The 97,995-nt window shown below is 65.9% G+C and carries 110 protein-coding genes, 6 tRNA genes, 1 other RNA gene and 1 other annotated feature; of the genes, 101 read left to right on the plus strand and 16 right to left on the minus strand.

Annotated features, from left to right (window positions below):
• Together AB1446_03060 and AB1446_03065 are read right to left on the minus strand one after the other, a co-directional pair.
• The coding region (locus tag AB1446_03060; GenBank protein ID MEW6545883.1) for an ABC transporter ATP-binding protein at window positions 1–925 on the minus strand (925 nt) is incomplete at its 3' end.
• A 225-nt stretch (window positions 926–1,150) separates the two neighbouring features.
• Window positions 1,151–1,591 carry a hypothetical protein gene (locus AB1446_03065; GenBank protein ID MEW6545884.1) on the minus strand — a complete coding sequence of 147 codons (441 nt, stop codon included), beginning with the start codon at window positions 1,589–1,591 and terminating at the stop codon, window positions 1,151–1,153.
• On the opposite strand from AB1446_03065, the gene AB1446_03070 reads away from it, so the two are divergent.
• From AB1446_03070 to AB1446_03080, 3 genes are all read left to right on the plus strand, one after another.
• On the plus strand, window positions 1,490–1,705 hold the full coding sequence (locus AB1446_03070) for a hypothetical protein (GenBank protein MEW6545885.1): 216 nt from the start codon (window positions 1,490–1,492) through the stop codon (window positions 1,703–1,705). The genes AB1446_03065 and AB1446_03070 overlap by 102 nt on opposite strands.
• Window positions 1,706–1,711: 6 nt before the next feature.
• A complete protein-coding gene (locus AB1446_03075; GenBank protein MEW6545886.1) occupies window positions 1,712–2,047 on the plus strand; it encodes a phage holin family protein in 336 nt (111 codons plus the stop codon).
• Between the two features lie 217 nt (window positions 2,048–2,264).
• On the plus strand, window positions 2,265–3,401 hold the full coding sequence (locus AB1446_03080; GenBank protein MEW6545887.1) for a stage II sporulation protein P: 1,137 nt from the start codon (window positions 2,265–2,267) through the stop codon (window positions 3,399–3,401).
• Window positions 3,402–3,434: 33 nt separating this feature from the next.
• On the opposite strand, the gene AB1446_03085 is transcribed toward AB1446_03080, so the two are convergent.
• Both AB1446_03085 and AB1446_03090 read right to left on the minus strand, forming a co-directional pair.
• The gene (locus AB1446_03085) at window positions 3,435–4,115 is read right to left on the minus strand and encodes a GntR family transcriptional regulator (GenBank protein MEW6545888.1); all 681 of its coding nucleotides are present in this window, start codon (window positions 4,113–4,115) and stop codon (window positions 3,435–3,437) included.
• 3 nt (window positions 4,116–4,118) lie between these two features.
• Window positions 4,119–4,334 carry a hypothetical protein gene (locus tag AB1446_03090; GenBank protein ID MEW6545889.1) on the minus strand — a complete coding sequence of 72 codons (216 nt, stop codon included), beginning with the start codon at window positions 4,332–4,334 and terminating at the stop codon, window positions 4,119–4,121.
• A 111-nt stretch (window positions 4,335–4,445) separates the two neighbouring features.
• Here AB1446_03090 and argC point away from each other — a divergent pair, with 111 nt between their 5' ends.
• The 6 genes from argC to AB1446_03120 all read left to right on the plus strand — a co-directional run bounded on the left by argC (window position 4,446) and on the right by AB1446_03120 (window position 13,118).
• Window positions 4,446–5,501: an N-acetyl-gamma-glutamyl-phosphate reductase gene (gene argC, locus AB1446_03095; protein MEW6545890.1), complete on the plus strand. Its 1,056-nt coding sequence runs from the start codon at window positions 4,446–4,448 to the stop codon at window positions 5,499–5,501.
• Window positions 5,502–5,517: 16 nt separating this feature from the next.
• The gene (gene argJ / locus AB1446_03100; GenBank protein MEW6545891.1) at window positions 5,518–6,777 is read left to right on the plus strand and encodes a bifunctional glutamate N-acetyltransferase/amino-acid acetyltransferase ArgJ; all 1,260 of its coding nucleotides are present in this window, start codon (window positions 5,518–5,520) and stop codon (window positions 6,775–6,777) included.
• A 35-nt stretch (window positions 6,778–6,812) separates the two neighbouring features.
• Window positions 6,813–8,966, plus strand: coding sequence for an acetylglutamate kinase (gene argB, locus AB1446_03105; protein MEW6545892.1), 2,154 nt, complete (start codon window positions 6,813–6,815; stop codon window positions 8,964–8,966).
• A gap of 64 nt (window positions 8,967–9,030) precedes the next feature.
• The gene (locus AB1446_03110) at window positions 9,031–10,347 is read left to right on the plus strand and encodes an argininosuccinate synthase (GenBank protein ID MEW6545893.1); all 1,317 of its coding nucleotides are present in this window, start codon (window positions 9,031–9,033) and stop codon (window positions 10,345–10,347) included.
• Window positions 10,344–11,735, plus strand: a complete 1,392-nt coding sequence (gene argH / locus AB1446_03115) for an argininosuccinate lyase (protein ID MEW6545894.1) — start codon at window positions 10,344–10,346, stop codon at window positions 11,733–11,735. Before AB1446_03110 ends, argH begins: the two co-directional genes overlap by 4 nt.
• A gap of 21 nt (window positions 11,736–11,756) precedes the next feature.
• Complete coding sequence (locus AB1446_03120) at window positions 11,757–13,118, plus strand: tetratricopeptide repeat protein (protein ID MEW6545895.1); 1,362 nt, start codon at window positions 11,757–11,759, stop codon at window positions 13,116–13,118.
• On the opposite strand, the gene AB1446_03125 is transcribed toward AB1446_03120, so the two are convergent.
• On the minus strand, window positions 13,041–13,733 hold the full coding sequence (locus AB1446_03125) for a molybdenum cofactor guanylyltransferase (GenBank protein ID MEW6545896.1): 693 nt from the start codon (window positions 13,731–13,733) through the stop codon (window positions 13,041–13,043). The genes AB1446_03120 and AB1446_03125 overlap by 78 nt on opposite strands.
• Window positions 13,730–14,233: a molybdopterin-guanine dinucleotide biosynthesis protein B gene (mobB, locus tag AB1446_03130; GenBank protein ID MEW6545897.1), complete on the minus strand. Its 504-nt coding sequence runs from the start codon at window positions 14,231–14,233 to the stop codon at window positions 13,730–13,732. Before mobB ends, AB1446_03125 begins: the two co-directional genes overlap by 4 nt.
• A gap of 213 nt (window positions 14,234–14,446) precedes the next feature.
• On the opposite strand from mobB, the gene AB1446_03135 reads away from it, so the two are divergent.
• From AB1446_03135 to ssrA, 14 genes are all read left to right on the plus strand, one after another.
• The gene (locus tag AB1446_03135; GenBank protein MEW6545898.1) at window positions 14,447–14,626 is read left to right on the plus strand and encodes a hypothetical protein; all 180 of its coding nucleotides are present in this window, start codon (window positions 14,447–14,449) and stop codon (window positions 14,624–14,626) included.
• A 156-nt stretch (window positions 14,627–14,782) separates the two neighbouring features.
• Entirely contained in the window at window positions 14,783–15,604 is an 822-nt protein-coding gene (locus AB1446_03140) for a hypothetical protein (protein MEW6545899.1), read from the plus strand.
• Window positions 15,605–15,681: 77 nt separating this feature from the next.
• Entirely contained in the window at window positions 15,682–16,875 is a 1,194-nt protein-coding gene (locus AB1446_03145) for an ArgE/DapE family deacylase (GenBank protein MEW6545900.1), read from the plus strand.
• Between the two features lie 91 nt (window positions 16,876–16,966).
• Complete coding sequence (locus AB1446_03150; GenBank protein ID MEW6545901.1) at window positions 16,967–17,890, plus strand: Na/Pi symporter; 924 nt, start codon at window positions 16,967–16,969, stop codon at window positions 17,888–17,890.
• A gap of 70 nt (window positions 17,891–17,960) precedes the next feature.
• Entirely contained in the window at window positions 17,961–19,352 is a 1,392-nt protein-coding gene (gene rpoN, locus AB1446_03155; protein MEW6545902.1) for an RNA polymerase factor sigma-54, read from the plus strand.
• 16 nt (window positions 19,353–19,368) lie between these two features.
• Window positions 19,369–20,370, plus strand: coding sequence for a type I glyceraldehyde-3-phosphate dehydrogenase (gene gap, locus AB1446_03160; protein ID MEW6545903.1), 1,002 nt, complete (start codon window positions 19,369–19,371; stop codon window positions 20,368–20,370).
• 84 nt (window positions 20,371–20,454) lie between these two features.
• Window positions 20,455–21,702, plus strand: a complete 1,248-nt coding sequence (locus AB1446_03165) for a phosphoglycerate kinase (protein MEW6545904.1) — start codon at window positions 20,455–20,457, stop codon at window positions 21,700–21,702.
• A gap of 69 nt (window positions 21,703–21,771) precedes the next feature.
• Window positions 21,772–22,575 (plus strand): triose-phosphate isomerase, encoded by an 804-nt coding sequence (gene tpiA, locus AB1446_03170; GenBank protein ID MEW6545905.1) that lies wholly within the window; start codon window positions 21,772–21,774, stop codon window positions 22,573–22,575.
• Window positions 22,575–24,131 carry a 2,3-bisphosphoglycerate-independent phosphoglycerate mutase gene (gene gpmI / locus AB1446_03175; GenBank protein MEW6545906.1) on the plus strand — a complete coding sequence of 519 codons (1,557 nt, stop codon included), beginning with the start codon at window positions 22,575–22,577 and terminating at the stop codon, window positions 24,129–24,131. Before tpiA ends, gpmI begins: the two co-directional genes overlap by 1 nt.
• 96 nt (window positions 24,132–24,227) lie before the next feature.
• Window positions 24,228–25,481, plus strand: a complete 1,254-nt coding sequence (gene eno, locus AB1446_03180) for a phosphopyruvate hydratase (GenBank protein MEW6545907.1) — start codon at window positions 24,228–24,230, stop codon at window positions 25,479–25,481.
• A 70-nt stretch (window positions 25,482–25,551) separates the two neighbouring features.
• Complete coding sequence (gene secG / locus AB1446_03185) at window positions 25,552–25,782, plus strand: preprotein translocase subunit SecG (protein MEW6545908.1); 231 nt, start codon at window positions 25,552–25,554, stop codon at window positions 25,780–25,782.
• A 103-nt stretch (window positions 25,783–25,885) separates the two neighbouring features.
• Entirely contained in the window at window positions 25,886–26,437 is a 552-nt protein-coding gene (locus tag AB1446_03190; protein ID MEW6545909.1) for an HDIG domain-containing metalloprotein, read from the plus strand.
• Between the two features lie 35 nt (window positions 26,438–26,472).
• The gene (gene smpB, locus AB1446_03195) at window positions 26,473–26,964 is read left to right on the plus strand and encodes an SsrA-binding protein SmpB (protein ID MEW6545910.1); all 492 of its coding nucleotides are present in this window, start codon (window positions 26,473–26,475) and stop codon (window positions 26,962–26,964) included.
• A 72-nt stretch (window positions 26,965–27,036) separates the two neighbouring features.
• Window positions 27,037–27,386: a transfer-messenger RNA gene (ssrA, locus tag AB1446_03200) on the plus strand.
• Here ssrA and AB1446_03205 read toward each other — a convergent pair.
• Window positions 27,347–28,369, minus strand: coding sequence for an N-acetylmuramoyl-L-alanine amidase (locus AB1446_03205; protein MEW6545911.1), 1,023 nt, complete (start codon window positions 28,367–28,369; stop codon window positions 27,347–27,349). The genes ssrA and AB1446_03205 overlap by 40 nt on opposite strands.
• 190 nt (window positions 28,370–28,559) lie before the next feature.
• On the opposite strand from AB1446_03205, the gene AB1446_03210 reads away from it, so the two are divergent.
• A complete protein-coding gene (locus AB1446_03210) occupies window positions 28,560–29,711 on the plus strand; it encodes a Vms1/Ankzf1 family peptidyl-tRNA hydrolase (GenBank protein MEW6545912.1) in 1,152 nt (383 codons plus the stop codon).
• Window positions 29,712–29,772: 61 nt separating this feature from the next.
• Here AB1446_03210 and AB1446_03215 read toward each other — a convergent pair whose 3' ends face one another.
• Window positions 29,773–31,416, minus strand: coding sequence for a hypothetical protein (locus AB1446_03215; protein ID MEW6545913.1), 1,644 nt, complete (start codon window positions 31,414–31,416; stop codon window positions 29,773–29,775).
• 160 nt (window positions 31,417–31,576) lie between these two features.
• On the opposite strand from AB1446_03215, the gene fusA (AB1446_03220) reads away from it, so the two are divergent.
• The 9 genes from fusA (AB1446_03220) to disA all read left to right on the plus strand — a co-directional run bounded on the left by fusA (AB1446_03220) (window position 31,577) and on the right by disA (window position 43,040).
• The gene (gene fusA, locus AB1446_03220; protein ID MEW6545914.1) at window positions 31,577–33,652 is read left to right on the plus strand and encodes an elongation factor G; all 2,076 of its coding nucleotides are present in this window, start codon (window positions 31,577–31,579) and stop codon (window positions 33,650–33,652) included.
• Between the two features lie 2 nt (window positions 33,653–33,654).
• The gene (locus AB1446_03225) at window positions 33,655–34,836 is read left to right on the plus strand and encodes a class I SAM-dependent rRNA methyltransferase (GenBank protein ID MEW6545915.1); all 1,182 of its coding nucleotides are present in this window, start codon (window positions 33,655–33,657) and stop codon (window positions 34,834–34,836) included.
• 109 nt (window positions 34,837–34,945) lie between these two features.
• Window positions 34,946–35,425 carry a CtsR family transcriptional regulator gene (locus tag AB1446_03230; protein MEW6545916.1) on the plus strand — a complete coding sequence of 160 codons (480 nt, stop codon included), beginning with the start codon at window positions 34,946–34,948 and terminating at the stop codon, window positions 35,423–35,425.
• Window positions 35,422–35,937, plus strand: a complete 516-nt coding sequence (locus AB1446_03235; protein MEW6545917.1) for a UvrB/UvrC motif-containing protein — start codon at window positions 35,422–35,424, stop codon at window positions 35,935–35,937. Before AB1446_03230 ends, AB1446_03235 begins: the two co-directional genes overlap by 4 nt.
• Before the next feature lie 25 nt (window positions 35,938–35,962).
• Window positions 35,963–37,027 carry a protein arginine kinase gene (locus tag AB1446_03240; GenBank protein ID MEW6545918.1) on the plus strand — a complete coding sequence of 355 codons (1,065 nt, stop codon included), beginning with the start codon at window positions 35,963–35,965 and terminating at the stop codon, window positions 37,025–37,027.
• 17 nt (window positions 37,028–37,044) lie between these two features.
• Window positions 37,045–39,528, plus strand: a complete 2,484-nt coding sequence (locus AB1446_03245; protein MEW6545919.1) for an ATP-dependent Clp protease ATP-binding subunit — start codon at window positions 37,045–37,047, stop codon at window positions 39,526–39,528.
• 25 nt (window positions 39,529–39,553) lie between these two features.
• Window positions 39,554–40,549, plus strand: coding sequence for a GTPase (locus AB1446_03250; GenBank protein ID MEW6545920.1), 996 nt, complete (start codon window positions 39,554–39,556; stop codon window positions 40,547–40,549).
• A gap of 18 nt (window positions 40,550–40,567) precedes the next feature.
• Window positions 40,568–41,935, plus strand: a complete 1,368-nt coding sequence (radA, locus tag AB1446_03255; GenBank protein MEW6545921.1) for a DNA repair protein RadA — start codon at window positions 40,568–40,570, stop codon at window positions 41,933–41,935.
• Between the two features lie 13 nt (window positions 41,936–41,948).
• On the plus strand, window positions 41,949–43,040 hold the full coding sequence (gene disA, locus AB1446_03260; GenBank protein ID MEW6545922.1) for a DNA integrity scanning diadenylate cyclase DisA: 1,092 nt from the start codon (window positions 41,949–41,951) through the stop codon (window positions 43,038–43,040).
• A 48-nt stretch (window positions 43,041–43,088) separates the two neighbouring features.
• On the opposite strand, the gene AB1446_03265 is transcribed toward disA, so the two are convergent.
• Window positions 43,089–43,487 (minus strand): DUF1573 domain-containing protein, encoded by a 399-nt coding sequence (locus tag AB1446_03265; protein ID MEW6545923.1) that lies wholly within the window; start codon window positions 43,485–43,487, stop codon window positions 43,089–43,091.
• Between the two features lie 30 nt (window positions 43,488–43,517).
• Window positions 43,518–43,592: transfer RNA gene (locus tag AB1446_03270), tRNA-Ala, on the minus strand.
• A gap of 117 nt (window positions 43,593–43,709) precedes the next feature.
• On the opposite strand from AB1446_03270, the gene AB1446_03275 reads away from it, so the two are divergent.
• The 19 genes from AB1446_03275 to ggt all read left to right on the plus strand — a co-directional run bounded on the left by AB1446_03275 (window position 43,710) and on the right by ggt (window position 55,753).
• The gene (locus AB1446_03275) at window positions 43,710–44,186 is read left to right on the plus strand and encodes a CarD family transcriptional regulator (protein MEW6545924.1); all 477 of its coding nucleotides are present in this window, start codon (window positions 43,710–43,712) and stop codon (window positions 44,184–44,186) included.
• A gap of 119 nt (window positions 44,187–44,305) precedes the next feature.
• Window positions 44,306–45,385, plus strand: a complete 1,080-nt coding sequence (locus AB1446_03280; protein MEW6545925.1) for a TRAM domain-containing protein — start codon at window positions 44,306–44,308, stop codon at window positions 45,383–45,385.
• Window positions 45,382–46,548, plus strand: coding sequence for a 2-C-methyl-D-erythritol 4-phosphate cytidylyltransferase (gene ispD / locus AB1446_03285; GenBank protein ID MEW6545926.1), 1,167 nt, complete (start codon window positions 45,382–45,384; stop codon window positions 46,546–46,548). The genes AB1446_03280 and ispD overlap by 4 nt, the downstream gene beginning before the upstream one ends.
• Window positions 46,545–48,014, plus strand: a complete 1,470-nt coding sequence (cysS, locus tag AB1446_03290) for a cysteine--tRNA ligase (protein MEW6545927.1) — start codon at window positions 46,545–46,547, stop codon at window positions 48,012–48,014. Before ispD ends, cysS begins: the two co-directional genes overlap by 4 nt.
• Window positions 48,011–48,424, plus strand: coding sequence for a ribonuclease III domain-containing protein (locus AB1446_03295; protein MEW6545928.1), 414 nt, complete (start codon window positions 48,011–48,013; stop codon window positions 48,422–48,424). The genes cysS and AB1446_03295 overlap by 4 nt, the downstream gene beginning before the upstream one ends.
• Window positions 48,421–49,095, plus strand: a complete 675-nt coding sequence (thyX, locus tag AB1446_03300; GenBank protein ID MEW6545929.1) for an FAD-dependent thymidylate synthase — start codon at window positions 48,421–48,423, stop codon at window positions 49,093–49,095. The genes AB1446_03295 and thyX overlap by 4 nt, the downstream gene beginning before the upstream one ends.
• Window positions 49,092–49,922 (plus strand): 23S rRNA (guanosine(2251)-2'-O)-methyltransferase RlmB, encoded by an 831-nt coding sequence (rlmB, locus tag AB1446_03305; GenBank protein MEW6545930.1) that lies wholly within the window; start codon window positions 49,092–49,094, stop codon window positions 49,920–49,922. The genes thyX and rlmB overlap by 4 nt, the downstream gene beginning before the upstream one ends.
• 148 nt (window positions 49,923–50,070) lie before the next feature.
• The gene (gene sigH / locus AB1446_03310; protein ID MEW6545931.1) at window positions 50,071–50,736 is read left to right on the plus strand and encodes an RNA polymerase sporulation sigma factor SigH; all 666 of its coding nucleotides are present in this window, start codon (window positions 50,071–50,073) and stop codon (window positions 50,734–50,736) included.
• Between the two features lie 159 nt (window positions 50,737–50,895).
• A tRNA-Thr gene (locus AB1446_03315) sits at window positions 50,896–50,970 on the plus strand.
• An 8-nt stretch (window positions 50,971–50,978) separates the two neighbouring features.
• Window positions 50,979–51,063, plus strand: a tRNA-Tyr gene (locus tag AB1446_03320).
• A gap of 15 nt (window positions 51,064–51,078) precedes the next feature.
• Window positions 51,079–51,155, plus strand: a tRNA-Met gene (locus tag AB1446_03325).
• Window positions 51,156–51,168: 13 nt separating this feature from the next.
• Window positions 51,169–51,244: transfer RNA gene (locus AB1446_03330), tRNA-Thr, on the plus strand.
• 327 nt (window positions 51,245–51,571) lie between these two features.
• The gene (rpmG, locus tag AB1446_03335; protein ID MEW6545932.1) at window positions 51,572–51,721 is read left to right on the plus strand and encodes a 50S ribosomal protein L33; all 150 of its coding nucleotides are present in this window, start codon (window positions 51,572–51,574) and stop codon (window positions 51,719–51,721) included.
• A 22-nt stretch (window positions 51,722–51,743) separates the two neighbouring features.
• Window positions 51,744–51,820, plus strand: a tRNA-Trp gene (locus AB1446_03340).
• Window positions 51,821–52,025: 205 nt separating this feature from the next.
• Entirely contained in the window at window positions 52,026–52,286 is a 261-nt protein-coding gene (gene secE, locus AB1446_03345) for a preprotein translocase subunit SecE (GenBank protein ID MEW6545933.1), read from the plus strand.
• Window positions 52,287–52,303: 17 nt separating this feature from the next.
• The gene (nusG, locus tag AB1446_03350) at window positions 52,304–52,834 is read left to right on the plus strand and encodes a transcription termination/antitermination protein NusG (GenBank protein MEW6545934.1); all 531 of its coding nucleotides are present in this window, start codon (window positions 52,304–52,306) and stop codon (window positions 52,832–52,834) included.
• A 14-nt stretch (window positions 52,835–52,848) separates the two neighbouring features.
• On the plus strand, window positions 52,849–53,277 hold the full coding sequence (rplK, locus tag AB1446_03355) for a 50S ribosomal protein L11 (protein MEW6545935.1): 429 nt from the start codon (window positions 52,849–52,851) through the stop codon (window positions 53,275–53,277).
• A 97-nt stretch (window positions 53,278–53,374) separates the two neighbouring features.
• Entirely contained in the window at window positions 53,375–54,088 is a 714-nt protein-coding gene (gene rplA, locus AB1446_03360) for a 50S ribosomal protein L1 (protein ID MEW6545936.1), read from the plus strand.
• A 78-nt stretch (window positions 54,089–54,166) separates the two neighbouring features.
• Window positions 54,167–55,753 carry a gamma-glutamyltransferase gene (gene ggt, locus AB1446_03365; protein ID MEW6545937.1) on the plus strand — a complete coding sequence of 529 codons (1,587 nt, stop codon included), beginning with the start codon at window positions 54,167–54,169 and terminating at the stop codon, window positions 55,751–55,753.
• A gap of 2 nt (window positions 55,754–55,755) precedes the next feature.
• Here the strand turns inward: ggt and AB1446_03370 are convergent, their stop codons facing one another.
• Entirely contained in the window at window positions 55,756–56,535 is a 780-nt protein-coding gene (locus AB1446_03370; protein MEW6545938.1) for a creatininase family protein, read from the minus strand.
• A gap of 134 nt (window positions 56,536–56,669) precedes the next feature.
• Between AB1446_03370 and AB1446_03375 the strand changes: the two genes are divergently transcribed.
• Window positions 56,670–56,858, plus strand: a complete 189-nt coding sequence (locus tag AB1446_03375) for a CooT family nickel-binding protein (GenBank protein MEW6545939.1) — start codon at window positions 56,670–56,672, stop codon at window positions 56,856–56,858.
• Window positions 56,859–56,914: 56 nt separating this feature from the next.
• On the plus strand, window positions 56,915–57,685 hold the full coding sequence (locus tag AB1446_03380) for an SDR family oxidoreductase (GenBank protein MEW6545940.1): 771 nt from the start codon (window positions 56,915–56,917) through the stop codon (window positions 57,683–57,685).
• Here the strand turns inward: AB1446_03380 and cysE are convergent.
• The 4 genes from cysE to AB1446_03400 form a co-directional block, all read right to left on the minus strand.
• Entirely contained in the window at window positions 57,617–58,360 is a 744-nt protein-coding gene (gene cysE / locus AB1446_03385) for a serine O-acetyltransferase (GenBank protein ID MEW6545941.1), read from the minus strand. The two genes, AB1446_03380 and cysE, sit on opposite strands and share 69 nt — an antisense overlap.
• Window positions 58,361–58,416: 56 nt before the next feature.
• Window positions 58,417–58,684, minus strand: a binding site (T-box leader).
• Window positions 58,685–58,714: 30 nt separating this feature from the next.
• Complete coding sequence (locus AB1446_03390) at window positions 58,715–59,953, minus strand: MFS transporter (protein ID MEW6545942.1); 1,239 nt, start codon at window positions 59,951–59,953, stop codon at window positions 58,715–58,717.
• Between the two features lie 82 nt (window positions 59,954–60,035).
• Window positions 60,036–61,946, minus strand: coding sequence for a cation-translocating P-type ATPase (locus AB1446_03395; GenBank protein ID MEW6545943.1), 1,911 nt, complete (start codon window positions 61,944–61,946; stop codon window positions 60,036–60,038).
• Between the two features lie 84 nt (window positions 61,947–62,030).
• Window positions 62,031–62,405 (minus strand): metalloregulator ArsR/SmtB family transcription factor, encoded by a 375-nt coding sequence (locus AB1446_03400; GenBank protein ID MEW6545944.1) that lies wholly within the window; start codon window positions 62,403–62,405, stop codon window positions 62,031–62,033.
• 401 nt (window positions 62,406–62,806) lie between these two features.
• Here AB1446_03400 and rplJ point away from each other — a divergent pair, with 401 nt between their 5' ends.
• The 44 genes from rplJ to truA all read left to right on the plus strand — a co-directional run bounded on the left by rplJ (window position 62,807) and on the right by truA (window position 94,119).
• The gene (gene rplJ / locus AB1446_03405) at window positions 62,807–63,334 is read left to right on the plus strand and encodes a 50S ribosomal protein L10 (GenBank protein MEW6545945.1); all 528 of its coding nucleotides are present in this window, start codon (window positions 62,807–62,809) and stop codon (window positions 63,332–63,334) included.
• A 26-nt stretch (window positions 63,335–63,360) separates the two neighbouring features.
• Window positions 63,361–63,753: a 50S ribosomal protein L7/L12 gene (gene rplL, locus AB1446_03410; protein MEW6545946.1), complete on the plus strand. Its 393-nt coding sequence runs from the start codon at window positions 63,361–63,363 to the stop codon at window positions 63,751–63,753.
• Between the two features lie 276 nt (window positions 63,754–64,029).
• Window positions 64,030–67,677 carry a DNA-directed RNA polymerase subunit beta gene (gene rpoB / locus AB1446_03415; protein MEW6545947.1) on the plus strand — a complete coding sequence of 1,216 codons (3,648 nt, stop codon included), beginning with the start codon at window positions 64,030–64,032 and terminating at the stop codon, window positions 67,675–67,677.
• 19 nt (window positions 67,678–67,696) lie between these two features.
• A complete protein-coding gene (gene rpoC / locus AB1446_03420) occupies window positions 67,697–71,239 on the plus strand; it encodes a DNA-directed RNA polymerase subunit beta' (GenBank protein MEW6545948.1) in 3,543 nt (1,180 codons plus the stop codon).
• Window positions 71,240–71,293: 54 nt separating this feature from the next.
• A complete protein-coding gene (locus AB1446_03425) occupies window positions 71,294–71,542 on the plus strand; it encodes a ribosomal L7Ae/L30e/S12e/Gadd45 family protein (protein ID MEW6545949.1) in 249 nt (82 codons plus the stop codon).
• 15 nt (window positions 71,543–71,557) lie between these two features.
• Window positions 71,558–71,932 carry a 30S ribosomal protein S12 gene (gene rpsL, locus AB1446_03430; protein MEW6545950.1) on the plus strand — a complete coding sequence of 125 codons (375 nt, stop codon included), beginning with the start codon at window positions 71,558–71,560 and terminating at the stop codon, window positions 71,930–71,932.
• A gap of 14 nt (window positions 71,933–71,946) precedes the next feature.
• On the plus strand, window positions 71,947–72,417 hold the full coding sequence (rpsG, locus tag AB1446_03435; protein MEW6545951.1) for a 30S ribosomal protein S7: 471 nt from the start codon (window positions 71,947–71,949) through the stop codon (window positions 72,415–72,417).
• Between the two features lie 65 nt (window positions 72,418–72,482).
• Window positions 72,483–74,570, plus strand: a complete 2,088-nt coding sequence (fusA, locus tag AB1446_03440; GenBank protein MEW6545952.1) for an elongation factor G — start codon at window positions 72,483–72,485, stop codon at window positions 74,568–74,570.
• Window positions 74,571–74,585: 15 nt separating this feature from the next.
• Window positions 74,586–75,788 (plus strand): elongation factor Tu, encoded by a 1,203-nt coding sequence (gene tuf / locus AB1446_03445; protein MEW6545953.1) that lies wholly within the window; start codon window positions 74,586–74,588, stop codon window positions 75,786–75,788.
• 11 nt (window positions 75,789–75,799) lie between these two features.
• Window positions 75,800–76,108, plus strand: a complete 309-nt coding sequence (rpsJ, locus tag AB1446_03450; protein MEW6545954.1) for a 30S ribosomal protein S10 — start codon at window positions 75,800–75,802, stop codon at window positions 76,106–76,108.
• A gap of 12 nt (window positions 76,109–76,120) precedes the next feature.
• The gene (rplC, locus tag AB1446_03455; GenBank protein ID MEW6545955.1) at window positions 76,121–76,762 is read left to right on the plus strand and encodes a 50S ribosomal protein L3; all 642 of its coding nucleotides are present in this window, start codon (window positions 76,121–76,123) and stop codon (window positions 76,760–76,762) included.
• Window positions 76,763–76,770: 8 nt separating this feature from the next.
• Window positions 76,771–77,394, plus strand: a complete 624-nt coding sequence (gene rplD / locus AB1446_03460; GenBank protein ID MEW6545956.1) for a 50S ribosomal protein L4 — start codon at window positions 76,771–76,773, stop codon at window positions 77,392–77,394.
• On the plus strand, window positions 77,391–77,678 hold the full coding sequence (gene rplW, locus AB1446_03465; GenBank protein MEW6545957.1) for a 50S ribosomal protein L23: 288 nt from the start codon (window positions 77,391–77,393) through the stop codon (window positions 77,676–77,678). The genes rplD and rplW overlap by 4 nt, the downstream gene beginning before the upstream one ends.
• A gap of 18 nt (window positions 77,679–77,696) precedes the next feature.
• On the plus strand, window positions 77,697–78,527 hold the full coding sequence (rplB, locus tag AB1446_03470) for a 50S ribosomal protein L2 (GenBank protein ID MEW6545958.1): 831 nt from the start codon (window positions 77,697–77,699) through the stop codon (window positions 78,525–78,527).
• Window positions 78,528–78,537: 10 nt separating this feature from the next.
• Window positions 78,538–78,822 carry a 30S ribosomal protein S19 gene (gene rpsS, locus AB1446_03475; protein ID MEW6545959.1) on the plus strand — a complete coding sequence of 95 codons (285 nt, stop codon included), beginning with the start codon at window positions 78,538–78,540 and terminating at the stop codon, window positions 78,820–78,822.
• An 11-nt stretch (window positions 78,823–78,833) separates the two neighbouring features.
• The gene (gene rplV, locus AB1446_03480; GenBank protein MEW6545960.1) at window positions 78,834–79,199 is read left to right on the plus strand and encodes a 50S ribosomal protein L22; all 366 of its coding nucleotides are present in this window, start codon (window positions 78,834–78,836) and stop codon (window positions 79,197–79,199) included.
• A complete protein-coding gene (gene rpsC / locus AB1446_03485) occupies window positions 79,199–79,858 on the plus strand; it encodes a 30S ribosomal protein S3 (protein MEW6545961.1) in 660 nt (219 codons plus the stop codon). The genes rplV and rpsC overlap by 1 nt, the downstream gene beginning before the upstream one ends.
• A gap of 3 nt (window positions 79,859–79,861) precedes the next feature.
• Complete coding sequence (gene rplP, locus AB1446_03490; GenBank protein MEW6545962.1) at window positions 79,862–80,308, plus strand: 50S ribosomal protein L16; 447 nt, start codon at window positions 79,862–79,864, stop codon at window positions 80,306–80,308.
• The gene (gene rpmC / locus AB1446_03495) at window positions 80,298–80,504 is read left to right on the plus strand and encodes a 50S ribosomal protein L29 (protein ID MEW6545963.1); all 207 of its coding nucleotides are present in this window, start codon (window positions 80,298–80,300) and stop codon (window positions 80,502–80,504) included. Before rplP ends, rpmC begins: the two co-directional genes overlap by 11 nt.
• Window positions 80,501–80,755: a 30S ribosomal protein S17 gene (rpsQ, locus tag AB1446_03500; GenBank protein MEW6545964.1), complete on the plus strand. Its 255-nt coding sequence runs from the start codon at window positions 80,501–80,503 to the stop codon at window positions 80,753–80,755. Before rpmC ends, rpsQ begins: the two co-directional genes overlap by 4 nt.
• Window positions 80,756–80,768: 13 nt before the next feature.
• Complete coding sequence (gene rplN, locus AB1446_03505; GenBank protein MEW6545965.1) at window positions 80,769–81,137, plus strand: 50S ribosomal protein L14; 369 nt, start codon at window positions 80,769–80,771, stop codon at window positions 81,135–81,137.
• Between the two features lie 13 nt (window positions 81,138–81,150).
• The gene (gene rplX / locus AB1446_03510) at window positions 81,151–81,471 is read left to right on the plus strand and encodes a 50S ribosomal protein L24 (GenBank protein MEW6545966.1); all 321 of its coding nucleotides are present in this window, start codon (window positions 81,151–81,153) and stop codon (window positions 81,469–81,471) included.
• A gap of 11 nt (window positions 81,472–81,482) precedes the next feature.
• Window positions 81,483–82,028: a 50S ribosomal protein L5 gene (gene rplE, locus AB1446_03515; protein MEW6545967.1), complete on the plus strand. Its 546-nt coding sequence runs from the start codon at window positions 81,483–81,485 to the stop codon at window positions 82,026–82,028.
• 13 nt (window positions 82,029–82,041) lie between these two features.
• A complete protein-coding gene (locus AB1446_03520) occupies window positions 82,042–82,227 on the plus strand; it encodes a type Z 30S ribosomal protein S14 (protein MEW6545968.1) in 186 nt (61 codons plus the stop codon).
• A gap of 16 nt (window positions 82,228–82,243) precedes the next feature.
• A complete protein-coding gene (gene rpsH / locus AB1446_03525) occupies window positions 82,244–82,642 on the plus strand; it encodes a 30S ribosomal protein S8 (GenBank protein MEW6545969.1) in 399 nt (132 codons plus the stop codon).
• A 22-nt stretch (window positions 82,643–82,664) separates the two neighbouring features.
• A complete protein-coding gene (gene rplF / locus AB1446_03530; GenBank protein ID MEW6545970.1) occupies window positions 82,665–83,204 on the plus strand; it encodes a 50S ribosomal protein L6 in 540 nt (179 codons plus the stop codon).
• Window positions 83,205–83,215: 11 nt separating this feature from the next.
• Complete coding sequence (gene rplR, locus AB1446_03535; GenBank protein ID MEW6545971.1) at window positions 83,216–83,584, plus strand: 50S ribosomal protein L18; 369 nt, start codon at window positions 83,216–83,218, stop codon at window positions 83,582–83,584.
• Window positions 83,585–83,596: 12 nt separating this feature from the next.
• Window positions 83,597–84,127: a 30S ribosomal protein S5 gene (gene rpsE, locus AB1446_03540; GenBank protein MEW6545972.1), complete on the plus strand. Its 531-nt coding sequence runs from the start codon at window positions 83,597–83,599 to the stop codon at window positions 84,125–84,127.
• Window positions 84,114–84,554, plus strand: a complete 441-nt coding sequence (rplO, locus tag AB1446_03545) for a 50S ribosomal protein L15 (protein ID MEW6545973.1) — start codon at window positions 84,114–84,116, stop codon at window positions 84,552–84,554. Before rpsE ends, rplO begins: the two co-directional genes overlap by 14 nt.
• Window positions 84,554–85,810 carry a preprotein translocase subunit SecY gene (gene secY, locus AB1446_03550; protein ID MEW6545974.1) on the plus strand — a complete coding sequence of 419 codons (1,257 nt, stop codon included), beginning with the start codon at window positions 84,554–84,556 and terminating at the stop codon, window positions 85,808–85,810. The genes rplO and secY overlap by 1 nt, the downstream gene beginning before the upstream one ends.
• 10 nt (window positions 85,811–85,820) lie before the next feature.
• Window positions 85,821–86,489 (plus strand): adenylate kinase, encoded by a 669-nt coding sequence (locus AB1446_03555; GenBank protein MEW6545975.1) that lies wholly within the window; start codon window positions 85,821–85,823, stop codon window positions 86,487–86,489.
• Window positions 86,486–87,265 (plus strand): type I methionyl aminopeptidase, encoded by a 780-nt coding sequence (map, locus tag AB1446_03560; GenBank protein ID MEW6545976.1) that lies wholly within the window; start codon window positions 86,486–86,488, stop codon window positions 87,263–87,265. The genes AB1446_03555 and map overlap by 4 nt, the downstream gene beginning before the upstream one ends.
• Before the next feature lies 1 nt (window position 87,266).
• Complete coding sequence (locus AB1446_03565; GenBank protein MEW6545977.1) at window positions 87,267–87,569, plus strand: KOW domain-containing RNA-binding protein; 303 nt, start codon at window positions 87,267–87,269, stop codon at window positions 87,567–87,569.
• Between the two features lie 23 nt (window positions 87,570–87,592).
• The gene (gene infA / locus AB1446_03570; protein MEW6545978.1) at window positions 87,593–87,811 is read left to right on the plus strand and encodes a translation initiation factor IF-1; all 219 of its coding nucleotides are present in this window, start codon (window positions 87,593–87,595) and stop codon (window positions 87,809–87,811) included.
• Between the two features lie 16 nt (window positions 87,812–87,827).
• Window positions 87,828–87,944 (plus strand): 50S ribosomal protein L36, encoded by a 117-nt coding sequence (rpmJ, locus tag AB1446_03575; GenBank protein MEW6545979.1) that lies wholly within the window; start codon window positions 87,828–87,830, stop codon window positions 87,942–87,944.
• A 63-nt stretch (window positions 87,945–88,007) separates the two neighbouring features.
• A complete protein-coding gene (gene rpsM, locus AB1446_03580; GenBank protein ID MEW6545980.1) occupies window positions 88,008–88,379 on the plus strand; it encodes a 30S ribosomal protein S13 in 372 nt (123 codons plus the stop codon).
• A gap of 12 nt (window positions 88,380–88,391) precedes the next feature.
• Window positions 88,392–88,781 (plus strand): 30S ribosomal protein S11, encoded by a 390-nt coding sequence (gene rpsK / locus AB1446_03585; protein ID MEW6545981.1) that lies wholly within the window; start codon window positions 88,392–88,394, stop codon window positions 88,779–88,781.
• Window positions 88,782–88,793: 12 nt separating this feature from the next.
• Window positions 88,794–89,429 carry a 30S ribosomal protein S4 gene (gene rpsD / locus AB1446_03590; GenBank protein MEW6545982.1) on the plus strand — a complete coding sequence of 212 codons (636 nt, stop codon included), beginning with the start codon at window positions 88,794–88,796 and terminating at the stop codon, window positions 89,427–89,429.
• A gap of 19 nt (window positions 89,430–89,448) precedes the next feature.
• A complete protein-coding gene (locus AB1446_03595) occupies window positions 89,449–90,399 on the plus strand; it encodes a DNA-directed RNA polymerase subunit alpha (protein ID MEW6545983.1) in 951 nt (316 codons plus the stop codon).
• A gap of 13 nt (window positions 90,400–90,412) precedes the next feature.
• Entirely contained in the window at window positions 90,413–90,754 is a 342-nt protein-coding gene (gene rplQ / locus AB1446_03600) for a 50S ribosomal protein L17 (protein ID MEW6545984.1), read from the plus strand.
• Window positions 90,755–90,794: 40 nt separating this feature from the next.
• Complete coding sequence (locus AB1446_03605) at window positions 90,795–91,646, plus strand: energy-coupling factor transporter ATPase (GenBank protein ID MEW6545985.1); 852 nt, start codon at window positions 90,795–90,797, stop codon at window positions 91,644–91,646.
• A complete protein-coding gene (locus AB1446_03610) occupies window positions 91,630–92,538 on the plus strand; it encodes an energy-coupling factor transporter ATPase (GenBank protein MEW6545986.1) in 909 nt (302 codons plus the stop codon). The genes AB1446_03605 and AB1446_03610 overlap by 17 nt, the downstream gene beginning before the upstream one ends.
• Window positions 92,538–93,329, plus strand: coding sequence for an energy-coupling factor transporter transmembrane protein EcfT (locus AB1446_03615; GenBank protein MEW6545987.1), 792 nt, complete (start codon window positions 92,538–92,540; stop codon window positions 93,327–93,329). The genes AB1446_03610 and AB1446_03615 overlap by 1 nt, the downstream gene beginning before the upstream one ends.
• Window positions 93,330–93,366: 37 nt before the next feature.
• Complete coding sequence (gene truA / locus AB1446_03620; protein ID MEW6545988.1) at window positions 93,367–94,119, plus strand: tRNA pseudouridine(38-40) synthase TruA; 753 nt, start codon at window positions 93,367–93,369, stop codon at window positions 94,117–94,119.
• 22 nt (window positions 94,120–94,141) lie between these two features.
• On the opposite strand, the gene AB1446_03625 is transcribed toward truA, so the two are convergent.
• On the minus strand, window positions 94,142–94,813 hold the full coding sequence (locus AB1446_03625; GenBank protein ID MEW6545989.1) for an MgtC/SapB family protein: 672 nt from the start codon (window positions 94,811–94,813) through the stop codon (window positions 94,142–94,144).
• Between the two features lie 183 nt (window positions 94,814–94,996).
• Here AB1446_03625 and AB1446_03630 point away from each other — a divergent pair, with 183 nt between their 5' ends.
• The 3 genes from AB1446_03630 to AB1446_03640 form a co-directional block, all read left to right on the plus strand.
• The gene (locus AB1446_03630; GenBank protein MEW6545990.1) at window positions 94,997–96,667 is read left to right on the plus strand and encodes a spore germination protein; all 1,671 of its coding nucleotides are present in this window, start codon (window positions 94,997–94,999) and stop codon (window positions 96,665–96,667) included.
• Entirely contained in the window at window positions 96,664–97,815 is a 1,152-nt protein-coding gene (locus AB1446_03635; GenBank protein MEW6545991.1) for a GerAB/ArcD/ProY family transporter, read from the plus strand. Before AB1446_03630 ends, AB1446_03635 begins: the two co-directional genes overlap by 4 nt.
• Window positions 97,812–97,995 (plus strand): Ger(x)C family spore germination protein (locus AB1446_03640; GenBank protein MEW6545992.1); only part of this gene is annotated, 184 nt, incomplete at its 3' end. The genes AB1446_03635 and AB1446_03640, both read left to right, overlap by 4 nt.

Consider the following 97,995-nt stretch of genomic DNA (forward strand, 5'->3'; position numbering starts at 1 on the left):
CGAGCGCCGGCTCGATCTCCGCGGCGAAGCCGGACATGAAGTTGACAAACACGTACAGCCAGTTAATGTACTGGCTGAAGGCGACCAGCGTCCCCACCGTGTTCTCCCCCCGGAAGATGAGCCACGCGCCGGTGACGAGGATGGCCACCTCCGAGGCGACGGTGATCAAGGTGGTGAAACCGCCCTGGAACAGGAGGTTCAGCTTGTACAGGGCAAAACCTTCTCGAAGGTAGGCGGAAAGCGCCCGGGAGAAGCGGCGCATCACCCCGCGGAGGCCGGCCTGCACGCGCACCGAGTACAGGGCCCCCAGGCCCTCCTCGGCCTCGGCGATGTACCGGGCCTCGGCCTCCTGCCTGCGGGTGGCGGCTACCGCGGCGCGTTTCCCGTACATGCGGAAGCCCACTGCGTAGACAGCTACGGACGCCACCGAGATCCCAGCCAGGAGCGGGGCCATCACGAACATGAGCGCCAGCGTGATCAGCACGAGCACGATGTGCCCAAGGAGCTCGGAGAAGCTCTTGATGATGAGCGGAGAGCAGCGCGGCACTTCGCTCGTGAGCCGCTGCAGTGCCTCCCCGGTCTTCGTCTTGAGCGCCTGCTCGTAGGGCACGGTATGGAATCGCCTGTACATGGCGACCTGAATGTCCTGTTCCACCTTGAGCTCCAGGCGGCGCATGGCGTAACCGCGACCGTAGAGCAGGAACACCTGCGTGATCTCCGTGCCGAGGAACACGACAATCCAGATGACGAAGAGCCTTGCATCGAGGGCGGTCAGGGCATCGATCACCCGCTTGAAGAAGAAGGGGAGGACCCCACTGATCGCGAAGAACGAAAGTTGCAAAGCAAGCGCAAGCCCCCAGAGCGCACGGTACCTGAACACATGCCCACGCCAGAAACGGACGACGCGGCTGTACCGCTCTCTCATCCCTCTGCTCTTCCTTCCGACCCCTTCCTTAGCAGTTTCTGTGACCTCTCGCGTTCAGCAAACCGTTGCAGTTTCTGAACGAGGGCGGCTTCCTCGCACTGATCCTCGTAGACGTAGCCTCTGCTCTTCAGCACCTCGGCTAATGCCGGCGAGCAGTTCCCTGCGGATTTCAGGAGTCTGCACTCTTCCTGCGTCACTTTATCCGTGAGTGTATGGGTAACCATGTCAGCCCTTCCCGACAGAGTCCAACGGTGTAGTTCTTCTACACTTCCCCCCAAATTCCTCGACGATCCAGCCTTCCCTGTTGCTGGGATAGGGTGAGCGATGGGCGCAGAGGAACGGCTGGCCCCGGAAGCCGGCCTCGAGCGCTGCCAGGACAGAGCGGCCCCGCTTGCGCACGGTCGAGATGTAGCCGCGGATGCGGCCGAAGGCCTGCGCACCGGCGGAGCTGCGGAAGGTGCCGGAGATCTTCTGCTGCACCTTGACCATGCGCAGGTCGCCCTCCACCAGGTTGTAGAAAGCGCCAGTCCCCCTGTCCTGGATCCACTGGTCAAGGCCCACACATTGGATGAGAACAGTGGCGCCGACATGAGAGCCCTCCTCAACGGCCTGGACCTGCTCAGCAGGGAGTTCGGGGTGAGTTGGCCCGTCGTGCACCACTACCACAAACCGTCCGCCTTGGCCGGCCACCGCACGGGCGGCCAGCAGCTGCGCGGCTCATCCGTCCTAGTGCGGTATACGGCGCCGCAGGGGGCGGGAAAGCTAGCCCAGAGGTGGTGAGACCTGATGAGAGGATGGCTTGGTTTTGTCATCCGGCTGGTGGTTTCGGCGGTAGTCCTTCTCCTCCTTGCCGCCATACTCCCTGGCTTCCGTGTCGCCGGGTTCTGGTTCGCCCTGCTGGCAGCGGTGGTAATCGCCGTGCTGGGGTGGGTGGTGGAGGCTGTGTTCGGGCGCCGGGTTTCTCCCCAGGGGCGAGGGGTGGTGGGGTTTCTGGTGGCGGCTGTGGTCATTTACCTCGCTCAGTTCCTCGTGCCAGGGATGCAGGTCAGCGTGTGGGGTGCCCTGCTGGCTTCCCTCATCATCGGTATAGTGGACGCCTTCGTGCCCACCGAGCTCAGGTAGGGGACGCAACTGGGGTGGCGAACCCCGACTGATCTGCCACACGGGTCGGGGGTCGCCTTTCTCGTGAGCACGGGCCCCTGGGCAGGCCGCTTGCGGCCTGCCTTCTGGCCAGGTGGGATTTTCCTTTTCGGGGGCGCATAGGGTTCGCCTGGAGGGGTGGCTCCTCTTGGCGGGCCATTTGTTTTGGTGGGGCACGGGCCCCTGGTGGATGAGGTGGTTGAGGAAGTGGCGATGGCTGGCTGCGGGGTACGTGGCCGTGGTGGGCATCCTGGCGACTCTGCTGGTATGGCCCACCCCGCCCCGCACGGTTCCGGCCCTGGCCTCGCCGTTGCCCGCTCCCCCCGAAGCTCCTCCCGGCCTGGGAACCATGCTCCTCACCGTGCTCTCGGGAGGCAGGGCCGGTTTGTTCTCGCTCTGGGAATCCCCGGACGCCCCCCTGTGGAAGTGGATAATCCGGCAGGTCTTTCCCGCGTTTCCGGGGGATAATATCCCCCACGACGAGCCGGGATGGGGCGAGGTCTTGCTCGAGGGGCTGGGGGTCCTGACCGGGCTGCGCTGGCACGATCCCCTGTCCTGGCTGGTGCTTCGCGGTCCAACTCCCGCCCGCGCTCAAGAAGCCCCCGTCCCTTATTTGGCCGGAAACCCGTCTCCCGGCGGTACACTGCCGGCCGTACCGGGCGGGACCCCGCAGCAGGATCTCTCCGGCGCTGTGCGAGGGCGGGTGCTGGTCGGGCTCTACTGCACCCATGCGCGGGAGTCATATCTTCCCGTGCTGGCGGGAGCCCGCCACGCCGAAGAAGCCCATACCCTGGATGCTTCCCGCAACATGCTGCGGGTGGCGGAAGAACTGGCCCGTGCCCTGAGCCAGGAGCACGGGATCGGGGTGGTCCTCTCGCGGCGGGTTCATGACCGCCAGGGCAAGCTGGGGGCGTACGTGCGGTCGCAGGAGACTGCGCAGGCCCTGCTCCGGGAGTACCCCGACGTTCGCTTCCTGTTCGACGTCCACCGGGATTCCCCGGGCCGGGACGTCACCGCCGCCACGGTGCAGGGGCGTCCTGCCGCCCGGATCATGATCGTGCTGGGTTCCCCTTACCAGGTGGGGCCGGCCTGGGCCCGAAACAAGGCCCTGGCCGACCGTGTCGCCCAGATCATGGAAGAACGATACCCGGGGCTCCTGCGCAAGGTGCTGGTCGCCGACGCCCGCTACAACCAGCATCTTTCACAGGGTGCCCTCCTTTTCGAAATCGGGGGAGTGGAAAACACCCTGGAAGAGGCCCTCTACTCTGCTCGCCTCCTGGCGGACGTGCTGGCCACGTTGATCGCGGAGCAGGTCACGCCTCTACCGACCAAGTAGGCCAATGCTGCCCCTGGAGGTGGCCAGGGGTGGTCAGGCCTCGCCGGTTGATGCCTGCGCTCCCAGCAGGTTGGCGCGTGCGTGCCCGATGTGTGTGGAGATGGCCCGGGCAGCCCACTCTCCGTCGCGGGCGGTCAGGGCCCTGTATATCTCGCGATGTTCTTCCAGAGCCCTCTGCAGGCGCCCGGGCACCCGCAGGGAGGCGGCCCGGGCCTGCTGCACGTAGTAAATGGCCCCTCCCAGGGCGTGTTTGAGAGGCCGGCTACGGGAACCGTTGATGATCAACTGGTGGAACCTGGTATCCAGTCGAGTGACCTGCTCCACGTCCTCCCGGGCCGTGTAGAACTCCATGAGGTCTACGATCTCGCCCAGCTCCGCCAGTTCTTGTTCGCTCATGTTCTGGGCCGCCCAGCGGGCGGCCAGGGCCTCCAGTGCCAACCTGATGGTGAAGATATCCTCGACTTCCGGCGGCGTGATGCCTTCTACCACTACGCCCCGGTTGGGGAAGGAGCGCACCAGCCCCTCGGCCTCGAGGGCTTGCAGGGCTTCCCTGACCGGGGTGCGGCTTACGCCCAGTTCCTCGGCCACCCGGGCCGCCACCAGCACTTCGCCGGGGCGGTACTTACCGGTGACGATGGCTTCTCGCAACCGGCTCAGCACGTGGCTTTTCAGGGAAGCAGGGGGGCTTTCCGAGGCGTCCAGCGACTCACCCACAGTTCAATCCTCCAGGGGCAGCGAGGCAAGAAAGTCCTGCACTATGAGGTCCCACATCATCAGGGCGTCTTCTCCCCCTGGTAGCTCCCGCTCCGGGACGACCAGGCGATGCGGGAACCATTCTTTGGCCCACAGATGTTGATTCTCGCTGTAACGCATTGTATCCTCCATGCCCTTGCCCCCCGTCACCAGCATGATTGTATCCACGTATGTAGTCATCCGTCAACCCCCTGCCTCACAGGCCCAGCGGTATTGCATATTTATGCGGACGGAAGTATAATCTGGGCTATGAGAAGGGGGGCCCGATTCGTTTTGGCTGCCGCTTCTGATATGCCTTCTCGCGTGAAGGTGGCGGTCCTGGGGGCAACCGGCTACACCGGGGTGGAACTGATGCGCATCTTGCTGGGACATCCCTGCGTTCAGGTGGTGGCTGCTACCTCGGACTCGTACGCGGGCAAGAAGCTTGACGAAGTCTTCCCTCATTTGCGCCCCTGCCCGGTTCTTCTGCTGCCCACCTCGGCACCCACGACAGAAGCCGCCGGGGAGGCTGAGGTGGTGTTCATTTGCTTACCACACGGGCTGGCCATGGAGAAGGTGCCCGATCTTGTGAGGGCAGGTAAGCGCGTAATCGACTTCGGGGCGGACTTCCGCCTGCGCGACGCCGCGGCTTACCAGCAATGGTACGGGCATGCCCACACCTGTCCCGAGCTTCTGGGCGAGGCAGTGTACGGGATACCGGAACTCCGCCGCGACGAGGTGGCCCGTGCCCGGCTGGTGGCTAACCCGGGCTGTTACCCCACCAGCGTCATCCTGGCCGTGGCACCCCTGGCTTCCTGGCCTGGGGTGGACTGGTCGGCTGTGGTGGCCGATTGCAAGTCGGGAGTCACGGGCGCGGGGAGGAGTCTTTCTCTCGGCACGCACTATCCCGAGGTCAACGATTCGCTGCGTCCGTACAACGTGGGCGGTGCCCACCGGCACGTCCCGGAGATCGAGCAGGAACTGGGCCGCCTGGCGGGGTGCCCGGTGTGGGTGGCGTTCACCCCCCACCTGGTGCCCATGTCCCGGGGGATGCTGTCCGTCGTGTACTTGCGCGTCAACCCGGTGCCTTCCGCAGATGACCTGTACCGGGCGTATCGGGAGCGTTACCGGGGGGAGCCCTTCGTGCAGGTGCTGCAGCCCGGGGAGCTGCCGGCGACTGCCCACGTGCGGGGGACCAACCGGTGCCAGATCGCCGTCACGGTGGACCGGCGCACGGGCACGGTGGTAATCTTCTCGGCCATCGACAACCTGGGCAAGGGCGCGGCCGGTCAGGCGGTGCAGAACCTGAACGTGATGATGGGATGGGCGGAAGAGACGGGCCTGGGGGCCCCCGCCCTGTTCCCGTGAGAGCAGGAGGGCGGGCATGGATCGGCAAGTGGCGTCGTTCGCGAGCACGGGCACGGACCGGGATTCTTCCACCGTGTCAGCAGGGAGCACGGAAGTCAGGTGGCCACCCGGTTTCCTGGCTGCCGGCGTGAACGCGGGCATCAAGAAGAACGGCAAGCTCGACCTGGCCCTGGTGGCCAGTCTGTACCCCGCACAGGCGGCCGGGGTGTTCACCCGCAACCGGGTGCAGGCAGCCCCCGTGGTGGTGACCCGGGAGCACCTGCGGGGTGGGTTGTTGCGGGGGCTGGTGTGTAACAGCGGGCGGGCCAACGCCTGCGTGGGAGAGCGGGGCCTGGCGGACGCGCGGGCCATGGCACACGAAGCGGCGATGGTCCTTTCAGATGCTCTGGGCGAGGAAGTAATGCCCCAACAGGTGGCGGTGGCCTCCACGGGGGTGATCGGGGTTCCTCTGAACGTGGAGGCGGTGAGGGAGGGTATCCGCCGGGCAGGGAAAGTGCTTTCCCCCGGGGGATTTGAGGCGGCTGCGCGCGCCATCATGACCACGGATACCCGGCCCAAGGTCGCGGGCGTGACCGTAACCGTTCCCCGGGGAGAGGTCACGGTCGCGGGGATGGCCAAGGGGTCAGGTATGATCCACCCGGACATGGCCACGATGCTGGCCTTCATTTTTACCGATGCTCGCGCCAGTGCTTCCGACCTGCATGCCGTGCTCCGGCAGGCGGTAGACGACACCTTCAACATGCTCACCGTAGACGGGGACACCTCCACCAACGACATGGTGGTGCTTATGGCCAACGGGGCAAGCGGGATAAACCCCGGGGTGGTCGCCCTGCAGGACGCGGTTACCGCTGTATGCCTGGACCTGGCGCGGGAGATCGCCCGGGACGGCGAGGGAGCTTCCCGCTACCTGGAAGTGGAGGTGCGGGGGGCGGCCACCATGGCAGATGCCCGCCGGGCGGCGCGGGCGGTGGCCTCCTCTTCCCTGGTGAAGACGGCGGTGGCGGGGGCCGACCCTAACTGGGGACGCATTCTGGCCGCCCTGGGGTATTCGGGAGCCTTCTTCGACCCGGACCGGGTGTCGGTGCACCTGGGCCCGGTCGAAGTAGCCCGTGGCGGGGTGGAAGTGCCGTTCGATGAGGGGGAAGCCCGTCGTGCCCTGAGCGCATCGGAGGTGCACATCTTCGTGGACCTGGGGGCCGGCCCTCACCGGGCGCGGGCATTCGGTTGTGACCTAACGGAACAGTATGTGCGTATCAATGCCAGCTACCGGAGTTAGGGGCATCGCTAGCTGGCCGAGTTAGGGGGAATCCCATGAGGGCGGAAGAAAAGGCGGCGGTACTCCTGGAAGCCATGCCCTACGTGCAGGCGTTCCAGGGGAAGACGGTGGTCATCAAGTACGGAGGACACCTCGAGCAGGACCTGGGGCCATTTGCCGAGGACGTGGTTTTCCTGCACCTCGTGGGGATCCGGCCCGTGGTGGTGCACGGAGGCGGACGGGAGATCTCCGCCCTGATGGAGCGGCTGGGGAAGAAGCCCGTGTTCGTGGAGGGACTGCGGGTGACGGACCGGGAGACGGCGGAGATAGCGGAGATGGTCCTGTCCGGTAAGGTCAATCAGGAGATCGTGGCCGCCATCGCTGCCCGCGGCGGGCGAGCGGTAGGGTTGAGCGGCAAAGACGGTGCCCTGATCAGGGCCCGCAAGAAAGAGGGCCCCGTTGACCTGGGATTCGTGGGGGAGGTGGAGGAGGTGGATCCGCGCCTGGTGGCCACCCTCCTGGACAGCGGGTACATCCCCGTCTGTGCCCCCATCGCCCTGGGACCGAACGGAGAGGCGTACAATCTCAACGCCGATACGGCGGCAGCGGAACTGGCGGTGGCCCTGCGGGCCGAAAAGCTGGCCCTCCTCACCGACGTGCCCGGTGTGCTCCGGAGCCGTGACAACCCGGCCTCGCTGGTCTCCACCCTGGGGGTAGAGGAAGCCGAAGCCATGCTCGCCCTCGGGCAGGTGGAGGGGGGCATGATCCCCAAGCTGAAGGCCTGCCTGAGAGCCGTGCGCGGGGGGGTGAAGTCGGCCCACATCGTGGACGGGCGGCGCCCCCACTTCCTCCTGGTGGAGATCTTCACCCGCGAAGGGGCCGGGACCATGGTGGTGCCTGCCGCCGCGGGTGAGCAAGGGGAGGAGGCTGGCGCTGGGGAGCGTGACGCTGCACGGGCGGAGGCCAGCGGGGATGGGGCCGGGCAGGAAGAGGCAGAGGTGGTTGACCAGGAGCGGCGTCACTACTGGCCGATTTTCCGCCGCCAGCCCCTGGTGCTGGTGCGGGGGGAAGGCTCCTGGGTCTGGGACATCCGGGGCCGCCGCTACCTGGATTTCGTCACCGGCCTGGCCGTGTGCGGCCTGGGGCACTGTCACCCCCGGGTGACACGGGCCATCTGCGAGCAGGCGAGGGAGCTGGTCCACACGTCATGCCTGTATTACACCGTACCCCAGGTTCGGCTGGCGCGGGAACTGGCCCGGTTGAGCGGCCTGGACCGCGTGTTCTTCGCCAATTCGGGAGCCGAGGCTAACGAAGGGGCAATCAAGCTGGCCCGCAAGTTCGGGGCGCGGGACGGGCGCTTTCACATCGTCACCGCCCGCCGGTCCTTCCACGGGCGCACTCTGGCCACCCTGGCCGCCACCGGACAGGAGAAGTATCACCGGGGCTTCGCGCCCCTACCTCCGGGTTTCAGTTACATCCCCTTTGGCGACGTGGCCGCCCTGGAGCAGGCCGTTACCCCCGAGACTGTGGCAGTGATGGTGGAACCGGTACAGGGGGAAGGGGGCATCTACCCTGCCTCGCAGGAATTCATGGATGCTTTGGCCAGGTGGCAGCAGGCGGGCGTACTCCTCATCTGTGACGAGATCCAGTGCGGCCTCGGTCGCACGGGAAAGTGGTTTGCCTTCCAGCACTACGGCGTCAAGCCGGACATCGTCACCCTAGCCAAGTCCCTGGGGGGAGGCGTGCCCATCGGGGCAGTGCTGGCCCGCGAAGAGGTGGCAGTGTGCCTGGCTCCCGGCGATCACGGCTCCACCTTCGGTGGTAATCCCCTGGCCTGTCGGGCGGCCCTGGCTTATCTGGAAGCATTGCAGGACGAGAGGGTGGTGGAAAACGCCGCCGCCATGGGTGAGTACCTGGCGAGGGGGCTCCGGGATCTGGCCGCGCGCCACCCGGCGGTGGCCGAGGTACGGGCACTGGGCCTGATGGCGGGGCTCGAGTTGCGCGTACCAGGTGCGCAGGTGGTGGCGGTTTGCCGCGAACTGGGGCTGCTGGTCAACTGCACGGAAGAGGTGGTGATCCGCCTGCTGCCGGCCCTCAACGTGACCAGGGCCGAGGTGGATCGGGCGGTGGAGATCCTGGATCAGGCCCTGGCGGTGGCCGATGCCGCGCTCGCAGGGGCGCGGGCGGGAGCCGACGCCGCCGGCAACTGACCGGGCGGGAGCAGGTGCTGCCCGGAAGGAAGCCGGGGCGGCGCAATGAGGAAGGAGGGGTATCATGGATAAGGTGGTGCTGGCGTATTCGGGTGGCCTGGATACCTCGGTGGCCATCCACTGGTTGAAGGAAAAGTACGGCATGGAAGTGGTGGCGCTCATCGCCGACCTGGGCGAAGGGCGAGATCTGGAGGCTCTGGTCCGTAAGGCGCTCCAGGTGGGGGCGGTGTCCTGCCGGGCCGTGGATGCCCGTGAACAGTTCGTGCGCGAATTTGTGTTCCCCGCCCTGCGGGCCCACGCCGTCTACGAGGGCGTGTACCCCCTCTCGGCGGGGTTGTCCCGGCCTCTCATCGCCCGGCTGTTGGTGGAGACCGCTCACGCCGAGGGGGCCAAGGCGGTGGCCCACGGCTGCACGGGTAAGGGGAATGATCAGGTCAGGTTCGACGTGTCCATAGCGGCGCTGGATCCCACCTTGAAGGTGATCGCTCCCGTGCGGGAGTGGAGCTGGTCCCGGGAAGAAGAGATCGACTACGCCCGTGCTCACGGCATTCCCGTGCCCGTGGAGAAGCGCAACCCGTTCTCCATCGACCAGAACCTGTGGGGGCGCAGCATCGAGTGCGGGGTGCTGGAGGATCCCTGGGTGGAGCCTCCCCCCGAGGCATTTGCCTGGACGCGGGATGTGGCCGACACCCCTTCTGCGCCCTGCTACCTGCAGATCGAGTTCGTCGAGGGGGTGCCGGTGGCCCTGGACGGGGAACCCCTGGATCCCGTCGACCTGCTCGTGCGTCTGAACCGCCTGGCGGGCGAGCACGGGGTGGGGCGGATCGACCACGTGGAGAACCGGCTGGTGGGTATCAAGTCCCGCGAGGTGTACGAAGCCCCCGCGGCCACGGTGCTGCTGGCGGCGCACCGCGCCCTGGAGGCCCTGTGCCTTCCCCGCGAGACCGCCCATTTCAAGGTGCTGGTGGAACAAAAGTACTCGGAGCTTGTGTACTACGGGCTCTGGTACTCGCCCTTGCGTGCGGCCCTGGACGCCTTCGTGGCCTCCACCCAGCAGTACGTGACCGGTACGGTGCGGGTGAAGCTGCACCGTGGCACCTGCCAGGTGGTGGGGCGGCGGTCTCCGTATTCCCTGTACGACTACGGCCTGGCAACTTACGATGCGGCCGACACCTTCCGGCACGACTCGGCGGTGGGATTCATCGACATCTGGGGCTTGCCCACCCGGGTGTCCGCCCGTGTGCAGGGAGTTCCCGGAATGCGCTATGCCCGGTCGGCCGCCGGGGAGCCCGCCGCGGCGGCGTCGGGAGGCTGCGAGGAGTCACTGGCCTCCCTGTCCACGGGAGTTTCGGCAGCGGTGGGCGGAGGGTGTCAAGCGTGAGGCTGTGGGGGGGCCGTTTCCAGCGGGACCCGCGGCAGGAGGTGCTGGCCTACACCTCGTCCCTGCCTTACGACCGGCGTCTGGCCCGCCAGGACGTGGAGGGCAGCCGGGCCCATGTGCGCATGCTGGGAGCTCGCGGTATCCTGAGCCCCCAGGAAGTCGAGCGGCTGCTGAGCGGTCTGGATATGGTGGCAAGGGAACTGGAAGAAGGCACCTTCCCCTTCCGGCCCGAACTGGAAGACATCCATACCTGCGTGGAAGCGCGCCTGGGGGAACTGGTGGGGGAGGTGGCGGGGAAGCTGCATACAGCCCGCAGCCGCAACGACCAGGTGGCCCTGGACATGCACATGTATCTGCGGGAACAGGTGGCTGAACTGGACCGGGCAGTAGGCCGGCTGCAGGAGAATATCCTGGATCTGGCGGAGAAGCATCAGGACCTGATCATGCCCGGGTATACCCACCTGCAGCGCGCCCAGCCGGTGCTTTTCGCTCATCACCTGCTGGCCTACTTCTTTATGCTGCAGCGAGACCGGGAGCGCCTGGCATTTTGCTCCCGCCAGCTTGACCGCATGCCCCTGGGGGCCGCGGCCCTGGCGGGTACCGGTTTCCCCATCGACCCCGAACAGGTGGCCAGAGAACTGGGATTCTCCCGGCTCTATGACAATTCTATGGACGCCGTGTCCGACCGCGACCACGTGGTGGAAGTGCTCTCGGCCTGTGCCCTCATCATGGTGCACCTGGGGCGCCTGGCCGAAGAACTGGTGCTGTGGAGCAGCCGGGAGTTCGGCTTCCTGGAACTGGACGACAGCTATGCCACCGGTTCCAGCATCATGCCTCAGAAGAAGAATCCCGACGTGGCCGAGCTCGTGAGGGGCCGGGTGGGGCGGGTGGTGGGTCACCTGGTGGGGTTCCTGATGGTGCTGAAGGGCCTTCCCCTGGCCTATTGCCGGGACCTGCAGGAGGACAAGGAGGCCCTTTTCGGGGCCCTGGACACCACCATCTCGTCCCTGCAGGTGATGGCCGGTATGATCGCCACCGCCCGTCCCCAACCGGAGGCCATGGCGCGCGCCTGCCGGGGCGGGCTCCTCACCGCTACCGACCTGGCCGACTACCTGGTGCAAAAGGGGATGCCATTCCGCCAGGCCCACCGGCTGGTAGGTCAGATAGTTCTCCGCTGCCTCGAGCAGGGCAAGGAGTTGTGGGAACTGAGCCCCGAAGAGTACCGGAGTTTCTCTCCCCTTTTTGGCGACGACGTGCGGGAGGTGGTGACGCCCGAAGCCAGCGTACGTGCCAGGCGTTCCCCCGGGGGAACTGCTCCCGAGAGTGTGAAGGCCCAGTTGAAAAAAGCGCGGGCGTTGGCAGGAAGTTCCCATTCCGGGGTGGTATAATGGCACCGTGGTGATGCAAGAGTGACATCAGTCCCCCGCGAACCCGGCAGCGGGCCCGACCCCGCCTCCCGGCAGGCCCTGGAGCAAATCGTGCAGCGGAGCCGGGAGGCCCTGGCCCGCGATCCCCGCGACCTGGCGGCCCGGCGGGACCTGGGCTCGGCCCTGTATCAACTGGGACAGGTGGAAATGGCGACCGCCGAGCTCCAGCAGGTGCTGGCGCGGGACCCGCGGGACGCGGGGGCCCGTTACCTGCTTGCGCTCTGTCTGGCGGAACAGGGGAAGCTGGACGAGGCTGCCTCCCACCTGCGTCAGGTGGTGAAGTCCCGGCCCCGGCACGCACTGGCCCATTATTTCCTGGGGCGCATCCTGGGGTTGCAGGGGAAACTGCCCGAAGCCGAGGCTGAGGTTCGCCTGGCGGTAGACGTCGAACCCCACCCGCGCATGATCTCGTACCTGGCGGAACTGTACCTGGCCCTGGGCGATTTGGGCCGGGCCAGCGCCTGCTGGCGCAAGGTGGTGGAGATGGACCCCGAAGACCAGCATGCCAGGCGCAACCTGGTGGCGACATATCTGGACCGGGGCATGTACGACCGGGCCATCGAGGAAGGGAACCGGGCGCTGGTGGCGGGGGCTTCCCATCCCACCCTTTTCTATAACCTGGGGCTGGCCTACCTGCGCCGGGGGGATGTGGAGCAGAGCATCGACCACCTGGAAAAAGCCCACTCCCTGGACCCCGCTCACGTGCCCACGTTGATCGGGCTGGGGGAGGCATATGCCGCCGCCGGCCGGCTGCCCGAGGCGGGGCAGGCGTGGCAAAAGGCACTGGACCGGGATCCCGGCAACCCCCTGGCCCTGTACGACCTGGGGGTGGCGGCCCTGCACGGCGGCCAGCCCGAAGAGGCCGTTTCTTACTGGCGGCAGGCTCTTAGCAGCCAGGAGCGCTTTGTGCCCGCCCGGAGGGCGCTGGCCAATTTCCTGGTCCACCAGGGACGTGCCGGGGAAGGCATCGCCCTGTGGGAAGAAGCGGTTCGGGCAGAGCCCCGCAATGTGGAAGCCCGGGCCTACCTGGCCCAGGTGCTGCTGCTGGCGGGGGACTACCCCCGTGCTCGCCAGGTGGCCCGGGAGGCGGCGGATCTTGACCCCGGAGACGTGCGGGCTGCCGTGATCGAGTTCCTGGCCTCTTTCCGCCAGGGGGATGAACTGGGGATGGTGCGTGCCCTGCGCCGGGCTGCCCGCATCCGCGGTTTTGTCCCCCGAGCGGTGGCCGCTTGCCGGGATCTCCTCGACAGAGAAGAGTTGCAGGGTTTAGCCGAGCGCTTGCGCGACAGTACCGCCGCTCGCGTGCTGTCCCTGCTCCTTGACGAACTGACCCAGGCCTCGTAACCGGGCGAGGTCTTCGGGGCTGTTGACGTTGAAGAAAGCCAGCTGGGGCGGGGCATAGAGGCGGATTTCCCGTTCTTCCACGGGACGCACCCGCACCCGGGGGTAAAAAGAAGCCAGGCGCCTTTCCCCCCGCGCCAGTGCCTCCTCTATGGCAGCCAGGCAGGAGGGGGCGTATAGGGCGGCCAGAGGTTCCCAGAAACCGTTCCAGCGCGGCACCACTGCCTGCCATCCGTCTTCGCTGCTGGCCACTTCCAGCATATAAACGGCCAGCCCCGCGGGAAAAAGGGGCAGGTCGCAGGCGAGCGCCAGGGCCCAGGGGGTGCGGCACTCCCTCAGGCCGGCAGCGAGGGCGGCCAGGGGGCCCACCCCGGGCACCTCACTGTCCACCACCCGGTAAGGGAGCCCTTCCGCCACGGTCCGATCGCGGCTTACGATGAGCACCGTCCCGGTCAGGTCGGCCAGGAGCCGGGCGGCCCGCGCCACCAGGGTTTCCCCTCCCAGGGTGGCCACGGCCTTGCTGAACCCCATGCGGGACGAGCTCCCCCCTGCCAGCAGCAGTCCGGTAACTGCCGCGGCCGGGGCAGGTCCCCCGGTTCGCTTGCGGCCGGTGCTCACGGCGTGGCAACCTCCGGCCGGCGCAGTCCCAGGGTTTCTTCTACCAGAACCGCCAGCTCCGGGGCGTCTTGCGGTCCCCGCGCCACGCGCAGGGAGCCGGGGCCAGGATCCCGGGAAGGCCCAGGACCCTGTACGTGTACGCTGGGTATCTCCAGGTGGTGGTGGCCTTCCACCAGGATGACGTCGGGCCGGGGGAGTCCCAGGGAATGGTAGAAAGCGGCGAGCGCCTCTGCCAGCCGGGCGGGGTCGAGGTGCTCAGCGCCGTATCCCAGCACAGCCCAGGAGCCGGGCGAGTGGAGCAGCACTGCTTCTGCACCGGCCCGGGCAAGACGCCAGCTATCTTTTCCCGGCCGATCCAGGGAAAAGCCCCCCGGGCTGTGTTTCAAGGCGGCCACCCGCCAGCCCCTCTCTCTGAGGGCACGGATCAGGGCCTCCAGCACGGTGGTCTTGCCGGTTCCGGAAGCACCCGTTATGCCGAACATGGGGATACCGCCCGGCATCACTCTCACTCTCCTCCGGCCGCAATTCTGACCCACCTCTGCTCCCTCTGAGGCGCATCTACGGTGACTGCCCGGCAGTTGTTCCTGTTCGCCACTGTCCTTGCCGCTCCTGCAGGATAGCCGGGGAGGAGTGGAACCCTTGACGAGGTCTTCCCGCTGTGCGCAGGCATGGGGGCCAAGCGGGTGGGAGATGATAACGCCGGAGGTGGTAATTTGGGTCGGCAGCAGGATCGGCCGGGGAACAAAACCCGCCTCCCCGACCTGGATCAGGAGCGGCTGGAATACGAGGTGGCGGAGGAGATCGGGGTAGACCCGAACCGGGCGCGCCAGGCCCGCAGCCGGGGACGCAAGGGACGTAACAGCGACAGGGCAAACCCGCCCAACCCCCCGTGAGATCATGGGCGAAGCTGGGCCCCGCTTGGTCGGGGCCCTCTTTGTTTTACACGGCCAGCGGTTGAGGTGCGCGGCCAGGGGTCTAAGGGCGTGGCAGAGGCCGGGGCGTGCAGGCAGGAGCGAACGGGGGTGGCGTCGAACCCGGCAGGTACCGGTATGGAAGTCTTGGCCTTTGTGGGACCGAGCGGGACGGGCAAGAGCCACCACGCATCCCTGGTGGCGTACGAAACCCAGGCTGATCTGATCATCGATGACGGCCTGGTGATCCGGGATGGCCGTATCGTGGCGGGCAGGTCCGCCAAGCGGGAGGCCACCCGGGTGGGGGCCTTGCGCGCTGCTTTCTTCGTGGACCCGGATCACGCCCGGCAGGCAGCGGACAAGATCCGGGAACTGGGGCCGTCACGGGTGCTGGTCCTGGCCACCTCCGTGGGCATGGCCGACCGCATCTGCCGCACCTTGGGCTTGCCCCTGCCCACGGAGTACATCTCGATTGAACAGGTGGCTTCCGCGGAGGAGATTCGCCTGGCCCTGCGGGCCCGGCGTCACGAGGGCAAGCATGTCATCCCGGCGCCCACCTTCGAGGTGAAAAAAGGGTTTTCCGGGTACCTGGTCGACCCCCTGCGTTTTTTGTTCCGCCCGCGCCAGGCTCCCGAGCCGGCGCGGCTCGTGGTGGAAAAATCGGTGGTGAGGCCCACCTACAGCTCCCTGGGCAAGTTCTTCATATCGCAGGCTGTGGTGGTGGCCATCACCGCCCGTGCCTGCCGGGAAGTCGAGGGGGTGGCCCGCGTGTTGCGCGCGCGGGTGGACCTTAAGCCGGAAGGGGTGGTGGTAAACCTGGATGTTGCCCTACGTCGTGGTCCCGGGCTGGCCCACATCATGCCGGGAGTCCAGGAGAAGGTGGCCGAGACCCTGGAGCACATGACAGCCCTCAACGTCCTGGGGATCAACGTTTGCGCCCGGAAGCTGGTGCTCGAGTAGACAATGAACGCGCAAGAGGCGGCAGACCCCGGCGCGGGGGAGGCCGCGAGGCTGCGGAAAGGGCGGGAGGTAGCCGGATGCCAGCTGATTACGCACAGTACGTGGACGCCGACCTGGTCATAGGGGTGCTGTGTGACCTGGTGGCCATTGACTCCCGCAACCCCGACCTGGTGCCGGGAGCTCCCGGTGAAGAGGCCATAGCCCGGTGCCTGGCAGAGCGGCTGCGGGAGCTGGGGCTGGAAGTGCACTGGCAGCAAGTGGCCCCCGGTCGGCCCAACGTGGTGGCCGTTCTGCGGGGGACCGATCCCAGGGCTCCTTCCCTAATGTGGAACGGCCACCTGGACACCGTGGGCGTCGAGGGGATGGCCGAGCCTTTCCGTCCTCGGCGGGAAGGGGGCCTGGTGTACGGCAGGGGCGCATACGACATGAAGGCGGGCCTGGCCGCGGCAGTTGGGGCTCTGGACGCCATCCGGCGAGCGGGTCGCTTGCCTGGTGATGTGGTGCTGGCCGGGGTGTGCGATGAGGAGTATGCCAGCCTGGGCACCTCCGCCCTGGTCAAGGAGTATCGCACCACGGGTGCTCTGGTCCTGGAGCCCACCGCCCTGGGGGTGGGGCTGTGCCACAAGGGATTCGTATGGGTAGAGGTGGAGGCTCGCGGGAAGGCGGCCCACGGTAGCAACTACCGGGAGGGAGTGGATGCCATTTTACGAATGGGGCGTTTCCTGGCAGCCCTCGACGGTTACCAGCGCAGCTACCTCATGGCCCGCCACCATCCCTACCTGGGTTCCCCTTCTCTCCATGCCTCCTGGATCGAGGGGGGTGGAGAACTCAGCACGTACCCGGCCCGTTGCACGCTCCGGCTGGAGCGCCGGACCTTACCTGGAGAGACGGACGAGCAGGTGCGGGCAGAGGTGGAGCACCTGGTGCGGCAGGTGGCCGAGGAAGAAGCACGGGCCGGCGAGGTCACCCGCGCCGGAGACTGGCAGGTCAGGCTTCTTCTCTCCCGACCTCCCTACGAGGTAGGGGTGGGGGAACGGGTAGTCAGGGCGCTGCGGGAAGGTTACCGGCGTGCCCTGGGCCAGGAGCCCGCTTTGACGGGATCATACCCCTGGACGGACGCTGTCCTCCTGGGACAGGCCGGGATACCGTGCGCCATCTTCGGCCCGGGCGGGGGAGGGGCCCACGCCCGGGTGGAGTACGTGAGCGAGGAACAGACCGTGGCGGCGGCCCGTGTGCTGGCCGAGACGGCGGCGGTCTTCGCAACGTTGTAGGCCTCACCCGTTTCGGGGGTGGGCCCGCTCGTGGTGCTCATGGGGGGCGGGGGGCGGGAATAAAAAAGGAGGCAGGGGGATACCCCTGCCCTTGTTGTGGCTCGTGGGCGGATTGGGACTCTTCTGGTACGGGCTGTACTCCCTCAGCCAGGGCGCGCGGGGGGCGCTGGGTCACCTCCGGGACCGGCTGTGGCACAGGACTACCCACCCTCTGACCGGGTTGGTTGCGGGGGCCGTGTGCGCGGCCCTGCTCAACTCGTCGGGGGCCACGGCCCTACTTACCGTGGGGCTGGTGGAAGCGGGACTGGTGAACCTGCGGGCGGCCATCAGCCTGATCCTGGGGGCCAACGTGGGCACGACGGTGGTGCCCCAGCTGCTGGCCTCTCCCCTGGGGGACTGGGGCCTCCCCCTGGCGGGCGCGGGAGCGCTGTTGAACCTGGCGGCACCCTGGCGCCGCGTGCGGGCCGGGGGCCAGGGATTGATGGGGTTCGGCCTGGTGCTGCTGGGCCTGAGTACGGCGGCATCATCTTTGCAGCCGCTTGCCCGGGGAATGGACTGGGTGGTGCTGCTGGAAGGGCTGCGAGGACCCCTGCGCGGGCTGGGGCTGGGAATGGTCATGGCCCTCGTCCTGCAGTCGGGTAACGCCGCGGTGGCCATCCTGCAGGGGGTGGCCAGCGACGGCACTTTTTCCCTGCCCCTGGTGGCGCCGGTGGTGATGGGGATCAACCTGGGTTCATCGCTGCCCACCCTGCTGGCTGCTTTGGTAACGGGCAGTCCTGCCGGCAGGCGTGTGGCCGTCTTCCACGTCCTCTGCAACGCCGTGGGGGTGGTTATGTTCTATCCCCTCGCCCCCGTCCTGGCCGGCCTGTCGCTGCGCGTTTCCGCTCATCCGCCGGCCCAGGTGGCCCTGGTGCATACCCTGTTCAACCTGGGTACCAGCCTGGCGGAACTCCCCTTCGTGGGAGCCTGGGAAAGAGTGTGCCGGTGGCTGGTACCGGGAGAAGACCGTCGCTGAAAGGAACCTGCTGGCGCAGGCTAGAATACCAATGCAGGGGCTGCCGCACTACCCGGGCGGAGGTGGAGTGTTGCACAGCCAGTACCTGGGCCTGGAACAGCGGCAAAAACTGGTTTTGAGTCCCCAGCTGCGTCAGGCGCTCACGGTCCTGCAATTGCCTCTGGCCGGACTGGCCCAGCTGGTACAGCAGGAACTGTGCGAAAATCCCTTGCTGGAAGTGCGCGAAGAAGTGGACTGGCGTTCCGAGGACGTCCCCAGCGAGGAGCCCGACTGGCTCGACCTTTTCGGGGATTGCAGCGATGTGGGATTGGTCCCCGGAGAACCGTCCCGAAACGAGCCCCGAGGGCTTGACCATCTGGGGAGCCCGACCGGCGGGCTGACCGAGTACCTGCTGTTCCAGTTGCACGTAAGCGGGGCACCCCCCCATCTGCAGGTGGTGGGCGAGTACCTGGTGGGGTGCCTGGACACCCGCGGGTACCTGGCCTTCTCCAGCGAGGAGGTGGCCGGCGCCCTGGGTTGTGATGCAGCGGTGGTGGAAGAGGCTCTGGCTCTGGTGCAGAGCCTGGACCCCCCCGGGGTGGGAGCCCGTTCCCTCCAGGAGTGCCTCGTCCTGCAGTTGCGTCGATTGAAGGGCGTATCGGGGGACGATGAGATCGTGGCCCTGGCCGAACTGGTGGTGTGCGAACACCTGGAGGATCTGGCAGAAGGACGGTGGGATCGGCTGGCGGGCCGCCTCGGTGTGGAGGTGGAGAAGGTGCATCTGGCGGCCCAGGTGGTGCGGGGGCTGGATCCCAAGCCGGGACTTGCCTTCGGAGGCCAGCAGGACGTGCGCTATGTGCAACCGGACGTGGTGGTGGAGCGGGTCGGTTCCGATTACGTCGTGCTGGTCAACGACTGGGGAGTACCCCGCCTGGGCCTGAGCAGGTACTACCGGCGCCTGCTGGAGGAGGGACTGGCGGACGAGCCCACCCGTCAGTTCCTGCAGGATCGGATGCGGCGGGCCGTGTGGTTCTTGCGGAGCATCGAGCAGCGTCGGTACACCCTGCACCGGGTGGCAGAGGCCGTGTTCCGCTTCCAGCGGGATTTCCTGGAGCGGGGCTGGCCCGGACTCAGGCCGCTCACCCTGCGCCAGGTGGCTGAGGCGGCGTCCTGCCACGAGTCCACGGTTTCGCGGGCGGTGGCCGGCAAGTACGCCCAGACGCCGCGGGGGATGTTTCCCCTGCGCTTTTTCTTCCCGAGTGCCCTGGTAGGACGGGCCGGAGAGGTGGTCGCTGCGGCTGCGGTGAAGAGGTTACTGCAGGAGATGGTGGCCGGAGAAGATCCGGCGGCGCCGCTGAGTGACGAGGCGTTGGCCCTCCGGTTGCGGGACCGGGGGGTGGACATCTCGCGGCGGACGGTGGCGAAGTACCGGGCCGAGCTGGGTATCGCCCCATCGGCCCGTCGACGGCGTTGCCCCAGGTAAGGAGGAGGGATGGAGGGTGAAGATAGGTATCAACGGTTTTGGACGGATCGGGCGCATTTTTTTCCGGGCTGCCTACCAGCGCGGGCTGGAGGTGGTGGCGGTTAATGACCTGGCCGACGCGCCCACGCTGGCCCACCTCTTGAAGTACGACTCCAATTACGGCACCTTCGGGCCCGACGTGCGTGCTGACGGCGACACCATATGGGTGGGGGACAATCGGGTACATATTACCCGTGAGAAAGACCCGGCCCAGCTCAGGTGGGGTGACCTGGGTGTGGATCTGGTGGTGGAGTCGACGGGGCGGTTTACGTCGGGTGAGCAGGCGGTCCTGCACATCGACCGGGGTGGGGCGAAGCGGGTGATCATTTCCGCCCCGGCCAAAGGGGAAGACGTCACCGTGGTGATGGGGGTCAACCACGGATCCTACGACCCTGCGCGGCACCGGGTGGTGTCCATGGCCTCGTGCACGACGAATTGTCTGGCTCCGGTTGCGAAGGTGCTGGACGAGCGTTTCGGCCTGGAGAAGGGGCTCATGACCACCTGTCATGCCTACACCAACGACCAGGTGATCCTGGACTTCCCCCACCGTGACCTGCGCCGGGCGCGGGCGGCGGCGCTGAGCATTATCCCCACCACCACGGGGGCAGCCAAGGCGGTGGGCCTGGTCATTCCCCACCTGAAGGGGAAGCTGACCGGGCTGGCATTCCGGGTGCCGGTGGCCACTGTGTCGGTGGTGGACCTGGTGGCGGAGCTGGGGCGGCCGGCCAGTGAGGAGGAGATCAACCAGGCCATGCGGGAGGCGGCGGCGGGTCCCCTCAACGGGATTCTGGGGGTGAGCGACGTACCCCTGGTTTCCTCGGATTTCAAGGGCATTACCGAGTCGGCCATCGTGGACAGTTCCCTGACCATGGTGGTGGGGGAGCGGCTGTGCAAGGTGGTGGCGTGGTACGACAATGAGTGGGGTTACTGCCAGAGGCTGGTGGACCTGGCCCGGTACATGGCACGCCTGGGCCTGTAGGGGGCTATCGGCTAACGGCCGGGTTGCGGCCCGGGTGGCCGGGCTGGTGGCCCGGGGGCTGGTACCCATGAGGAGGCAATTGCGGTGCAGTTGAAGAAGATGGCTGACCTGGACGTGCGTGGCCGCCGGGTGCTGGTGCGGGTTGACTTCAACGTGCCCCTGGCAGAGGGGAAGGTGGCCGATGATACCCGCATCCGCGCTGCCCTTCCCACGATAAAGGAACTGCTGGGCCGGGGGGCGGCGGTGATCCTGTGCAGTCACCTGGGCCGTCCCAGGGGCGGGCGGGACGAGAAGTACAGCCTGGCTCCGGTGCGGGATCGCCTGGAGGAGCTGCTGGGGCAGCCTGTCCGGTGGGCTTCCGACTGCGTGGGGCCCGCGGCCGAGGAGGCCGCCCGCTTGCTGGTTCCGGGGCAGGTCCTGCTCCTGGAGAACCTTCGTTTCCATGCGGGGGAAGAGGGGAACGATCCCGAATTTGCGCGGGCGCTGGCGCGTTTGGCCGAGGTCTACGTGAACGATGCCTTCGGGGCCGCCCACCGGGCCCATGCCTCGGTGGTGGGGGTGACCGAGTACCTGCCCGCGGCGGCCGGGCTGCTCATGGAGAAGGAAGTGACGTACCTGGGCGGGTTGTTGGAGGACCCCCGACGTCCCTTCTTGTGCGTATTGGGCGGGGCCAAGATTTCCGACAAGATAGGGGTGATCCGCAACCTGCTTCCGCGTCTGGATGTGCTGGCCCTTGGGGGTGGCATGGCGAACACCTTCCTGGCTGCCCTGGGTTGGGACATGGGGGCTTCCCTGGTGGACGAAGGTGGCCTGGATCTGGCCCGGGATCTGGTAGGGGAAGCCGGTAGGGCCGGAGTGCGTTTGCTTTTGCCCTGCGATCTGGTGGTGTCCGAGCGGGTGGCCGCCGATGCACCCCATCAGGTGGTGGTGGTGCCGGGGCTGTCCGCGGCGGCGTCGGGGCCTGTGGCTCCGGCTGGTGATGGGGATGGGCAGCGGCGAGGTCTGGTGCCGGCGGGGTGGAAGGCCCTGGACGTGGGGCCTGCCACGGTGAGTATCATCCTGGAGGAAGCGGAGCGGGCGGGCACGGTATTCTGGAATGGTCCCCTGGGGGTATTCGAGGTGGAGCCGTTTAACCGGGGGACGATGGCGGTGGCGCGGGGTCTGGCCACCGTGCCAGGCATGGTGGTGGTTGGGGGTGGGGATTCCGCAGCCGCCGTGGCCAGGGCCGGGGTGGCTGAACGGCTTTCCCACGTGTCCACGGGGGGAGGGGCAGCCCTGGAGTTCCTGGAGGGTCGGCTCCTTCCGGGCGTGGCTCCGCTCGGGGTGCGGTAGCGGGGGTGTGCCGGGGCGAGATCCCCCGGGCCTGTGGGGTTGCAGCGCGGTGGGAGGTGTGGGATGAGGTTGCGCAGGCCGCTGGTGGCGGCCAACTGGAAGATGTACAAGACGCGGGCCCAGGCCCGCGCTTTTGTGGAGGAGTTCCTGCCCCGGCTGGCGGTGGACGGTGTGGATGTGGTGATCTGTCCTCCTTTCACGGCCATCGACGCGGTGGCGCGTCTCGTCGAGGGTGGGCCGGTGGCGGTGGGCGCCCAGGACGTCCACTGGGAGGAAGAGGGAGCCTTCACGGGTGAGGTTTCTCCCGGCATGCTGGTGGAGGCGGGGTGCCGTTACGTGATCGTGGGTCACTCCGAGCGGCGTCTCCTTTTCGGGGAGACAGACGAGCAGGTGGCGTACAAGCTGCGGGCTGCTCTGGGGCACGGGCTGATACCCATCCTGTGTGTGGGGGAAACACTTTCCCAGAGGGAGGCCGGTGAGACGGAAGCCGTGGTAGGCCGTCAACTCGACCTGGCCCTGGGTGGCCTGGATCCCGCGCGGGCCGTGGGTGAGGTAGGAGGACCCTGCCCCGTCCGGGGATTGGAACTGGTGGTGGCCTATGAGCCGGTGTGGGCCATCGGTACCGGGCACAACGCCCGGCCCGAGGATGCGGCTCGGGTGGCGGTTTTCATCAGGGAACGCCTGGGGCGCCACCTGGGGGAGGAGCTTGCTTCCCGTTTGCGGGTGCTGTATGGGGGGAGTGTGAAGCCCGCCAACATTACCGGGTTCAGTGCCCGGCCCGAGCTGGACGGGGCCCTGGTGGGTGGAGCCAGCCTGGACCCGGCGGCATTTGCCCAGATAGTGGCGGCATTCGTCGGTTCGGAGGGTGCGTGATGGTCCTGAGCCGGCGTCCGTGGATGCTGCTGGTGCTGGATGGCTGGGGCTGGAGTCCGCGGAGGGAGGGGAATGCGGTGGCCCTGGCCCGGTTGCCCTACTTCCGTTATCTGGAGGCTGAGTTCCCCCATACCCTGTTGCGTGCCGACGGGGAGTGGGTGGGACTTACGGAGGGGCAGATGGGGAACTCCAACGTGGGGCACTTGAACCTGGGGGCGGGCCGGGTGGTGTACCAGGATCTGGTGCGGGTGTTTCGTTCCATCCGGGATGGTTCCTTCTTCCGCCACCCCGTGTTGCTTGAAGTGGTGGGTCAGGCGCGCCGTGCCGGCCGGGCCCTGCACCTTTTGGGCCTTCTCTCCGACGGGGGGGTGCACAGTCACCAGGAGCATCTTTATGCCCTGCTGGAGCTGGCGCGGCGGGAGGGTGTGGAGCGGGTGTTCGTGCATGCCTTCATGGACGGGCGGGACACTCCTCCCACCAGCGGGGCGGGGTACATGGCTGCCCTGGAGGAGAGGATGGCCTCCCTGGGCGTGGGGCGGGTGGCCACGGTGTCGGGGCGTTACTGGGCGATGGACCGGGACCGGCGGTGGGAGCGTACGGAGAGGGCGTACAGGGCCATGGTGCTGGGGGAAGGGGAAGTAGCCTTGTCCGGCCAGGACGCGGTGGCCCGCGCATACGCCCGCGGGGAGACGGACGAATTCATCGCCCCCACGGTCATCCGGGCGGATGGCCGTCCCGATGGTGAAGCGGTGGGCAGGATCTCCCCCGGGGACGGGGTGGTATTCTTTAACTTCCGGGCCGACCGTGCCCGGCAGATGAGCTGGGCCCTGGGGGGTGATGACTTTGGGGGTTTTGTGCGACCGGGAGGCAAGCTTCCCCTGAGTTTTTGCACCTTCACCTGTTACGATGAGAAGCTTCCTGTCCCGTGCGTGTTTCCGCCCCAGGAGGTGCGCAACACGCTGGGGGAGGTGTGGTCGGGCTATGGTCTGAGGCAATTGCGGATAGCGGAGACGGAGAAGTATGCCCACGTGACGTACTTTTTCAACGGGGGGAGGGAGGAGCCGTTTCCTGGTGAGGACCGGCGGCTGATACCCTCGCCCAAGGTGAGCACTTACGACAAGAAGCCCGAGATGAGTGCCCCTGAGGTGACGGCGGCTGTCTTAGAGGAGATTGACAGGGGTGTTTACGACTGCGTCGTGCTGAATTATGCCAATCCTGACATGGTGGGCCACACGGGGGTGCTGGAGGCGGCGGTGCGGGCTCTGGAGGTGGTGGACGGTTGCCTGGCGCGGGTGGTGCCGGCCGTGCTGGCCCGGGGGGGAGCGGTGCTGGTGCTGGGTGACCACGGCAATGCCGAGCAGATGCTGGATGAAGATGGTGGCCCCCACACTGCGCACACGTCCAATCCGGTGCCCTTTATCCTGGTGGATGAGGAGCGGCGGGGGGCCCGCCTGCGGGAAGGGGGTCTGGCGGATGTGGCTCCTACCATGCTGAGCCTGCAGGGGTTGGAGGTTCCCGCCGAGATGGAGGGTGAGTGCCTGCTCGAGCCGGGTTAGCGAGGGGCGGCTGTTTGCCCTTGACAGGCGCGGCGTCCCGGCCGGCCCCGATGTTGGCCCGAGTTGTGAGTAAATGGGAGGCGAGGTGGTGTTACGTTGTCGGAGATAGTGGAGGTACTGGCACGGGAGATCCTCGACTCGCGGGGCAATCCCACGGTGGAGGCGGATGTGGTACTGGCGGATGGCACGGTGGGCCGGGCGGCGGTGCCGGCGGGGGCGTCCAAAGGCAAGTATGAGGCTCTGGAGGTGCGGGATGGGGGCGCCCGGTACGGAGGCAAGGGAGTTCAGAAGGCGGTGCGGGCCATCCGCGAAGAGATTGCCCCTGCCCTGCGGGGTCATGATGCTCTGGACCAGGCGGCGGTGGACGAGAAACTGCTTGAGCTGGATGGTACGCCTGATAAGTCGCGCCTGGGGGCGAATGCCATCTTAGCGGTTTCGTTGGCCTGCGCGCGGGCGGCGGCGGAGTACTGTGGGCTGCCGCTGTACCGGTATCTGGGTGGGCCGGGGGCGCGCCTGCTGCCCGTGCCCTACCTGAACGTGATCAACGGGGGTCGGCATGCTGACAATCCGCTGGAGATTCAGGAATTCATGCTGGTGCCGGACGGGTTTTCTTCTTTCCGGGAAGCCCTGCGGGCGGGGGTGGAGGTGTATGCTGCCCTGCGCAGTCTTCTGGTGGAGCGAGGGTTATCCGTTGGTGTTGGGGACGAAGGTGGTTTTGCCCCTGGGCTGGGCACGGCCCGGGAAGCCCTGGATCTTCTGGTGGAGGCCATTGAGAAGGCAAATTACCGGCCCGGGCAGGACATCCACCTGGCCCTGGACGTGGCCGCCAGCGAACTGCGCTCCGACGGCGGCTACCGTCTGGAGGGAAGCGTGCGCCGGTCTGATGACATGATTGTCTTTTACCGGGATCTGGCCGAGCGCTACCCTCTGGTTTCCGTCGAAGACGGCCTGGGGGAGGACGACTGGGAGGGCTGGCGGGCTCTGACTGCCGAACTGGGCGGCAGGGTGCAAGTGGTGGGCGATGATCTCTTTGTGACGAACCTGGGCCGGCTGGAACGCGGGATCAGGGAAGGGGTGGCCAATGCCATTCTGATCAAGCCCAACCAGGTGGGGACCCTGACCGAGACCCTGGCCACGGTGGAAAGGGCGCGGCGTGCCGGCTACGGCGTGATGATCTCCCACCGCTCGGGGGAGACCGAGGATACGTTCATCTCCGACCTGGCGGTGGCGGTGGGGTGCGGCCAGATCAAGACCGGTGCCCCCTGCCGGTCGGAGCGCACCGCCAAGTACAACCGCCTTCTGCGCATCGAAGAAGAACTGGGCGGCACCGCCCGTTTCCCCCGCGAGTAGGGGGACAACGTGCAAAGGTTGGTGGGGCGGGACAGCCTGTGATAAAATGATCACACGTGGGGGTGGTATGGTGCTGGCCAGCGTGGTGCTGGGTTTGCACATCGTGTTTTGCGTGGGGCTCATCGCCACCGTGTTGCTTCAGTCGGGGCGTAGCGCCGGTCTGTCCGGGGCCATTGCCGGCGGAGCCGAGCAGCTATTTGGCAAGAAGAAGGGGCTCGACGATCTCCTGGCGAAGATCTCTACGTTTTTCGCTGCCGCGTTCATGATAACTTCCGTCATCCTCACCGTGTTCCATGGTTGAGGCGCGCTCTTCTGTGTCTGTGTTCCGCGGGTGGGGAAGCTCCACCTCGGCTGGGGGCGGGGCGGTTGCCGCGCACCGAAAGCCTGATGGGGAGGCGTTCTGATTGGATAGGGCACAGGCAATTGCCCTCATGCGGCATCATCTAACCAACAAGAACATGCGCAAGCACAGCCTGGCGGTGGAAGCCGTGATGCGGGCCCTGGCCCGCCGCCTGGGGCAGGACGAGGAGAAGTGGGGCCTGGCCGGTATACTGCACGACATCGACTACGAGCAAACCCGGGATGATCCCCAGCGGCACAGCATGTTGGGGGCGGACATGCTGGCCGAGATGGGTGTGGATGCCGATGTGGTAGAGGCGGTGCGGACCCACAATGAGGCGCACGGCCTCCCCCGGGACGGCCTGATGAGCAAGGCCCTGTATGCGTGCGATCCCCTCACCGGACTGATAGTGGCCGCCGCCCTCATTCATCCCGAGAAGAAACTGGCGGTCATTGATACCCCGTTTGTGCTGCACCGGTTTGGAGAGAAGGCCTTCGCCCGGGGGGCGAGCCGGGAGCAGATCAGGACGTGCTCCGAACTCGGCCTGGACCTGGAGGAATTCGTGAGCATCGGATTGCAGGCCATGCAGGCCATCGCCCCGGACCTGGGACTCTGATCGTCTGCCCGGTCCTGAAGAGGCAGGTGGGCGCAATGCCCGCGGGGGCGGAATCCATCAAGACGGTGACCGAGAACAGGCGGGCCCGCCATGAGTACCACATCGAAGATACCATTGAGGCCGGGCTTTGCTTGGTTGGCTCGGAGGTGAAGTCGCTTCGAGAGGGCGCGGTGAGCCTGCAGGACAGTTACGCCGAAATCAAGGACGGTGAAATATTTCTGGTCAATGCGCACATTGCTCCCTACCGGGCAGCCGCGTTTTTCGGTCACCACGATCCCAGGCGGGCCCGGAAGCTGCTCTTGCACCGGGCCGAGATCCGTCGCCTGGAGGCCCGTGTGAAGCAGCGCGGGTACACTCTCGTCCCATTGCGCATCTACTTTCGCGGGGCCAGGGCCAAGGTTGAACTGGCGCTGGCCCGCGGCAAACGGCTGTATGACCGGCGTCGCGAGATCGCAGAGCGCGATGCCCGGCGCGAAGCAGAAAAGGAACTTTCCCACACTGCAAGGCAGAGAGGCTGGCCCCGGTGACGGGCCGCCGCGGGCAACCCGTGCTTGCGCCGGTGGAGCAAGCATGGTAAAATTCTGGTGAGTGTAAGACTTGGGGGTGAGCTAGGTTCGACGCAGGTAGTGCGGGCGAGAGCAGCGAGCCGAGGTCCCGTGGCCTCGTTAAACTGCGGGAAACACAAAGTGCCAACGAGAATCTCGCTCTAGCGGCCTAAGCAGGCCACTACGCCCGGTGGATTCAGCCTGCGGAACCCGCCGGGTGCCGACCAGCAGGATAGCTCCGGGACCTTCCCCCTGCAGGTTCCGGATGCGAAAACAACCAGGGTAGCCGGGGCGGATCCCGCCCGCGGGAGCCGGCCTCGGCGAAAGGAAAACGCGGGCTACGCTCGTAGAGACTGGCGTCTGTTCACCTGCGGACCCGGGTGCAACTCCCGGCACCTCCACCATGTTTTGGCTGTTTTCTGTACAATCTGGTCCTCGTGGGTAGGCCGGGTGGTGTGACCACCGCCCCCGTGCGGGAGGGCGGATGCCAGAGTACCGCCTGCTCCATGGCTGCGGCGAGAGGTTCCAGGGGCGCCATGGATACGCTGTCCACCACGCGAGCAGGGGGCTCAAGGGGAAGGACCATCTGTTCCACCACCACCCGCACTTGCGGCGGGGTCGGGGCGGGCAGGTTCAGGAGGGGCCTCTGCTGCCGGAACACGTATACGGTGCGGGTAGGTTCGTCCCATACCACCCGGCGACCGAGGGCACCGGCCAGGGCCCGCACGGGGGCCCAGACCATCCCGTCCAGCCATTTTCCGGTTATGACCGGGGAAGTGGTATCGGTGACGATGCGTACCTGGTCCCCCTCCGGAGGCGAGGTGGGGGCGGGCCCCTTCAGGCCGTGCAGCCACCAGGTGACCTGCCAGCGCAACCAGGGGATGGCGACGGCTAGGTGCTTACCAGGACAGGAGGTGGGATTCAGGTCGGAATGAGGCACTATAGAGGCGGGGTCGATATCCCAGACGAAGCAGAGCCAGGCCAGGAGGGCGGCGAGAGTCTGCAGTTGGGCCGGCGAGGGCTGTTCGACCTCATAGTTCCCCAGCACGGCCACTCCGATGTTGCCCTGGTTGTGATCGCGGGCGTGGGCACCCAGGCTGAGGGAGCCGTCGGGCTGGGTTTCCCGTCCCCAGTAGACGTCCTGACCGCTAACATAGGAGGGACGATCGACCAGGAAGTGGTAGCCGATGTCGTAAAAACCCCTGCTCAGGTGGTACTCCTGAATGGTGCGGATCTCGCGGTAGGGAGGGGCAGGGGCGGACAGCGTGTGGTGCAGGGTTATCGTGTGGGGAGTGCCCAGAGGGGACAGCTTTCCTGCCGGGGGCCGGGCTGTCCAGGATTCCCGGCTCCATATGGATGGCATCCTCTGGGGAAAATACCGGGGCATGTGCTCACCTCCTGGTTTCCCCGACAGCATATGCAGCTGTCCCCGGTTGTGGGGGCAGACCAGCGAATAAAGTGGTAGGGGCGCCGGCAGGCATGGGAGTTACGGGCCGTGGCCGGGTGGACTTTGCGGGGCCGCAGGTAGTGCGGTTCGGTACGAGGGGCCGGTGCCAGGTTGAGGGGAGGAGTGCATCTTGCTGAGCCGCCGGCAGGTAGAGGCGCTGCGTCGGTTTGAACCGGGCCAGGACGTAGTGGTGAGTTTTTATCTGGACGTTTCCGCAGAGAAATACCCCCGTCGCGAGTATCAGGTTACGGCTCGCAACCTGATCCGGGAGGCGCGCGAGTCCCTAGACCCTGCTCTCTCCCGCGAAGTCAGGCGGGCTGCCGAAGCGGATCTGGACCGGGTGGAGCAGTTCGTTAGCCTGGGGTTCCAGCGCGAGGGGGGAGCGCGGGCGCTGTCGGTATTTGCCTGCCTGCCCCGGGGACTGTGGGAGGCGTACGTACTGCCCGGACCTGTTCCCGACCTGGCGGTATCCGCAGCCGCACCATACGTGCGACCGCTGTGGCTGCAGCTTCACGATTACCCGCGCCTCGGGGTAACCCTGCTGGAACGGGCGGGATCCCGCTTCCTGGTGGTAGGAGGCGGCCAGGTCCGGGAGCTGGAGAGCGTGACCTCCGGTGTCCCGTCCCGGGTACGCATGTCGGGGTGGGCCGGCCTCAAGGGGCGCCGAATCGAGCGGCACATAGACGATCACGTGCAGCGGCACGTTAAGGAGGCGGCCGGTCGGGCCGTGGAGCTGGCCCAGGAGCATGATTGCGATTACCTGGTGGTGGGGGGCAACCAGGAACTGTCCCAGCAGTTTCTCGACTCTCTGGGTTCCCCGTGGCGGGAGAAGGTGCTGGGGATCCTGGCCGTGACCGCCACCGCCCGGCCTGCCCAGGTGCTGGCTGCGGTGACGAAGCTGCACGAGGAGGCGTCCCGGGCCCGGGGCCGGATGGCCCTGGAGGACCTCCTGGCCGAGGTGAGGGCGGGAGGCCAGGTGGTGACGGGTCTGCCGGGCACCCTGCGGGCCTTGCAGGAAAGTGCGGTCACCACGGTGGTGGTGGACAGTAACTTCAGCGCGTCGGGCTTTCGCTGTGCTTCGTGCGGGTACCTGGACTTAGGGCCGGGGTCATGCCCTCGCTGCGCGCGTCCCCTGGTGGAGGCACCTGACTTGGTCACCGAACTCATCGAGATGGCCCTCGAGCGCGGTTGTCAAGTGGAAAGGGTGCAGGATGCACCCAGGCGCGATCAGTTGCGGGGTGTGGGTGCCCTGCTCCGCTACTTACCGGCTTCTGCCTCCTGAACCGATGAGGGTTTGGTCTGCGCATCCGGCCGCAGGCCTGATATCTGCGAACTGATGCCGTTCACGGCGTGATCCAGAGGAGCCGCTCTCCGACCCAGCCCAGGGGAATCCCCTGGCCAGTGGCGGCCAGGTTTCCCCCCTTCCGGTCCCAGAGCAGAAAGCCGCCTCCGGCGCGGGCAAAGCAGGCCCGCTCGCCCGCCCTGGACCAGAAGGCCAGCTCGTATCCGTCTTTCGCCGGGAGGAGGGGAGTGCGGGAACCGTCGTCCTGGCTGACCAGATCCCAGCTGCCGTCCGGGTTGCGGACGGCCAGGTCGTGGCCGGAAGGTGAGAAAGCGAGGAACTCGGCCTGGCCCCCCAGGAGGCGGGTTCCGCCCCTGTCTGGATCGATGAGGGTGAGTAACCCTTCGGACCGGGAACGAAGGTCCGAGAACGCAATCCGGGTTTCGTCCGGGGACCAGGCACACGGGACGGGGACCCAGAACCCTTCCCGCGCGAACAGGCGAGTCACAGCCGGGAAGATGGTGGTTGACCCATTTCCCGCGATCACCAGGTCCACGCCGGCCCCTTCCTTGCTTGCAGCACCCAGGAAACACGCTATCCGCCCCGACCGCGGGGCTACCGCCATGCCCAGGATCGTGCCTTCTGCCGGCTCGAGGATGTCGCGAGGCTCGCCCCCGCCAGTGTCCAATGCCACCAGCTTATGCCCGGCGTTGACCACCAGGTGGCGTGAATCTGGCATCCAGGCTACCGCGAACTGGCCCCTATCGGTGAAGGAACCCAGCCGCTGGAGGGCTCGGTTGCCGAGGTCCAGGACCCATACCGCCACCTCCTCGGCTTCCTCCGCGGGGAAGCGTTCCAGGAGGGCTACCCGGCGTCCGTCAGGAGAGACTGCACCTTCGGAAAACTGGTCAAGGAGAGTGGTGACCGGGGAGGGTTGTTGCGGATCCGCCCCCGTGACCAGGCGTACGGTGCCCACCCCTTCCAGTACCAGCGGCCTGGCATCGAGGGCCGGCACCCCCCTGTTGTCCGGCCATCCCAGAAAGGATATCTCCACCCGTACACCCTCCAGGAGATCGAGGTCCAGGTAGGCCAGTTGATCGTTTTCCCAGCGCAGGGTGGGCTGGCAGCGGGGGTCAATCTGGGGAAGCAACATCTGTTCCACGGCGCCCCGGTCCATGGGTCGCGTGAAGTCCAGGCGGACGATCTTCTTGCCGGAAAGCAGCCGGTACATGCCCGGCCCGGCGACCCCGGGTTGTCCTTCCACGCCTGCTGCCACCCCGGGAGGCTCTACCCGGACCACGGTAAACTCCAGGGGCAGGGCGGTGCCGCCCGAAGAAGCGCGGGCCTGGCCCAGACTGATCTGGACCGGTTGCTCCAGGGGAAGGTCGGCTACCCGCAACTGCAGGACGTCGCCGGTTGCCCACTGGATCTCCCGGGCCAGCGCGGGGGCAACCGCCAGCGCCCGAGCGGTGGCGTCCCTATCCATGGCTTCCGGGAAATGGAAGGTGATCACCACCCCGGGGGCGCCCACCAGGTACCGCTTGCCGGGAGTGACAGCGGTTTCTCCCGGTATCAGGTAGGAATCCGTGACCTGCGCCAGGCTCGCCTGCACGGAGAAGGACGGTCGCGGAGGCTGCGTCCGGCGGCAGGCGGGCAGGGTCACAAGAAGAAGTATGAACACCAGGGTTCCCAACCGGTTTCTCATTCTCATCTCTCCCCGCCCTACAGACGTACCAGGGGCGCTTATGGTTTCCACATCCAGGGTGGTACAGAGCGGACGGGATCTTTGACCACCCGGCACAAGCTCCAGTATAATACCTGATGGACTTTTTGGCCCGCGAGCAGAGAAAGTAGGTGGGGAGCAGGTGACGAAGCCGGAACAAATACGAAATCTGGCCCTGGTTTCGCATGGCGGGGCTGGGAAGACCACGCTGGCGGAGGCCATGCTGTACCTGGCGGGGGCCATAGACCGCCTGGGCCGGGTGGATGAAGGCTCCGCCACTATGGACTACGATCCTGAGGAAGTGCGCCGGAAGGTTTCCATCAGCACCTCCCTGGCTCCCATCCCGTGGGATGGCTGCAAAGTTAACCTGATTGACACTCCGGGTTACTTCGATTTCGTGGGAGAAGTGAAGGCGGGCATGCGGGTGGCGGAAGCGGCCTGCGTGGTGTGTGACGCCGTGGCCGGGGTGGAGGTGGGCACGGAATTGGTGTGGGGCTACGCCGAGGAGCGGGGCCTGCCGTGTCTCATCTTCGTCAACAAGATGGACCGGGAAAACGCCAGTTTCCGCCGTACCCTGGAGAGCCTGCAGCAGAACATGGGCCGCGGCATAGTACCCCTGGCGGTACCCATCGGGGCCGAGGCCGGGCTGCGAGGCGTGGTGGACCTGGTGGCCAGGCGAGCCCTGGTATGGGACGGCGGTAACCGGCCCCAGGAAACGGACGTCCCTGCGGAGATGGCGGATGAAGTGGCCGCCTACCGCTCCCAGTTGGTGGAGGCTGCCGCAGAAGGTTCGGACGAACTGCTCATGAAATACCTGGAGGGGGAAGAGTTGACCCCAGCCGAGATCTGGGAGGGCCTGGCAGCAGGAGTCCGGGAGCGCAAGGTGTTCCCGGTTCTAGCGGGGTCGGCCCTGCGCACCCTGGGCGTGGGGATGCTCCTGGACGCGGTGGTGAAGCTGGTCCCCTCTCCTGCTGCGTTCCCGGCCCGGGCGGAAACCCCGGCAGGTGAGCCGGTGGAGTGCCGGCCGGACCCCAACGCTCCTTTGGCGGCCCTGGTGTTCAAAACCACTGCCGACCCGTACGTGGGCAGGATGACCCTCTTCCGGGTATACGCGGGGAAGGTGCTTTCGGATTCCCAGGTGTACAACTCTACCCGCGGCAGGACGGAGCGGGTGGGCCAGTTGTTTTTCCTGAAGGGCAAGCATCAGGAACCCACCGATGTGGTTGGACCGGGGGATATCGGGACAGTGGCCAAGTTGCAGGAGACCGGTACCGGGGATACGCTCTGCGACCAGGCCAATCCGGTACGCCTTTCTGCCATAGCCTTTCCCTCCCCGGTGTATGCAGTGGCGGTTTCCCCCAAGGCCCGTGGCGATGAGGAAAAGATCTCGGCCAGCCTGGCCCGTCTGGCGGAGGAAGACCCCACCTTCCGCGTGGAGAAGAACGCGGCCACCGGACAGATGCTCATATACGGCATGGGGGAGCTGCACCTGGATGTGATCGTGGAGCGGCTTCGCCGTAAGTTCGGGGTAGAGGTGAATCTGGAGGCGCCGCGAGTGCCGTACCGGGAGACCATCCGCCAGCCGGTGAAGGCCGAGTACAAGCACAAGAAGCAGACGGGTGGGCGCGGCCAGTACGGCCACGTGTTCCTGGAGATCGAGCCCGCCGAGCCGGGCAAAGAATTTGAGTTCGGTGAGCGCATCTTCGGCGGGGCTGTACCCAAGCAGTACATCCCGGCGGTGGAGAAAGGCGTGCGCGAGGCCATGCAGGAAGGGGTGCTGGCCGGCTACCCGGTCACCGGGGTCAAGGTCACTCTCTACGATGGCTCCTACCACACCGTGGACTCCTCGGAACTCGCCTTCAAGATAGCTGGCTCAATGGCATTTAAGAAGGGCATGGCCGAGGCCAAGCCCGTGTTGCTGGAACCCATTTACCGGGTGGAGGTCATGGTGCCCGAGGCCTTCATGGGTGACGTCATGGGTGACCTCAACAAGAAGCGGGGGCGCATCCTGGGTATGGAGCCCCACGGTTCCTTCCAGGTGATCAGGGCCATGGTGCCCCTGGCCGAGATGTTCCGGTATGCCATCGACTTGCGCTCCATCACCCAGGGGCGGGGTACCTTCACTATGGAGTTCGACCATTACGAAGAGGTACCGGCTCACCTGGCCCAGGAGATTATCTCCCAGGCCCGGGCGGCAAAGGAAGCTGCGGAGAAGTAGGTATGGCCATCGTCCACCTTACCCGGGGCCCTCACCGGGCCCGGGAGGGGCACCCCTGGATATTTGCGAGCGAGATAGAGAAGATCGGGGGGAGTTTTTCCCCCGGCGACGTGGTGACCGTGGTGGACCACCGCGGGCGATTCGTGGGGCGGGGCTTCATCAACCCCGCTTCTTTCATCAGGGTGAGGATCCTGACCCACCGCGACGAGCAGGTCGGGGAGGATTTCTGGCTGGCCCGCCTGCAGGCAGCCTGGGAGCTGCGCCGTCCGTTCTGGCATGAGACGGCATTCCGGGTGGTGTTTGCCGAGTCCGACGGCCTGCCCGGTCTGGTGGTGGACAGGTTCGGGCCCTGGCTGGTGGTTCAGACCCTGGCCCTGGGGGTAGACACGCGGCGGGACTTCCTCGTCGACGCCCTCCGCTCCCTCACCGGGTGTCCGGGCGTATTCCTGCGTAATGATGCCCCCGTGCGGGAACTGGAAGGGTTACCCCTCGAAGGCGGTCCGGCTCCCGGCACCCCGGAGGATCTGCCCGCGCGGGTGCAGATAGAGGAGGGCGGTGTAACTTTCTGGGTGGACGTGGCCAGGGGTCAGAAGACCGGTCATTTCCTGGATCAGCGGTTCAACCGGGCAGTTGCCGCCCGCCTAGCCCCTGATGCCCGCGTGCTGGACGCGTTTTCCTATACGGGGGGCTTTGCCATCCATGCCGCCCGCGCCGGGGCCCGGGAAGTGCTGGGGGTGGAAGCGTCGGCCTGGGCGGCGGAAATGGCGCGGGAGAACGCGGATCTCAATGGGGTGGCCGACCGCTGTCGGTTCGAGGAGGCGAATGCCTTCGACTTCCTGAGGGCTCTCGATCAGGCCCGGGAGAAGTTCGACCTGGTGATCCTGGACCCGCCCGCCTTCGCCCGTTCCCTGCAGGCAGTGGAGGGGGCGGTGCGGGGTTACAAGGAGATTAACCTGCGGGCCCTGCGCCTGCTAAATCCCGGGGGGTACCTGGTCACCAGTTCCTGCTCCTCTCACCTGGACCCGGAGATGTTCCTCGCGGTCGTCGGGGACGCGGCGCGCGACGCCGGCCGGCGGGTGCTCGTTCTGGAGGCGCGCGGCCAGCCCCCCGACCACCCCGTTCTGCTGGGGTATCCGGAGAGCCGCTACCTCAAGTGCCTGATCTGCCGCTGTTACCCGGCCTGATGCGGGTTGCCCGGTCGGGACCTGGATTTTTGGGGACGGTTCTCGTATAATGGGATCGAAGGTCAAATTAAGTCAGACCGGACTGCAGCCCATCTGGGGGAGATAGGGTATGGCCCGGAACCTGGCCGACCTCATCGAGGAATACCTGGAATCTCTGCTGGGCGGCGCCCCGGACGGATCGGTGGAAGTGCAGAGGGGCGAACTGGCGGAGAAGTTCGGGTGTGCGCCTTCCCAGATCAACTACGTGCTGGATACGCGCTTCACCTACGCCCAGGGCTACTTGGTGGAGAGCCGGCGGGGGAGCGGGGGATACGTGCGCATCGTGAAGCTGCCTGCCCAGGCCCGGGAACTCATCCGGCGGGCTTTGGAGCACGCCGGAGAAGCCATGAGCCAGATTCAGGCAGAAAGATGCATCCTGCGGTTGCACCAGGAGGGGATAATAAGCCCGCGGGAAGCCCGCCTGATGGCGGCTGCCCTGAAGCGGGAAACCCTGGCCCTGGATCTCCCCTGGCGGGATACGATGCGCGCCCGGCTGTTTCGGGCCATGTTGCTTGCTCTGGCGATGGACATGGCGGAGAGGAAGGAGTGAGGCCGGTGCTGTGCCAGGAATGCGGGAAGCGGCCAGCCACCGTTCACCTTACCCAGATCATCAACGGGCAAAAGAGGGAACTGCACCTGTGCGAGCAGTGCGCCCGCGCCCGCGGGGAACTGGGGATCATGGGGGAGCCCTTCACCATTCCTACCCTTCTTTCCAGTATCATCACCGATGGTGGCCACACCTTCCCGGGAGCTGGTCAGGCGGCCGGGTTGCGGTGCGACAGATGCGGCCTCACGTACGCCGAGTTCGCCCGCACGGGAATGCTGGGTTGCCGGCATTGCTACCAGGCCTTTGAGAATCAGCTCGAATCGGTGCTGAGGCGCTTGCACGGCACCACCGTGCACGGGGGCAAGGTACCCAGCCGGACGGGTGAAGAGGCCCGCCTCAAGCGGGAGATCAGCCGTTTGCAGGAGGAACTGGCCCAGGTGGTGATCCGGGAAGAGTACGAGAAGGCGGCCCAGATAAGGGATCGCATCCGGGAACTGGAGAAGAAGCTTCGCTGAGTGTAAGACCAAGGGGTGGCAGGCGTTGAACCTGGACGATGTCCTCTACAATTCCCACTCCTGCTGGATGGACCCTTCAGGGCCGGACAGCGATGTGGTGCTTTCCGCGCGCGTCCGCCTGGCCCGCAACCTGGAAGACGTGCCCTTTCCTTCCCGGATGGGGGAAGAGGGAGCCCAGCGGGTCCTGCGCATGGTGGAACGGGCAGTGGAAGACCTGGACCGTGACCCCCAGTTGGGTCCGGTGGGTATGTTCAGGCTGGATGATTTGGGAGCCCTGGACAGGCAGGTGCTGGTGGAAAAACACCTCATCTCACCCAACCACGCCCAGCAACCCCGGGGACGTGCCATCATCCTGCGCCAGGATGAGAGCCTGTGCATCATGGTCAACGAGGAAGATCACCTGCGTATCCAGAGTCTGGCCCCGGGGATGCAGCTGGACGAGGCTTGGCGCATGGCCCAGGCGGCGGATGATGTGCTGGAGGGCAGGCTGAACTACGCCTTCTGTCAGAGGCGGGGCTACCTGACCACGTGTCCCACCAACGTGGGGACGGGGATGCGCGGCTCGGTCATGATGCACCTGCCCGGGCTGGCCATGGTGGGGCAGGCCCGGCAGGTATTCTCCGCTTTGGGCAAACTGGGGCTGGCCGTGCGGGGCCTGTACGGCGAGGGCAGCGAGGCCCACGGCAACATATTCCAGATATCAAACCAGACCTCTCTGGGTCCATCCGAGGAGGAGATCCTGCGCAACCTGAAGGCGGTTTCTGCCCAGGTGATCGCCCACGAGCGCAACGCCCGCCGGGCCCTGCTTTCCCAGACCCGCATCCAGCTGGAAGACCGGGTGTGGCGCGCGTATGGGCTTCTCCTCCATGCCCGGGTGATCTCCTCGGAGGAAGCCATCAGGTTGTGGTCCGACGTGCGGCTGGGTGTGGATCTGGGGATCATATCCGAAGGGATCTCGACGGAGACCCTCAACGAATTGCTGGTTGCTACTCGGCCGGGCTTCATCCAGAAGGTGGTGGGTAGGGAACTCGAGCCCTCCCAACGGGATGCGGAACGGGCTGCCCTGATCCGTCACCGTCTGCGCCGGTGAGGCAAGGGGGGAGAACTGTGTTCGGACGGTTTACGGAACGAGCGCAACGGGTTATCGTGCTGGCCCAGGAAGAGGCGCGCCGGCTCAACCACGACTTCGTGGGTACCGAGCACCTCCTGCTGGGTCTCATCCGGGAAGGACAGGGCATTGCGGCCAAGGCCCTCATCAGCCTGGGGGTCGACCTGGAGCGGGTGCGCCAGGAAGTGGAGAAGATGATCCCCCGGGGGCAGGGGGCCCCCCAGGGGGACATCGGTTTTACGCCGCGGGCCAAGAAAGTGGTGCTGGAGCTGGCGGCCGAAGAGGCGCGCATGCTGGGCCACAACTACATCGGCACCGAGCATATCCTGCTGGGCCTTCTGCGGGAAGGGGAGGGCGTGGCCGCCCGGGTGCTGGACAACCTGGGGGCGGACCTGGACCGGGTGCGCAGCCAGGTGATCCACCTGCTGGGCGGTCCCATGCCTGCTGCCCCCACTGGCAAGCCCGCGGGTCGTCAGCGCAGTGCCACTCCCACCCTGGACACCTACGGGCGTGACCTCACGGCCCTGGCCCGAGAAGGTAAGCTCGACCCCGTCATCGGGCGGGAGCAGGAGATCGAGCGGGTGATCCAGATCCTTTCCCGGCGCACCAAGAACAACCCCGTGCTCATCGGTGAGCCCGGGGTGGGCAAGACCGCCATCGTCGAGGGGTTAGCCCAGCGCATCGTGGAGGGCAAGGTGCCCGAGATATTGCGCGACCGCCGGGTGGTGACGCTGGATCTGGCGGCCATGGTGGCGGGATCCAAGTACCGGGGCGAGTTCGAAGAGCGCCTCAAGAAGGTCATGGAGGAGATCCGCCAGTCGGGCAACATCATCCTCTTCGTGGACGAGATGCATACCATCATCGGGGCGGGTGCAGCGGAGGGGGCCATCGATGCCTCCAACATCCTCAAGCCCGCCCTGGCGCGCGGGGAGCTGCAGTGCGTGGGGGCCACCACCCTGGACGAGTACCGCAAGCACGTGGAAAAGGATCCCGCGCTGGAGCGGCGCTTCCAGCCCATCATGGTCAACGAGCCCACCGCCGAGGAGGCCCTGGCTATCCTGCGCGGTCTGCGCGACCGCTACGAAGCTCACCACCGGGTGGAGATCACCGATGGGGCCCTGGAGGCAGCGGTGAGGCTCTCCGACCGCTATGTGGCCGACCGGTTCCTGCCCGACAAGGCCATCGATGTGATGGATGAGGCAGCTTCCCGGGTGAGGCTGCGTTCCTTCGTGGCGCCTCCCGACCTCAAGGCCCTGGAGCAGCGGCTGGAGGAGTTGAAGAAGGAGAAGGAAGCCGCCATCCAGTGCCAGGAGTTCGAAAAGGCGGCCCGGTTGCGAGACCAGGAGCAGAAGTTGCGCGCTGACCTGGAGAGGCAGCAGAAAGAGTGGGAGAAGCAGAAGTCTTCCGCCAAGGCCACCGTGACGGAAGAGGACATCGCCCAGGTGGTGTCCGCCTGGACCGGCATCCCGGTGCAGAAGATGAAGGTGGAAGAGCAGGAGCGGTTGCTACACCTTGAGGAAGAACTGCACCGTCGGGTGATCGGCCAGGACGAGGCTGTACAGGCGGTGGCGCGCGCCATCCGGCGGGCGCGGGCAGGGTTGAAGGATCCCAAGCGGCCCATCGGTTCCTTCATCTTCCTGGGTCCCACCGGCGTGGGGAAGACCGAGCTGGCGCGGGCCCTGGCCGAAGCCCTCTTCGGAGACGAGGACGCCATGGTCCACCTGGATATGTCAGAGTACATGGAGAGGCACACGGTTTCCCGGCTGGTGGGGGCACCGCCAGGATACGTGGGGTACGAGGAAGGTGGCCAGCTCACCGAGGCAGTGCGCAGGCGTCCCTATTCGGTCATCCTGCTGGACGAGATCGAGAAGGCCCACCCGGAGGTATTCAACATCCTGCTCCAGGTGCTGGAGGATGGACGCCTTACCGAGGCCAAGGGTCGCACGGTGGACTTCCGCAACACGGTGGTGATCATGACCTCCAACGCCGGGTCCCATTACCTGCGCGGACAGACCGCCATGGGGTTTCGGGCTGCGCACGATGAGCAGCGCACCTATCAGGACCTCAAGGACCGGGTCATGGAGGAGGTCAAGCGTACCTTCCGCCCCGAGTTCCTCAACCGTATCGACGAGATCATCGTGTTCCACCCGCTCACCCAGGAGCACCTGAAGAAGATCGTGGAACTCATGCTGGGCCGCGTGGGAAAGCGCCTGAAGGAGAACGGGCTGGAACTGGAGTTCACGGAAGGGGCCAAAGAGGTTCTCATCCGCGAGGGCTCCGACCTGATGTTCGGTGCCCGTCCGCTGCGGCGTACCATCCAGCGCATGGTGGAGGACCGGTTGGCCGACCTCATGCTGGAGGGGCGGTTCGCGTACGGGGACACGGTGGTGGTGGACGCCGCCCCCGATGGACGCAGCCTCACCTTCCACAAGAAGGACGAAATGCGAGAGCAGCCCCAGCGGGAGGAAGCCGGGGTCAAGTAGCACGCTCGTACCGGGGGGACACGAGGTGCCAGCCAACCTGACTCCCGACTACCTGGCAGCAGAGCAGCGCTTTCGGGAAGCGGTCACACTGGAGGACAAGCTGGAGGCCCTTGAGGAGATGCTGGCCACCATCCCCAAGCACAAGGGGACGGAAAAGATGCAGGCCGACATAAAGCGCCGCATGGCCCGCATTCGTGCCCAGCTTGAGGCCAGGCCCCAAACGGCGCGTCGCCGTTCCCTTTACCGGGTGGAGAAGCAGGGGGCAGGTCAGGTGGTGCTGGTGGGGCCCCCCAATTCGGGCAAGTCCCAGCTGCTGGGCTCCCTGAGCAACGCCACTCCCGAGGTGGCGCCTTATCCTTTCACCACCCGTTTCCCGGTGGCAGGGATGGTGCCTTTCGAAAACGTGCAGGTGCAGCTGGTGGACCTGCCTCCCCTGGCCCGGGACATGACCCCCGGGGAAGTGCTGGGTCTGGTGCGGGCGGCCGATGCGGTGCTGGTGGTGTTCGACCTGGCGGATGACGACCTGCTTGTCCAGGGCGAGGAAATCTTCACCCTCCTGGGGGAGGCGCGGCTCACCCTGGTAGGTGAGGGCAGGTCCGACCGTTCCCGCAAGCGGGCCCTGGTGGCGGGGAACAAGGCCGACCTGCCTGGGGCTTTGGTAAACCTGGAGCTACTCGAGGGGATGTGTACGCAGCAGGTGGTGGGCGGGCACGGGCCCCTGCCGGTGCTGGCGGTGTCGGCACTCTCCGGGCTGAACCTGCAAGAACTCCGTGCCCGGCTGTTTTCCATGCTGGAGAAGATCCGGGTCTACCCCAAGGCACCCGGGCGCAAGGTAGAATACGATTCCCCCCTGGTTCTCCCCCGGGGATCCACCGTGCTGGAGGCAGCGGAGGACCTGCACAAGGACATCGCCCGCAACCTGAAGTATGCCCGCATCTGGAGTTCCCGCACCTTCGACGGGCAGATGGTACCGCGCGATTTCGTCCTAGAAGAAGGGGACGTGGTGGAGTTCCACACGTAGGCAGCCGGGGGGATGGGAGTGCCGGAATCACGCAGCCGATTCGTGTGTCAGAGTTGCGGCTACGAGGCGGCCCGCTGGCTGGGGCGTTGCCCCCAGTGCGGGCAATGGAACAGCCTGGTGGAGGAACCGTTCCCTTCCCGGCCTCCCCCGGGACGGGCGTGGGTGGAAGAATCTACTCCCCCCCTGGCGATCACTGCGGTGGAAGCCCAGCCCCGGCCGCGGTTCAGCACCGGCAGCGGGGAAATGGACCGGGTGCTGGGGGGCGGAGTGGTACCGGGGTCCCTGGTTCTCATCGGCGGTGATCCCGGGATAGGCAAGTCCACCCTGCTCCTGCAGGTGAGCCATGCCGTGAGCCGGGAGGCCCGCGTCCTGTACATATCGGGGGAGGAATCGGTACAGCAGATCAGGCTACGGGCGGAGCGCCTGGGAGCCCTTTCCTCTCAGCTACTGGTAATGGCCCATACCGACCTGGAAAGAATCGTGCACCGGCTAGGGGAAGTGCAGCCCCGCCTGGCGGTGGTGGATTCCATCCAAACCGTGTATCGGGCCGATTTGGGCTCGGCGCCGGGATCGGTGAGCCAGGTGCGCGAATGCACGGCCGAGTTGTTACGGGTGGCCAAGGCCACCGGGGTAGCCATCTTCATCGTGGGCCACGTCACCAAAGGAGGCGAAATCGCGGGCCCCCGAGTACTGGAACACATGGTGGACACCGTCCTCTACCTGGACGGGGACAGGCACCACGCCTATCGGGTACTCAGGGCCTACAAGAACAGGTTCGGTTCCGCCAGCGAGCTGGGTGTGTTCGAGATGGCGGAGTCAGGGATGGCCGATGTTCCCAACCCATCTGGCTTTTTCCTGGCAGAGCGTCCGGAACGGGTTCCGGGGTCGGTGGTCACCGCCTGCCTGGAGGGGATGCGTCCCCTCCTGGTGGAGGTCCAGGCCCTGGTGAGTCCCACCCCCTTTTCTGTGCCCCGGCGTATGGTGTCGGGAGTGGATCCCGGGCGGGTCGTGCTCATGGCCGCAGTGCTGGAAAAGAGGCTGGGGATGCACCTGGGTAACCAGGACGCCTACGTGAAGGTGGCGGGCGGGGTGAAAATAGAGGAGCCCGCGGTCGACCTGGCAGTGGCCGTGGCCCTGGCCTCCAGTTTCCGCGACCTGCCCGTGCGGGCAGGTGTGGTGGTGGCGGGAGAGGTGGGGCTGGCCGGCGAGGTGCGGGGCATTCCCCGGGTGGGCGAGCGCCTGCGGGAAGCAGAGCGGGTGGGATTCAACTGTTTTGTCCTGCCGGCGTCTAGTACCAGGAGCCTGGAGAGGACGGGGTGGCAGGGCAAGATAGAGGTAGCGGGGGTTTCTCAGGTGGCGGAGGCCCTGGACCTCGTGCTGAGCTGAGGAGAAGTGGCCGATGGCGGGCGGGGTGGGTATGGGGGAAGCAGCGGAGACCTGGAGCAAGACGGTCAGGGTGGTGGCCCCTGGCACGGTGCTGCGCGAGGCCCTTGACAACATCGTGCGGGCCCGCACGGGGGCGCTCATCGTGGTGGGTGACAGCCCCGAGGTGATGAAGCTGGTGACGGGGGGATTTCCCCTGGATGTCCCTGTGGTCCCGGCCCTCCTCTACGAGCTGGCCAAGATGGACGGCGCCATAGTGCTCAGCCGGGATGCCAGCAGGGTGCTGTGGGCCAACACCCAGCTGGTGCCTGATCCCAGCATCCCTTCGGAAGAGGCGGGGATCAGACACCGCACCGCCGAGCGGGTGGCTCGGCAGACCGGTGAACTGGTGATTGCCGTATCTCAACGTCGCAACACCATCACCCTGTACCGGGGTACCTTGCGCTACGTGCTGCCGGATACCCCGGTGGTGCTGGCCAAGGCCAACCAGGCCCTGCAGACTTTGGAGAAGTACCGCAGCGTATTCGAAGAGGACCTGCAGAGGCTGACGGTGCTGGAACTGGAGGACGCCGTCACCCTGGGGGACGTGCTCATCGTGGTTCACCGTGCCCAAATGGCCAACCGCATCGTGGCCGAGGTGGACGGTTACGTAGGGGAGCTGGGTACAGAGGGGTGGCTGGTGAGCCTGGAACTGCGCGAATTGCAGAGCGGGATTGCAGAACAGGAGAAGCTGGTGCTCTCCGACTACGTGGTGGACGGCCGCGATCCCGATGAGGCACTGGAAGAACTGTCTGCTCTGAGCAGAGAGGCTTTGCGGGACATGCCCACTCTGGCCCGCATCCTGGGGTATCCCTCGCCCCCGGGGTTTGCGGAGACGCGGGTGTCACCGCGGGGCGTACGCGTCCTGCGCAGCATCCCCCACCTTCCCGCCGCGGTGGTGGACAACCTGGTGGCGAGATTCGGGCGCCTTCCCGCTGTGATGCGCGCCAGCCTGCAGGAACTGGACGACGTCGAGGGTATAGGAGAGGTGAGGGCACGCGCCGTATGTGACGGCCTCAAGCGCATGCGAGAGGAACTTTCCAGGCGCCCCGCCCGCGCCGTCCGCTGATTGAAGCCCGCCGGGGTCGGTGGCCCCTGGTTTGGAGTTCTCCGCCCATCAAGCCAGGGAATAAGGGCCCAGCGTGGAGAGGTGCTGGTGTTCCTTGACGAAGACGTCGTAAAGATTGATGTCCAGTAGATTGCAAAGGGCAGCCAGGTAAAACAGGTGGCTGCCCAGTTCCTGCTCCAGTACTTCCTGACAGTGCTCGCAAATTTTGCCTTCCAGGTGGGTTTCCATGTACCGGCGCATTTCCTGTAGAGAGGAAACGTCAGCCGGAATCTGTTGCCTGTGGGCGTGCACGTTCAGGCATCCACAGGTGGTGACAGCCTTGCTTACGGCCCGGTTGATCCGTGCGCTGGACTCCTGCAGCTTGGAGAGCACGTCGAGGATGCTGCGATGCCTGACCAGACACTCCTCCACTGCCTGCTGGAATCCGTCACACAGGAGGTCCTTCAAAAGCCGGCACCACCTTCTCAGAGATAGTGCTGGTGGACGTGGCGGGATTCGAACCCGCGGCCTCTCGGATGCGAACCGAACGCTCTCCCACTGAGCTACACGCCCACCGTCGATCTTCTCGCACGGCCATTTTACAACTCCCCCAGCGCACCGTCAAGTTGACCCCCCGGTGGGCGTTGTGCTACGCTAGTATTTACAGGGGTTGTCGCGGGAGGCCGTGCGATGTTCAAGGTGGGCGACAAGGTCGTTTACCCCATGCACGGGGCAGGAGTCATAGAGGCTATCGAGGAGCACGAGGTCCTGGGCCAGAAGCAGGAGTATTACATAATGCGCCTGCCTTTGGGGGACATGAAAGTGATGATCCCCATCAGCAGCGTGGAGCAGGTGGGGTTGCGGGCGGTGGAACCGGCGGACCGCATGGATGCCGTGATCGCCACCCTCAAGCGGCCGGCCCCGTCCGTACCGGGAAACTGGAACCACCGGTACCGCGCCAATTTGGAGAAGATAAAGAGCGGCAACGCCTTTGAAGTGGCAGAAGTCGTCCTGAGTCTGACCCGTCGGGATCGGGAAAAAGGGCTTTCCACCGGAGAGCGCCGCATGCTGGAGGTTGCCAGACAGATCCTGGTGTCGGAACTGGTCCTCTCTAAAGGTCTTCCCCTCCAGGAAGCTTCCTCCCTTCTGGATCGCGCTCTGGCCTGATGCCCGGACACCGTGGCGAGCGGGGGCGGGGTTCGTTCCTTGCCCCTGCGTGCTTTTCTGCCCTATAATTACTTCCAGCGAGATTAGAGGCGCGGGGCGGAGAGGGGGTGTGCCATAACTTGGATGCGAAGCTGAGGAGAGTGGTGGCGTACGTCGGGCTGCTGGCTGGCCTGGCGAGTGGCGGATGGGGTGTGGATCCCCTACTCACCTACCTGGGGAGTTCTTTGCCGCCCGTCCAGCGCATCAGTGTGCTGGTGTTGGGAGCGGCACTAGGCGGCCTCATCGGTTTTATCATACTGCCCCAGGTGGTCCGGGCCATCCTGGTGGGGACCGGGCGACTGGAAGTGCGCCTGTCTCGGGTTCCCATCGCGGACATGGTGGCGGGGACCCTGGGGTTAATATGCGGCCTTCTCATCGCCAACCTGCTCACCTATCCTTTTTCGCGGCTGCCGCGCATCGGTCCCTTCCTGCCCCCTGCGGCCAGCGTGATCATGGCTTACCTGGGAGCCAGCCTGGCGGTCCACCGGCGAGACGAACTGGCCGCCCTGGTACCATTTCTGGGCCGGTGGGGCGGAAAAGACAGGGGCCTGCGGGAGGGCATGGCCAAGATCCTGGACACCAGCGCCATCATCGACGGGCGCATCGTGGACGTGTGCCAGACCGGCTTCCTGGAAGGGCCGGTGGTGATCCCGTCCTTTGTGCTGGAGGAATTGCGCCACATCGCGGATTCCACCGATGGCGTGCGCAGGAGCCGGGGTCGCCGGGGGCTGGAGGTGCTGGCCCAGCTCCAGCAGACGCCCGGGGTACCGGTGCAGGTCTGGGAGAAGGACGTGCCCGGGCGTGACGTTGACTCCAAGTTGCTGAGGCTGGCCAAGCAAGTGCGGGGTAAGGTGGTAACCAACGACTTCAACCTCAACCGGGTGTGCGCGGTGCAGGGGATACCGGTGCTGAACCTCAACGAGCTGGCAAATGCCCTGAAACCCAGGGTCTTGCCTGGTGAGGAGATGTCCGTGCACATCCTGCGGGACGGCAAGGAAGCCGGGCAGGGAGTCGGGTACCTCGACGACGGTACCATGATCGTGGTGGAAGGCGGCAAGCGGCATATCGGGGAAACCATAGAGGTGGCGGTCACCAGCGTGTTGCAGACCGCGGCCGGGCGCATGATATTCGCACGGCCCAAGCTGGACAAGGCAGGATGAACCAGCGGGTAGGAGCGATCGTGGCCGCGGCCGGCCAGGGGGAAAGGCTGGGGATGGGACCCAAAGCCCTGCTACCCCTGGCCGGGTTGCCTCTCTTGGCCTGGGCCCTGGAGTCCCTGCAGGACTCCGGTGTGGTTGATGAAATCGTGGTGGTGGCCCCTGCAGACGTCGAGGGGCAGGTGCGCGGCCTGGCCCGGGAATTCCCATCCGTCTCCGCCGTGGTGCCGGGCGGTGCCCATCGCCAGGAGTCGGTCTACCGGGGGCTGGGGGCCCTGACCCCGGCGGTGGCATGGGTGGTGGTCCACGACGTGGCCAGACCTTTTGCCGCCGCCGCCCTGGTGCTCCGGGTGGTGGAGGCCGCGAAGGAAGTGGGAGCGGCTTTGGCTGCCGCCCCCGTGGTCGACACACTGAAAGAGGGAGCGACCACGGTGCGGCGGACGGTGCCGAGGGAGGAGATGTGGCAGGCCCAGACGCCCCAGGCCTTCCGACGCGACTGGCTGGAGGAGGCCCACCGCCGGGCGCGCGCGGAGGGCTTCCTGGGTACCGATGACAGCGTGTTGGTGGAGAGGCTGGGTTACCCGGTGAAGCTGGTGCCTTCCTCCCGCCACAACCTGAAGATCACCCTCCCCGAGGATCTCAAGCTGGCGGAAGAGATGGTTCGCGGTATGGCCACCGTCAGGGTGGGGATGGGTTTTGACATTCACCCCCTGGCCCCGGGCAGACCGCTGGTGCTGGCCGGGGTGGAGGTTCCTTCGCCGGTGGGATTGGTGGGGCATTCGGACGGGGACGTGATATGCCACGCCCTCATGGATGCGCTGCTGGGGGCGGCCGGCGAACGGGACATCGGTTTCTGGTTCCCTCCTTCCGACCCCCGCTTCCGGGGTGCGCACAGCCGCGACCTGGTCGGGCAGGTAGTGGCCAGGTTGGGCGAGCGGGGATTCGTTCCCGTGAACGCGGATGTGACGGTGGTGGCGGAGGAGCCCGTGCTCTCTCCCTTCATCCCGGCCATGAAGGCCAGCCTGGCGGGGGTCCTGGGGGTAGAGGAAGGGGCGGTGGGCCTTAAGGCTACCACGGCCGAGGGCCTGGGTGCCCTGGGCCGTCGCGAGGGGATGGCGGCCTGGGCCGTGTGCACGGTGCAGGCCCGGGGGAGGTGGAGGGTTTGATCGGCATCTATGACACCCTCACTCGCACCAGGCGGGATCTCCAGGTGCGGGATCCCGGTCAGGTGAGCATTTACGTGTGCGGGGTGACCCCTTACGATGAGGCACACATCGGACATGCCCGCCCCAGTGTGGTGTGGGACGTTATCCGACGGTACCTGGAGTACAGGGGGTACCGGGTGCGGCTGGTCCAGAACTTCACCGACATAGACGACAAGGTGATAGCCCGTGCCCGTGAACTGGGCAAGGATCCCCTGGAACTTTCCCGCGAGTACGCACAGCGATACCTGGAGGACATGTCCGCCCTGGGGGTCAAGCCTGCCGACCACTACCCCCGGGTGTCCGAGCACATCCCCGACATAGTGGAGATGGTGAGGGTTCTGGTGCAAAAGGGGTATGCCTATGAGGCATCCGGGGACGTGTACTTCCGGGTGAGCAGCTTTCCCGAGTACGGCAAGCTATCCGGCCGCAGCGTGGAGGAACTGCGGGCCGGTGCCCGGGTAGAACCGGGAGAAGCAAAGGAAAATCCCGAGGATTTTGCCCTGTGGAAGGCGGCCAAGCCGGGAGAGCCTGCCTGGCCCAGCCCGTGGGGGCCGGGGCGGCCTGGCTGGCACATTGAGTGCTCGGCCATGGCGTTGCGCTACCTGGGGAACGGATTCGACATGCACGGTGGCGGCATTGAACTGGTGTTCCCTCACCATGAGAACGAGATCGCCCAGAGCGAGGCGTTCACCGGGGAAGCGCCCTTCGTGCGCTACTGGGTGCACAACGGCCTGGTCACCATGCGGGAAGAGAAGATGTCCAAGTCGCTGAAGAATTTCGTCACCGTGCGAGATCTTCTGCGTCAGTATCCGGCAGGGGCGATCAGGCTTTATCTGCTTTCTGCCCACTACCGCGCCCCCCTGGAATTCGATACCGGGCATCTGGACGATGCCAGACGAGCCTGGGAACGTCTCCAGAATGCCGTCCGTTCCCTGGATGAAGTGCTGACGCACGACATAACGGCAGACCAGGAGGCCCTGGCCGCTGCGGTCCAACTGGGAGCGGAGGCGGAGCGGGCGCGCGAGCGCTTCCAGGCGGCCATGGATGACGACTTCAACACCCCGCAGGCGCTGGCGGTGCTCTTCGACCTGGCGCGGTCGAGCAACGCGGTGGTTTCTCTCCTCTTGCGGGGTGGGCCCCTGCCTCTAGGGGGAGACGCCCGGGACGGGCTGGTCCGGGCCCGGGAGGTGTTCACGCAACTGGGCGGTGTGTTGGGGGTAGTGACACCGGCGCCAGAGGGTGAGTCGCTCCGGTGGCGGGAACTCCTGGATCTTCTGGTGGAAGTGAGGGCGCGGGCGCGGCAGGAGAAGAACTGGGCCCTGGCCGACCTGATCCGGGAACGGCTGAGCGGGATGGGAATTGTCCTCGAGGACACCCCCCTGGGTACCAGGTGGCGGCTTCCGGGCGGGGAAGGCGGTATCAGGTGAGACGGCTTTCCTTCCCCAATTCCTTTCCGGCAGACGCTGCGGAGGAACTTTCCCCCCGGGACCTGGCGTACGTGGGAGACGCCGTCTTCGAACTGGCGGTAAGGCAATACCTGGTGGCGCGGTGCCCTTCTCCCCAGGCCCGCCACCGGGATGCCGTCTGCCGCGTAAGGGCCGCGGCCCAGGCAGCATTCCTTCGCGCCATCGCAGCCCATCTTCTGCCCGCCGAAGAGGACCTGGTGCGCCGGGCGCGCAACTTTAAGGGGGTGGCTGTCCCCCGCGGGGTGAGCCCCGCCGATTACAGGGCCAGTACTGCCTTTGAGGCCTTGCTCGGATACCTATATCTGCGCGGGGAAACCGGGCGCTTGCAAGAAATTTTGGCCATGGTGCTGGAAGGGGCGGAGTCGCCATGAGGGTAAAGCTTCTCCGTTATACCCCCGATCCCGAGAGAACGGTGGCGGCGGCCGCCCGTCTCTGTTACTCGGCGTCCGGGGTGGATGCACTCCTGGACATGGATGCTGCCGAGGTGAGGCGCCTTGTCAATCTCCTGCGGGAACGGGGGCACGAGTCACCCTTCGAGCACGTTTCTTTTACCTTCGCCGTTGAGGGTATTTCCCGGGCCTGCAGCCACCAGCTGGTGCGTCACCGCCTGGCATCGTACAGTCAGCAATCCCAGAGATGGGTGAAAGGCGATGCCGCCTGGCACGTGGTGCCCCCTTCCGTGGCCCGGGTACCGGAGGCGGTCCGCCTCTTCGAGGAATTCCTGGCTCGGGCCGGGGAGGTATACCGGGCGCTGGTGGCCATGGGCATACCCCGGGAAGATGCCCGCTATGTGCTTCCCAACGCCGTGGCCACCCGGCTGGTGGTGACCATGAACGCCCGGGAACTCCTGCACGTTTTCCGCCTGCGTTGCTGCCATCGAGCCCAGTGGGAGATCAGGGCGGTGGCCTACCTGATGCTCAGGGAGTGCCGGAAGGTGGCGCCCGTCCTTTTCGAGAGGGCGGGGCCGTTCTGCCAGGTGGATGGCACCTGCCCTGAAGAGTGGACCGAGTGCCCTCGCTACCCGAGGCGGAGACTATCATGACCCCCCGCACCTCCGAACGCGGCATCCCGGGAACGAAATCGGCGGAGGAAACGGAAATCATCCCGGGACGGCAGGCGGTGCTGGCGGCGCTGGAAGCGGGACGCCCTCTCCACCGTATTATGGTGGGAGAGAGAGTTGCGAGTCCCCCACTGGCCCGCATCATGTCCCTGGCCCATGAACGGGGGGTGCCGGTGCAGGTCGTGAGCCGCGACGTCCTGGATGCCCGTGCCGGTGGATGGCCACATCAAGGTGTGCTGGCGGTGGCGGCGGCGTGGGAGTACCGATCGCTGGATGACGTGCTGGCGGGCGTCCCGGCGGGTCGGCCTGCCCTGTTAATAGCCCTGGCGGGGGTGCAGGACGCCGGCAACCTGGGTGCTATCGCCCGCTCGGCGGAGTGCCTGGGCGCCCACGGCCTGCTGGTACCGGCCCGCCGCAGCGCCGGGCTGACGCCGGGAGCGGCCCGGGCGGCAGCCGGTGCCCTGGAGTGGCTCCCGGTGGCCCGGGTGACCAACCTGGCCCGCGCCCTGGCTGGCCTCAAAGGGCACGGCTTATGGGTGGTGGGAGCGGAGGCGGATGGGGAAATCCTGCCCTGGCAGGCGGATCTCACGGTGCCCCTGGTGCTGGTGCTGGGAGGGGAGGAGAGGGGATTAGGGCACTCGGTGCGCCAGGCGTGCGACCTGGTGGTGCGCATACCCACCGTGGGGCATGTGTCTTCCCTCAACGTGGCCGCCGCGGCCGCAATTCTCCTGTACGAAGCAGACAGACAGCGGCGGACGGGCGGACGGGCAGGCGACGCGACGGGTGGAGGGTCGGGCGGCGCGATGTAGCAAAGTAGGGCGCGGCAGGACGCTGGGAGGACTAAGTACTTGATATGACGTGAAGCCACATATATAATGGGTGACGGCGGTTTGTCCAATTTTCTAGTGTCCGCGTCGCTTCGTGTCTAACAGGGTGTGCTTCCTGGGGGGCGATAAGGTGAGTGTTTCTGCCCACAAGGGTACCTTTAGAGAGTACGAGGCGATGCTGGACGAGGAAGTTGTGGAATACGCGCGAGATGGTTGCAGCGCCGCCCTGGAGTACCTGATCAACAAGTATAAGAATTTTGTGCGCAGCAAGGCGCGTTCATATTTCTTAATCGGTGCCGATCGGGAAGATATCATTCAGGAAGGCATGATCGGCCTGTATAAGGCCATCCGGGACTTTCGGGCGGATAAACTTTCGTCTTTCCGCGCCTTCGCCGAACTCTGCGTGACCAGGCAGATCATCACCGCCATCAAGACGGCCACCCGCCAGAAACACCTTCCCCTGAATTCATATGTCTCCCTGAACAAGCCCATCTACGACGAAGATTCCGACCGCACCCTCCTGGACGTGATCTCGGGATCTCGGGTGAGCGACCCCGAGGAATTGGTGATCAACCGGGAAGAGTTCGGTGACATCGAAGAGAAGATCGGCGAGATCCTGAGCGACCTGGAATGGAAAGTTCTCATGTCCTACCTGGATGGTAAGTCATACCAGGAGATCGCTGGCGACCTTAACCGGCACGTGAAGTCCATCGACAACGCCCTGCAGCGGGTCAAGCGCAAGTTGGAACGCTACCTCGACCGCCGCTCCGAGGAATCCGAGCAAGTCCATGCTTGACAGGGCCCGCTCCATTGCCTGCGCCCCAGGCTTGCTTGCCAGAGTGTGCTGCATCCCCGAAGAAATCTCGCAGAGAATGGCGGGAACCGGGCAACGCGGCTACGGCTACTTGACCGCAGCGAGGAAAGAGGCTATAATGGGCGTTGGCTGTCGGGCCGGGCTGGCGTAGCTCAACGGAAGAGCAGCGGATTTGTAATCCGCAGGTTGTCGGTTCGAGTCCGTCCGCCAGCTCCAATCGGGGAGGAGAGGTACCCAAGCGGCCAAAGGGGGCGGTCTGTAAAACCGCTGGCGCAGCCTTCGCTGGTTCGAATCCAGCCCTCTCCACCACCCAACAGAATACATCGCGGGGTAGAGCAGCCAGGTAGCTCGTCGGGCTCATAACCCGGAGGTCGGAGGTTCAAATCCTCCCCCCGCAACCAAGCACATAAGTGGGCTCACATAGCTCAGTCGGCAGAGCGTCGCCTTGGTAAGGCGGAGGTCCCCGGTTCGATCCCGGGTGTGAGCTCCATAAATTTTGATAGGACTGGTGCGGGTATTATGCTCCTTGTTGGGGAGAGCGGCCTTGGAGATCGCCCGAAATCGCGGACGGTACAGGGGTCATGCCCGACCGTAGGCACGGGGCCAGGTGACGCCAACACCGTCTGGAGCTGGACCACTGGAAACGGGCACGACGGCACCCATGCCATGAAGATCTTTAACCCGACCTTTAAGGCCTGGCCCGCATCGCCTAGGAAGTTACGCCGGGAATGTGCGGACCTATTGGGGCTCCCGCAGTTGGCTTGACAGTGTGTTCGTGGCTGTGCTAGAGTTAGGGTTGCGATCGGAGGTGCAGTGCTTGCGGGTTATCGTCACTATGGCATGTACCGAGTGCAAGGAGCGCAACTATACGACCACGAAGAACAAGAAGAACGACCCCAACCGGCTGGAGCTCAGGAAGTACTGCCCCACCTGCAGGCGCCACACCCTCCACCGCGAGACCAGGTAGTCCCGCTCCCGTTCACCAGCGCAGGCCCGTAGCTCCAACAGGCAGAGCAGCGGACTCCAAATCCGCGGGTTGGGGGTTCGAATCCCTCCGGGCCTGCCAGGTTTATGATTGCGGCAGAATGCCGCTTTAAGTTTGTCCTGGGGGGAAGGTAGAAGTGGGGGGCAAGGTGGCGATCAAGGAAAAGGTGAGGAGCAGGGAAGGGGAACGCAGCCGGGCATCGAGAAAGCCAGCACCGCCTTCCTCGACGGCACGCCCCCCAGTCAGTAAGACGGCAGGTAAGCCCGGGGGCGGAGCGAGGGTTCAGGTGCGGCCCAAGCCGAAGCTGACCCGGGTACGCCCGCCTTCCCCCGAGCAGAGACTGGTGGCCGCTTTTCGCCGCATGTACCGGAATACCGTGGCGTACTTTCGGGAAACCAGGCTGGAGATGCGGAAGGTTGTCTGGCCGTCGCGGCGGGAGACTGCGGTGTATACTCTGGTGGTGGTCGCCGCCACCGCTATCGTGGGCCTGGTGATCTGGGTGTTTGACGTGGGGTTGAGTGCCCTGCTCGGCGTGATCATCCGGTGACGGGGGTCGAAGTACCAGTGGTGAGCGAGAAGCGCTGGTACGTCGTGCACACGTACTCGGGGTACGAGAACAAGGTCAAGGCTAACCTGGAAAAGCGGGTTAAGTCCATGGGCATGGAGGACCGCATTTTCCGGGTGGTGGTGCCCACCGAGGACGAGGTGGAGATCAAGGACGGCAAGCGCAAGATCACCAAGAAGAAGATATACCCGGGTTACGTGCTGGTGGAAATGATCATGAGCGATGAGTCCTGGTACGTGGTGCGGCATACCCCGGGGGTCACCGGCTTTGTGGGGACGGGTCCCCGCCCCCTGCCGCTCTTGCCCGAAGAGGTGCGGGAACTCCTCCGGCAGATGGGGGATGAGGAACCCAAGCCCAAGGTCCACTACGAGGTGGGCCAGAGCGTCCGGGTAAAATCGGGGCCCTTTGCCGGAGTGGTGGGCACGGTACAGGAACTCATCCCGGAGAAGGGTAAGCTCAGGGTGCTGGTGTCCATATTCGGGCGGGAGACCCCCCTGGAGCTGGACTACGGTCAGGTTCAGGAACTGTAGGAGGTTCGGTACGTATGGCAAAGAAAGTAGTGGCAGTGGTCAAGTTGCAGTTGCCGGCGGGCAGAGCGACCCCCGCACCTCCGGTGGGTCCCGCGCTGGCTCAGCACGGCATTAACATCAAGGCATTTTGTGACGAGTACAACAAGCGCACCGCCGCGCAAGCGGGTACCATCGTGCCGGTGGAGATCACCATCTACCACGACCGCAGCTTCACCTTTGTGACCAAGGCACCGCCTGCCTCGGTCCTTCTGCGGGAGGCGGCCCGGGTAGAGAAGGGCTCCGGTGAACCGAACCGTAACAAGGTGGGGCGTATCAGCCGGCAGCAGCTGCGAGAAATCGCCCAGCGCAAGCTGGCAGAGCTCAACACCGATAATCTGGAGGCGGCCGAGCGCATCCTGGCGGGTACGGCGCGCAGCATGGGTATCGAGATAGTGGGGGACTAGACCCCGGCCACCACCGGAGGCGTGGTCACTGCGGCTGCCGCGGGAGAAGTGGGAGGTCGCTCCGGCGACCGGTTATTACCACAGGAGGTAGTGAGGCATGGCAAAGCACGGTAAGAGGTTCCAGGAAGCAGCCAAGCTGGTGGATCGGGCTACCCTTTATGACCCGGCCGAGGCCGTAGAGCTGGCAAAGAAGACGGCTTCGGCCAAATTCGACGAGACCATCGAGGTGGCCGTCCGCCTGGGTGTGGACCCCCGTCACGCGGACCAGATGGTGAGGGGGGCAGTGGTGCTTCCCCACGGCACGGGCAAAACCCGCCGGGTGCTGGTCTTTGCCAAGGGGGACAAGGCCAAGGAGGCTGAGGCGGCCGGTGCTGATTACGTAGGGGCCGAGGAGTTGATCCAGAAGATCCAGGGCGGGTGGCTGGATTTCGATGCCACGGTGGCCACTCCCGACATGATGGGCATGGTTGGTCGTCTGGGCCGCATCCTGGGCCCCAAGGGTCTGATGCCCAACCCCAAGACGGGAACCGTTACCTTTGACGTGGCCGCTGCCGTGCGGGAGATCAAGCAGGGTAAAGTGGAGTTCCGGGTGGACAAGACCGGTATCGTGCACGTCCCCATCGGGAAGGCGTCCTTCGATTCCTCCCGCTTGCTGGAGAATTTCTATGCCCTGATGGAGGCCATCCTGCGTGCTCGCCCCGCGGCGGCAAAGGGTACGTACGTGCGCAGCGTGGCCATATCTTCAACCATGGGGCCCGGTATCCGCGTCAATCCCTTACGGGCCCAGCGGGCCGCAGAGAGACCCGCCTGACCCGTGGCCCCGCAGGGTTTCGCATCGCCCACGCTTTTTCCTGACGAGGCCGCCTGGACCGGGCGGCCTTGTCGCCCCGTGGCTGGCAGGAAAGGGATGGTGGCTACCGCCCATCCCCTGGCTACCCTGGCTGGGGTGGAGGTGTTACGGGCGGGCGGCAACGCAGTAGATGCCGCCATTGCCGCCGCAGGCGTTACCGCGGTGGTCCTGCCCCAGATGTGCGGTCTGGGGGGTGACGCCTTCCTGCTCGTATACCAGGCCGATCGGGGCAGGGTGACCGCCATCGCGGGGGCGGGTCCCGCCCCCCGGGCAGCTTCCCCGGAACTGTACCGGCGCCGCGGTTACCGCACCATGCCCCTGGAGGGGATGCTTTCCGTCTCGGTGCCCGGGGCGGTGGATGCCTGGGCCTGCGCCGTGGCGCTGGCGGGGACGAGGCCTCTTCGGGACTTGCTGGAACCGGCCATTTCGTACGCGGAAGAGGGATTCGTGGTCACCCCGGCTCTGGCCGCGGACATCCGGGCCCATCAGGTCAAACTAGAGGCTGACGCTGCGGCGCGCGAGGTGTACCTGCCCGGGGGGCGCCCGCCCCGGCCGGGAGAGATCCTGCGACAGCCCGATCTAGCCCGGTCCCTGCGCAGGGTGGCCCAGGATCCCGGCGACCTGTATCGGGGGGAGCTGGCGCGGCGGTTGGTGGCCTGCTCGGAGGCCGCGGGGGGCCTTTTCACCCTGGAGGACCTGGCATCATACCGGAGCGAGGTCGGGGAACCGCTCGCCACCACCTACCGGGGGGTGACAGTCTGCCAGACCACGTTTCCCTCCCAGGGCTTCATCCTGCTGGAGGAGCTGAACATCCTGGAGGGGTTCGACCTGGCCGGGGTCGATCGGGCGGTTGCCATCCACCTCATGGTTGAGGCCAAGAAGCTGGCCTTCGCTGACCGCCTCCGCTTCGCGGGCGACCCCCGCCACGTGCCCTTTCCCCTCGGACGGCTCCTCAGCAAGGAGTACGCGGCCCGCCGGCGTCAGGAAATCGATCCCGGCCGGGCACGGTCCAGCTGGCTCCCCGCTTCGGGCGAGGGTGAGGGGGATACCACGTACCTGGCCGTGGTGGACGGTCACGGTAACGCCGTCTCCCTGATCCATAGCCTCTCCCTGGCCTTCGGGTCGGGGGTGATGATCCCCGGTACCGGTATCCTGCTCAACAACCGGGCGGGACGGGGATTCAGCCTGCTGGAAGGTCATCCCAACTGTCTGGGGCCGGGTAAGCGCACCGTACATACCCTCAACTGCTTCCTGGCGTTCCGGGACGGCCATCTCTGGCTGGTAGGAGGCACGCCGGGAGGGGATGGCCAGCCCCAGTGGAACATGCAGGTCCTGGTGGCCCTGCTGGATTGGGGGCTGGATCCCGCGGCCGCCGTGGAATTGCCGCGCTGGACGTCTCACCCCGGTACCGATCCCGCTCACTGGGGAGAAGGGGAGGAGCTGCGGGTGGAAAACCGCCTCTCCCCGGGGGTGGTGGAAGAGCTCCAGCGGCTCGGCCACCCCGTGCGCTTGGTGGGGCCGTGGGCGGGCGGAGGAGCCGTTCAACTGATCTGGCGCGATGCCAGTACGCGCGTACTCACGGGCGTGTCCGACCCTCGTGCGGAAGGTCTGGCGCTGGGCATTTAGCCTCACCAGCCGGGCAGCTCGCGGTCGGCCATGAAGTCCTCCAGGAAGGAGGCGACGCGCTCCAGCGCCTTCTCGATGATGGCCCGTCCCAGCTCCAGCGAGGCGCGAGTGGCATCGCCCAGGCATCCGTTTTCGGTGATGGCTGCGAAGGAAAGTGCGGTCTCAGCCCGCCACGGCGAAGCTTCAGCCAGGCCGGGCCGGATGGCGCCCGGAGTCAGGCGGTCTTGCCTGACCACCTGGGGGGCCAGGTACAGGGCCTGGGAAACCTCGCCTTCGCAGGCGTGGCCGTGCAACGGGGATTTGACGTGTTCCCTGATCACGTCGGAGGCCATGGAGGTGAAGGATACCCAGGCGGCCTTGACCCCCAGTTCATCCCGCAGGCGGGCCATGAGCAGGGTGAGGGCCGGCCGGTTGCCGCCGTGGCCGTTGGCGAAGAAGAGTCTGGTGATGCCGTGCTGTTTCAGGCTCCAGGCCACGTCCATCACCACGGCCATGAATGTCTCCGGGCGCAGAGTGATCGTGCCCGGGAACATCATGTGGTGGGTGGAGATACCGAGGTTGATGGGGGTGGTTACCAGGGCGCGCGGGAAGAGCCTGGCGGCCAGCCGGCGGCTAAACTCATAGGCGCGCACGGTGTCGGTGGCGAAGGTCATGTGGGGGCCGTGCTGTTCGGTGGAACCCACCGGCACGATGGCCACCTTGATCCCGGGCAGGTACTCCTTGAGTTCGGTCCAGGTGAGATCGTGCAGCACCAGTGCCTGCTCGCCCGATTGTAAAGCCATTTCCGCAACCTCCTTCACAGGTGTCCTTCCTTGTTCGTGTTAAGCGGGGGCGGGCGTCGTTCCTGCTCCTCCGTCCCTACCGTTTGTGCTATCATGAGGACAGTCGTAACGCGTGCGGAAGGAGGAATACCGGCATGTGCCAGTCGCGGGTGGTTACCTTTCGAGAGGGGCAGGAATACGTGGTCATGGACGACGTGGTGACGGTCCGCCCCGAGGACGGTCACCTTTTTTTGGAGGACCTGTACGGTCAGCAGAAGAGAATCCGTGCCCGCATCCGAGAATTACAGTTGATGGACCATCGCATCATCGTGGAGGAAGAATAACTTCCGGGCGCCGGCTATTTGCCATCGGGGATACGATGCCACGGGGGGCGATGCCGGTGCATGTGCGCGATCTATTTGACCTGAGCGGTCGGGTGGCCCTGGTGACGGGCGGATCCATGGGCCTGGGGAAGCAGATGGCGCGTGGCCTGGCCGAGGCGGGGGCAGACCTGGTCCTCTGCAGCCGTAAGGACGAGAGGTTGCGGGAAGCCGCCCGGGAACTGGGGGAGCTGGGGGTGCGGGTCCTGCCCCTCCCCGGCGACGTGGGCGATCCCGAGGCAGTGCAGCGGGTGGTGGAGGGGGCACTGGCGGCATTCGGCCATCTGGATATCCTGGTCAATGCGGCGGGTCTGGCCTGGGCAGGGCCACCGGAACGCCTTCCCCTTCCGGACTGGGAGAAGGTCCAGCGCACCAACGTCACCGGGACCTTCCTGATGTGCCAGGCGGTGGGCCGGCACATGATCGAGCGCCGGCGGGGAAGCATCATCAATGTGGCTTCCGTGGCCGGCTTGCTGGGTACCGCGGTCCTGGATGCTATCGCATACAACACCAGCAAGGGAGCGGTGATCGCCTTCACGCGGGACCTGGCGGTGAAGTGGGCCGGCTACGGCGTGCGGGTGAACGCTATCGCCCCCGGCTTCTTTCCCACCCACATGACCGACTGGGTGATACGCAACCGCGGACGGGAGATCACAGCGGCCACCCCTCTGGGGCGCCTGGGTGGGGACGATGACCTCAAGGGGGCGGTGGTGTACCTGGCCTCAGAGGCTTCGGCTTACGTCACCGGCCATGTCCTTGTGGTCGATGGAGGGCTGGTTGCCGGCCGCTAGCCGGGCCACCTGCGCCTCGAGGTGTTCCAGCCGGTGCAGGACGGACGCCAGCGCTTCTGCCACCGGGTCGGGCAGGTCGCCGTGCTCGAGGTCAGGCGTGCGCACGGGTTCTCCCTGCCGCCTGACCACCCTGCCCGGGACTCCCACCACCGTGCAGCCCGGGGGCACCGGTCTTATGACCACGGCCCCGGCTCCGATCTTGCTCCCCTGTCCCACCGTGATGTTACCGAGCACTTTGGCCCCGGCCGAAATCATGACGCCATCCTCCACCGTCGGGTGCCGTTTTCCCTTTTCCTTACCGGTACCTCCCAGGGTCACACCCTGGTACATAGTGACGTCGTCACCCACGACGGCGGTTTCCCCGATAACGGTGCCCATGCCGTGGTCGATGAAAACCCGCCTCCCCAGACGGGCACCGGGGTGGATTTCGATCCCGGTGAGGAAACGGGCCAGGTGGGAGATTAGCCGGGCCACCACGTACATCCGGCGGCAGTAGAACCAGTGGGCAATGCGATGGGCCCAGACGGCATGCAGGCCGGGGTAACACAGCAGTACTTCCAGGAGGTTCTTGGCCGCCGGATCGCGGTCGAAAACGGTCCTCACGTCTTCACGCAGGGTCTGCAGCAGACTCATTTCCCGCGCCTCCCGGTACGCAGACCGGCATTGATCTGGCACGCAGATTCCTGCCTGGTCTGGTACGCAGACTCGAGCCCGAAATGAAGACCCTTCCGCCCAGGGGCGGAAGGGTCTTCCGTGGTCCCACCCTGATTGGATCGTGGTCGACGATCCCACTCGAGGTCCGGCCCCGCGTGATCTCCGCCGAGACCAGGGACGGCGCCGGACCCATCCCTCTAACGGGGGTGACCGGCAACGCCTACTCTGTCGTTCGGCGCTGCAGCTCCCGGGCGCACTTCTCCCGTCCCGTCCCGGGCCGCTTCCACCTCGCCGGCCCTCTCTGGGGGCAGGGAACGGGATACTCCTCCCGTTCATCGCCTTTTCTGCTATTCTAATCGGACTCTGCCTGATGTGTCAACGCTGGCCGGGGGGTGGGTCGTAATGGGCGAAGCGGCGGTAGTAAAGCCGGGAAGCGGCCAGGTAGAGGGCGGCCGTGAACAGGTAAGGTACGTCGTATCCCCACCGGGCCATCATCCATCCCGCGCAGGCACTGCTGGCGGCGCGGGCCAGGCTGTCGGCAACGCGCATCAGGCTGGAGGTGGTGCCACGGAGGTCAGGTTCCATGATCTCCATGGAGAAACTGGTCGCCACCGGGCTCGACATGTTCATCAGCGCGTTGCGGAAGAACATGGCGGCTCCCACCAGCCACAGCCACGGCGGGAGCGCGATCATGAGCAAGAAGGGGATGGACGCTACCTGGGTGAGCACCACCGTCCTCACCCGGCCCAGGCGGGGCACCAGGGCGGGGGCGAGTAGCCCCGCCACTGCGGTGGCGCCGTTGCTCAGCGAGAGGATGAGGCCCACCACGGTGGGGGAAGCACCCAGCTTTTCGGACAGGAACACGTTGAAAAACGGTATCACCAGACCGGCGCCGAAGCCGACGAGCATCCAATAGGCGACGAGACCACGCACTTCGGTGCGCGCGGCCATCGCCAGCAGATCCCCCAGCGCGGCCCCCGGTGCCCGCGGGCGGGGGCGCGTTTCCCGGATCATCAGGGCCGGTATGACACTGGCCAGGGTCAGAAGCGAGAAACCCAGCAGAGACAGCCGGAATGCGGATGCCCCTGCCACATCGGGTACTGCCGGAAGGCTGCGGCAGGCTGCCCGCAGCCACGGTCCCGGGTGGGCCCGCACCAGGTCGGGGAGGGCACCCCCCGCCAGGTTCCCTACCATCATGCCTGCGGTCGTGAGGGCGAACTGGATTCCGAAGAACATCTGTCGGTTGCCCGCCCCGGTATTGTCCGCCAGCAGGGGGGCGCCCACCACCCACTGAGCGGTGCCTGCCAGGCCGACCAGGCAGGAAAACAGGAACATGGCCGAAGGCTGCGGGAAGAGGGCCTGGCCCAGCCATCCTGCCGCCACCAGCAAGGTGGACACCAGGATCACCGGTTTTCTCCCGTAGCGGTCGGAAATCATCCCGGCAGGTAAGGCGCCGACGGCACCGGCGATCATGCGTCCCGAGAGGATCAGCCCGAGGAGTTCTTCGCCGTAGCCCAGGCACATGATATAGAGGCCCTGCGTGGTCATGAAGGCACCCATGGCCACGCTGGCCATGCCGCAGGAGACGAGGAACAGGATGGCGTTGCGTTTCACGGGGGCCGGATTCTACGGCAGGCTAAAGGTTTCCTGCTCTGCCCGTGGCCCCGCAGGGGAATGCGGGCCCTCCCTATCCTCCTTACGGCACCGCCCGGAACGCCTTCCCTGGCCGGCCCTGGCAGTACGGCCGCTCAAGGCCGTCAGATGCAGGCGGGCTGCGCAGGAGGCGCATGCTATTGAGGGTCACCAGTACCGCCGTCCCGCTGTCGCTCAGGACCGCCATCCACAGGTCGAGCCTGCCTAGGGCCAGCAGGACCAGGGCTAGCAGCTTCACCAGCACCGCCAGCATGACGTTCTCCCTGATAACCCGCAGGGTCTTCTGGCCCAGGGAGACGGCGTCGGGCAGACTGTTCAGGTCGTCGCCCATCAGGGCCACGTCGGCCGTCTCCAGGGCAGCCTCCGTGGCCGCTGCTCCCATGGCCACGCCCAGGGAAGCGGCCGCCAGGGCGGCAGTGTCGTTCACCCCGTCGCCCACCATCCCCACCTCGCCGTGGCGGGAACGCAATTCCCGCACGGCCTGCACCTTCTGTTCGGGCAGCAACTCGTGGTGCACGGAATCGAGGGTCAGGTCCTGGGCGACTGCCCGCGCGGGTGCCAGGTGGTCCCCCGTGAGCATGGCCAGATGCCGGATACCCATCCTCTTCAGGCGGACCATCGCCTCCCGGGCGCCGGGACGAATGGTATCGGTCACCGCCAGCGCCCCCACCACTTTGCCGTCGCAACCCACCAGCACCACCGTGTAGCCCTTTGCCTGCTGAGCGGCTGCTTCCCGCGCCAGTTCTTCCGGCACCTTCCAGCCCGCGAACAGGCGCACGTTACCAACCAGGCACTCCTCCCCGCCCAGGTGCGCTCGCGCTCCCAGACCGGGGAAGGCCCGGAAACCCTCCACCGGCGAAGGACTTATTCCCATCTCACGGGCTTCCCTCACCAGCGCCCGGGCAATGGGATGCTCGGAAAGGGACTCCACCGCCGCCGCCAGCGCCAGTACCTCCTCTTCCCGGCGATCCGGCCCGGGTATCACCCGAACCAGGCGTGGCGACCCCAGGGTCAGCGTACCGGTCTTGTCGAAGGCCAGCACTCGCAATCGCCCCAGGGTTTCCAGGTAGGCGCCGCCTTTGATCAGGATTCCCCGGCGGGCAGCGGCGGAGATGGCAGCCACGATAGCGGTGGGCGTGGAGATGACCAGGGCGCAGGGGCAGGACACCAGTAAGAGGGCCAGGGCGCGGTATATCCAGGTGTGCCAGGGAGCACCGGTGAGGAGCGGTACCAGGGCCGTGGCGGCTGCGGCCGCTGTCACCGCGGGAGTGTAGTAACGGGCGAACCTGTCCACCAGGCGCTGGGAAGGAGCGCGCGCCGCCTGCGCCTCCTCAACCAGCCGGATCACGCGGGCCAGGGTGCTGTCCCGAGCGGGACGGCTGACCCGGACTTCCAGGGATCCCTCCCGGTTGATGCTGCCCGCGTACACGCTGTCACCCGGCCCCTTGGGAACGGGGAAGGGTTCCCCCGTGATGGCTGCTTCGTCCAGGGCAGAGCTCCCCGCCACCACCTGGCCGTCGGCAGGAGCCCGGTCACCGGGCCGGAGCAGGAACACATCACCCGGCACCAGATCCTCCGCCGGTACCTCCACTTCGGCACCTCCCCGCCGTACCCGGGCAAGACGGGGGGCGGAATCCAGGAGTGTTTCCAGGGAACGGCGGTTGCGCTCGGATACCAGTTCTTCCAGGCCCTCCCCCAAGGCAAAGAGCAGCATCACCAGGGCCGCTTCTGCCCACTCGCCGATGAAGGGGGCTGCCGCCGCCGCTATGGTCACCAGGGACTCGATGTCGAAGCAGCCCCGTATGATCCCCCGGATGCCGCGTTTGAGGATCGGCCATCCGGAGAGGACGAGGGACAACGCCAGGGTTGCCCGGCCCGCCAAAGCGTGGCCGCGCACCTCGAGCAACCAGCCCACAACGAGCAACCCGGCGGCCAGACCCGCCCGGCACAGCATTAAGGGCCGCTCCCCTTTTTGACAGCCCGGGGTGCATCCGGGGCGATGGTCACCATGGCAGTGGGCCACCTTGCCTGCCCCCGGTCAATCGTGTTCCACGTGGGCCATGCCCTGACTCACTATGGCCGTCACGTGTTCGTCATCCAGGGAATAAAAAACCCTCCTTCCCTGGCGGCGGTACTTGACCAGCCGCAACGCCCGCAACAGGCGGAGGTGATAGGAAACCGCCTGCAGGCTGAGTCCCACCAGGGCCGCCAGGTCGCAAACGCACATTTCTTCCTGGGAGAGGGCGTAGACGATCTTGACCCGGGTGGGGTCGCCCAGGGCGGAAAAGACTTCCGCCAGTTCTTCCATGCGGTGCAACCGCTTGCGCAGCCGGCGCACCCTGGCCGGGTCGTAGGCGAAAACGTCGCAAGTGTCCCGTTCTGCCTCGTGCTGAACTCTCTTTTTGACCGGCATCTCTGCACCTCGCCGACGTGCTGCACGCTCATGCCTCCCGCAGTGGCGGGGAGGACTCCACACTTCCATAACTATTTTAGCATCTCGCAGGCATTATAGGCTCCCGCAAGGGTAACGGTCAAGAGGAGGGGAGGAGGCAGGTATGTTGACTGGGGCGTTCTAGTGTGATAGGTTATGGCGTGTCAGCTTAAGACAGCAGGTGGCCGGTTTGCCCGGCCCTAAGGGCCCTTTGGGACGCCTGCCGAGGCTGAGGGTTGGATGAAAGATGTTGCCGGTATCATGCCGGCATGTGGTCTTTCGTGGGCCCTCGCCCGGTGGCGGGGGTCCACCGGTTTTATCCGGAGATGGGGTATTGCGGGCCGGCATGGCCGCAGTAGCGGTGGCTGGAAGGGGGGAGACGATTGCCGAAGCCGGAGAAAGTGGAGACCGTCGCGCATCTCAAGGAGAAACTGGCCCGGTCCCGGGGAGCGGTACTGGCCGATTACCGGGGACTCGACGTGGCCGGCATGGCCGAACTCCGCAGGCGGTTCCGGGCGGCCGGGGTGGAGTACCGGGTGGTGCGCAACAATCTCCTCCGCCTGGCCGCCCACCAGGTGGGTGTGCCCGACCTGGACCCTTACCTGGAGGGACCGACGGCGGTGGCCTTCGCTTATGAGGACCCGGTGGTGGCAGCCCGGGTGCTGCAGGGGTTCATCCGCGAGTTCAGGCTACCGGTGGTCAAGGGTGCGTGGGTGGAAGGACAGGTCATAGACGCCGAAGGCGTGGCCAGGCTGGCCGAGTTGCCCGCCCGCGAGGTCTTGCTGGCCCGGGTGCTGGGTGGTGTGCAGGCGCCTCTGGCAGGGATGGCGGGGTGCCTGGCCGGGCTCTTGCGCGGGGTGGTTACCGTACTGGATGCCGTGCGGCGCCAAAAGGAGGAAGCCGCAGCGTAACGTACTTCCTTTGAGGAGGGAATGCCATGTCCAAGGTTGAGCAGGTGCTGGAGATCGTCAAGGGGATGACCGTTCTGGAGCTGGCCGAACTGGTGAAGGCCTTCGAGAAGGAATTCGGGGTAAGTGCAGCTGCGCCGGTTGCGGTGGCTGCGCCTGTCGCGGGGCCGGTAGCGGCACCGGCGGCCGCGGCCCCTGAGGAGGAAGAGAAGACCGAGTTCGACGTCATCCTGAAGTCGTATGGCGAGAACAAGCTCCAGGTCATCAAGGTGGTGCGCGAACTCACCGGTCTGGGGCTCAAGGAGGCCAAGGACCTGGTGGACGCTGTCCCCAAGCCCATCAAGGAGAAAGTGAGCAAGGAAGAAGCCGAAGCCGTCAAGAAGAAGCTTACCGACGTGGGAGCCGAAGTCGAGATCAAGTGAGGTGGTGGGTCCGGGACCGGTGCGGGGGAGGCCGAACCGGCCCCGGACCGCCTATTGACGGGGTGCTCGGGCTGTGGTACACTGGCAGGGTGCCACCGCTGCGTTTCCACGGGCGGCCAGGAATAATCCTTACGGTTTGGAGCTAAAATAAGTTGGCAATGGTTATCGCTTGTGAGCACAGCTAGTGTTCGCCCAAAGGCGAAGCCCCGGTGGGCTTTGCTTTTGGCGTTTTTCGTCGGGATCGAGCGGAAAAACCGGATGGGAGCGTGAAAGTGCATGGCCCTGGCCCTGCAGGCGGGTTGCCGGCAAAGGCGCAACTTTGGGCGCATCTCCGAGGTGCTGGAGATCCCCAACCTGATCGAGATCCAGAGGAGATCGTACGACTGGTTTGTTCGCGAAGGGTTGCGTGAACTCCTGCGTGATATCTCGCCCATCCAGGATTTCACGGGCAACCTGGTCCTGGAATTCCTGGATCCCGAGTTGGGGAAGCCCAAGTACACGGTCGAAGAGTGCAAGGAGAGGGATGTCACCTACGCGGCTCCCCTCAAGGTGAAGGTCCGGCTCATCAACAAGGACACGGGCGAAGTTAAGGAGCAGCACGTGTTCATGGGGGATTTCCCCCTCATGACCGAACAGGGGACCTTCATCATCAACGGGGCGGAGCGGGTAGTGGTGAGCCAGTTGGTGCGCTCGCCCGGCGCCTACTTCTCGTCGCAACCGGATCCCGTGTCGGGGGTTACCCTCTACTACGCTACCATCATCCCCAACCGGGGGGCGTGGTTGGAGTTCGAGACCGACTCCTCCGAGGTGGTGTGGGTGCGAGTGGATCGCACCCGCAAGCTGCCGGCTACCGTGCTGCTGCGCGCACTGGGGTATTCGAGTGATAACGACATCCTCGAGCTCTACGGGGACGACCCCCGCATCAAGAACACCCTTGAGCGGGACAGCACCAGGTCTGCCGATGAGGCCCTCATCGAAATATACAAGCGCCTGCGACCCGGTGAGCCTCCGACGGTGGAGTCGGCCCGTACCCTGCTGGATTCATTGTTCTTCGAGTCGCGCCGGTACGACCTCGCCACCGTCGGTCGTTACAAGCTGAACAAGAAGCTTTCCCTGCGGCGGCGCCTGGTGGGCACCCTGGCCGCGGGCAGGGTGATCGATCCCCGCACCGGTGAGGTACTGGCCGAGCCGGGCAGTGTGATCGACCGCCGCCTGGCGGAGAGGATCGACGCCGCCGGCATCTCCCGCCTCAAGGTGCGCCTTCCCGACGGGGAAGTAATACCCGTCCTGGCCAATGGTGCACCAGAGCTGGGGGTGAAGACCGTCACCAAGGAAGACATCGTGGCGGTGGTATCGTACCTCCTCAACCTGTTCCGCGGCCTGGGCTCGGTGGACGACATCGACCACCTGGGGAACCGGCGCCTGCGCTGCGTGGGGGAGCTCTTGCAGAACCAGTTCCGCATCGGGCTGGCCCGCATGGAGCGCGTGGTCAAAGAGCGCATGACCATCCAGGACGTGGAGTCGGTGACCCCGCAGGTGCTCATCAACATCCGCCCCGTGACGGCGGCGGTGCGGGAGTTCTTCGGGTCGAGCCAGTTGTCCCAGTTCATGGACCAGACCAACCCCCTGGCCGAGCTCACCCACAAGCGGCGGTTGTCGGCCCTTGGGCCGGGGGGGCTCTCCCGGGAGCGGGCCGGGTTCGAGGTGCGGGACGTGCACCACTCCCACTACGGCCGCATGTGCCCCATCGAGACCCCTGAAGGCCCCAACATCGGCCTGATCAGCTCCCTGGCCACCTACGCGCGGGTAAATCCCTTCGGGTTCATCGAGGCCCCTTACCGCAAGGTGGATAAGGACCAGGGGCGGGTGACGGACGAGGTGGTGTACCTGAGCGCCGATGAGGAAGACGAGTGCGTCATCGCTCAGGCCAACGCCCCTGTGGATGCTGAGGGCCGCCTGATCGGGCCGCGGGTGGTCGCCCGTTACCGCGGTGACGTGGTGTACGTGCCTCCCACCGAAGTTGATTACATGGATGTGTCGCCCAAGCAGATCGTGTCCGTGGCCACCGCCCTCATCCCCTTCCTGGAGCACGACGACGCCAACCGGGCACTCATGGGGTCCAACATGCAGCGGCAGGCGGTGCCGCTCCTGCGCGCGGAAGCGCCCCTGGTGGGCACGGGGCTGGAGTTCCGGGCTGCCTGCGACTCGGGCGTGGTACTGCTGGCTCCCGAGGACGGGGTGGTGGAGTCGGTCACTGCCACGGAGATCAAGGTGAGGTACGATTCCGGGCGGACGGTCACCCACCGGCTCATGAAGTTCGCCCGCTCCAACCAGGGTACCTGTATGAACCAGCGCCCGGTGGTGGTGAAGGGCCAGCGGGTGCGCAAGAGGGACGTCCTCGCCGACGGGCCCTCCACCGACATGGGGGAACTGGCTCTGGGCAGGAACGTCCTGGTGGCATTCATGCCCTGGGAAGGATACAACTACGAGGACGCCATCCTGATCTCGGAGGAACTGGTGCAGGATGACGTCTACACTTCCATCCACATCGAGGAGTACGAGTGCGACGCCCGGGATACCAAGCTGGGGCCGGAAGAGATTACCCGGGAAATCCCCAACGTGGGTGAGGATGTGCTCAAGGACCTGGACGAAAGGGGCATCATCCGCATCGGGGCAGAGGTGCGGCCGGGTGATATTCTGGTAGGCAAGGTGACCCCCAAGGGCGAGACCGAACTCACGGCGGAGGAGCGGCTGCTGCGGGCCATATTCGGGGAGAAGGCCCGGGAAGTGCGGGATACCTCCCTGCGGGTTCCCCACGGTGAGTCCGGTGTGGTGGTGGATGTCAAGGTGTTCTCGCGGGAGAGGGGAGACGAACTCCCTCCCGGAGTGAATCAACTGGTGCGGGTCTACGTGGCCCAGAAGCGTAAGATCTCGGTGGGCGACAAGATGGCGGGGCGGCATGGAAATAAGGGCGTTATCGCCCGCATCCTGCCCCGGGAAGACATGCCGTTCTTGCCCGACGGAACGCCGGTACAGATCGTGCTTAACCCCCTCGGGGTACCTTCCCGTATGAACCTGGGGCAGATCCTGGAGACTCACCTGGGCTGGGCGGCGCGGGCTCTGGGCCTGCACGTGGCCTCCCCCGTCTTCGACGGTGCCCGGGAAGAGGAGATCCTGGACCTGCTCGAGCAGGCGGGTCTGCCCCGCTCAGGTAAGATTACGCTGCGCGATGGACGGACGGGTCAGCCTTTTGACCAGGACGTCTGTGTCGGCTACCTGTACATGATGAAGCTGGCCCACCTGGTGGATGACAAGATCCATGCCCGCTCTACCGGCCCGTACTCCCTGGTTACCCAGCAGCCCCTGGGCGGTAAGGCCCAGTTCGGCGGGCAGCGGTTCGGAGAGATGGAAGTGTGGGCCCTGGAAGCCTACGGCGCCGCCTACACCCTCCAGGAATTGCTCACCGTCAAGTCGGACGACGTGCTGGGTCGCGTGCGCACCTACGAGGCCATCGTGAAGGGTGAGAACGTGCCCGAGCCCGGCGTGCCGGAGTCCTTCAAGGTGCTCATCAAGGAACTGCAGAGCCTGGCCCTGGACGTGCGGGTGCTGGATGAGGAAGGGCGGGAGATCGAGCTCAAGGAAGTGGAGGATGAGGTGGAGGCTCGCCCGGCGGCCCGGCGCCTGGAGCGTGAGCTAGCGGGACCGGCGGCGGAGGCAGGCGAGCTGGGGGAAGAGACGGTGTACGCCGAGGCGGATGAAGAGCTGCGGGAGGCCGAACCCCTGGAGGCTGAGGCCTTCGATGAGGTGCCGGCTTCTCTGGCCTCCGCCGGACGCGTGGTAGCCTCGGGTGGTGACGGCGGTCACCCCGAGAGCCTGGAGGAACTGCGCGCGGCGGAGGACGAGGACGAAATGGACGAGGAATGACGCGAAGGGAGCGAGCGCGTTGCTGGACGTGAACTTCTTCGATTCCATCCGCATCGGGCTGGCCTCTCCTGACCAGATCCGGGCCTGGTCTCGGGGCGAGGTGAAGAAACCCGAGACCATCAACTACCGCACGCTCAAGCCAGAGCGGGACGGGTTGTTTTGCGAGCGCATCTTCGGCCCCACCCGCGACTGGGAGTGCCACTGCGGCAAGTACAAGCGGGTTCGGTACAAGGGCGTGATTTGCGATCGCTGCGGCGTGGAGGTGACCAGGGCCAAGGTGCGCCGCGAGCGCATGGGCCACATCGAACTGGCCGCTCCGGTATCGCACATCTGGTACTTTAAGGGTATCCCCAGCCGCATGGGACTGCTTCTGGACATTTCCCCGCGGGCGCTCGAGAAGGTGCTTTATTTTGCCGCCTACATCGTCACCGATCCCGGCACCACGCCCCTTCTGGAGAAGCAGCTCCTCACGGAAGCCGAGTACCGGGAAGCGCGGGAAAAATACGGGCACAACTTCGAGGCCCGCATGGGAGCGGAGGCCATCAAGAAGCTGCTGGAGCAGATCGACCTGGACGAACTGGCAGCCGAGCTGCGGCAGGAAGTGGCCACCGCTACCGGGCAGCGCAAGGTGCGGGCCATCCGTCGCCTGGAGGTGGTGGAGGCATTCCGCAAGTCTGGCAACCGCCCCGAGTGGATGATCCTGGAGGCGATACCCGTCATCCCGCCGGAACTTCGCCCCATGGTGCAACTGGACGGCGGGCGCTTTGCCACCTCCGACCTCAACGATCTCTACCGGCGGGTGATCAACCGGAACAACCGCTTGAAGAGGCTGCTGGACCTGGGGGCTCCCGACATCATCGTGCGCAACGAGAAGCGCATGTTGCAGGAAGCGGTGGATGCCCTCATCGACAACGGCCGGCGGGGGCGGCCGGTCACCGGTCCCGGCAACCGTCCCCTCAAGTCCCTCTCGGACATGCTCAAGGGCAAGCAGGGGCGGTTCCGCCAGAACCTGCTGGGCAAGCGGGTGGACTACTCAGGTCGTTCCGTGATTGTAGTGGGCCCGCGCCTTAAGCTGTACCAGTGCGGGTTGCCCAAGGAAATGGCTCTTGAGCTGTTCAAGCCCTTCGTGATGAAGAGGCTGGTGAAAGACGGACTCGCTCACAACATCAAGAGCGCCAAGCGCATGGTGGAGCGGGCACGGCCGGAAGTGTGGGACGTGCTTGAGGATATCATCAAAGAGCACCCGGTGCTCCTCAACCGGGCCCCTACCCTCCACCGGCTAGGCATCCAGGCTTTCGAGCCGGTGCTGGTGGAAGGGCGGGCAATCCAGATCCACCCCCTGGTGTGCACGGCTTACAACGCCGACTTCGACGGCGACCAGATGGCGGTGCACGTGCCCCTTTCCGCGGAGGCCCAGGCCGAGGCCCGCATCCTCATGCTGTCGGTGAACAACCTGCTCAACCCCAAGGATGGGTCTCCGGTGGTCACCCCCACCCAGGACATGGTCTTGGGGTCGTACTGGCTTACCCTGGAAAGAGAAGGGGACAAGGGCGAGGGCCGGGTGTTCGCCTCGGTGGAAGAAGCCATCATGGCCCACGAACTGGGATACCTGGGGCTGCATGCCCGCATCCAGGTGCGCATCGGCGGCCAGCGGGTTTCCACCACCCTCGGGCGGCTTCTCTTCTGCGAGAAGTTGCCCAAGGAGATGCGGCCCCGCTATTACGACCGGGTGATAGACCGCAAGGTGCTGGGTGAAATCGTGGCCGAGTGCTACCAGCAGTACGGCAACACCCGCACCGCCGAGGTGCTGGACGGCATCAAGGACCTGGCCTTTTCCGCTGCCACCCGGGCCGGCATCACCATCGCCGTCGGTGACGTGACGATGCCGCCCAACAAGGCGGAACTCCTCGAAGAGGGCCAGCGCGAGGTGGATAAGGTAGAGGAGCAGTATCGCCGGGGCCTCATATCAGACGGGGAGCGCTATCACAAGGTCATCGACATCTGGGAGCGCACCAAGGATAAGGTGACGCAGGCTCAGCTTGATAACATGGATAAGTTCAACCCTGTGTTTATGATGGCCCACTCCGGCGCCCGCGGCAACGTGCAGCAGATGTCCCAGCTCGGCGGCATGCGTGGGGTGATGGTTGACCCCACCGGTCGGGTCATCGAGGTCCCCGTGCGGTCTTCCTTCCGCGAGGGACTGACCGTGCTGGAGTACTTCACTTCCACGCACGGGGCCCGCAAGGGACTGGCCGACACCGCCCTGCGCACGGCGGACTCCGGATATCTCACCAGGCGCCTGGTGGATGTGTCCCAGGACGTGATCGTGCGCGAAGAAGATTGTGGAACCGAGGACGGCATCCTGATCGACGTGCCCGCAGGGGAACCCCTGGAGAGCGTGCGTGCTCGCGTGGTTGGGCGCTGCGCCCTGGAGGACATCGTCCACCCCGGGACGGGTGAGGTGCTGGTGCGGGCGAACCAGGAGATCAGGGAAGCGGATTTCGCCCGCCTGGCGGAGGCCGGTATCACCGCGGTCAAGATCCGCTCCGTGCTCACGTGCAAGACTCGCCACGGCGTGTGCGTGCGGTGTTACGGGCGCAACCTGGCCACCGGATTCCTGGTGGAGCCCGGCGAGGCGGTGGGCATCATTGCTGCTCAGTCCATCGGTGAGCCCGGCACCCAGCTCACCATGCGCACCTTCCACATCGGTGGAGTGGCGGCCGAGGATATCACCCAGGGTCTGCCCCGTGTGGAGGAACTGTTCGAGGCACGGCGGCCCAAAGGGCAGGCGCTCATCGCTGAGGTAGGCGGCACGGTGCGCATCAGTGAAGGCAAGAACCGGCGGGAAGTGGAGGTCGTGTCCGGGGACGGGGAAGTGCTGGCCACCTACAGCATCCCCTACGGTAGCCGCCTGAAGGTGCAGAACGGTGATCGGGTGGAGCCCGGGGACGAGCTGACGGAGGGCTCCATCAATCCTCACGACCTGCTGCGGGTCAAGGGCCTGCGCGCAGTGGAGCAGTACCTGCTTTCCGAGGTACAGCGGGTTTACCGCATGCAGGGGGTGGACATCAACGACAAGCACATCGAGATCATCATCCGGCAGATGCTGCGTCGCGTGCGGGTAGAAGACCCGGGCGACACCGACCTCCTGCACGGCCAGTTCGTGGACATCTGGGAGTTCGAGGCCGAGAACGCGCGCGTGCTGGAGGAAGGCGGCCAGCCCGCCGTGGCCAGGCCCGTATTGCTGGGCATCACCAAGGCCTCCCTGGCTACCGACTCCTTCCTGGCGGCAGCTTCTTTCCAGGAGACTACGCGGGTCCTCACCGAAGCCGCTATCAAGGGCAAGCAGGATCCTCTCATCGGGCTGAAGGAGAATGTGATCATAGGGAAGCTCATCCCGGCGGGCACGGGCATGACCCGTTACCGCCGCCTGGAGGTGGTCAAGCTGGCCCAGCCTCCCGTGTTGCCTCAGGAACAGGCTGCTGAGGCCTGGGCTCCGGAAGAGGGGGAGGCCGATTGGGTGGAAGAACTTGAAGCGGAAGGCGAAGCCGGCTCGGATTGACACTCCGGTAGGTCGGTGCTAAAATCACAAAGTGTGCTCCAGGAGGGTTAGGGCTTGAGCCTGGACGATTTGAAGGCGGCCCGGAGGCGCACGGTGGGTACCAGGCAGACCCTGCGGGCCGTGGAAAAAGGAAATGTGGTGTGTGTATTCGTGGCCAGGGATGCCGAAGAACGCGTGGTGTCTGACCTGGTCAGGATGTGTCAGGATAAGGGCACCCCGGTGGAGTGGGTCGATTCCATGGCCCTCCTGGGGAAGGCATGTGGAATACAGGTGGGGGCGGCTTCTGCTGCCATCCTGAGGTAGGAAGAAGGTGATGGAGTGCCCACGTTCAATCAACTGGTGAGGTTGGGGAGGCAAACTCCCCGGCGTAAGTCCAAGTCGCCTGCCCTGCAGGGGAATCCCCAGAAGCGGGGCGTGTGCACACGTGTAGGCACGGTGACTCCCAAGAAACCCAACTCCGCCCTCCGCAAGATCGCCCGCGTGCGGCTTTCCAACGGGGTGGAGGTAACCGCTTATATCCCCGGCATCGGTCACAACCTGCAGGAGCACTCGGTGGTGCTGGTGCGGGGAGGCCGTGTCAAGGACCTGCCCGGCGTGCGCTATCACATCATCCGAGGCACTCTCGATGCCGCCGGGGTGCAAAAGCGCATGCAGGGTCGCTCCAAGTACGGGGCCAAGCGGCCCAAGAAGTAGGGGGAGGGAGCAGCATGCCCAGACGAGGAAGTGTACCACGACGGGCTGTGGCCCCTGACCCGGTGTACGGGAGCGAAATGGTCGCTCGTCTCATCAACAAGGTGATGTGGGACGGCAAGAAATCCCTGGCCGAGAGCATCGTGTACCGGGCCTTCGACATCGTGGCCAAGAAGTCGGGTCGGGATCCCCTGGATGTGTTCGAACAGGCGCTCAAGAACGCCATGCCCACCCTGGAGGTGCGGCCGCGCCGGGTTGGCGGTGCCACCTACCAGGTTCCCATCGAGGTTAGGCCGGAGCGACGCGTGTCACTGGGCATGCGCTGGCTGGTGCAGTACGCCAGGGAGCGCAACGAGCGCACCATGGTGGAGCGCCTGGCGGGGGAGATCCTGGATGCCGCCGCAGGTCAGGGAGGGGCTGTGAAGAAGAGGGAAGACACGCACCGCATGGCCGAGGCCAACCGTGCCTTCGCCCACTACCGCTGGTAGCGGATAAGGGGGACGGATCCGCAGACGCGCTGCGGTGTGATGACGAACAGAAAGGGGGGATGGAGATGCCCAGGGAATATCCGCTGGAAAAGACGCGCAACATTGGAATAGCAGCTCACATCGACGCCGGTAAGACCACCACCACCGAGCGCATCCTGTTCTACACCGGCAGGGTGCACCGCATGGGCGAGGTGGACGAAGGGTCCGCCACCATGGACTGGATGGTGCAGGAACAGGAGCGGGGCATCACCATCACCTCCGCAGCCACTACCTGCTTCTGGAAGGGCCACCGCATAAATATCATAGACACGCCCGGCCACGTGGATTTCACCGTGGAAGTCGAGCGTTCGCTGCGGGTACTGGACGGGGTAATCGCCATCTTCTGCGCCAAGGGAGGAGTGGAGCCCCAGTCGGAAACGGTGTGGCGGCAGGCCGACCGCTATGGGGTGCCGCGCATCGCTTACGTCAACAAGATGGACACCGTGGGGGCCGACTTCTTCCGGGTGGTGGAAGAAATTCGCACCCGCCTGGGGGCGCACCCGGTGCCCGTGCAGGTGCCCATCGGGGTAGAGGATAGCTTCCAGGGCGTGGTTGACCTGATCACGGAAGAGGCTATCGTGTACGTGGACGAGTTGGGAACCCAGAGCGAGGTGACGACGGTTCCTCCCGAACTCGCCGAGCAGGTGAGCACCTGGCGGGAGAAGCTGCTGGAGGCTTGCTGTGACTTCGATGAAGAGATTCTCGCCCGCTACCTGGAGGGAGAACCGGTAGCACCGGACCAGATCAGGGGGGCTTTACGGCGCGGTACCCTGGCGAACCGGATAGTGCCCGTCCTGTGCGGGGCCTCTTACCGGAACAAGGGCGTGCAACCCCTGCTGGACGCGGTCGTGTACTATCTGCCCTCCCCTCTGGATGTCCCGGCCGTACGTGGTGTCAATCCCCACACCGGTGAAGAGGAAGAGCGTGCGGTCAGTGATGATGCTCCCCTCTGTGCCCTGGCGTTCAAGGTGATGGCCGACCCCCACGTGGGTAAGCTCACGTTCCTGCGCATATACTCGGGCACCCTGAGCGCGGGCTCCTACGTGTACAACGCCACCCGGGGTGTCAAGGAGCGAGTGGGCCGGGTGCTGTACATGCACGCCAATCACCGGGAGGATGCGCGCCTGGCCTATGCGGGGGACATTGCCGCGGCCGTGGGACTGAAGGAGACCGGCACGGGAGACACCCTCTGCCCGGAAGAGCATCCCCTGGTGCTGGAACCCATGACCTTTCCCGAGCCCGTCATCTCGGTGGCCATCGAGCCCCGTACCCGGGCCGACCAGGACCGCCTGGGGATGTCCCTGGCCCGGCTATCCGAGGAGGATCCCACCTTCCGGGTGCGGGTCGACCCCGAGACAGGTCAGACCCTCATCTCGGGCATGGGCGAGTTGCACCTGGAGATAATCGTGGACCGCCTCCTGCGGGAGTTCAAGGTAGAGGCCAACGTGGGCCGTCCCCAGGTGGCGTACAAGGAGAGCATCACCGCCGCCGCCGAGGCGGAAGGGAAGTGGATCAAGCAAACCGGAGGTCGGGGCCAGTACGGGCACGTGTGGCTGCGGCTGGAGCCCCTGGCCCGCGGGGCGGGTTTCGTCTTCGAGGATCGCATCGTGGGCGGCGTGGTGCCGCGGGAGTTCATCCCGGCGGTGGAGGCGGGCGTGCGGGAAGCCATGGCCAGCGGCGTGCTGGCCGGCTACCCGGTGATCGACGTGCGGGTGACCCTGTTCGATGGGTCCTACCACGAGGTTGATTCATCCGAGGTGGCGTTCAAGCTGGCGGCGGCGCAGGCTTTCCGCTCCGCGGCGGAAAAGGCTGCCCCCGTCCTGCTGGAGCCGGTGATGAGGGTGGAGGTGGTGGTCCCAGAGGCGTACATGGGGGATGTAATGGGAGACCTGTCGGCCCGCAGGGGCCACATCGAGGGTTTGGAGTCCCGGGGTAACGTGCAGGTGATCCGGGGAACGGTCCCGCTGGCGGAGATGTTCGGTTACGCTACAGACCTGAGGTCCCTCACCCAGGGCAGGGGAACGTACACCATGCAGTTCGACTCCTACCAACCTGTTCCTGCCCAGGTGCTGGAGGGCATACTGGCGCGGTCAGGATACCGCAGCCGAGTGTAAAGGGGGAAGATATCTTTGGGTAAGAAGAAGTTCGAACGCACCAAGCCCCACGTGAACGTGGGGACCATCGGGCACATCGACCACGGCAAGACCACACTCACTGCAGCCATCACCAAGGTGCTCTCCCAGAACGGCCTGGCAGATTATGTGCCCTTCGAGATGATCGATAAGGCGCCGGAGGAGAAGGCCCGCGGCATCACCATCAACACCGCCCACGTGGAATACGAGACGCCCAAGCGGCACTATGCCCACGTGGACTGCCCGGGCCACGCCGACTACATCAAGAACATGATCACCGGTGCCGCCCAGATGGACGGGGCCATCCTGGTGGTTTCCGCCCCGGATGGGCCCATGCCCCAGACCAGGGAACACGTCCTGCTGGCCCGCCAGGTGGAGGTTCCCTCCATGGTCGTGTTCCTCAACAAGGTGGACATGGTGGATGACCCCGAGATCCTCGAGTTGTCCGAGCTGGAAGTAAGGGAGGTACTCAGCAAGTACAATTTCCCCGGCGACGATACCCCGGTGGTCAAGGGGTCGGCACTCAGGGCGCTCGAGTGCGGGTGCGGCAAGCGGGAATGCCAGTGGTGCGGCAAGATCTGGGAGCTTATGGATGCGGTTGATGAGTTCATCCCGACCCCCGTGCGCGAGGTCGACAAGCCCTTCCTCATGCCGGTGGAGGACGTGTTCTCCATCACCGGACGCGGCACTGTGGCCACGGGCCGGGTCGAGCGGGGCAGGATCAAGGTGGGCGACGAGGTGGAAATTGTTGGCTTTGCCGACCGGCCGCGCAAGACGGTGGCCACCGGTGTAGAGATGTTCCGCAAGACCCTGGACGAGGCTGTGGCCGGCGACAACATCGGGGTGCTGCTGCGGGGTATTGACAAGGACGAGGTAGAGCGTGGCCACGTGTTGGCCAAGCCCGGCTCCATCAAGCCGCACACCCGTTTCTCGGCCGAAGTGTACGTGCTCACCAAGGAGGAAGGTGGCCGCCACACCCCCTTCTTCCCCGGATACCGGCCCCAGTTCTACTTCCGCACCACCGATGTGACCGGCACCATCAAGCTCCCCGAGGGTGTGGAGATGGTCATGCCCGGAGACAACATCAACATGGAAGTGGAACTCATCACCCCCATCGCCATCGAGAGCGGGCTGCGCTTCGCGATCCGTGAGGGTGGACGCACGGTGGGGGCCGGAGTAGTGACGGGCATCCACGAGTGAGGAGGGGCGGCATGCCCGGTCAGAAGATACGCATCAAGCTACGGGCTTTCGATCACAAGATACTGGACCAGTCGGCGGAACGCATCGTGGACACGGCGCGGCGGACGGGGGCCAGGGTTTCTGGCCCCATCCCCCTGCCCACCGAGCGCAAGGTGTTTACCGTGCTGGTGGCTCCCAACGGGGAAAAGGATCATCGGGAACAGTTCGAGATGCGCACCCACAGGCGCCTCATCGATATCCTGGAACCCAACCAGCGCACGGTGGACGCCCTCATGCGCCTGGATCTCCCCGCCGGCGTAGACATCGAGATCAGGCAGTAGGCGGGGGTGGTGATGGTGAAGGGGATCCTGGGCAGGAAGCTGGGTATGACCCAGGTGTTCGACGACGCCGGCCGGGCGGTGCCCGTGACCGTGGTGAAAGCCGGGCCGTGCGTGGTGGTGCAAAGGCGCACTCCCGCTAAAGATGGGTACAGTGCCGTGCAGCTGGGGTTCGACGAAGTGAAGGAAGGCCGCCTCAACCGGCCCCGCCGGGGACACCTGGCGCGGGCGGGGGTGCGACCGGTGCGCGTGCTGCGGGAAATCCGGGTGGAAGATCCCGATTCCTACCGGGTCGGCCAGGAACTGAAGGTGGACATGTTCAAGCCCGGTGACCGGGTGGACGTGACCGGCATCAGCAAGGGAAAGGGGTTTGCGGGCGGCGTCAAGCGCTGGGGGTTTGCCCGCGGACCCATGGCCCACGGCTCCAAGTACCATCGCAGCCCGGGTAGCCTGGCCACCGGCGGGCGCATGTCGGGCGGGGGCGGGCGGGTATTCCCGGGGCGTAAAATGCCCGGGCACCTGGGCGCCGAGAGGGTAACGGTACAGAACCTGCGCGTGGAACGCGTCGATCCCGAGCACGACCTGCTGCTTTTGCGGGGGGCGGTGCCGGGGCCCCGTGGGGGCCTGGTGATCGTACGCAGCGCCATCAAGGGGTAGGATCGACCATGCCACAGGTACCAGTCGTGAATCCCGACGGGCAACAGGTAGGAGAAATGGAGGTGGCCGAGCGTGTCTTCGGCCAGGAGCCGAACGAGCACCTGATGCACAGTGCGGTGGTGGCCCACCTGGCCCGGAGCCGGGTGGGAACGGCATCCACGCTCACCCGGGCCGAGGTCTCCGGTGGCGGGCGTAAGCCCTGGCGGCAAAAGGGTACCGGCCGGGCACGCCACGGCAGCATCAGGTCTCCCCTCTGGAGAAAGGGAGGCGTGGTGTTCGGCCCCAAGCCCCGTGATTACGGGTTCTCTATCCCGGTAAAGGCGCGCCGGCAAGCCCTGCGCAGTGCCCTCTCCGTCCGGGCGCGGCAGGGAGCCATCAAGGTGGTGCAGGGACTCGTGCTGGAAGCGCCCAGGACGCGGATGCTGGCTGGGATCCTGGAGAAGCTGGGGGCGACCCGCTCCACCCTGATCGTGACTGCTACCCGGGACCGCAATCTGGAGCTCTCGGCGCGCAACATCCCCGGGGTGGACACGGCCCTGGCTCACGAACTGCACGCGTACCAGGTGCTCGATCACGATCTGCTCCTGTTTACCCCGGAGGCGATGGCCCGGGTGGAGGAGGTCCTATCGTGACGGACGTCCACGACGTCATCATCCGTCCCATAATCTCGGAGAAATCCAATGCCCTCATGGGTCAGGGTAAGTATACCTTCGTGGTGCACCCTCGCGCCACCAAGGTACAGATCCGGCAGGCGGTAGAAGAGCTGTTCCGGGTAAAGGTGCGTTCGGTGAACACGTGCCGCTATCGGGGCAAGCCCCGCCGCTTCGGTGTACACCGGGGCCGGACTCCGGCCTGGAAGAAGGCTGTGGTCACCCTGGCTCCGGGGGAGAAGATCCAGTTCTTCGAGGGCATGTAGGAATGGAGGTCTGGGTTCATGCCCGTCAGGGGCTTTAAACCTACCTCGCCTGGACGCCGGCAGATGACGGTGCTGGCGTTCGACGAGATCACGAAGAAGGAACCGGAAAAATCCTTGCTCAGGCGCCTGGTGAGGAAGGCGGGGCGCAACTTCCAGGGGCGCATCACGGTGCGCCACCGGGGTGGAGGGCACAAGCGCTTTTACCGGGTGGTTGACTTCCGCCGGGACAAAGAGGGCGTGCCCGCCCGGGTGGCGGCCATCGAGTACGATCCCAACCGGTCTGCCCACATCGCCCTCCTGCACTACGCCGATGGCGAGAAGCGGTATGTGCTGGCTCCCGTCGGCCTCAAGGTGGGCGACCGGGTGGAAGCGGGCCCGGGGGCCGACATCAAGCCCGGCAACACCCTGCCCCTGGCCAACATCCCGGTGGGAACGGTGGTACACAACATCGAACTGGCCCCCGGCAAGGGCGGCCAGGTGGCGCGAGCGGCGGGGGCCGCGGCTCAGGTGATGGCCAAGGAGGGTGGATTTGCCCTGTTGCGGCTGCCCTCGGGTGAGCAGCGCCTGTTCCCCCTGCAATGTCGGGCCACGGTGGGCCAGGTGGGCAACCTGGATCATGAGAACGTGTCGCTTGGCAAGGCAGGTCGCAAGCGCTGGTTGGGTATCCGTCCCACCACCCGCGGTTCGGTGATGAACCCGGTAGACCACCCCCACGGGGGCGGAGAGGGTAAGGCTCCCATAGGGCACCCCGGTCCCCTTACCCCCTGGGGCAAGCCCACCCTTGGCTACAAGACGCGCAAGAAGAACAAGCCGTCTGACCGGCTGATCGTGAAGCGGCGCCGCGGTTAGGAGGAAGAGGATGGGCCGTTCGCGCAAGAAAGGTCCCTACGTGGACCAGAAACTCCTGGAAAAGATAGTGGCGCTCAACAAGAAGGTGGAGAAGCGGGTGATCAAGACCTGGGCCCGAGCCTGCACCATCGTGCCCGAGATGGTGGGGCACACCATCGCCGTGTACGACGGGCGCAAGCACGTGCCGGTGTACATCACCGAGGAGATGGTGGGGCACAAGCTGGGTGAGTTTGCGCCCACCCGAATCTTCCGCGGCCACGGCGCTCACACCGAGCGCTCCACGGCCCTGAAGTGAGGGGAAGAGGGATGGCGAAGAAGACGGCAAAAGCGGAATCGGCCCGGGCTTCGGCGCGTTTCGTGCGGCTTTCCCCCACTAAAGTGAACCTGGTGCTCAAGCTGGTGCGGGGTAAGCCGGTGGATGAAGCGCTTTCCATCCTGCGTTTCTCCCCGCGCCGGGCGGCCCGCACGGTGGCCAAGGTCCTGCTCTCAGCGGTGGCCAACGCGGAGAACAACTTCGATATGGACCGGCACCGCCTGTACGTGGCCGAGGCCCAGGTGGGGCCCGGTCCCATCCTGAAGCGGTGGCACCCCCGGATGCGGGGTCAGGCGTTCCCCATCCTCCGGCGCACCTGTCACATCACCATGGTGGTGCGGGAACGGGAGGGCGATTGATGGGTCAGAAGGTACATCCCAAGGTATTCCGCATAGGAATCAACAAGGACTGGGACTCGCGCTGGATCGTCCCCAGGAAGCAGTTCGCGGACGTCCTCCACGAGGACCACGAGATCCGTAAGTTCATCAAGGAAAAGCTGTACGCAGCCGGCATATCCCGGGTGGAAATCGAGCGGGCGGCCAACCGGCTACGCATCACCATCCACACCGGTAAGCCCGGGCTGGTCATCGGCCAGGGCGGAACCCGGGTGGAGGAGTTGCGCAAGCAACTGGAGGCTTTGACGGGGAAGCACGTGTCCATCAACATCGCGGAAGTTAAGGTGGCCGACCTGGACGCCCAACTGGTGGCGGAGAACATCGCTTCCCAGCTGGAAAAGCGCATCTCCCACCGGCGGGCCATGAAATCGGCCATCGCGCGGGCCATGCGGGCAGGCGCCAAAGGGGTCAGGATCATCGTCTCCGGGCGTATCGCGGGTGCGGAGATCGCCCGGCGGGAACGGGCCAGCGAGGGGAAGGTGCCGCTGGGGACGCTGCGCGCCGACATCGACTACGGGTTCGCGGAGGCGCGCACCACGTACGGCCAGATCGGGGTCAAGGTGTGGGTCTATAAAGGCGAGATCCTCCCCGACCGCCGCCGGCCCGCAGAGAGGGGGGCCTAGCCCATGCTCATGCCCAAGCGAGTCAAGTGGCGCAAGCAGCACCGGGGCCGCATGAAGGGCGCTGCTTACTCCGGCAACGAGGTGTTTTACGGCGAGTACGGGCTGCAGGCGCTGGAGCCGGCCTGGATCACCGACCGCCAGATCGAGGCGGCCCGCGTTGCCCTCACCAGGCACATGCGCCGCGGGGGAAAGGTGTGGATCAAGATATTCCCCGACAAGCCGGTGACCGCCAAGCCGGCAGAAACCCGCATGGGAAGTGGTAAGGGGAACCCGGAATACTGGGTGGCGGTGGTGAAGCCGGGGCGCATTCTCTTCGAGGTGGCGGGCGTGGACGAGGCCACCGCCCGGGAGGCCATGCGCCTGGCCGGCCACAAGCTGCCCATCAGGACCCGCTTCGTGAAGCGGGAGGAAATGGTCCCCCAGGCGGGCGGTGAGGCTAATGAAGGCTAGGGATCTGAGGGAAATGACGGCTGAGGAACTGGAGGCCAGGTTGAAAGACCTGAAGGGTGAACTGTTCAACCTGCGGTTTCAACTGGCCACCGGACAACTGGACAACATCATGCGCATCCGCCAGGTGCGTAAGGACATCGCCCGCGTGAAGACGGTCATGCGGGAGATAGAGCTGGCCAGGGAGGGACGGGCATGACCGAGCGCGGCCGGCGCCAGGAAATGGTGGGCACCGTGGTGTCCGACAAGATGCAGAAGACGGTAGTGGTGGCGGTGGAGCGCCTGGTCGCCCACCCCCTGTACGGGCGACGCATGCGGCGGACGTCCCGGTTCAAGGCCCACGACGAAATTGGGTGTCACGTGGGTGACCGGGTGTTGATCATGGAGACCCGTCCCCTGAGCAAGGAGAAGAGGTGGCGGGTCGTGCGTATCCTCGAACGAGCCAGGTAGGGAGGGATGGGCCATGATCCAGGCCCAGACCAGGTTACAGGTAGCAGACAATACGGGCGCCCGGGAGATCATGTGCATCCGGGTGCTGGGCGGTTCCAAGCGCCGGTACGGGAACGTGGGCGATGTGATAGTGGCCGCGGTCAAGGAAGCCACCCCGGGCGGAGCGGTTAAGAAGGGTGACGTGGTGCGGGCGGTGATAGTGCGCACGCGCCACGGCGTCCACCGGGAAGATGGCTCCTGGATCAGGTTCGACGACAACGCGGCTGTGATCTTAAAGGACGGCCGGGAGCCGCGCGGTACCCGCATCTTCGGGCCGGTGGCCCGGGAACTGCGGGAGAAGGAGTTCATGAAGATCATCTCCCTGGCCCCCGAGGTGCTGTAGGCAGGTGGAACGAATGAAGCTGCACGTGCGCACCGGTGATACCGTGGTAGTCATCTCCGGCAAACACAAGGGGGCAAAGGGAAAGATCCTCCGCACCGAACCGGCCCGGGGGCGGGTGGTGGTGGAGCAGGTCAACCTGGTGAAGCGCCACCAGCGTCCCACTGCCAAAGTGATGCAGGGTGGCATTATCCAGAAGGAAGCCCCCATTCACGCCAGCAACGTCATGCTGGTGTGCACCCGTTGCCATAAGCCCACCCGGGTGGGACATACCTTCCTGGAAGATGGGCGCAAGGTGAGGGTGTGCAAACGGTGCGGTGAGGTCATCGACCGCTAGGAGGGCATGCGGTGGAAGCGGCACTCAAGAAGAGGTATCGGGAACACGTGGTTCCGGCCATGATGGAAAAGTTCGGATACCGCAATCCCCTGCAGGTCCCCCGGGTAGAAAAGGTAGTCATCAACATGGGGGTGGGGGATGCCATCCAGAATCCCAAGTTGCTCGATGCGGCGGTGGCGGACCTCACCGCCATCACCGGGCAGCGTCCCGTCGTCACCAAGGCCCGCAAGTCGGTGGCTGCCTTCAAGGTGCGCAAGGGGATGAAGGTCGGGTGCAAGGTGACCCTGCGGGGAGACCGCATGTGGCATTTCCTGGAGCGGCTGTTCCACATCGCCCTCCCCCGGGTTAGGGACTTCAAGGGGGTATCGCCTCATAGCTTCGACGGCCGGGGGAACTACTCCCTCGGTATCCGGGAACAGCTGGTGTTCCCGGAGATCGATTACGACAAGGTGGAGAAGGTGCGGGGGATGGACGTCACTATCTCCACCACCGCACGCACCGACGAAGAAGCCCGCGAGTTGCTGGGGCTTCTGGGGATGCCGTTCCGGCCAGAGTGAAGGAGGTGAACGCTTGGCGACGAAGGCCAAGATCGAAAAGGCCAAAAAGCCTCCCAAGTACCGGGTGAGGGCAGTGCGCCGGTGCCGCATCTGCGGGCGGGCCCGGGGATACATGCGGATGTTCGACATGTGCCGGATGTGCTTCCGGCAGGCTGCCCACCGGGGGGAAATCCCCGGCATCCGGAAGGCTAGCTGGTAGTAAGGAGGTCGGGCCCATGCCCGTTAGTGACCCCATAGCAGATATGCTCACCCGCATCCGCAACGCGGTGAAGGCCCGGCACGATCGGGTGGATGTCCCCGGCTCGGGGCTCCTGCGCGGGATCGCTGAAATCCTGAAGCAGGAGGGATACATCCGCGACTACGAGTGGATAGAGCAGGGGCCCCAGGGTGTGTTGCGCATCCACCTGAAGTACGGTCCCCAGAAGACGCGGGTGATCACCGGACTGAAGCGTATCAGCCGCCCGGGCCTGCGGGTTTACGCCGGTAAGGATGAACTCCCCCGGGTACTGGGTGGGCTGGGCATCGCCATCATATCCACCCCCAAGGGGTTGATGACGGACAAGAAGGCGCGCCAGATGGGCTTGGGGGGCGAGGTCCTGTGCTACATCTGGTGAACGGAAAGAAGAGGGATAGAACTTGTCTCGGGTAGGAAGGAAACCGGTCCCCATCCCCCCGGGGGTGGAGGTGACCGTAGAAGGACAACTGGTGAAGGTGCGGGGGCCGCGGGGCACCCTGGAGCACCAGTTCCACCCTGACATGCGCATAACGCTGGCGGACGGATCTCTCAAGGTGGAGAGGCCCTCCGACGAACCCTTCCACCGTGCCCTGCACGGTCTCACCCGGGTCCTTCTGGCCAACATGGTGACCGGAGTGACGCGGGGGTTCGAGAAGTCGTTGCAACTGGAGGGGGTCGGGTACCGCGCCAGCAAGGCGGGGAAGAATCTCGTCCTCACGGTGGGGTACTCCCACCCGGTTGAGATCGAGCCTCCCGATGGCATCGAGTTCGAGGTGCCGGCGCCCAACCGCGTCGTGGTCAAGGGGTCCGATAAGGAACTGGTGGGTCAGGTGGCGGCCCGGGTACGGGATGTCCGTCCGCCCGAGCCTTACAAGGGTAAGGGCATCATGTACGTGGGCGAACGGATAAGGCGCAAGGCCGGTAAAGCCGGCAAGAAGTAGCGGAGGTGGCCGTGTTGCGGGCCGAAGAGCGCGCTCAGAAGAGAAAGAGGAGACACCTGCGGGTGCGCCGTCGCGTGAAAGGTACCATGGAGCGGCCTCGCCTGTCGGTATTCCGCTCCGGGAAGCACATCTACGCGCAGGTGATCGACGACACCACCGGCCGGACCCTGGCGGCTGCCTCTTCCCTGGATCCGGAGTTGCGGAAGGAGTTACCGCACGGTGGTAACGTGGGGGCTGCCCGCCGGGTGGGGGAACTGATCGGAAAGCGGGCCCAGGAAAAGGGCATTAAGAAGGTGGCCTTTGATCGGGGTGGCTACCGGTACCACGGTCGGGTGGCGGCCCTGGCAGAAGGAGCCCGGGCGGCCGGGCTGGAATTTTAAGGAGGGACGGGTTTGCCGCGTCAACAGGCACAGGAGGGGACACAGTCGGAATTCAAGGAGAAAGTGGTTTCCCTGAACCGGGTCGCCAAGGTGGTGAAAGGGGGTCGGCGCTTCTCCTTCAGCGCCCTGGTGGTGGTGGGCGACGGCGACGGGCGCGTGGGAGCCGGCCTGGGGAAGGCAGCCGAGATCCCCGAGGCCATCCGCAAGGGCATAGAGGATGCCAAGAAGAACATGATTGAGGTCCCTCGCCGGGGGACCACAATCACCCACGAGGTGCTGGGGCACTTTGGGGCCGGCCTGGTATTCCTCAAGCCTGCTGCCCCCGGTACGGGCGTGATCGCCGGTGGCCCGGTGCGGGCGGTCATGGAGGCCGCCGGTATCCGGGACGTGCTCTCCAAGTCGCTGGGGTCGGCCAACGCCATCAACGTGGTTTATGCCACCATGGATGCCCTGCGTAAGCTCAAGTCGCCGGAGCAGGTAGCGGCGCTGCGGGGCAAGCGGGTAGAAGAGATCCTGGGAGGTGGCCACGTTGCGGGTAGGTGATCTGCGTCCGGCGCCGGGTAGCCGTAAGGCCAGGAAGAGGGTGGGCCGCGGCATCGGCTCCGGTCACGGTAAGACGGCTGGCCGCGGGCACAAGGGGCAGAAAGCCCGGGCCGGGGGTGGAGTGCGTCCGGGCTTTGAGGGTGGCCAGATGCCTTTGCAGAGGCGCATGCCCAAGCGTGGGTTCACCAATCCCTTCCGGCAGGAGTACGCCATCGTCAATCTGGACCAGCTCAACCGTTTTGCCGACGATACCGTGGTCACGGAAGAACTGCTGCGGGAAGAAGGGCTGGTCAGGAAGAATCTCCCCGTCAAGGTACTGGGCCGGGGGCAGCTCGAGCGGCGCCTGGAAGTGAGGGTACACGCCGTTTCCGAGCGGGCGCGGGAGGCAATCACGGCCCGGGGCGGTAAGGTCGAGGTGGTAGCCTGATGCTGGAAAGCCTGCGCCGGGCCTGGCGCCTGCCTGACCTCAGGCGGCGCATCCTGTTCACCCTGGCCATGTTCTTCGTGTTCCGGGTGGGTACCCACGTCCCGGTGCCGGGGATAGACGCCAGCGTGATCGAGAGGCTGTTCAAGGAGGGGACCCTGTTTGGGCTCCTCGACCTCTTCTCCGGTGGCGCCCTGCGTACCTTTTCCGTGTTCGCCATGAGCGTCACCCCGTATATCAACGCCTCCATCATCATGCAGCTCCTCACCCTGGTGATCCCCCGCCTGGAGGAACTGGCCAAGGAAGGCGAGGAAGGCCGCAAGAAGATCACCCAGTACACCCGGTACCTGACGGTGGTGCTGGCGCTAATCCAGGCATACGGTATGACGGTGGGGCTTCGCAATGCGGTAATCAACCCCACCTGGGGTTCGTTCACCCTCATCGCCATTTCCCTCACTGCCGGTACCGCGTTCCTCATGTGGCTGGGGGAACAGATCACCGAGAAGGGGATCGGCAACGGCATCTCCCTGCTGATCTTCGCCGGCATCGTGGCCCGGCTTCCCGCCGGTGCCGGCTCCATTGGCACTTACCTGCAGGGCGGACGCATCAACTGGTTCAACCTGGTCATGCTGGTAGCGGTAGGGGCCCTGGCTATCGCCGCCGTGGTATGGGTGAACGAAGGCCAGCGCCGGCTGCCCGTGCAGTACCCCAAGCGGGTGGTGGGTCGGCGCATGTACGGGGGGCAGTCCGCTCACATCCCGCTGAGGGTGAACCAGGCTGGCGTCATCCCCATCATTTTCGCCTCCTCGTTACTCACCTTTCCCCTCACCCTGGCCACCTTCATCAACCGTCCCTGGGCGGTTAGCTTCGCGAACTGGTTCCGCATGGATCGTCCCCTCTACCTGGGTTCCTATGCGGTCCTGGTGGTGTTCTTCACGTACTTTTACACCGCCATCGTGTTCAACCCCAATGAAGTGGCCAACAACATCAAGAAGTACGGGGGATTCATCCCCGGACTGCGCCCGGGCAAGCCCACCGCCGATTACCTCACCCGGGTGATGAACCGGGTTACCCTGGCCGGATCCCTGTTTCTGGCCCTCATCGCCGTCATGCCCTACTTCATGAGCGCCCTCACCAACATCCCGGGACTGTACTTTGGCGGCACCGCCCTCCTCATCGTGGTGGGTGTGGCCCTGGAGACCATGAAGCAGATCGAAGCCCACCTGGTCATGCGCCAGTACCAGGGCTTCCTGCGCTAGGAGGATGGCGATGCGCATCGTACTGCTGGGTCCGCCCGGTTCGGGCAAGGGTACCCAGGCCTCTCGCCTGGCCGCCAGCTGGGGTGTCCCCCACATCTCCACCGGAGATGCCTTCCGGCAGGCCGTGGCTGAGGGGACGTCCCTGGGAAGGCTTGCCCAGGAATACATGCGCCGCGGGGAACTGGTTCCCGACGGGGTGGTGAACCGGGTGGTGGCGGACCGGCTAGCCCGGGATGATTGTTCCCGCGGTTTCGTGCTGGACGGCTACCCGCGCACCCTGGACCAGGCGGAGGCGCTGGCGGACATGTTGCGGGAGTGCGGCCAGGGCCTGGACGCGGTGGTTGACCTGGTGGTGAGCGAAGAGGAACTGGTGCGCCGGGCGGCGGGACGGCGGGTGTGCTCCCGTTGCGGGGCCAACTACCATCTGGAGTTCCGGCCCCCCCGGGAACCGGGACGGTGTGACGCCTGCGGTGGGGAACTGGTACAGCGCGAAGACGACCGGCCCGCGACGGTGACCCAGCGCCTGGCCGTGTATCGGCGGCAGACCGAACCCCTGGTGGAGTTCTACCGGCGCCTGGGGTTGCTCGTGGAAGTGAATGGCACCGGGAGTGTGGAGGAAGTCACCCGGGCCATACTGGAGGCGGTGGACGGGCGCCTGGGGAGGAAGGGCGGCGTTTGATCATCCTCAAGTCGGAGAGAGAACTGGAGGTCATGCGCAGGGCGGGCAGGCTGGTGGGCAGGTTGCTGGAAGAATTGGCTGGCAGGGTGGCTCCCGGGGTACGGCTCCGGGATTTGGACCGTTTCGCGGAGGATTTCATCCTGCGCCACGGAGGCATACCCGCGTTCAAGGGGTATGGAGAAGTCCCCGGGCAGCGGCCCCCCTTCCCCGCCACCATCTGTGCTTCCGTCAACGACCAGGTGGTGCATGGGGTGCCCGGCAGCCGTCGCCTGCGCGAGGGAGACATCGTGAGCATCGACGTGGGGGTCTTGCTGGACGGCTTTTATGGCGATGCGGCGGCCACCTTCCCGGTAGGCAGGGTGTCCGAGGAAGCCACCAGGTTGCTGGAAGTGACGAAAGCGGCGTTGATGGCGGGTATCGCCCGGGCGCGGGCGGGGAATCATCTTTCGGACATCTCGCACGCGGTGCAGGCGTACGTGGAGTCACACGGCTTCTCGGTGGTACGGGATTTTGTGGGACACGGGATCGGACGGCACATGCACGAAGACCCCCAGCTCCCCAACTTCGGCCCCCCGGGAATGGGACCGGTGCTACGACCGGGGCTGACCCTGGCCATCGAGCCCATGGTGAACGCAGGCGGGCCGGACGTGGTGGTGTTGTCCGACGGCTGGACGGTGGTAACGGCAGACGGGACGCTGTCCGCCCACTTCGAGCACACGGTGGCCATCACGGCGGACGGCCCCCTGATCTTGACCGACCCCCGGGAGGGAGGTTAAGATGCCTGAGCGGGACTTGCGCCTGGGGCAGGTGGTTTGCTCCCTGGCGGGGCGCGACCGCGGGCAGTATTATGTAGTGGTCGGGGTCATCGATGACCGCTTCGTACAGGTGGCCGACGGGTACCGCCGCAAGGTGGCGGCTCCCAAGAAGAAAAACGTGCGCCACCTGCGCCCCCAGGGACCGGTGATGGAGGAACTGGCCCACCGGCTGGCCGCTGGGGGGTCGGTGAACGATAGCGAGATCCGGGGGGTGCTGCGCAAGGTGCAGCTAGAAGCCCAAGAGCCCGGAGAAAAGGGAGGTTGACCGGTGGCTGGGGAGGTTAGGGCATGACCCGGGATGACGTCATAGAGGTCGAGGGGCGGGTGATCGAAAACCTGCCCAACGCCATGTTCCGGGTAGAGCTGGACAACGGGCATCGTATCCTGGCCCACGTATCGGGCAAGATTCGGCTCAACTTCATCCGTATCATCCCCGGTGACCGGGTGGTGGTCCAGCTTTCCCCGTACGACCTCACCCGGGGAAGAATCGTGTACCGCCACCGTTGAAAGGGAGGTAGGGGCCATGAAGGTGAGGCCCTCGGTGAAGAGGATGTGCGAGAAATGCAAGGTGATCAGGCGCAAGGGGCGAGTGATGATTATCTGTCCCAATGCCAAGCACAAGCAGCGTCAGGGCAGTTGAGCGGGGGCGGGTTGTCCCACCCGCCCGCCGGCAACGAAGCAGGGTTGCTAGGGAGGGAAAGAAATGGCAAGAATAGCAGGGGTAGACCTGCCCCGGGAGCGGCGCATCGAAGCTGCCCTTCCGGTGATCTACGGGATCGGTCCCTCGCGGGCCCGGCAGATACTGCGGGCCACGGGGGTTAACCCGGACACCCGGGTGAAGGACCTCACCGAGGAGGAAGTCTCCCGCATCCGCGAGTACATCGACAAGAACTTCAAGGTGGAAGGCGACCTGCAGCGGGAGGTCCAGCTCAACATCAAGCGGCTCATCGATATCGGGTGCTACCGGGGGATCAGGCACCGCCGTGGTCTGCCCGTGAGGGGACAGCGCACCCGGACCAACGCCCGCACCCGCAAGGGGCCGCGCAAGACAGTGGGCGTGCGGCGCAAGAAGTAAGGAGGTGTCAGTTTGCCGCGTAGAGGTACCCGTGCTCGCAAGAAGGAGCGAATAGTCGTTCCCAAGGGTGTGGCTCATATCAAGTCCACCTTTAACAACACCATTGTGACCATAACCGATCCCGCCGGCAAGGTGCTCACCTGGGCGTCGGCGGGGACCCAGGGGTTCAAGGGTTCGCGTAAGGGTACGCCCTATGCCGCCCAGATGGCGGCGGAAGCGGCGGCGCGGGCCGCCCTGGACCTTGGTATGCGGGAAGTGGAAGTGTACGTGAAGGGTCCCGGATCAGGCCGAGAGGCGGCCATCAGGGCCCTGCAGGCTACCGGCCTGGAGGTGAGCCTGATCAAGGACGTCACTCCCATCCCTCACAACGGTTGCCGGCCTCCCAAGCGCCGGCGTGTGTAGGAGGTGATCAGGTTGGCCCGTTATACGGGACCCGTGTGCCGGTTGTGCCGGCGGGAGGGGGTCAAGCTTTTCCTCAAGGGAGAGCGCTGTTACACCCCGCACTGCCCCCTGGAAGGACGCAAGGTGCGCGCTAACCCGCCCGGCGAGCGGGGGCGGGGACGCACCAAGCCCACCGAATATGCCCTGCAACTGCGGGAAAAGCAGAAAGCCCGCCGCATCTACGGCATCCTGGAACGGCAGTTCCGGCGTTACTTCGAGATGGCTTCCCGGGCCCGGGGAGTTACCGGCGAGGCCCTGCTGCAACTCCTCGAGCGCAGGCTGGACAACGTGGTATACCGGATGGGACTGGCGGCTTCCCGGTCGGAGGCTCGCCAGATGGTGCGTCACGGTCACTTCACCGTGAACGGGAGGCGGGTGACTATCCCATCTTACCTGGTGCGCGAAGGGGACGTGGTGGCGGTTCATCCCCGTTCCCGGGACAGGGTGCGCTTCCAGGAGATGCAGGAGCGGGCCCGGGCTCGTACGCCGGTGGCCTGGCTGGACGTGGATGTGGACAGGATGCAGGCCCGCGTGCTCCGCTACCCGAGGCGGGAGGAAATCGACACCCCCGTCCAGGAGCACCTGATCGTGGAGTTGTACTCCAAGTAGGCCGAGGAGGCAAAGCCTCATGTGGGATGGCGTAGAGCCCAAGATCCAGTGTGTGGAACTGGCTCCCGACGAGACGTACGGTAAGTTCGTGGTGGAGCCTCTTCAGCGCGGCTTCGGCGTCACCCTGGGCAACTCCCTGCGCCGGGTGTTGCTCTCCTCGCTACCGGGGGCGGCGGTCACCCAGGTGCGCATTGACGGGGTGCTGCATGAGTTCTCTACCGTCCCCCAGGTGCTGGAGGACGTGACCGAGATCATCCTCAACATCAAGAGCCTGAACCTGAAGATGCACGGAGACGGTTCTCGCACCCTGCGCCTGGAGGTGCAGGGGGAGGCGGAAGTCAAGGCGGGGGATATCCAGGCCGACCCCGAAGTGGAGATCCTCAATCCTGACCTGCACATCGCCACGGTGGAAGAGGGTGGCCGTCTGGCCATGGAGATGCGGGTGGAGCGAGGGGTGGGGTTCGTGCCCGCTGAGCGCAACAAGCGCCCGGACGATCCCATCGGAGTCATCGCCGTGGATGCCATTTTCAATCCCGTGCGCCGGGTGAACTTCACGGTGGAGGACACCCGGGTGGGTCACATCACCAACCTGGACCGGCTCATCCTGGAGGTCTGGACCAACGGGGGCATCGCTCCTGACGAGGCGGTGGCTGCCGCATCCCGGATCCTCACCGACCATCTGGCCCTGTTCGCTTCGGTGGAGCGCCCGGTGCGGGCGGAGACCCCTGCCCCCCCGGTGGCGGGGGATCGTGACCGCATTCTCACCATGCCCATCGAGGAGCTCGAGCTCTCGGTGCGGTCGTACAACTGCCTGAAGAGGGCAGGGATCAACACGGTGGGTGAACTGGTGGAGAAAACCGACGAAGAGATGATCAAGGTACGCAACCTGGGAAAGAAATCTCTGGACGAGGTGCGGGAGAAGCTGGCGTCCTTAGGCCTGGCTTTCCGCCCCTCTCCGGACGAAGAGTGAAGGAGTGTCAGAGGTGGCCCGCTATTCCAAACTGGGCCGCTCGTCGGCCCAGCGCCGGGCTCTGCTGCGGTCCCTGGTGACCGCGCTCTTCCGTGAAGAGAAGATCCGCACCACGGAGGCCCGTGCCCGGGAAGTGAGTTCCATCGCGGAAAAGCTTATCACGCGCGCCCGTGAGGGGGGTCTGGCTGCCCGGCGGGATGTGTACGCCTACCTGCTGGACGATGACGTGGCCCGCAAGGTATGCGATACCATTTCGGCCCGTTACGCTCACCAGGAGGGTGGTTACACCCGCATGGTCAGGATCGGCCCGCGCCAGGGAGACGGCGCCCCCATGGTGATCCTGGAGCTGGTGTAAAGAGGGTCGTGGAGATGGGTGCCCAGTGAGGGAGCCTCTCATCCGGGTGCTCGGGGTGAGTCACCGCTACAACCCGGGAGGAAACCGGGAAGTGGTGGCCCTGCGCGGGGTCGACCTGGAGGTGGGGCGGGGAGAGTTTCTCGCCATCATCGGGGAAAACGGCAGCGGCAAGTCCACCCTGGCCAAGCACCTGAATGCCCTGCTTGTGCCCAGCCAGGGCGAGGTCTGGGTGGACGGCATGAACACGCGGGACCCGGCCTGCCTGTGGGAGATCAGACGCCGGGTGGGGATGGTTTTCCAGAACCCCGACAACCAGCTGGTGGCCACCACGGTGGAGGAGGATGTGGCATTCGGCCCTGAGAACCTGGGGCTGCCCCCGGCCGAGATCAGGGCCCGGGTGGACGAGGCTCTGGCCGCGGTGGGCATGAGTGGCTTCGCCCGCCATGCCCCCCACCTGCTTTCCGGTGGTCAGAAGCAGCGGGTGGCCATCGCCGGCGTGCTGGCCATGCGCCCCGCCTGCCTGGTCCTGGATGAACCCACGGCCATGCTGGATCCCGCCGGGCGGCGGGACGTGCTGGCCACGGTGCTCCGCCTCAACCGGGAAGAGAAGATCACCGTGGTTTACGTTACCCACTACATGGAAGAAGCTGCCCGCGCCGATCGGGTGGCAGTACTTTACCGGGGGGAACTGGTGGCGCTCGAACCGCCCGCTGCGCTGTTCTTGCGGGTCCCGGAACTGCGGCGCTGGGGGCTGGACATTCCCCCCATGGCGGAACTGGCCTGGCGCCTGCGGCGGCGGGGATGGGCCCTGGAGGGGACTGTGCTGACGCCCGAAGACCTGGTGGTGGCCCTGGGGGCGGGCCGGGGGTCGGATCGTGTCCATACTGGTTGAGGGGCTGACCCACGTATACCTGCCCGGCACCCCCATGGAAGTGGTGGCGCTGGAGGATGTGAGCCTGGAGATCGGGGACGGGGAATTCTTCGCCATCATCGGCCCTACCGGTTCCGGCAAGTCCACCCTCATCCAGCACTTCAACGGGCTCCTCCGGCCCACCCGGGGGCGCGTGGTGGTGAACGGCCTGGATATTTCTGACCGCCGGGTGAACCTGCGCCGGGTGCGCCAGCAGGTGGGCCTGGTGTTCCAGTATCCCGAGCAGCAACTGTTCGAGGAGACGGTGCGGGCGGACGTGGCATTCGGCCCGCGCAACCTGGGTTATGCCCCCGAGGAGGTCGAGCGCCGGGTAGAGCAGGCCCTGGAGATGGTGGGGCTGGGCCGGGAGATCCTGGACCGCTCCCCTTTCGAACTGTCGGGGGGACAGATGCGGCGGGTGGCCATCGCCGGGGTACTGGCCATGGGCCCCTGTGTCCTCGTGCTGGACGAGCCCACCGCGGGGCTGGATCCCCGGGGTCGGGAAGAGATCCTCTCCCGGATCAGGGCATTGCACGCCAACTATGGGCTCACCGTGGTCCTGGTCTCCCACCAGATGGAGGACGTGGCCCGGCTGGCCACCCGGGTGGCTGTGCTGCACCGGGGCCGCCTGCTCACCACCGGTTCTCCCCGTGAGGTGTTCTCGCGGGCGGAAATGCTGGAGGAGGTGGGGCTGGGCATCCCCGCCGTCACCCGGGTGATGCGGCTTCTGCGCCAGCAGGGGTGGCCCGTGCGGGAGGACATCCTGAGCGAGGAAGAGGCGGAGGAAGAACTGGTGCGGGTCCTGGGTTCCGGTGGGACGGGTGCGGGCGGTGCCAACCCCGGCGGGGTGCGGGAAGGGAGGGGGGCGCCGTGATGTTCAGCGGGGCTCCCTTCGGCCAGTTCTACCCCGGTGAATCTCTGATCCACCGGCTGGATCCCCGCACCAAGATCGTGGTCACGGCTGCCCTGGTGGTGGTGCTGTTTTTCCTTTACCGGTGGCCAGCATTCCTGATCCTGGGGGTGGCGCTGCTGGCGGCCCAGGCGATGGCGGGCATCCCCCTGCGCCTGCTCTGGCGAAGCATGAGGTCCATACTGGCCATCATCGTCTTTACTTTCATTCTGCAACTTTTCATGACTCCGGGACCGGTGTGGTTCCGTGTGGGGCCCCTCACCGCTACCTATCCGGGAATGCGCATGGGGATGGTCACTGCCGGCCGCCTGGTGCTCCTGATCCTTTCCACCTCGCTCCTGACCTTCACTACCTCTCCCATCGCCCTCACCGACGGGCTGGAGTACCTGCTCCGGCCCCTGCGGCGGGTGGGAGTGCCCGCCCACGAGATCGCTATGATGATGTCGATCGCGCTGCGTTTCATCCCCACCCTGCTGGAGGAAGCGGATAAGATAATGAAGGCCCAGATGGCCCGCGGGGCCGACTTCCACACCGGAAACGTGATCCGGCGGGCCCGCAGCATGGTGCCCATCCTGGTGCCCCTCTTCGTGGGGGCGTTCCGGAGGGCGGACGACCTGGCCATGGCCATGGAGGCCCGTTGCTACCGGGGTGGGGAGGGACGCACCCGCCTGCGCGTGCTGCGCATGACCGCCCCGGACTTCGCTGCCCTGGCCGGCTCGGCCCTCCTGATGACCCTGGCCCTGGTGCTGCGTTGACGCAGGGCTGAGCTAGGGAGGCAGGGGGTGGAGGTGAATGGGGTCGCACCCGCGCAACGTGAAGCTCGTCGTGCAGTACGACGGTACCGCCTACGCTGGCTTTCAGCGCCAGAAGGGTCTCCCCACCGTGCAGGAGGAGCTGGAGAAGGCTCTGGCGGCGTGCTGCGGGGAACCGGTGCGGGTGATCGGAGCCGGGCGCACCGATGCCGGGGTGCACGCCCGCGGCCAGGTGGTGAACTTCTTCACCCGGGGGACCATCCCCACGGAGCGCATTCCCTGGGCCCTGGCTGCCCTGCTTCCCGAGGACATCGTGGTGACCCAGGCCGAAGAGGTGCCACCCTCCTTTCACGCCCGCTTCTCGGCCCGGGGCAAGGTTTACAGCTACAGCTTTTGGGTAGCCCCGTTCCCGTCCCCGTTCTGGCGCCGCTACGCCCTGCACGTGCGAGCTCCCCTGGACCGGGAGGCCATGGAGCGGGCTGCCGCCACCCTGCTGGGCAGGCACGACTTCCGGGCCTTCCGGGGGGAGGGTTCGGCGGTGCGCTCCACCGTGCGCACCCTGAGGCACCTCGCCGTGCAGGACGTGCCTGATACACCTCTGCTACGCCTGGTGGCAGAGGCGGATGGTTTTCTGTACCACATGATGCGCACCCTGGCCGGCACCCTTCTGGAAGTGGGGCGGGGCCGCATCCCGCCGGAGCAGGTGGAGCAGGCCCTGCGCTCGGGGGACCGCACCCTGGCCGGTCCCACTCTGCCCCCGCACGGCCTCTGCCTTGAGCAGGTGCTTTACTGATTGAGGCTCGCCCCCGGTGCGCCTACCAGGGAGAGATGTCGGCTGACCTGACGCCGGGGATAGTGGCCAGTTCGGAAACCAGGAGGGTGGGCTCACACGCCGGGGGTGTGCGCACGTACAGCTGGATGGAGATCAGCCCTCCGGGCTGGGTATCCAGTTCTATGTTGCGGATGTCTACCCCCCGGTTCCCCAGGGCGGTGCCGATACGGCCGATTTGGCCGGGAGTATCCTGAGTCACCAGGGTGATGAGCCGGTACTGTCCCCGCGTGAAGCGCCGCTCGACCGCCGGCAGGTAGTGGAGGGTCAGGCCGGCCAGCAGGGTGGCGATGGCGCCGTGCCAGTACAGGCCCATCCCCATGGCCAGGCCCACGGTGGCGATCACCCATATGCTGGCGGCGGTGGTGAGGCCGCGGACGTTCACGCCCTCGCGCATGATGGCCCCGGCTCCCAGGAATCCGATTCCCGATACCACATGGGCGGCCATGCGCGTGGGGTCGGTGGTGGCGACTCCGCGGAAGCCGGTGGCCACCGAGAGGGCGGTGAGAGCCACCAAGCACGCCCCTGCGCTCACCAGGATGTGGGTGCGGAATCCCGCGGGGCGGTTGGCATGTTCCCTTTCCAACCCGATGATGCCACCGGCCAGGGCGGCGAGGAACAGCCGGAGCAGTGCCACGGTGGGATCAAGATTCGCCATGCGCCTTTCTCCTTTCCCAGTGGGCTGCAAGGGCCTGCTTTTCACATTATGTGCTCCCGTCTGTCGTTCCACCGCCATATCGTATGCGAAGGCACGAGGCCTCCGCAAGGGCACGTGGGAGGGGCGTATGGGGGTGGGGCAGGTGGCGGCATAATAGAGCAGTAGTCTCACCGGGGGTAAGCAATGCCGTTCGGTTCCATCCGGTATTTGCGCCGGCTGGTCAGGGGACACTTCGCCGCCCGGGGTCGCCCCGACGCCGGGGAGGCACCTCCCCCCGCCGACCGCCTGCGGGTGGAAGCGGAGGGGGAATACCTTCCCTGTGGCATATATCGCCGCGTGGAAGACAACGAAAAGTGGCTGAAGGGGGCACTGGGCAACTCGAGCGACCTGGTGCTGAGACGCTGTCAGGTGTTGGGGCAGCGGGGGGTGCCGCGGGACGCTCTGGTCTGTTACCTGGAGGCAATGGCTGACCCGGCCGCGGTCGCCGACGTCATCATCCGGGCCGTGAGCTACGAGGCCGGCCTGCTGGGCACCGCCACCCGAGTCACACCAAAGGGAGAACCGCTGCTGGTGCACGTGGGGTCCGTGCGCTGGGTGACTGAGTGGAGGCAGGTGCTGGACGGGGTCCTTTCTGGGGACACGGTCCTCTTTCTGGAGGACGAGGATCGAGCCCTTCTGTGCGGCACCCGCGGGTTCCAGAGCCGGGCGGTGGAGGAGCCCATGCTGGAATCCACTTTGAGGGGGCCGCGGGAAGGATTTGTGGAGAGCATCTCGGTCAACCTCACCCTGCTGCGACGCCGGGTGAAAACCCCGCGCCTGCGTTTCCACCGGCTCATCCTGGGTGACCTCACCAACCTTCGGGTCGAAGTAGCGTACATCGAGGGACTGGCGGGACGGGAACTGGTGGGCGAACTCCTTTCCCGCCTGAAGAGGATCAAGATCGAGGATCCCCTGGATTCCAACTCGTTAGCGGAATTCATCTCGGATACCCCTGCGTCTCCCGTACCCCTGGTGCTGGCCACGGAGCGGCCCGACCGCGCCGCGGCCGCCCTGGCGCAGGGACGTATCGTGATCCTGGTCGACAATGCACCGTATGCCCTCATCGTCCCCTGCGACATGGGAACCGTCCTGACGTCGCCGGAGGACTACTACATCAACCCCTATTTCGCCTTCCTCAACCGCTTCCTGCGGCTGCTGGCACTCGGCATCACCCTGCTTGCGCCGGGGGTGTACGTCGCCCTCACCACCTATCATCCCGAGATGTTACCCACTGCCTTCTTTATGCGCCTGCAGGCGGCGCGGGAGGGAGTTCCCCTGCCCACCCTGGCAGAAGCTGTGATCATGGGGGGCACTTTCGAGTTGCTGAGGGAAGCGGGTATGAGGATGCCCCGGCAGGTGGGCCAGGCCATCAGCATAGTGGGGGCCCTGGTGATCGGGGATGCCGCTGTGCGGGCAGGTGTCATCAGCCCCATCATGCTGGTGGTGCTGGGGATCACGGCAATCACTTCCTTTGCCATCCCCGGATACGTGGTGCTGCTGGCCATGTGGTTGCCCCGCCTGCTTTTCACGCTGGCGGCGGGCGTCCTGGGGATCTTCGGCCTGGCCGCGGTGGTCACCGTCACGCTTTACTACAGCCTTTCCTTGCGTTCCTTCGGCATCCCCTATCTCTATCCTTACCTTCCCACCAGCCTGTCGGACCTGAAAGACCTGATTTTCCGCGCCCCCTGGTGGGCCATGGTCAGGCGTCCTTCCCAGCTGGCCCGGGGAGAACCCATGCGCATGCCCTATCCCCAGCCGCCTGGCCCTCCCCGTGCCCGCGGGCGTGCGGGGCAACGGGGAGGCGGTAGAAGGTGACCGGAAGGCCGCGGGCGGCCACCGAGGCGGCGCGAGAGGTGGGTCGGCGCCGCCCTCAGATCTCGGTTACGGAAGGCATTGCCCTGGGCACCTGCCTGGGGTGGCCGACCGCCATCCTTTACTTGCCCTCGGTGCTGGCGGCCAGGGGCAGGGAGGATGCCTGGCTGGGTGCCCTGGTGGGCGGGGTGGTGATCTTACCCGTGGGTCTGCTCCTGGCTGCCCTGGCCGGCCGTCTCCCCCGCCTGGGGCTGGTGGATCAGGCGCAGACCGCCCTGGGGAGATGGCCGGGAAAGGCGGTGGGGGCTGCCTTCGTGCTGGGGGTCGGCCTCCTGGCCGCCTATGCGGTGCGCGCGGGGACAGACATGGTGAGGCTGCTTATGCTTCCCCACACCCCTCCCTGGGTGGTCGCCGGGGTGATCGTGGTGCAGGGGGCAGTGGGTGCCTATTTCGGTCTGGAGGTGGTGGCGCGGGCGGCAGTGATTGCTTTCCTTTCCGTGGGCGTGGTACTGGTAGTCCTGATCCCCGGCTTCGCGCCCATGTTCGACGCCCGGCGTCTCCTTCCCGTTCTGGCCCAGGGGCCTGGCCCCCTGTTTGAGAGTGCCGCCCTGGGGGCAGGTTTCTGGGGGCAGGTTGTCCTGCTGGCCTTGATCGCCCATGCCTTCTATGGTCCCCGGCATCTGCGGGCCGCCACGGTCGGTGCCGGAGTCACCACCGTGCTGGTGGGTTGGTTGCTCTTCGCGCTGGCCCAGGCCGCAGCCGGCTGGTACGGCGTGTCACGGTTTACCCTGTCCGCCATCGAGGTGATCCGGTCGGTGCGCATACTCCTTCCCCTGCTGGAGCGGGTGGACGTACTGGTGGTTATCGGCTGGACCGCCATGGGTTTCGTGCAGGTGGCCTGGCTCCTGTGGGGCTGTGCCTCGGGCGCTGCCCGTGTCCTGGGGCTGGTTGACTCCCGCCCCTTGATCCCCCTGTGGGCGTCAGTAGTTTACGGCTTCGCCCTGGTCCTGCCCGAGGACCTCACGGTACTGACCCAGGTGTGGACGCAGGTGGTGGTGCCCGCCGTGACCGGCGGATTGGTGGTGCTGGTGGCCATTGTATGGGCGGTGAGTGCCCTGCGCCGGCTGGAGTCCGCGAGGACCGGGGGATGAGGTTCCGGCGCCTGGCGGGGTTGCTCGTAGTATTCCTGCTGACCTCGGGCGGGTGTTGGGACCGGGTTGAGCCCGACCGCATGGCCTCCATCATCGCCCTGGGGCTGGACCGGGGCAGGGAGCGGCCCCTTCGGGTCACCGCCCAGATTTCCATTCCCCGCCTGCTGGCCGGCGCGGGAG

The sequence above is a fragment of the Bacillota bacterium genome, assembly GCA_040757085.1.
Classification (GTDB): domain Bacteria; phylum Bacillota; class Sulfobacillia; order JACIYH01; family JACIYH01; genus JACIYH01.

What these genes read in the sequence shown, in the direction of transcription:
- AB1446_03075 (MEW6545886.1), top strand. Translation starts at nt 1,712, where the DNA reads ATGAGAGGATGGCTTGGTTTTGTCATCCGGCTGGTGGTTTCGGCGGTA.
- AB1446_03090 (MEW6545889.1), bottom strand. Translation starts at nt 4,334, where the DNA reads ATGACTACATACGTGGATACAATCATGCTGGTGACGGGGGGCAAGGGC.
- argC (MEW6545890.1), top strand. Translation starts at nt 4,446, where the DNA reads ATGCCTTCTCGCGTGAAGGTGGCGGTCCTGGGGGCAACCGGCTACACC.
- argJ (MEW6545891.1), top strand. Translation starts at nt 5,518, where the DNA reads ATGGATCGGCAAGTGGCGTCGTTCGCGAGCACGGGCACGGACCGGGAT.
- argB (MEW6545892.1), top strand. Translation starts at nt 6,813, where the DNA reads ATGAGGGCGGAAGAAAAGGCGGCGGTACTCCTGGAAGCCATGCCCTAC.
- AB1446_03110 (MEW6545893.1), top strand. Translation starts at nt 9,031, where the DNA reads ATGGATAAGGTGGTGCTGGCGTATTCGGGTGGCCTGGATACCTCGGTG.
- mobB (MEW6545897.1), bottom strand. Translation starts at nt 14,233, where the DNA reads ATGCCGGGCGGTATCCCCATGTTCGGCATAACGGGTGCTTCCGGAACC.
- AB1446_03140 (MEW6545899.1), top strand. Translation starts at nt 14,783, where the DNA reads ATGGAAGTCTTGGCCTTTGTGGGACCGAGCGGGACGGGCAAGAGCCAC.
- AB1446_03145 (MEW6545900.1), top strand. Translation starts at nt 15,682, where the DNA reads ATGCCAGCTGATTACGCACAGTACGTGGACGCCGACCTGGTCATAGGG.
- gpmI (MEW6545906.1), top strand. Translation starts at nt 22,575, where the DNA reads ATGGTCCTGAGCCGGCGTCCGTGGATGCTGCTGGTGCTGGATGGCTGG.
- smpB (MEW6545910.1), top strand. Translation starts at nt 26,473, where the DNA reads ATGCCCGCGGGGGCGGAATCCATCAAGACGGTGACCGAGAACAGGCGG.
- AB1446_03205 (MEW6545911.1), bottom strand. Translation starts at nt 28,369, where the DNA reads ATGCCCCGGTATTTTCCCCAGAGGATGCCATCCATATGGAGCCGGGAA.
- AB1446_03215 (MEW6545913.1), bottom strand. Translation starts at nt 31,416, where the DNA reads ATGAGAAACCGGTTGGGAACCCTGGTGTTCATACTTCTTCTTGTGACC.
- AB1446_03225 (MEW6545915.1), top strand. Translation starts at nt 33,655, where the DNA reads ATGGCCATCGTCCACCTTACCCGGGGCCCTCACCGGGCCCGGGAGGGG.
- AB1446_03230 (MEW6545916.1), top strand. Translation starts at nt 34,946, where the DNA reads ATGGCCCGGAACCTGGCCGACCTCATCGAGGAATACCTGGAATCTCTG.
- disA (MEW6545922.1), top strand. Translation starts at nt 41,949, where the DNA reads ATGGCGGGCGGGGTGGGTATGGGGGAAGCAGCGGAGACCTGGAGCAAG.
- AB1446_03275 (MEW6545924.1), top strand. Translation starts at nt 43,710, where the DNA reads ATGTTCAAGGTGGGCGACAAGGTCGTTTACCCCATGCACGGGGCAGGA.
- ispD (MEW6545926.1), top strand. Translation starts at nt 45,382, where the DNA reads ATGAACCAGCGGGTAGGAGCGATCGTGGCCGCGGCCGGCCAGGGGGAA.
- thyX (MEW6545929.1), top strand. Translation starts at nt 48,421, where the DNA reads ATGAGGGTAAAGCTTCTCCGTTATACCCCCGATCCCGAGAGAACGGTG.
- rlmB (MEW6545930.1), top strand. Translation starts at nt 49,092, where the DNA reads ATGACCCCCCGCACCTCCGAACGCGGCATCCCGGGAACGAAATCGGCG.
- rplK (MEW6545935.1), top strand. Translation starts at nt 52,849, where the DNA reads ATGGCAAAGAAAGTAGTGGCAGTGGTCAAGTTGCAGTTGCCGGCGGGC.
- rplA (MEW6545936.1), top strand. Translation starts at nt 53,375, where the DNA reads ATGGCAAAGCACGGTAAGAGGTTCCAGGAAGCAGCCAAGCTGGTGGAT.
- AB1446_03370 (MEW6545938.1), bottom strand. Translation starts at nt 56,535, where the DNA reads ATGGCTTTACAATCGGGCGAGCAGGCACTGGTGCTGCACGATCTCACC.
- AB1446_03375 (MEW6545939.1), top strand. Translation starts at nt 56,670, where the DNA reads ATGTGCCAGTCGCGGGTGGTTACCTTTCGAGAGGGGCAGGAATACGTG.
- AB1446_03395 (MEW6545943.1), bottom strand. Translation starts at nt 61,946, where the DNA reads ATGCTGTGCCGGGCGGGTCTGGCCGCCGGGTTGCTCGTTGTGGGCTGG.
- AB1446_03400 (MEW6545944.1), bottom strand. Translation starts at nt 62,405, where the DNA reads ATGCCGGTCAAAAAGAGAGTTCAGCACGAGGCAGAACGGGACACTTGC.
- rplL (MEW6545946.1), top strand. Translation starts at nt 63,361, where the DNA reads ATGTCCAAGGTTGAGCAGGTGCTGGAGATCGTCAAGGGGATGACCGTT.
- rpoB (MEW6545947.1), top strand. Translation starts at nt 64,030, where the DNA reads ATGGCCCTGGCCCTGCAGGCGGGTTGCCGGCAAAGGCGCAACTTTGGG.
- rpsG (MEW6545951.1), top strand. Translation starts at nt 71,947, where the DNA reads ATGCCCAGACGAGGAAGTGTACCACGACGGGCTGTGGCCCCTGACCCG.
- fusA (MEW6545952.1), top strand. Translation starts at nt 72,483, where the DNA reads ATGCCCAGGGAATATCCGCTGGAAAAGACGCGCAACATTGGAATAGCA.
- rpsJ (MEW6545954.1), top strand. Translation starts at nt 75,800, where the DNA reads ATGCCCGGTCAGAAGATACGCATCAAGCTACGGGCTTTCGATCACAAG.
- rplC (MEW6545955.1), top strand. Translation starts at nt 76,121, where the DNA reads ATGGTGAAGGGGATCCTGGGCAGGAAGCTGGGTATGACCCAGGTGTTC.
- rplD (MEW6545956.1), top strand. Translation starts at nt 76,771, where the DNA reads ATGCCACAGGTACCAGTCGTGAATCCCGACGGGCAACAGGTAGGAGAA.
- rplB (MEW6545958.1), top strand. Translation starts at nt 77,697, where the DNA reads ATGCCCGTCAGGGGCTTTAAACCTACCTCGCCTGGACGCCGGCAGATG.
- rpsS (MEW6545959.1), top strand. Translation starts at nt 78,538, where the DNA reads ATGGGCCGTTCGCGCAAGAAAGGTCCCTACGTGGACCAGAAACTCCTG.
- rplV (MEW6545960.1), top strand. Translation starts at nt 78,834, where the DNA reads ATGGCGAAGAAGACGGCAAAAGCGGAATCGGCCCGGGCTTCGGCGCGT.
- rpsC (MEW6545961.1), top strand. Translation starts at nt 79,199, where the DNA reads ATGGGTCAGAAGGTACATCCCAAGGTATTCCGCATAGGAATCAACAAG.
- rplP (MEW6545962.1), top strand. Translation starts at nt 79,862, where the DNA reads ATGCTCATGCCCAAGCGAGTCAAGTGGCGCAAGCAGCACCGGGGCCGC.
- rpmC (MEW6545963.1), top strand. Translation starts at nt 80,298, where the DNA reads ATGAAGGCTAGGGATCTGAGGGAAATGACGGCTGAGGAACTGGAGGCC.
- rpsQ (MEW6545964.1), top strand. Translation starts at nt 80,501, where the DNA reads ATGACCGAGCGCGGCCGGCGCCAGGAAATGGTGGGCACCGTGGTGTCC.
- rplN (MEW6545965.1), top strand. Translation starts at nt 80,769, where the DNA reads ATGATCCAGGCCCAGACCAGGTTACAGGTAGCAGACAATACGGGCGCC.
- rplX (MEW6545966.1), top strand. Translation starts at nt 81,151, where the DNA reads ATGAAGCTGCACGTGCGCACCGGTGATACCGTGGTAGTCATCTCCGGC.
- rpsH (MEW6545969.1), top strand. Translation starts at nt 82,244, where the DNA reads ATGCCCGTTAGTGACCCCATAGCAGATATGCTCACCCGCATCCGCAAC.
- secY (MEW6545974.1), top strand. Translation starts at nt 84,554, where the DNA reads ATGCTGGAAAGCCTGCGCCGGGCCTGGCGCCTGCCTGACCTCAGGCGG.
- AB1446_03555 (MEW6545975.1), top strand. Translation starts at nt 85,821, where the DNA reads ATGCGCATCGTACTGCTGGGTCCGCCCGGTTCGGGCAAGGGTACCCAG.
- AB1446_03565 (MEW6545977.1), top strand. Translation starts at nt 87,267, where the DNA reads ATGCCTGAGCGGGACTTGCGCCTGGGGCAGGTGGTTTGCTCCCTGGCG.
- infA (MEW6545978.1), top strand. Translation starts at nt 87,593, where the DNA reads ATGACCCGGGATGACGTCATAGAGGTCGAGGGGCGGGTGATCGAAAAC.
- rpmJ (MEW6545979.1), top strand. Translation starts at nt 87,828, where the DNA reads ATGAAGGTGAGGCCCTCGGTGAAGAGGATGTGCGAGAAATGCAAGGTG.
- rpsM (MEW6545980.1), top strand. Translation starts at nt 88,008, where the DNA reads ATGGCAAGAATAGCAGGGGTAGACCTGCCCCGGGAGCGGCGCATCGAA.
- AB1446_03595 (MEW6545983.1), top strand. Translation starts at nt 89,449, where the DNA reads ATGTGGGATGGCGTAGAGCCCAAGATCCAGTGTGTGGAACTGGCTCCC.
- AB1446_03615 (MEW6545987.1), top strand. Translation starts at nt 92,538, where the DNA reads ATGTTCAGCGGGGCTCCCTTCGGCCAGTTCTACCCCGGTGAATCTCTG.
- truA (MEW6545988.1), top strand. Translation starts at nt 93,367, where the DNA reads ATGGGGTCGCACCCGCGCAACGTGAAGCTCGTCGTGCAGTACGACGGT.
- AB1446_03625 (MEW6545989.1), bottom strand. Translation starts at nt 94,813, where the DNA reads ATGGCGAATCTTGATCCCACCGTGGCACTGCTCCGGCTGTTCCTCGCC.
- AB1446_03630 (MEW6545990.1), top strand. Translation starts at nt 94,997, where the DNA reads ATGCCGTTCGGTTCCATCCGGTATTTGCGCCGGCTGGTCAGGGGACAC.